Source organism: Ruegeria discodermiae (assembly GCF_030758345.1).
Lineage (GTDB): Bacteria > Pseudomonadota > Alphaproteobacteria > Rhodobacterales > Rhodobacteraceae > Ruegeria_C.
The window spans coordinates 55,931-168,227 of record NZ_JAVAMO010000004.1; the positions used below are offsets into that span (position 1 = coordinate 55,931).

Genomic DNA, 112,297 nt, shown 5'->3' on the forward strand with positions numbered 1-112,297 from the left:
AGCCCAGCAGCGGAATGCCCAGCGCGATCAGCAGATAGGCGCGGGACCAGTGATTGTCGCGGCTGGGGAGCATCGCCATCAGATTGGCAGAGATTGCCCAGATACAGACAAGTGTCAGGGACAGGGTCATCGCGCGGCCCCTCCGGTCTCACACCAACGCCATTTGCGCCAGAAATAGGCCAGCGGCTTGCGGAACATCGACACAAACGCCGCCAGCGCCACAAGCCCCAGCAGCGCCCCGTGCTGATAGCCGATGAATACAATCAATGCGGGAGCAGCCAGCATCAGCGCCCCACCCGGACCATATTGCAGCCGCATCGGCAGCAGCGCGACGACTGTCGCCGCGCAAACCCATGCCACCGCTAGAAGTATCGAAAGGCCCATCCAAGCCGCCCCGTTCCGGAAGTCTTTTTTGATTCTGACCGTCTGCTCGCCTTATAATTGAACAAACAAGTCAGGTTTTCCATAGTTTTCTTGTCAGCACGCGATCTTGTGAAGCCGCTCGGGCAGCCCGTTGGCCCAGGTCGAGATGGTGCCCGCCCCAAGGCAGACCACCATGTCACCGGGCCGGGCCTGTTCGCGCACCAGCCGTTCCAGATCGTCCTCGTTCAGAATCGCACGGGCATGGCGGTGACCGTGACGGATCAGACCCGCGACCAGATCGTCGCGGCTGGCCCCCTCGATCGGGTCTTCGCCAGCAGCGAAAACCTCGGCAATGGCGACCACGTCCGCCTCGTTAAAGCAGGTGCAGAAATCGTCAAACAGGTTCGACAGGCGCGAGTAGCGATGCGGCTGATGTACGGCGATCACCCGCCCCTCGCAGGCCTGCCGCGCGGCCTTCAGCACAGCAGCGATCTCAACGGGGTGGTGGCCGTAATCGTCGATGATGGTCACGCCATTCACCTCGCCCACACGAGTGAAGCGGCGGTTGACCCCGCCGAAATTGGCCAGCGCATCGCGAATCTCGGTGGTTTTCATGCCCAGATGGCGGGCCACGGTGATCGCGGCCAGCGCGTTCGAGACGTTGTGATCCCCCGGCATCGGCAGGGTGCAGCCTTCGATGGTGATGTCTTCTTCCTGAAGGACCACATCGAAATGCGCCACGCCTTTTTCATAGGTGAGGTTGATCGCCCGCACATCAGCCTGGGCGTTGAATCCGTAGGTGCGCACGCGGCGGTCATGGATGCGGCCCACCAGCGCCTGCACCTCGGCATGATCGGTGCAGCAAACGGCGAGGCCATAGAAAGGCAGATTCGAGACGAACTCGTAGAACCCGTCGCGCAGCTTATCGAAATCGCCCCAATGCTCCATATGCTCGGGGTCGATATTGGTGACGATGGCGATGGTGGCGGGCAGACGGTTGAACGAGCCGTCGGACTCATCGGCTTCGACCACCATCCATTCGCCCTGTCCCATCCGAGCGTTCGAACCATAGGCGTGGATGATGCCTCCATTAATCACTGTCGGGTCGAAATCCCCGGCCACCATCAATTCCGCCATCATCGTGGTGGTGGTGGTCTTGCCATGGGTGCCCGCGATGGCGACGTTGGATTTCAGCCGCATCAACTCGGCCAACATATCGGCCCGGCGCACCACCGGCAGGCCCATGGAGCGCGCGCCATCCAGTTCGGGGTTGCCCGGCTTGATCGCGGTCGAGACAACGACGACGCGGGCACCATCGAGGTTCTCGGCCCGTTGCCCGATGAAGATGGTCGCCCCAAGCTCCGCCAGACGGTCGGTGATCTTGGACGGTTTCAGGTCCGAACCCTGCACCTGATAGCCGAGGTTCAGCAGCACTTCGGCGATGCCCGACATGCCGATACCGCCGATCCCGACAAAATGGATCGAGCCCACATCCTGTGGGAGCTTTGTTGCGGGGGTCATGGCGTCTCCTTTCGTGCGAGGTCCTCGACCAATCCTGCCAGCCGCCCGGTCGCATCCGGTGCGCCGACCGTCAGGGCGGCGCTAGCCATTTGCTGGGCGGCGCGGGGATTCGTGAGAACCGAGGTGATTTGCTCTGACAGTGATGAAACGTCAAGGGCCGATTCGGGGATCATGATGGTGGCATTTGCCTGCACCAGACCGCGCGCATTGGCGGTCTGATGATCACCTGCCGCGGCGGCATAGGGGATCAGGATCGAGGGGCGACCAATCACCGAGATATCAGCCACGCTGGATGCACCCGAGCGGCTGATGACCAGCTGCGCCTCGGACATGCGGCGCGGGACGTCCTGAAAAAACGGTTTTACCTCGGCCTTGATACCATGTTCCGCGTAAAAGGCCGTGACGCGCGCGCCATCTTCGTTACGCGCCTGATGCGCCACCCGCACATAGCGGCGAAGCCCTTCTGGAAGCGCAGCAATTGCGCCCGGCACTATATCACTGAGGATACGCGCACCTTGACTGCCGCCCATCACCAGGATCGACATCGGGTACTCTCCGGGCATGATATAGGCCGCCCCCGTACGATCCAGCACGGCTCCACGCACCGGGTTGCCCACATGGATGCCGCGGGCGCCCTCGGGCAGGTCGGTGGGCCAGACACCGCAGGCCACATGGCCGACCCGTTTGGCAAAGACCTGATTGACCCGGCCAAGAACGCCATTCTGTTCGTGGATCATGCGCGGCAGCTTAAGTAACGTCGCGGCACCCAGCGCCGGGATCGACGGGTAGCCGCCAAAACCGACGACCACATCGGGCTTGTCGCGCAGCATGTTCAGCGCCATTCCCGCCACGCCTGCAACGATCTTCGGCGCAACCAGCGCCTTGGCCAGCAGCCCACCGCGCGCAAAGGTGGCCGAGGAGGCCTCGATAATCTCGGTCGAATGAGGGAACCCGCCAGTATAGCGCGCACCCCGCGCATCCGTGGACAGCCGCACGCGCCAGCCACGCGCCAGCATCGCCTCGGCCAGCGCTTGAGCCGGGAACATGTGCCCCCCGGTGCCGCCCGCCGCGATCAGCAGATAACCTTGCCCCATCACCCTCGCCCGCGCAGAATCTCACCCAGCCCACCCTGAGGACGGGTACGGGTGAAGGCCAGCAACATGCCCATGGCAATCCCGCCCGCGATCAGCGACGAGCCGCCATAGCTCACGAATGGCAGCGTCATGCCCTTGGCCGGCAAGAGCCGCACCGCCACACCCATATTGATCATCGCCTGCACCCCGAACATGCAGGCCAGACCGGTACCCGCCAACCGGATGAAGGGGTCACGTTCGCGCATCAGCCGCAGCAGAGAACGCACCACGATCATGGCATATAGCGCGATGATCATTATCACCAGGATCAGGCCGTATTCCTCGGCCGCCACGGCGATGATGAAATCGGTATGGGCATCAGGCAGAGACCATTTCACCTGCCCTTCACCAACACCAACGCCAAACAGGCCACCCTCCATAATTGCGTTGGTGGCATATCCAAGCTGCGTGGTCGGATCGACTTCAGGGCTTAGAAAACCATCGATGCGGCGGGCGAAATGCTCGGAATTGGAATAGGCGAACATGCCGCCCAGCACGACAATGGCGGCCATACACACCAGCAGAAGCATCGGCGCACCGGCCACGAAATACATCACGCCCCAACCAAAAAGCACCAGACAGGCCTGCCCGAAATCAGGCTGCATCACCAGCATGCCGACAATCGCCATGCACAGCGCAAAAGACCAGAGCCGCCCCGGTGGGCCGTTGATCTCCTGACTGGCGGCAAACATCCAGGCGGCGACAACCACAAAGCCGGGTTTCAGGAACTCCGAGGGTTGCAGCGAGGCAAAGCCCAGCGAGTACCAGCGCACCGCGCCCTTGCCAAAGTCAGTCCCCAGAAACGGCAGCAGCGCCAGCGCCACAAACGACACCACAAACCCCAGCACCGCCAGACGGCGCACAAGCGTGGGTGACATCATTGAGGTCAGCAGCATGGCCACAATCGCCATGCCGCCGAAAAACGCTTGCCGCTCGACATAGTGAAACGGATCGAAGCCGTTGCGCGAGGCCAGCGGCGGCGAGGCAGCCAGCCCCAGCAGCAGGCCGATCACAAACAGGATCAGCACGCAGGACATCGACCATTTGTCCAGCGTCCGCCACCACTTGGGTAGAATCGGTTCGCCACCCCGGTCGGGGGCCGCGCCATAGACCATCTCAGTCATGAGATACCGCCGTTTTCTGCCTCACATGCGCCCCGTTCTCGGGGTCTGTACGTGAGGCTACAGGAATTTCGCTTCCCAGGCCAGTCTCTTCCTCTTGCCAAAGGTCAGATTCCGCGCCAATGGCGGGGCATGGAGTATCAGACGATCATTCTTGGTGCGGGCGCGGCGGGCATGATGTGCGCCGCCTATAGCGGAGGCAGCACGCTGGTGCTGGATCACGCATGCGCGCCGGGCGAAAAGATCCGTATCTCAGGCGGCGGGCGGTGCAATTTCACCAACCTGCATGCCGCGCCCGAGAATTTTCTGTCCGGCAATCCGCATTTCTGCAAGTCGGCGCTGGCGCGCTACACGCAATGGGATTTCATCGATCTGGTAAACCGCCACGGTATCGCCTGGCATGAAAAAACGCTGGGGCAGCTGTTCTGCGACGGGTCCTCGAAACAGATCGTCGCCCTGCTGGTGCAAGAGCTGCAACAGGCCGGGGCAGAGCTGTGGCTGTCCACCTCGGTCCGTGAGGTCACCAAAACCGCCGACGGGTTCCGCGTGCAGGTCGAGCGCGAGGGCACATCCCGTCTGCTCACCTGCTGCAACCTGGTGCTGGCCAGCGGCGGCAAGTCGATCCCCAAGATGGGGGCCACCGGGCTGGCCTATGACATTGCCCGCCAATTCGGACTGGGCCTGAGCGAAACCCGCCCCGCGCTGGTGCCCTTCACCTTCCCCGAGGGTCGCTTCAAGCCGCTTGCGGGCGTTTCGCTGCCCACGCGGCTAAGCAACGCGCGGGCCAGCTTTGACGAGGCGCTGCTCTTTACCCATCGCGGGCTGAGCGGCCCGGCGGTGCTGCAGCTTTCCTCCTACTGGCACGAGGGCGAGGCGGTGTCGGTGAACCTGATCCCCGATCTTCCGCTTTATGAACTCCTGCGCGCCCAGCGTCAGCAAGGCGGGCGTAAGGCGCTGACCACCGAGCTTGCCCGCCATCTGCCGGGTCGGCTGGTCGAGGCGCTGAAGCTCGAGCTCTCGCTTGACGGCAATCTCGCGGACCAATCCGATGCGCGGCTCGAAACCCTATGCACCGCGTTGCAGAACTGGCAGCTGACCCCGTCGGGCACCGAAGGCTACCGCACGGCGGAAGTCACGCTGGGCGGGATCGACACGGACGGGCTGTCCTCTAAGACGCTGCAGGCCAAGACCGTGCCCGGCCTTTATGCCATTGGAGAGGCGGTCGATGTCACCGGATGGCTGGGCGGCTATAACTTCCAATGGGCCTGGTCCTCAGGCCATGCCGCCGGAACCGCGATTGCCGACAGCCGCGCCTGACAGCTTCGCCTCTTCATCTGGCTAAAAACATCCCGATGGAGGCGCTCGGAAACGAGCTGCGGGGCAGAGCCCCCGCTTATAGCCGGGCCAGAACCTGCGCCGTGAAATCTTCACCGCGCTGTTCGAAATTGTCATACTGATCGAAACTCGCGGCTGCGGGCGCGAGCAGCACGGTTTCGCCCTCTTGTGCCTCGGCCATGGCCCGCTCAACGGCAGTCGCCATGGAGGTGCAGACCTCGCTCTCCACATCAAGCTGCATGGCGAACCCGGCGGCCTCGCGACCGATCACATAGGCCTTGGCGACCGCCCCCATGACGCCATTCAACGCCTCAAGCCCACCCTCTTTCTCCAACCCGCCGCAGATCCAACGGATATTCCCAAAGGCCTGCAAGGCCTTAGCCGCACTGTCCACATTGGTGGCCTTGGAGTCGTTGACATAGGTGATCCCGTCCACCTCGGCGATGATCTGGCTGCGATGCGGCAGACCGGGAAAGGAGTGCATCGCCTTCTCGATCTCACGTGGAGCAAGCCCCAGCGCGCGGCAGGCGGCATAGGCGGCGCAGGCGTTCTGGTGGTTATGCACCCCCGGCAACCCGCGAATCTGGCGCAGATCGATTGATCCGGCCTGCCGCCCCTTGCGGTATTCCGACAGAAAACCCTTTTTTGCAAAGACCTGCCAACCCGGCCCCGTCAGTTTGCGCGCCACAGAAACCCGGATCACCCGGTCATCTGTTGGCCCTTCCGCAAGTTGACCGGCGAGATAAGCCCCTTCGGGCTCATCAATGCCGATCACCGCCCGATCGGGTCCGCCCTCGGCAAAGAGACGGCGCTTGGCCGCGAAATAGCCGCCCATGCCGCCATGGCGGTCCAGGTGATCGGGGCTGAGATTGGTGAAGACGGCCACATCCGGTGTCAGCGCACGGGCCAGATCGGTCTGGTAGCTGCTGAGTTCCAGCACCACCACCGAACCGTCGCTGCCCGGTTCTATATCCAGCACGCCGCGCCCGATATTGCCCGCCAATTGCGAATTCCGCCCGCCTTCGGTCAGGATATGATGGATCAGCGCAGCGGTGGTTGATTTGCCGTTCGAGCCCGTCACCGCAACCACGCGCGGCATGGAGTCGAAACGATCCCAGTCCCGCGTCGCGAAGGAGCGGAAGAAGAGGCCAATATCGTTATCAACCGGCACGCCCGCCTCTTGCGCGGCGGCGACCACCAGGTTGGGCTTGGGATAGAGATGCGGAATGCCGGGTGAGACAATCAGCGCGGCAACCTCTTCAAAAGCACCTTGCTTCAACAGATCGCGACAGGTGAACCCCTCCCCTTCGGCCGCTTCGCGCGCCGCCGGGTTGTCGTCCCAGCAGATGGGCACGGCCCCGCCTTCACGCAACGCACGCGCGGCCACCAGACCGGAGCGGCCCAGCCCCAGAACCGCCACCTGTTTGCCCGCAAAACCCTTGACCGGGATCATGTCGCCGCCCCTTTTCTCAATTGCGCCTCGAACCAATCCGCCCGCGCTGAAACGGGCAGTTTGGGGACCAGTATCGTCTCGAACCCATATTGCGGTAAGCGGTCGCATAACGCCTCGAATTCCGCAAGGGCGTCGGTCATCCCGTGTTTACGGTCATCATCTGCCTCGAATATCTCGGGCCAGGGCGGCGTCAGGTAGAGGTGGCGGTCATAGCCGAGGGTCAGCACGCGGTCCCGGGTGGTCTGCGCCAGCTCCGTTCCGGTCCGGTCAAACCAGATCAGCGCGTCCAGTGCTGAGCGGTCGAAGATCACCGGATCGCCTGTCGCGCGGTTTGCATCAGCAATCGCCATCTCGATGGCACGGTGGCAAAACGCTGCAGGATCGCGCCATGGCAGGGCCTGCCCGCCGGATTGTCGTTCCTCGGCAATGATGCGGCGCCCGGGCTCGGGCACCGTGGCGTAACCCCGGCGCGCCATTTCCTGCAGCAACGTGGACTTGCCGCCCCCTGAACAGCCCGACAGGACGATCCGGCGCGCTGTCACCGGACCTTGAGCGTAGCGAGACCAATCATCGCCAGGATAAGAGAGATGATCCAGAACCGGATCACGATGGTGGATTCCGCCCAGCCCTTTTTCTCGTAATGGTGATGGATCGGGGCCATCAGGAACACGCGCTTGCCGGTGCGTTTGTAATAGAGCACCTGGATGATCACGCTCATCGCCTCGACCACAAACAGCCCGCCGACCACGGCCAGCACCAGCTCGTGCTTGGTGGCCACAGCGATCGCGCCCAGCGCGCCGCCCAGCGCCAGCGAGCCGGTATCGCCCATGAACACCGCCGCCGGGGGGGCGTTGTACCACAGGAACCCCAGCCCGGCACCAAAGAGCGCGGCGGCGAAGACAAGGATTTCGCCAGTGCCAGGCACGTAATGGACATCGAGATATTCGGTGAAATCGACGCGTCCCACCGCATAGGCAATGATGCCCAGCGTGGTGCCCGCGATCATCACCGGCATGATCGCCAACCCGTCCAGGCCGTCGGTCAGGTTGACCGCATTGGCCGCGCCGACAATGACGATGATCGAGAATGGGATATAGAAGACGCCCAGATTGATCAGCGTATCCTTGAACACCGGTAGTGCCAGTTGGTTGCGCAGCATATCCGGGTGATAGGCCGCCGCCCAGGTTGCCGCGATGACCGCGATGATGATGCCCAGCGCCAGCCTCAACCGCCCCGGCACGCCCTTGGTATTCTGCTTGGAGACCTTGGCATAATCATCGGCAAACCCGATCAGCGCGTAAGCCAGCGTCACGAAGATCACCAGCCAGACAAACGGATTGTCGAGCCGCGCCCAGAGCAGCGTCGAGCTGAGCAGCGCGCCCACGATCAGCAGCCCGCCCATGGTTGGCGTTCCGGCCTTGGAGAAATGCCCCTCCGGCCCATCGTCGCGAATGGGTTGGCCCTTGCCCTGCTTGCGGCGCAGCACGTTGATCAGGGGGCGTCCGAACAGGAAACCAAAGATCAAAGCCGTCAGAAAGGCCCCGCCCGCACGGAAGGTGATGTAGCGGAAGAGGTTCCAGATATCCCCTCCATCCGACAAGGCGGTCAACCAGTACAGCATTTCAGAACGGCCCCTCGTTCGTATTTTTGTTCAGTCGGCGTCTTCATCCATATGGCGGATTCCGTCAACGATCTGCGCCAATCCCATGCTGAGCGAGCCCTTGGCAAGCACAATATCGCCCGGATTGATCAGATCGGGCAGCGATGGCACCATATCGCCACTGGTCTCGGTCCAGATGCCACGCTTTTCCTCGGGCAGGGCCGCTTGCAGCGCTTTCATCAGAGGACCGATGCAATGGACCTTGTCCACATTGGCCATCGCCTTCAGTTCAGCGAGTTCAGCGTGGAAGTCTTCGGCCCTCGGGCCCAGCTCCTTCATGTCGCCCAGAAAGGCCACCCGGCGGCGGCCTTCGCTTGCCCCCAGCACCTCAAGCGCCGAAGCCATCGAGGCGGGGTTGGCGTTATAGCTGTCATCATGCAGCTGGATGGTGCCGCCGGTCGGTAGCTCCAGTTTCCGGCGCGCGCCACGGCCATGGTAGGGCGTCCAGTCCTTGAGCGCGGTGATCGCCTGGATCAGATCGGCCCCAAGCGCGGCGCTGGCCAGGATCGCGCCCAGCCCGTTCATCGCGAAATGCGCGCCCGGCGAGCGGATCTTGAAGCCCAGAACCGAGCCATAGATATTGGCTTTGGCCAGCGTCGAGGTGCCGTCGCTTTCCAGTTCTACCAGTTTGAAATCCGTGGCATTTCTGCCGAAGGTCAGCGCCCGCGCGCCGACCTGTTCGGCCTTGTCGCGCAGAATATCGACCTGTTTGATATCGGCGTTGATGATGGCGATGCCGTTATGGGGCAGACCGTCGAAGATCGCCGCCTTTTCGCGGGCGATATCATCGACCGAGTCAAACGCCTCCAGATGCGCCGGGGCGACGGTGGTGATCAGCGCCACATGCGGGCGCGCCTGACGGGCCAGCGGCGCGATCTCGCCGGGGTGGTTCATGCCGATCTCGATCACCGCAAACTCGGTGTCGCGCGGCATCCGGGCCAGCGTCAGCGGCACGCCCCAATGGTTGTTATAGCTGGCAACGCTGGCATGGGTTTCACCCTGATCGCCCAGCATCTGGGCCAGCATTTCTTTGGTTGAGGTTTTGCCGACGCTGCCGGTCACCGCGACAACTTTCGCACCGGTGTGGGCGCGGGCGGCGCGGCCCAGATCCTCCAACCCATGCAGGACGTCGTCGACGATCAGCAGCGGCGCATCCTCGGCCACCCCGTCCGGTACATGGCTGACCAGAGCCGCCGCCGCGCCCTTTTCCAGCGCCTGCGCCACGAAATCATGCCCGTCGCGCACATCCTTGAGGGCCACGAACAGATCGCCGGGCTCAATCGTGCGGGTATCGATGGAGACACCGCTCGCCTCCCAATCCTGCGTCGCCCGCCCGCCGGTGGCCTGTACGGCCTCAAGACTTGTCCAAAGTGTCATACACCTCTCCCGTCCAAGGCGGCCACGGCCACGCTTGCCTGTTCAACATCATCAAAGGGCAGCACGTCATCGCCGACGATCTGCCCGGTTTCATGGCCCTTGCCCGCGATCAGCAGCGCGTCACCCGACTGCAGGCTGTCAACGCCGCGCAGGATAGCCTCGGCCCGGTCTCCCACTTCGCTGGCGTCGGGCGCACCGCCCATCACTGCGGCACGGATCAGGGCCGGGTCCTCGCTGCGTGGATTGTCATCTGTGACAAAGACAACATCGGCGTTGTCCGCCGCCGCCTGCCCCATCAGTGGCCGCTTGCCGGAGTCGCGATCACCGCCCGCGCCGACCACGACAACAAGGCGGCCCATGACATGCGGACGCAAGGCTTTGAGCGCTGTGGCCACCGCGTCGGGCGTGTGGGAATAGTCGACAAACACCGTCGCGCCATTGTCGCGGGTTGCGGCAAGCTGCATCCGCCCACGCACGGTGGTCAAATGCGGCAGGGTCTCGAACACGCGCTCGGGATCATCCCCCGCCGCGATCACCAGCCCGCAGGCCATAAGGACATTCTGCGCCTGAAACCCGCCGATCAGGTTGAGGCGGGTCTGATACACCTTACCGTCATAGGAAAAGCGCAAGTCCTGGCCATTTGCGTCAAAGCGCTGGTTGAGCAGGTTCAGATCGCCCACGCCCTGCCCGACCGTGCTGATCTGTTGACCCCGCGCAGCGGCGATGGCCCGCATCTCGGCCCCCTTGGAGTCATCGATATTGATCACCGCCGTGCCTTCGGGGGGCAGCACCCGGCGGAAAAGACCCGCCTTGGCGGCGAAATAGGCCTCGAACGTGTCGTGGTAGTCCAGATGATCCTGGGTGAAATTGGTGAATCCCGCCGCCTCCAGCCGCACACCGTCGAGGCGGCGCTGTTCCAGACCATGTGACGAGGCCTCCATCGCCGCATGAGTCACACCCGCCGCTGCCGCCTGAACCAGACAGCGATGCAAGGTGATCGGCTCGGGCGTGGTATGGGCCAGCGGCGCGGTCCAGGCGCCTTCGACCCCGGTGGTACCGAGATTGACCGCCTTATGGCCCAGTTCCGACCAGATCTGCCGCACAAATGTGGAAACGGAGGTTTTGCCATTGGTGCCGGTTACCGCAACCATCACCTTAGGCTGGGCACCGAACCACAGAGCGGCGACATAGGCCAGCGCCTGCCTTGGGTCTTCAGTGACGATCAGGGCTGCATCCGAGGCGGCCAGTTCGGTGGCCGCGATTTCTGCCCCTTTTGTATCCGTCAGGATCGCCGCCGCGCCCATGCGCAAGGCAAACTGGATGAACTCACCGCCGTGCACGCGGGTGCCGGGAAGTGCAGCAAAAAGAAAACCGTCCTTCACCTCGCGGCTATCGACGGCCAGCCCGGTGATCTGCGGATTGGCGCCACCGCGCGCGGTCAGGGCCAGTTGGCTGAGTTTTTTTGCCGGTCCGCCCATATCCGCGCCTGCCTTTTTGCCGATCAGTTTGCGGTCAGCGTTATAGCAGCGGGATCGACGGGCTCAACCTTTGGCCGCAGCCCTAACAGTGGGGCCACGCGCCCGATAAGTTCAGCCGCCACCGGCACGGCGGTCCAGCCCGCCGTGCGCCGCTTTTCGCCGTAGGCGAGAATCGATGGCTCATCCAGGGTCACCACCAGAACGTATTTCGGATCGCTCATCGGAAAGATCGAAGCGAAGGTGGCGATCACCTTCTTGTCGTAATAGCCACCGCGCGGCTTGGGCTTGTCGGCGGTGCCGGTCTTGCCGCCCACCTCATATCCCGGCACTTCGCCAAAGCTGGCCGTGCCGCTGGTCACCACTTTGCGCAGCATGTCGCGAGCCTGTTTCGCAGCGTTGTTCGACATCACGCGCGGGCCGTATTGCGCTCCGGTCTTTTTCAGAATCGTCGGACTTACATAGTTGCCGCCATTGGCGATGGCTGCATACCCGGCGGCCAGATGCATCGGGCTGGTCGACAGCCCGTGGCCGTAAGAGATCGTCACAGTGCTGAGCTCACCCCATTTCTTGGGCAGAAGCGGCTTGCCGCCCGCGGCCTCGACAATCTCGAACGGGGTCGGGTCGAACATGCCCAAACCGTCGAGGAACTGCTGCTGCCGCTTACCGCCGATCTGAATGGCCAGCCGCCCGGTGCCCCGGTTCGAGCTTTTGACGATGACGTCAGCCACGCTCAGCTTGCCGTAATTCTTGCCCTGAAACTCACCAATCGGGAACCGCCCAATCCGCATGGGGCCAGAGGTGTCGATGATGGTGTTCGAATTCACCAGCCCCAGATCGACCGCCTGTGCCGCCGTGAAGATCTTGTAGACCGAACCCAGTTCGTAGACCCCTTGCACATAACGATTGAACAGCGGGCTATCGGAGGGATCAAACCCGGATGTGGGCGGGCGCGGACGATCATTTGGATCGAAAGATGGCAGCGAAGCAGCCGAAATCACCTCGCCCGTATGCACATCCATCAGCACCGCCGAGGCACCCTTGGCATTCATGATCTTCATGCCACCATAAAGCACCCGCTCAACCGCCGCCTGCACGGTCAGGTCCAGCGACAATTGCAGCGGCTTCGCGCCATTCGCCGGGTCGCGCAGGTAGGTGTCGAACTTCTTCTCGACCCCGGCCACACCGATCACTTCGGCGGCGCTGACTCCTTCCTTGCCGAAACCGGCTCCGCCCAGAATATGCGCGGCCAGTTGACCATTGGGATAGAGGCGCATTTCGCGGGGACCGAACAGCAGACCGGGATCGCCCAGATCATGCACCGCCTGTTTCTGTTCCGGTGAGATGCGCTTCTTGATCCAGAGGAACTTGCGCTTGCCGGTGAAATCCTTGACCAGCCGGTCGCGGTCGAGATCGGGGAAGATCTGTACCAGCCCGTCGGCCGCAGCCATCGGATCGACCATCAGCGGCGGCTGGGCATAAAGCGAATGGGTCTCGAAATTGGTCGCCAGAATGCGCCCCTGCCGGTCGACGATGTCGCCGCGCTGGGTGGCAATCGATGCGCCCGGAACACTGGCAATCGGCTCTTGCGGTTCAGCGGTGGCCATGACGCTCATGCGCGCACCAACCACGCCAAAGGCGCAGAAGAAGAAGGCAGCTAGCACCAGCAGGCGACCTTCGGCGCGGGCGCGGGTGCGATCGCGCATCTCTTCGTGGCGCTTGCGGATGTTCTCGCGTTCGATGGCTGCCGGGTTCTGACCCTTGGCACGGGCCTCAAGCACACGGGCCAGTGGTCGCAGGGGCGTGCGGGTCATGGGAACTGCTCCTCAAGGATGGCGCGCACATCAATGGCGTTGTTGATGGTGATCTCCGGCTCTGGCGGGCGCGGATAGGCGACCTCATCCACCTTGCCGAACTGATCGGGGCGCAGGGGCAAGAGACCCAACCGGTCAAAGTTCAGATCCGCCAGCTCGCGCAACCGGTCGGGGCGGTTGAGATAGGCCCATTCGGCGCGCAGCACGCTCAGCCGCACCTGCGCGGCGCCGATCTGGCGCTGCAATGTCTGCGTCTCTTTCAGCACTTGCTGGGTCTTGTAGTTTTCCTGATAGGCCCAGAGCGCAAGGCCGAAAACGGCCAAGGCGGTGAGCACGTAAATCACGCTTCTCATCTTGCCCCCTTCAATTGCGGCATACCGATGCTTTTGGCATCGATACCCCCGTCGGGCGCATCCGTGCGCACCGCCACCCGCAGTTTTGCCGACCGCGACCGCGGGTTTTCCTCAAGCTCTTGCGGGTCAGGCCCAATCGCCTTGCGCGTCTTGAGGTCGAATTGTGGCTGTTCCTGCGCCTGCTCGGGCGCATAGCGATTGGCGCGCCCGGTACGTCCGGCACGGGCCTGCAGGAAGCGTTTGACCATCCGATCCTCGATGGAATGGAAGGTCACTACAGCCAGCGCACCGCCCGGCCTCAAGGCCCGCTCAGCCGCCATCAGCCCCTGAAACAGCTCGTCATATTCGGCATTCACCGCAATGCGCAGCGCCTGAAAGCTGCGGGTTGCGGGATGGGACTGGCCGGGCTTGGGGCGTGGCAGACAGCGCTCGATTACGCCGGACAATTGCAACGTGGTCTCAAACGGGGCCTCGGCGCGCGCCTTGACGATCGCCTTGGCGATACGGCGGCTGGCGCGTTCCTCGCCATAGTGAAAAAAGATATCGGCAAGCGCGCCCTCGGAGGCGGTATTGACCAGATCGGCGGCGCTTTCGCCCTCCTGGCTCATGCGCATGTCGAGCGGGCCGTCTTTCATAAAGGAAAACCCGCGCTCGGCCAGATCGAGCTGCATCGAGGACACGCCGAGGTCCAGCACCACACCATGCAGGTCCTGTGCATAGTCATCCATTCGGGAGAATACCCCCCGCTGCATCACCAGCCGGTCACCATATTCCCCTGCCCAGTCTGCCGCCATCTCAAAGGCCAGCGGATCGCGGTCGACGGCGATCACGCGCTCGGCGCCGGCCTCTAACAAGCCGCGAGTATACCCCCCGGCGCCAAACGTGCCGTCCAGCCAGACGCCCGAGACCGGCGCGACCGCTTGCAACAGCGGGCGGAGCAGGACGGGAATGTGAGGATCATCTGAAGGTGGGCGCGCGGCAGCCATGCCGTTACGCCCCCCCGGCGCCATCCAGGAACTGCATCGGATCGAAATCGTCGGGCAGATCGTCCATGAAGTCCTCGAACTTGCCCAATTCCTCGACCTCATAGGTCTCGGGCTTCCAGATCTGGAAGGTATCCCCGGTGGAGAAGAAGAAGGCCTCATCCTTGAGATCGATTTTCTTGCGTAGCTTGGCAGGCAGCACCAGGCGTCCGGTCTCGTCCACTGTGGTGGGAAAGGACTGTCCGTGGAACAGGCGCTGCAGCAGCTTGCGCTCCATCGAGCCGCGCGACAGCTGGGCGATCTTGGCATCGACCTCTTCGATGGCTTCCATGGTGTAGCATTCAAGAAAGTTGCGGCGGTGATCGCCATAGACGATGACAAGTTCGGGGTTGCTGCCGGATTGCCAGTTGGGATCGCCCGCCTCCAGAACACGGCGAAACGAGGCCGGGATCGACACCCTGCCCTTGCCGTCCACCTTATGGTGGCTTTCGCCTCTAAACATGCGCGCCAAGCTGACTGTCCCTTTTGCTCGCGCCCCACCAAAACTTTTCCGCCCCCGGAAACGAGATACGGCGGGTTGATCTGCTGCCACTGATCAACCCGCCGCATTGGCCCGCTTTGCGGGAAGTCCGACTGCACGCGCACCTGGGGGGGGGATGTCTGCTCGCCCGCGCGCCGGATCTCTTTGGTCTGATGAAAGCGAGATGCCTGTATGAAACCGTTTTTTGTTCTTACCGGGGTCGTTTGGTGCCCCTTGTCGCCTCGTCCTCATCGGATGAATAAGGGATGACATGGGAATTCATGGAAATCAATAGGAAATTATGAGCAAATTTTAATTTAGGAGCGGAGAGGCACTGTCACAACACATAAGAAATCACACATTTGCCCCACTGAAATACCCTATATGTGACGTTGGATTAAAACTCACACCACATATAGTGCCAAAACGAGCACACCAAAATATCCCATATAATCCCAGAGAAATTTAGCCCCCGTCGGCAAAGGTCCTGATGTTCACTTTATGTTCAAAATATCAAAGGCGAATCAAAGCAATAGTGAGAGGTTTGGAGGCCGCATCGCGCCCCCGGAGGGAGCAAAACCCAAACCCGCCCATGAATTCCCATGCCGTACGTAAAGCAGGCAGAGTCATGTGATCGGCAGAAGCGCGCGAGGTAAGATTGCCCGATTTGCCCAAGACGCAGTGAAGGAACACCGCCCTTATTTCGCACAAGAGACAACCAAAGCGCTGGCGCAGCGCGTAAATGGTAGGCGCACACTTTTTTGTGAGTTTCATGACCCCGATCTTCGGCCATGCGCTAACGCTAACAAAAAAAGGGAGAAAATCGAACTACATGATTTCAATACACAATCCATGCATATTCTGCATAGCAGCATTGATCACGCAAGCCATTGTGCATCCGCAGCATTCGCCTATCTTCAGTCTCAACAGCGCGGGACGATCCCAGCGCAACGACACACGGATGGATGAGCAAAATGGCAGCTACAAACGACTTCAGTGCCGCAAACGGCCTCGAACTTTCCGGCTTCTATGCCGGTATCGAAAACCTCAAAAACCGGTTCGAACAGTACCGCCTATATCGCCGGACACTGAGCGAGCTTTCGGCTCTGTCGGACCGCGACCTCGCCGATCTGGGTATTCATCGCAGCATGATCCGCCAGATCGCGATGGAAGCCTCTTACGACAACCGCGCCGCCTGAGGCGCAAGAGAATAGAATTTCAGCGCCCCTCTCCTCCTCCCTTGGGGGGCTGAAAGCAGCGGCGGCATCCTCCTCCTCCCTGATGCCGTCGCCAAAATACCGGCCCGTGACGCCGGAACCGACACCACCGGGGCCGCTCCTCCTCCCAAGGCTTTCGGTGTTGCAAGAGCGGCGATGCTCCACCTCCTCCCGGGGCATCGCCGTTGCTCAAATACCGGGGTTGACCCGGATGCGGAACACATCAGGTCTTCTCCTCCTCCCTAGGCCTGGTGTTGCAAGAGAGCGGCGGCACCCACCTCCTCCCGGGTGCCGCCGTTTTCGATTCATGCAGTCGGGTTCGAGATTGGCTCAGAAAGGCACGTCGTCGCTGGCATTCAGGAACCGGGCAACAACTTTCTTCAGCCCGGCCTTTTCGAACTCCACCTCGACCTTTTCACCTTCGATGCCGATCACCGCGCCATAGCCGAATTTCTGGTGAAACACGCGCTCGCCCAGGGTGAAACTGGCCACAGCATCCATGTCGATCACCGTATTGCGGTTCTCTTTTGGCTGCGACATGCCGTATTGACCCTGCCGCGCCTGCAGGCGTTTCCATCCCGGTGAGTTATAGACATTGGCCTCGGCCGCGCGGGTCTCGATTCCCTGCGCGCTGAATCCGCCGCCAGCGCCGCCATAAAGACCGGGTGGCGTCAGCACGTCGACATGGGCCTCGGGCAGTTCATCGATGAATCTGGACGGCATGGAGTTCTGCCACTGGCCAAAGACCCGACGATTCGCGGCAAAAGAGATCGTACAGACCTCTTCGGCGCGGGTGATGCCCACATAGGCCAGCCGCCGTTCCTCTTCGAGGCCCTTGATCCCCGATTCGTCCATGCTGCGCTGAGAGGGGAACAGCCCGTCCTCCCATCCCGGAAGGAACACGGCGGGAAATTCCAGCCCCTTGGCAGCGTGCAGCGTCATGATCGAGACCTTGGCCCCTCCATCGTTTTGCTCGTTATCCATGATCAGGCTAACATGTTCGAGGAAGCCCTGCAGGTTCTCGAACCCTTCCAGCGCCTTGATCAACTCCTTGAGGTTTTCCAAGCGCCCCGGTGCCTCGGGAGTCTTGTCGTTCTGCCAGAAGCCCGTATAGCCGGATTCGTCCAGAACGATCTCAGCCAGTTCCATATGGGTCAGGTCCTTGTCACCCGCCATCCGGCCCCAGCGGGCCAAACCCTCGACCAACTCGCGCAGAGCGCCGCCGCCCTTGCCCTTGATCGCACCCTGCTCGACTGCAAGGCGCGCGCCCTCAACCAGTGACACACCGTTTGCGCGCGCGGTCATCTGGATGGTCTGCTGCGCCTTGTCACCAAGGCCGCGTTTGGGCGTGTTCACGATCCGCTCGAAGGCCAGATCATCCTCGGGGCTGACCACCAGCCGGAAATAGGCCATGGCATCGCGAATCTCCATCCGCTCATAGAACCGTGGCCCACCGATCACGCGATACGGCAGCCCGATGGTCAGGAACCGATCCTCGAATGCGCGCATCTGGTGGCTGGCGCGCACAAGAATCGCCATTTCATCCAGGTTCATGGGCCGCACACCACGGGTGCCGCCCTGCATCGCGTCAATTTCCTCGCCGATCCAACGCGCCTCTTCTTCGCCATCCCAATGGCCAATCAGGCGGACCTTTTCGCCCTCTTCCGCCTCGGTCCAAAGCTCCTTGCCCAGCCGCCCCTGATTGCCGCGGATCACGTTCGACGCGGCCGCCAGAATATGCGGGGTGGAGCGATAATTCTGCTCCAGCCGCACCACATGAGCGCCCGGAAAATCCTTTTCGAACCGAAGGATGTTGCCCACTTCGGCTCCGCGCCAGCCATAGATCGACTGGTCATCATCGCCCACGCAGCAGATGTTCTTATGCGCGCCCGCCAGCAGCCGCAGCCACATATATTGTGCGACATTAGTGTCCTGATACTCATCCACGAGGATGTAGCGGAACCAGCGTTGATATTGCTGCAACACATCCTCATGGCTCTGGAAGATAGTGACCATGTGTAAAAGCAAATCGCCGAAATCGACGGCGTTCAACTCGCGCAGGCGGGTCTGGTATTGCGCATAGAGCTCAACGCTCTTGTGGTTATAGGCTCCGGCATCGGCCGAGGGCACCTTGTCGGGCGTAATCGCGCGGTTCTTCCAGTCATCGATGATACCCGCCAGCATGCGCGCGGGCCAGCGTTTGTCATCGATATTGGCGGCCTGCACCACTTGTTTGAGCAGGCGTAATTGATCGTCGCTGTCGAGGATGGTGAAGTTCGATTTCAGGTTCACCAACTCGGCATGGCGACGCAGCAGTTTCACGCAGATCGCGTGGAAGGTCCCCAGCCAGGGCATCCCTTCGGCAGGCTGGCCCAGCATGCGCCCGACCCGCTCTTTCATCTCGCGAGCGGCCTTGTTGGTGAAGGTCACTGCCAGAATCTCGTTCGGACGGGCAGATCCGGTGTTCAGCAGATGCACGATCCGGGTGGTCAGCGCCTTGGTCTTACCGGTGCCCGCGCCCGCCAGCATCAGCACCGGGCCATCCAGCAATTCAACGGCATCCCGCTGTGCCGGGTTCAGATCGTCAAGATAGGGTGTCGGGCGCGCACCCATGGCGCGGGCGGAGAGAGATGCGTGTTCGAACGCCTCTAGTTCGTCATGGCTGCTCATGGCGCGTAAACTACGCCGGTACGCATCAATTGGAAAGAGTTTGTTCACCTCTTGTTCGTGCGAAATTCGAGTTTCTGACAAACTCTGAACAATTAGAACAAAATCCGCGTCAATCCGCGTGACCGCGTTTACAAATTGTCAAACCCGGCCCCGGCACAGTCTTGCTCAGGCTCTAGGGGACTCGAGATGGCAAATACTTCGATGACGCGGCGTGTCAAACGACTGCTGTCGCGGCTGAGCATCGGTCTGGCTGTTCTTGCGGTGCTCGCCGCAGCCGCCTGGGGTGCCTTACGCGGTGCCAATCCAATCGTCGACAGGATGATCGAGGCTGATATCCGGCACCAGTCCGGTGTCTGGCAGCGGCAGGTGACGTCTTTCATCACCAACCTGCAAGAGACATTTGGTGAGGGCGAAGTTGCGCAACAAGACCTTGAGTTGCTGCATCTTGTTCCGCAAACCTCCGATATCTTCCGGCTGCAGATTTATGATGCGACCGGCAAGCCTAACTGGTCTTCCGCCGGGCCGCACAGTCACGCCCCGGCCCTGCACCCCGAAAGACGCGGCACGACGGTCAGCGGCGAGACATTCTTCGATCTCTCCAGCCGCTCGGCGCTAGAGGTGCTTTAAACCGAAACCAGCGCCATCGCCCGCTCGGATCAAATGAGAGACGTTGCTGAAACCGTCACCCCGGTCACCAGCGGCGGCGCCTATCTGGGCGCGCTGGAGTTCTTCACCGACGTCACTGAATTGCGTAAGACATTCCTGGAGCGTGTGCAGCCGCTGATGTTTCTGATAAGCGGTTTGGTCGTTACCTCCATCTTCATGGTCTTATTGGTGGTCTATCGCGCCAACCGCATGCAACTGCGCACCCTCAGCAATCGCAATGACAAGGAACGCAAGCTGATGGAAGATCAGCTGCGCCTGGCACGAGAGGTGCGGCTGCTGGGTGAGTTGAACGAATGGCTGCAATCCAGCCGCTCGTTGGATGAGCTGTTTGATATGGTATCCCGGTTCATGACCCATATTCTGCCCGGAGCCGAGGGCAGCGTGTATGTCTATTCCAATTCCCGTGACGTGCTGGACGGATGTGCCAGTTGGAATGGCGGGTCGCATAAAGCACATATTCACCCCGAAGGATGCTGGGGCCTGCGCCGCGGGCGCACCTATGAGTTTGGCGCCTCAGAGATCGATTTTGTTTGCGAACATGCCGAACCACATGACGGGCGGCCGTATTTCTGCTTTCCGATTCTGGCGCATGGCGAAACGGTGGGATTGCTGCATCTGCGCTCTCATGAAGGCCGCGGAGAGGAGTTTCACAGCAGCAGAAAGCTGGCGCAGCTTTGTGCGGAACAGATCAGCATGGCGATCGCAAATGTGCGGATGCGGGATCAGTTGCACGATCAGTCGGTGCGCGACCCTCTGACCGGGCTGTTCAATCGTCGCCACATGACCGAATCCCTGCGCAAGGGCATCAGTCGCAGCCAGCAGACGGGTGCGCCGCTAAGCCTGATTGCCGTCGACGTCGATCACTTCAAGAAGTTCAACGACACGCACGGGCACGATGCAGGTGACATGGTCTTGCGGGCTGTGGGTGCGGCGCTGGAGCAGGGCTGTGACCGGGACGAGGTCGCCTGTCGCATTGGCGGAGAGGAGTTCGTACTGATCCTGCCGGACAACACCCCCGATGATGCCATGATGCGCGCCGAACAACTCCGGCAAGCCGTCGAGGCGGTCTCGGTCCGATATGGAGAGAAAGCCCTGCCGCGCATCACCATTTCAGTTGGCGTTGCGCATTATCCGGCGCATGGCACCATACCGCAGGATCTGCTGCGCGCGGCAGATGACGCGCTTTGTAACGCCAAGGACAAGGGCCGAAATCAGGTGCAGGTCGCTGGATCGACGCAAGCTGATGCCTCGGGCAATGACGGGTCGGATAAGCACAAGATAAAGCACCAGACACCACCACCGGCGACGGCCGCCTGAACGCATTGCCGATTTCCACGAGTTCGGATCAACCCTCGTTCAGATTCTTGCGAAACGGGAACGAGCGCTCGGCATCGCGAGACCTAACGGCGCGACGCCCTCAAGGCCCCTGTTTGGCCACACCGTCCGAGACTCTGAACGCATAACGCAACGTGAATGAATCAAAAGAAAGTACATATCGGGTTTCGGAAAGCGGACCTGACCGAATAGCAGCCATTCGCTGACAGGATAAGTCTGGACTTGTCGCCGCGACGCAGCGTAAAAGCCGCCCATGGATTTGCACAGCACCTATCCCGGCATTGCTGATCTGAAAGAAAAGGCGCAACGTCGCCTGCCGAAATTCGTCTGGGACTATCTCGACAGCGGGACCGGGGCCGAGAATGGCAAGGCGCGAAACCGACAGGCACTCGATCAGATCGGGTTTCTGCCGCGCATCCTGAAAGGTCCGATGCATTTCGATCTGACCACTCGGTTTCTGGATCGCAATTATCCCCTTCCCTTTGGTGTTGCTCCGGTCGGCATGTCCGGCCTTGTCTGGCAGGGCGCGGAACAGGCGCTTGCCCAAAGCGCCGCGCAAGCGGGCATCCCCTATGTCCTGTCCACCGTGGCCAGCCAGAGCCCTGAAGATATGGCCCCCCATATCGGACCCGAGGCGTGGTTTCAGCTCTATCCGCCAAAGGACCCCGAGATTCGGCAAGACCTGCTGAACCGGGTCAGGCAGGCAGGGTTTTCGACCCTGGTCTTGACCGTGGATGTGCCGACCGCCTCACGCCGCGAGCGGCAGACCCGGTCCGGGCTGACCCACCCGCCCCGACTGACGCCACGCCTGCTGGCGCAGATCGCACAGCGGCCTGCCTGGGCGACAGCAATGGCGCGTGGCAGCAGGCCGCGCATGCGCACATTGGACAAATATATCTCGGGGCAGGACAACCTGCCGCCGACCGCCCATATCGGATATCTACTGCGGGCGTCCCCGGACATGGAATATGTGACATGGCTGCGCGACCATTGGGAGGGGCCGCTTATCATCAAAGGGGTCCTGCGCGCAGAAGACGCAGACCCGCTGCAACGGGCAGGCGTGGACGCGCTCTGGGTCTCGACCCATGGCGGGCGCCAGTTTGACGGCGCGCCCGGCGCGCTCGACAGGGTGCCGGAGATCCGCGCCGCCACCGATCTGCCGGTGATATTTGACAGCGGTGTCGAAGGGGGGCTGGATATCCTGCGCGCGCTGGCCCTGGGCGCGGATTTTGTCATGCTCGGCCGGGCGTTTCACTATGGTCTGGCCGCGCTGGGGGCCAGCGGCCCGGATCACGTGATCGACATTCTCAAGAGCGATATGGAAGCGAATATGGGCCAGTTGGGGGCGCAATCCCTGCGCGATCTGCCCGCGCCCATGGCCTTGCGACCCCTCGCACCCCCATGAAAAGACGCGGCTGGTGAGATTCTAGCCGCTTGCCGACACATAAATGCCGTTTCTACCCAGAACTCCCAATATACTTGACGCTACGACAGGCTTACAAATCGGCCAACTCGACAATGACGCGGGACATCCAATGACTGACTTCAAGAAAATCCTGATTGCCAACCGAGGCGAAATTGCCATCCGCGTGATGCGCGCCGCCAATGAGATGGGCAAGAAAACCGTCGCCGTTTATGCCGAGGAGGACAAGCTGGGCCTGCATCGCTTCAAGGCGGATGAAGCCTATCGGATCGGCGAAGGCATGGGCCCGGTTGCGGCCTATCTCTCGATTGACGAGATCATTCGCGTAGCCAAGGAATGTGGCGCGGATGCGATCCATCCCGGCTATGGCCTCTTGTCCGAGAACCCCGATTTCGTGGATGCCTGCACCAAGAACGGCATCACCTTCATCGGCCCCAAGGCCGAAACCATGCGCGCGCTTGGCGACAAGGCCAGCGCCCGACGGGTCGCGGTCGAGGCCGGCGTGCCGGTGATCCCGGCAACCGAGGTGCTGGGCGATGACATGGATGCGATCCGCGCCGAGGCGGCTGAGGTCGGCTATCCGCTGATGCTGAAAGCGTCATGGGGCGGTGGCGGCCGCGGGATGCGTCCGATTTTTGGCGAGGACGAACTGGAAGAAAAGGTTCTGGAAGGCCGGCGCGAGGCTGAGGCCGCCTTTGGCAATGGCGAAGGCTATCTGGAAAAGATGATCACCCGCGCCCGCCATGTCGAGGTGCAGATCCTCGGTGACAAGCATGGCGGCATGTATCACTTGTTCGAGCGTGACTGCTCGGTCCAGCGCCGTAACCAGAAAGTGGTCGAGCGCGCCCCTGCCCCGTACCTGTCCGAGGAACAGCGCGCCGAGATTTGCGATCTGGGCTACAAGATCTGCAAACACGTGAATTACGAATGCGCAGGCACGGTCGAGTTCCTGATGGATATGGCGACTGGCAAGTTCTACTTCATCGAAGTGAACCCCCGCGTGCAGGTCGAACATACCGTCACCGAAGAGGTGACCGGCATCGACATCGTGCAATCACAGATACTGATCGCCGAGGGCAAGACCATTGCCGAAGCGACCGGCAAACCCAGCCAGGACGACGTGCAATTGAACGGTCACGCCTTGCAGACGCGGATCACCACCGAGGACCCGCTGAACAACTTCATCCCCGATTACGGTCGGATCACCGCCTATCGCTCGGCCACGGGCATGGGCATTCGCCTGGATGGCGGCACGGCCTATGCGGGCGGTGTGATCACACGCTACTACGATTCGCTGCTGACCAAGATCACAGCCTCGGCCCAGACCCCGGAAAAGGCGATTGCACGGATGGATCGGGCGCTGCGAGAGTTCCGTATTCGCGGTGTCAGCACCAATATCGCCTTTGTCGAGAACCTGCTGAAACACCCCACTTTCCTCAGCAATGAATACACCACCAAGTTCATCGACGAGACCGCCGAGCTGTTCAGCTTCAAACAGCGCCGCGACCGGGGCACCAAGGTTCTGACCTATATCGCCGACATCACGGTGAACGGGCATCCCGAAACCAAGGACCGGCCCGAACCCCGCGCCGATCTCAAACCCGCCGTGGCCCCCGCCAAAAAAGCCGAGCCGATGATGGGCACTCGCAACCTGCTGGAGCAGAAAGGCCCGCAAGCCGTCGCCGACTGGATGAAAGCGCAGCGGCAGCTTCTGATCACCGACACCACCATGCGTGACGGGCACCAGTCGCTACTGGCCACACGGATGCGCTCGATCGACATGATCAAGGTGGCGCCCAGCTATGCCGCCAACCTGCCGCAGCTTTTCTCGGTGGAATGCTGGGGCGGTGCGACTTTTGACGTGGCCTATCGCTTCCTGCAGGAATGCCCGTGGCAGCGGTTGCGCGACCTGCGCGAGGCGATGCCAAACCTGATGACCCAGATGCTGCTGCGCGGGGCCAATGGGGTGGGCTACACCACTTATCCAGACAACGTGGTGCAGGAATTTGTCCGGCAGGCTGCCAAAAATATCGACGTGTTCCGCGTGTTCGACAGCCTGAACTGGGTCGAGAATATGCGTGTCGCGATGGATGCGGTGATCGAGAGCAACAAGATCTGCGAAGGCACCATCTGCTATACCGGCGATGTGTTGGACCCGGATCGCGCCAAGTATGACCTGAAATACTATGTCGATATGGGCAAGGAACTACGTGATGCGGGCGCCCATGTGCTGGGTCTGAAAGACATGGCCGGGCTGCTCAAACCGGCTGCGGCCCGCGTCCTGATCAAGGCGCTCAAGGAAGAGGTGGGTCTGCCCATCCATTTCCATACCCATGACACGGCCGGCATTGCCAGCGCGACGATTCTGGCCGCTTCCGAGGCCGGGGTGGACGCGGTAGATTGCGCCATGGACGCCTTCAGCGGTAATACCAGCCAGGCCACGCTCGGCACCGTGGTCGAGGCGCTGCGCCATACCGACCGCGATACTGGGCTGGACGTGAAGGCAATCCGCGAGATCAGCGACTATTTCGAAGCGGTGCGCGGCCAGTATGCCGCGTTTGAAAGCGGCCTGCAGGCCCCGGCCTCAGAGGTGTATCTGCACGAGATGCCCGGTGGTCAGTTCACCAATCTCAAGGCGCAGGCACGCTCGCTGGGTCTGGAAGAGCGCTGGCACGAAGTGGCGCAGATGTATTCGGATGTGAACCGCATGTTCGGCGATATCGTCAAGGTCACGCCCTCGTCCAAAGTGGTGGGTGATATGGCGCTGATGATGGTCAGCCAGGGACTTAGCCGCACCGATGTCGAGAACCCCGAGACTGAGGTGTCCTTCCCCGATTCGGTGATAGACATGATGCGCGGCAATCTGGGTCAGCCTCCGGGCGGCTTCCCAGACGTGATCCTGTCCAAGATCCTTAAAGGCGAGCGGCCCAATACCGAGCGTCCCGGCAAGGACGTGCCGCCCGTCGATCTGGAAGAAACACGCGCCAAGATAAGCGCAGAGCTTGAGGGCAAGAAAGTCGATGACGAGGACCTGAACGGGTACCTGATGTATCCCAAGGTTTTCATGGATTATATGGGCCGCCACCGCACCTATGGCCCGGTCCGCACTTTGCCCACACGCACCTTCTTTTACGGCATGGAACCTGGCGAAGAGATCAGCGCCGAGATCGATCCCGGCAAGACGCTGGAAATCCGCTGTCAGGCCGTCAGCGAGACGGACGAAAAAGGCGAGGTCAAGGTTTTCTTCGAACTCAACGGCCAGCCGCGCGTGATCCGGGTGCCCAACCGCCTGGTCACATCCAAGACCGTGCAACGGCCCAAAGCCGAACCAGGCAACGCCAATCATGTTGGTGCGCCGATGCCCGGCGTGGTGGCCAGCGTTGCGGTACAGGCGGGCCAGAGAGTCAGCGAGGGCGACCTGCTGCTGACCATCGAGGCGATGAAGATGGAAACCGGCATCCACGCAGAGCGCGACGCGGTGGTCACCGCACTGCATGTCCAGCCCGGCGGCCAAATCGACGCAAAAGATCTGCTGGTTGAACTGGAATAACATGCTATCTGCCAAGCGACCCTGCGCCGATATCAGTTGGCGCAGGGTCGGGTACAACAGACCGGGGCAAAGCGCATGATATCCGTAACACCGATTTACGCAGCTCTCATCGCCATTCTTTATGTGGCGCTCAGCGCCAATGTGATTGTCCGGCGTGGGCGGCGGCGCATTTCAATGGGCCATGGCGGCGACGATGATCTGATGAAGGCGATGCGGGCGCATGGGAACTGCGCCGAATACGCGCCCTTTGCCCTGCTCTTGCTGCTGATGGCGGAATGGCAGGGCGCGGGGCATTGGTATCTGCACCTGCTGGGACTGTCGCTGCTGCTTGGGCGCGTGTTGCACGCGTATGGCTTCGGGCGGGCCGACCCGATCCTGCTGCTGCGCCAGATCGGCATGCTGCTGACCTTTGCAACGATCCTGCTCGCGGCGCTGACAAACCTGGCTCTCGCGCTCTAATGTTGACGCCGGGTGGCGCAACGGCAAAAAGTTTCCGCACCAACCATTTTCCCCTTGCAGGGACTGGCGGGACTTTATATCTCCCTCCTCACTCAACCGGGCGGGCGTAGCTCAGGGGTAGAGCATAACCTTGCCAAGGTTAGGGTCGGGCGTTCGAATCGCCTCGCCCGCTCCAGTTGAGACCCCAGGCCGATTGGCCAAATGGATGCGGGCGTAGCTCAGGGGTAGAGCATAACCTTGCCAAGGTTAGGGTCGGGCGTTCGAATCGCCTCGCCCGCTCCAAATTAAACTCTCTTCAGATTTTCGCATGGCCCTAGTAGCATCGCGCGATGGGTCACATCTATGGTGTCTGTACGATCCGAAGCGAGGTGCCCCCATGTCTGATTACGTCATTCGACCCATGACCCCCGAACAGGTGCAAACCGCCGTCGACTGGGCCGCGGGCGAAGGATGGAACCCCGGCCATCATGATGCCACCTGTTTTCGATCCAGCGACCCGGACGGCTTTTTGGGCGGCTTTCTGAATGGCGAGATGATCGCATCCGCGTCTTCGGTAAACTATGACGACGCCTTTTCGTTTCTGGGGTTTTACATTGTCCGCCCCGAATTTCGCGGTTCAGGCTATGGGTTGCAGGTCGCCGAGGCGGTCAAGGCCCGCTGCGAAGACCGCAATATGGGGATGGACGGTGTCGTCGAGCAGCAGGACAACTATCGCAAGTTCGGCTTTAAGCTGGCTTATGACAATTATCGCTTTTCCGGCACGGTTTCCGGCATCCTTTCCAAATTGGGACATCAAGACAGCGAAGGCATTCTTCCGCTTGCCAGCGTCAGTGAAGACCTTCGCGCCTATGACCGGATGATGTTTCCCTCTGCGCGGGATGTGTTTCTTAACGACTGGCTGAGCGCGCCAAGCCATATCTCGCGCGTCTGCCTGGAGAACGGCCAGATCAAAGGCTATGCAACGCTGCGGCCTTGTCACACCGGCTACAAGGTCGGGCCGCTCTTTGCGGATGATCCCGATATCGCTCGCGCATTGCTGGCATCCCTGCTTCGGGCGGTCCCGAAAGAACATCAGGACCAGGACGTGTTTATCGACATGCCTCGACCAAACACGTCTGCCTTTGCGTTGGTGGATCAACTCGGGCTGGACAAGGTTTTTGAAACAGGCCGCATGTATTCAAGCCATGCGCCCGATATCGACCTGAACCGAATCTATGGGATCACCAGCTACGAACTGGGCTAGAGGATGATGCCGAACCAGCCTGTTTCGGCGCAACACTTCGTCACCGGATGGTATCGCGGGCTGGTAATTCCGGCAGCGGCGGGACTATAAGCGCGCGGAACAAAGGGATTTCGCCATGCGCCGCGCCACGATCAGCCGCAAGACCGCAGAAACCGAGATTTCCGTCGAAATCGACCTCGACGGGACCGGTCGCTATGACATTCAGACCGGGGTCGGGTTCTTTGACCATATGCTGGATCAACTGTCGCGCCATTCGCTGATCGACATGACTATCTGGGCCAAGGGCGACACGCATATCGACGATCACCACACGGTCGAGGATACCGGCATCGCGCTGGGTCAGGCGCTGGCCGAGGCTCTGGGTGAAAAAACCGGCATCTGTCGCTATGGCGAATGCCACCTGCCGATGGATGACGCCCAGGTGCGCTGCGCATTGGACCTGTCGGCGCGCCCCTTTCTGATCTGGAATGTTGATCTGCCGACACCCAAGATCGGCAGCTTCGACACCGAGCTGGTACGCGAGTTCTTTCAGGCCTTCAGCACCCATGGCGGCATCACGCTGCATGTGGACCAGTTGCACGGGTTGAACAGTCACCACATCGCCGAGGCCGCCTTCAAGGCGGTGGCCCGCGCGCTGCGCGCGGCGGTCGAGACCGACCCGCGCAAAGCGGATGCCGTGCCGTCGACCAAAGGTACGCTCTAGATGCTGACTGCCATCATCGACTACGAGTCGGGCAATCTGCATTCCGCCGAAAAGGCGTTTCAGCGCATGGCGCTTGAGATGGATGCGGGCGAGGTTGTGGTGACCTCGGACGCGGATGTTGTCGCCCGCGCTGACAGGCTGGTACTGCCCGGTGACGGTGCCTTTCCAGCCTGCGCGGCCGAGTTGCGCGGGCACAAGGGTATCCATGACGCGATGGTCGAGGCGGTCGAAGATCGCGGTCGGCCCTTTCTGGGCATCTGCGTCGGCATGCAACTGATGGCGACCACCGGCCACGAATACCAAGAGACGGCGGGCCTTGGCTGGGTGTCAGGCGATGTGGTGAAGATCGAACCAGAAGACAGCGCGCTGAAAGTGCCGCATATGGGCTGGAACGATCTGGTGATCAACAGCGACCACCCGATCTTTGCAGGCATCAAGACCGGCGATCATACCTATTTCGTGCATTCCTACCAGTTCCGCGTCACCAACCCGGCAGAGCGGCTGGCCCATGTCGACTATGGCGGTGAGGTCACTGCCGTCATCGGGCGAGACACGATGATCGGTATGCAGTTCCATCCGGAAAAGAGTCAGGCGACCGGCCTGCGCATGATCGGAAACTTCCTGAACTGGCGCCCCTGACGGGGCGCCCTGCGCATCACTGGACGCGAGTCCAGTCCTGGCCTTTGCAGACCAAACCGCCTGCGACGCAACCTTTGACGGTCAGCGTGTTGCCGTTGAGGCTCATCTTCGATTTGTAGGTTTTGTCCGCTTCCGGGTCCCAGATCTTGCCGCCGCTATACTCACCGTTTCCGTCCGGCACCATGTCCCAGATCATCTGCTTGCCGTCATGCTCGTAATTCAGCTCTTCGTCGCCGGAGGCATTGAACGCATTGTCGATCGTGCCACAGATGGCGCTGCCGCAGGGCGCGATGGACACATGCAGATAGCCGCCTCCGTCACCTGTGCCCGTCTTCCAGATGCCGTCGACCGGATCGGCATGGGCGGCTGCCGCGAAACCCACCAGCGTCACAGCGGTAAGGATCGTTTTCTTCATCATGAGTGTCCTCCTGTTGACTGCAGCCACTGTGAGCAAATGCACGATTCAGGCAAGAGGTACGTTGGGTCGCGTTGCATCCCCTGCGCGTGCTGTGCCATATCCCCGGCTAAATCAGCAGAAGGCCGCTTATCCCATGATCCTATACCCCGCCATCGATCTCAAGGACGGTCAGGCCGTGCGGCTTTTGCGCGGCGAGATGGAGGCAGCGACGGTGTTCAACGACGACCCCGCCGCGCAGGCCCGCGCCTTTGTTGAAGCGGGTTGCGAATGGCTGCATCTGGTCGATCTGAACGGGGCCTTTGCGGGTGAGCCGGTCAATGCGGCCCCGGTCGAGGCGATCCTGCGTGACTGCGGCGTGCCCGCACAGTTGGGCGGCGGCATCCGCGACATGGCCACGATCGAGGGATGGCTCGACAAAGGGCTGGCCCGCGTCATTCTGGGCACGGTCGCCGTCGAAAACCCCGATCTGGTGCGCGAGGCCGCGCGCGCCTTTCCCGGCAAAGTGGCCGTGGGCATCGACGCCCGCAATGGCAAGGTCGCCACCAAGGGCTGGGCCGAGGAAACCGATGTCGAGGTCACCGATCTGGCCCGGCAATTCGAGGATGCCGGCGTTGCCGCGATCATCTATACCGATATCAACCGCGACGGCGCGATGCAGGGCCCCAATATCGAGGCCACCGCCGCGCTTGCCCGCGCCATCTCGATCCCGGTGATCGCCTCGGGCGGGGTGTCGTCGATCAACGACCTGATCGCCCTGCGCGATTGCGGCGCGGACCTGAACGGCGCAATCTCGGGCCGCGCGCTGTATGATGGGGCGATTGACCTGTCTGAGGCGCTGACCAGCTTGTCGCAACACGCCTAATATTTGCTGGAATTGTCCCCGGCAGGTCGTAGAATGGTCCAGACATTCGTCAGCTTCCGGTCCCCGTGATAGGGCTGGATCGTGGTTTCGTCGACGCGCTCCAGCCGCCAGCAACCAGTGCCGCTTCCCCAATCCTCGCACCATAGATCGCGATGGATCGACCAGTTGGAGGTATAGTCCCTCTGACCGAACACCCCCGTCGCGCCGCCCTAGTGATCATAGGTCTGAACCCACCGGGTGGAGCCATCCTCGTTCGATATTCCCGACAGAACCGCCCCGGGGAGTGTGGCCAGCATCTCCTCAGCATCCATGATCCCATCCGCAATCAAGGGCGTGGCGAAGCAAAGCGCCAGCGTGGCGGAGACTGCAAAACGGAGAAAGAACATGTGGTCCCCTCAAAACGTGATGCCACATCCTAAACAAAGAAGGGCGGATACCCAAATATCCGCCCTGCCCGTCAGTCTTTGAGGTACGGCGTTTACTGCGCCGCAGCGGCTGTCAGCTTCTTCAGCGCGCCCTGCATGACTTCGACCGCCGGAGAGTTCTCGACATCGTCCAGCTCGTCAAAGGTCTCTTTGGGGTCTTCATAGCTTAGCCAGACCTGCCCTTGCGCATCCTCATAGGCCTGCACTTTGAGCGGCAGAAACAACCCTGCCAGCGGGTCAATCTTCATCGCCGGTGTGCCAATCTTCGGATTGCCGAAAATCAGAACCTGATTGGCCGGAATGCTGTCGCCGATCTTCTCGGCTCCCGCCGCATGATCGATGCGCGCAAACACGGTCGCGCCCGCATTGCCGATCGCCGCTTCGAGCGCATCCAGCGCCTCTGCCACCGATTTGTCGGTCTTTACCTTGATAATATCGTCCGCCATTGCCGTAACCGTACTTCCAAATGTGAGTAATGCTGCCAAAAACAGACCACGCATGATGTCTTTCCCTCTATGACTTCCCGTTCAATTTCCACGGCTTAGACCCATAATACAATCACAAGTCTGGCATCGGCGAAGCTTTGCCGCTAGGAGGGGCGCAACAAAGGATGGCTCATGCTGAAAACACGCATCATTCCCTGTCTTGATGTCGCCGATGGCCGGGTGGTCAAGGGCGTCAATTTCGTTGGCCTGCGCGATGCGGGCGATCCGGTGGAATCGGCCAAGGCCTATGATGCGGCAGGTGCGGACGAGATCTGCTTTCTGGACATCCACGCCACGCATGAAAACCGCGGCACCATGTTCGATGTGGTGCAACGCACCGCCGAGCAGTGTTTCGTGCCGCTAACCGTGGGCGGCGGGGTTCGTACCCGCGAAGATGTGCGCGCGCTACTGCTGGCGGGGGCCGACAAGGTCAGCTTCAACTCCGCCGCCGTGGCCAACCCGGATGTGATTGCCGAGGCCGCCGACCAGTTCGGCAGCCAATGCATCGTCTGCGCCATCGACGCCAAGACCGTCTCGCCCGGCAAGTGGGAGATCTTCACCCATGGCGGACGCAAGCCCACCGGCATCGACGCGGTGGAGTTCGCCCGTACCGTAGTCAGCAAGGGCGCAGGTGAAATCCTGCTGACCTCGATGGATCGTGACGGCACCAAGGCCGGGTTCAACCTGCCCCTGACCCGCGCGATCAGCGATGCGGTGGACGTGCCCGTGATCGCCTCGGGCGGGGTCGGCAATCTGGATCATCTGGTCGAGGGCGTGACCAAGGGCGGCGCCAGTGCCGTGCTGGCGGCCTCGATCTTTCATTTTGGCGAATACACAATACATGAGGCCAAGGCGCATATGACCGCCGCAGGTATCCCGATGAGGCTGACATGAGCATTTTGCACGACCTAGCTGCCACAATCGCGGCGCGCAAAACCGCGGATCCCGACAGCAGCTGGACGGCCAGGCTTTTGGCCAAGGGACCCGAGAAATGCGCCGAAAAGTTCGGTGAAGAAGCGGTCGAGGCTATCATCGAAGCGGTCAAAGGGGACCGCGACGCGCTGACTACTGAGGCGGCAGATGTGCTCTATCACCTACTGGTCATGCTGGAAGCGCGGGATGTATCGCTTGAGGCGGTGCTGGACGAGCTGGCGCGGCGTCAAAACATGAGCGGTCTTGCCGAAAAAGCCACACGATCCGGCGATTGAATTGCAACCCACTGCCGAACACGGCAGGAAGCGGGTAAATTCACCGCGATTCACACGGGATGACGTCATGATACGAGTGTTCAAGTCCGCCTTGGCCCTGTTGGTAGTGGCTCTGATCAGCGCCTGTACCCATCAGCCCATCACCGTGGACCGCGCTGATGTCGACCTGCTGGCGCAGGAGATTCGCTCGCTCGGCCCTGAGGTCAATCCCGAAGAAGCAGAGCGCGCCGCGCGTATTGCCTATGGCTATTCCGCCCAATTGGCGCAGGAATATGACATCACCGATCCGCCGATTGTTCATAACGCCAAGGTCAATTCCGGCCTCAAGGAGCGCGGCTTGTGTTACCAATGGGCCGAGGATATCGAAGCGCGGCTCAAGCAGGAGAATTTTCAGACCCTGACCATGCACCGCGCCATTGCCGAACCGCGCAACGGGTTTCGGGTCGATCACAGCACCGCCATCATCAGCAGGAAGGGCGACGGGTTTAAGGACGGAATCGTTCTCGACCCCTGGCGCGGGGCCGGTGAGTTGCACTGGATGCCAACCCTTGAAGATGCCCGCTATGACTGGGAGGCGCGCCTGGAAGTGCTGGAAAGAAGGCGCCGCCGCTTAGAAGCCAGAAACTGAGTCTTCCGAATAGCGGCCATGTGCTGATAAGTTCGGACAAAAGCCGGGGCACCGTCCGCACAAAGTCTTCATTGGTCATATCTGAGTCGCATTGTCCGCAGGCCGGTATGAGCCCGGTGTAGCAAGGAGTGCCGACTTCCGATTTTCCACACCAACGAAAACCTTTCTGCATTCATCATCAAGTTCTCACGTCACCCGCAAAACGCGCAGCGTTTTCTTTCGCAAATGCAGTGGCGTCAGCGTCGACATCCCAAAACTGCGGATTGGCTTTAGGAATGGATAACGCCTTTTGCACGGCCGGGCGGGCGTTGATCCGTTCGAACCAAGCCTGCAAATGCGGCAAGCCGTCTACGCTTGCGCGAGCCCAGACATAGGCGCGTGCCCAGGGATAGGTCATCATATCCGCGATAGTGTACTCATCCGCCGCAAGCCAATCGCGACCGTCGAGACGCGTGTCCAAAACCTCAAGCAACCGGCGCGATTCATCCACGTATCGCTTTATCGAAAACGGCTCCTCATGCCCGTTGGGCGCAGCGATGTGTTGGAAGTACATGGCCTGTCCCATCATCGGGCCAACGTGACCCACTTGGAAAAACATCCATTGCATGACCTCAGAGCGCTTCAGCGGATCATCCGGAAGAAACTTGCCGTATTTCTCCGCCAAATGCCAAAGAATGGCACCGCTTTCGAAGATGGCGCGATCCTCGTCACGGTCGACGATCGTCGGGATTTTTCCGTTTGGGTTAAGCCGCAGATAGTCAGGTGCTTTCTGTTCCTGCTTCGAGAAATCCACGGCGGTAACGTCGTAAGGCACGCCGGCTTCTTCCAGGAAAATGACCGGTTTATAGCCGTTCATTGTTGCGGCGGTGTAGAGGTGAATTGCGGGTTGGGCCATCATCAATCTCCGATCAGGGGTCACAAGCGTCGAGACCAGACCAAAGCTGCGCACAAAGCGAAGAAATTCAACTAGTATACTTTTTGTAACCTGCTCCAGCGAGGAGACAAGACCAATGGATGCCCGCATAAGACAAGACCAAAATGGCCGCAAAACCGTCGACAACACATGCGTAACGCCCTGCGCGATAGAACGTGGCATGCGGATCATTGGTGGGAAATGGACCGGATCAATCCTGTGGCATCTCAAGGACGGCCCGGTGCGCTTCAACGACCTCTCGCGCATGATCGGCGGCGCCAGCAAGAAAATGATCACCGAACGGCTTCGCCAGTTAGAGGCGCAGGGACTGGTGCACCGGGAGGTCGCCAAAACGAAGCCGCTATCGGTGGTCTACGAAGTAACGGAATTCGGTCGAACGGCACTCGGTTTCCTCGACGAGCTTCGCAGGTGGAGCGAAAATCTACCCATTGAGAAAGGTAACTCGGAACTCTGAACGGTTTTTGATGCCAATCTGAAGCTGACATTTGTGTTCGGAACGTGAAGAATCGCTCGGTGTCCACAAAGCGGACGCGCAGCATCAACACAAGCCGTTTGCTTATAGCTTGGACGAGATAATCCCGGTGGCGAATCCACCCATGCGCAATTCGCCAAACAAGCGCTGGTATTCGATCTTGGGGCAACGGTTCTGGATCACATCGATGCCTCTCGCCTGGGCGCGCGCAGCAGCCTCTGCATGTTGGACGCCGATCTGCATCCAGATGGTGCGCAGTTTGGGAAAGACCTCGATTGCCTCATCAACGATCGGCGGCACTGCTTCGGAGCGGCGGAAGATATCGACCATATCGACCGGTTCGGAAATGTCGCCAAGCCCGGCGCGGACGGTCTCGCCAAACAGTTCTTTGCCCGCATGGCCGGGATTGACAGGGATCACCCGGAACCCTTTCAGCCCCAAATAGCGGGCCACGTAGTAGCTGGGCCGCACCGGGTTCATCGACACGCCCACCACCGCGACCACCTTCGTGCGCTGAAGGATATCCTTGAGATATGCGTCATCATAGGTGCTCATAAAGCTCCTTAACCCGTCCCGCCCAAAGAAAAAAGCGCCCAGGAAATCCTGGGCGCAAGGTATGGAACGAGGGACAGTGAAATGACGCGCGGAAGTTCCTGTCCGCGGTCACAATGTGAGGTATGTGTAGCCCCGCGAAATAAAAGAGGGAGATGCCATTTTCGTGACAGCGCGTGGGTCAACTGGCGGATTTCCGCCGATCAGCCGTAAAGGACCGAAGGCCAGTTTGCCTCGGCCCGTACGATATTGGCCTCGGGATCGCGCATCCACTCCCGATCCACGGCGTTTGAATGAATCAGATAGAGTTTGTCATTCACGATATGCCAGATCTTTGGATCGGTCGTGGTCAGAAAGCCCTGCGAGACAGCGTAAGCGCAATAGCCGCCAAATTGCGGAGCATAGGCGCGTGGATTGGCCTCGAAAGCCTCGCGATTGGCATGGCTGGCAAACCGCCAGATCGCATGCTTCCACATCAGCGCATTTTCGGGATGGCCCGCAATAGGCCCGCCACTGGTGAAATAGGACACCGTGTCAAAGCCCGATATTGCTGCGCCCTGATCCGAAAAGATCATAGGCGAGGCAGCGCGCGCTGCAGGGGCAAGAACGAAGGCTCCCAACCCGGCTAGGATAGTGCGTCTGGTTGGCATTCCGGCATGAATCATAGTTGCGATTGGGCTAAAATGCCCGCTTCGCCACAATTATTAAAGCCCGGTTACGGGGATGTGATTTGGATGTGTTCGACTCCAGCGTCAGTCGAAGACGTCTTCGACCACGTCCCAGGCCTCTTCCAGGACCCGCGAGAATAGCGATTTGCGCTTCTTGACCTTTCGCTGCACCTTCTTGCGCCGATCTGAGGGGATGCTGGCGGTCGACACGCTTTTTTTCTGACTCTTTTGCCGGTTACACGGCAGCATTTTCAGGTCATGCAGCGGCGCGCCGCAGGCTGAACAACTCAACTCGTGCCGATCCTGCCCTCTCAGGACCAGCGCAGCCCGGGTGCCGCAATAGCAGCAAGTGGCGATTTTCTGCGGACTTGAAATGGCTGCCTCCTATCGTGGTTGAGAGGCAAATAGGGCGATCGCCGCCGCATTTGAGACGTTGAGCGAGCCAAAACCGCCCGCCGCGTCGATTTTGACCAGCTTGTCGACCGTTTCTTTCGTCTTTTGCCGCAACCCCGGCCCCTCGGCCCCCAATACCAACGCCACCGGCTGTGCCTTTTGATCGCCAAGAGACTGTTCTATGGTCTCCTCAGCCTCTCCATCCAGCCCCAGCACCAGAAAGCCCATGCCCTGTAATTCGGTGATGGCATCGGCCAGATTTCGGACCCGCAGATAAGGCTGGCGTTCCAGCGCGCCACTGGCGGTTTTGGCCAGCGCGCCGGTTTCGGGCGCTGAATGATGCCTTGTCCCGACCACAGCACTGGCGCCCAGCACCTCGGCCGAGCGCAGGATCGCGCCCACGTTGTGAGGGTCCGTGACCCGGTCCAGCAGGATCACTCGCGGGTTTTCAGCCCCGATGCAGTTTTCCGCCAGCCCCCCCCAGTTCAGCGGCCGCACCTCTAGCGCCGCCCCCTGATGGACCGAGCCGGGATCAATGGGCGCGCTGAACTTGCGCGGGTCGACGATCTCGGGCTCAATCCCACCCTCGGCAATCGCCTCGAGCAGCTTGTCGCGCGCGTTGAGCGTCACCAGCAGGCGCAGTTTCTGCCGCGCCGGGTTGCGCAGCGCATCGCGCACCGCATGCAAACCGAAGAGCCACACGGTCTCACTGCCAGCCGCTTTGCGCGCCTGCTCTTTCTCAACGACCCATTTGGGTTTCTTGGCCATGTCACGCCCATCCGCATTGTGATCCGGCGCAGATAGCAGATGTGCGGGCGCTGGGAAACAGGCTCTTCCAGACTGGTTCGCCAACCGGCTTCAGGCATGAGTTTTCGCCGCAAAACCAGGTGCGCAGAACCAACGCGGCGGCGGCATTGAGAGCATCGCAAATTCGTCATTTTCCGGTTGACGGCTTCTGCCCGCTTGTCTATCTCCCCTGCTTGTTGGGCGACAGGCCGCAAGGTGTGGCAGGGGACTGTAACTCCCTCGCGGAGACGCACGCCTGGTTCGATTCCAGGGTCGCCCACCATTCCTCACAAGATCAAGCGCTTAGACCGCAATGCCTCCCGGTGCGACACATTGGTGAGACACAACAATGCGTTTGGCATCCTATCTCTTCACGTCCCGACACGGTGTTTTCTACTTCCGTTGGCCCATTCCGGCAGAGCTTCACCCACAGCGCCGGAGAAGCGACATAAAGGTGTCGCTGGGCACCAGATCACCCAGCACCGCCCAGCGCCTCTCACGCGTGCTCGCCGTGGCTGGACAATCTACGGCAATGGCGGCATCTACCCGCCGCATGCGATATGATGAAATCCGCGCCCATGTCCGCGAGCACTTCCAAGATCTGCTGACGAAGTTCAGAGAGCGCACTGCTGAGACTGGACCGGTCGATGGTGTCGGGCTGGATGCGCTGAGGGCCGCTGAAACCATCTCCGGCGATGATCCTGAGTGGTGGGCTGACATATTCACAGAAGGCGGCCAGAATGGCTTCCTGCGGTCTTTCTGTGCACGTCGCGGCATTCAAGAGGCCGACCTTACACGAGGCGACAAAGACCACCTGTTGGATGAACTCAGGAAGGGCCACAACGCCTATGCCAAAGCCGCCATTGCGCACAACGCAAGCCTTGATAGCCTAGACCTAGAAACGCCAATGAGCGCGCCCCTGCGAGCCGACCAGCCCAGAGTTGAAGTTGCGGTCTTTAAGGATGTCGTCGCCAAGTATTTCAATGAAATGACACGCGCAGAGGCGCACGCCGCCAAGACCGAAAGCGAGAAGCGCGATGCGCTCGGCCTACTCGGGCAGATCACGGACGACAAGCCGCCAGCCCTTATGACCAAGGCCGATGCGCAGAAGGTGAAAGACGTTCTGTTGCGGCTTCCCAAGAACCGGAACAAAGCTGCTCTGACCCGCGACCTGACCCTTGACGAGATGTTGGAACTTAAAGGTGTGGACATCATCTCGGCTCGTACCGTCAATGCCTACATGAGTGCCATGCAGACCTTTTCAAAGTGGGCTGTGGACAATGGCTACGCCACGGAGAACTACTTTACAGGCATGCGCGTCAAGGTCTCCAAGAAGATAAACGACCAAAAGCGTGAAGCGTTCTCGACTGAGCAATTGCGCACTCTGTTCCACCATCTTACCGAGGACCCGGACGGACTGGTGCGCAAGGACGAACACAAGTGGGGCACGCTGATCGGTATGTTCTCGGGCATGCGTCTCAACGAGGTGGCTCAGCTTGAGGTCAAGGACATCAAACAGGTCGATGGCGTGTGGTGCATCGACGTGACCGAGGACGGCGACAACAACAAGCGCATTAAGAACGCTTCGTCCCAAAGACGAGTGCCGGTGCACCAACGCCTAATCGACTGCGGCTTGCTGGAGTTTGTTGAAGCGCAACAGGACACTCGTCTATTCCCACGACTGACCTACTCTGCCCAAAACGGCTACGGTCGCAATATAGGAAGGTGGTTCAACGAGAAGCTGCTGCCCGCTCTGGACATGAAGCAACCGGGTCTTGTGTATCACAGCTTGCGACACTCAATGATTACCCGGCTGAACCAGTCCGATGTGCAGGATACCCGCGTGAAGGCGATTGTCGGGCATTCTCAATCAGGCGTGACCTTCGATGTCTACTTCAAAGATGGGTTTAAGCCAGCGCAGTTGAAAGAGGCTATCGACCGGTTTGAATTTGGTACTGGATAGCATCGTCGCGTGTCATGACTTCAGCGCCACACTGATCTAGCGTCCATATGTCATATTGACTTCTGAGAGATGGTGGAGCCTAAGGGAAACGCCGCCGAACGCCTAATGCACTGATGGTAAGCACTATTGTCGTGTGGTGGCTTGCTGTGTGTTTCACCCTAGTGTTAAACCCACTTTTAGACATGCCGCTCAGTTAGACAGTGTTCACTAGTAGTGGAGGGTTCGATCTCCGCTCTGCACTTCAGGCTTAGCAACCCCAGAACAGCTTGTTTGCGAGAGTTGGAGCACGTCCTTCACGTATGCACGTAAGTTTGGCCTCCAATTCGTTGTCTAAATTCAACGGTTCCAGGTGTCGAACGCCACCACCAGTACCGTCGTAGCTCCTCGCTACAAATATGCCGTCAAAAGCCAACACCGTACCATACTCTCCAGAACGGTATTGTTCTGCACGCAGGTGTCTTCGTCTTGGAAGATATATTGAGTAGGAGTAGGCCCAAAATTCTGGTAGTACCGCCATTATCTGGTAGCCCTCAGTCCAGATTTCTGGCGCATCCAGCCCCCACCACTCTTTACGTTCTTCCATTCTGTAAGCTTCAAAAATTGCCCAACCATAAACATCGTCTGGGTTTGGTGAATAATTTGGGTTGACTACTAATTCGATGCCTCCGTCGTCTTTTTCATTCATCAAGAACTCCGGCTCGCGTTCGCTCATTTTTTCCCACGGTGGCTGTATCCAGTTATCAACATCGCCGTCCAAACGCGTCACTTCCCTTTGGCATTCACATGCGTTACAGTATCTTTCGATTTTTGCTTGCACATATACCGGACGCCCGTCCAATTCCTCTATTAAGTCCACGAAATCAGATAGTTGAGTTGCTTCATCAAAATAGACCCAAGGTGCGGTCAAGTCGTCATTGACGCCACAAAACAAGGACAGTTCAACTCGTTCCAAAGCTTGGTCCTCGCCAACGGCATGACCAATTATGCGATCACCAATGCGGCTTGCGAGCAGAATTGCAAAAGATAAGACTGCTAAAAGGATCAAGAATAGCGACAGTCCTCTAAGGCCGATGTTTACGTCTCTGCCTCCAGCAATCCCGCCTCTATCCGCTGTCACGTTTAAGTTGCCATTCGGTGGCTTGGCGGGCTTAGGAGAATAAAGGAGCTTTAGTACGGCCCAAAGCCCGGCGGCAATCGCGGCTATTCCACCAGCGATCCAGCTGATCGTGTCCTGATTGTTTGGCGAGGACAAGAACTCCCAAATGCTCTCCATAATAATCAAACCACCAATCTAAACCTCTATTCACAAGCATAGTAGAACAGGATGCGACGAATTGTAGGGAAAGTTAATTCTTGACTGTCAAGCTGGATCGGTTTGGCAAACGTGCGTTGCAGTTAGCAACTTTCGGACCTTGAACAAAGAGAGCTTTCGGGTCGGAAAACGCTGTTCACGTTGACCCTGAGCAGCATTTGTCTCCGATCAAAGCAAAGCTGAAAGGAACCGCCCAATGTCCCTTCTCTCAATACTCTTCGGAGGCGGCAAAAAGTCCGAGCTCGAGCCGGTCGCGTACAAAGGACTTGAAATCTGCCCCGACCCAATCGCCGAAGGTGGCAAGTACTGACTTTCGGCCCGAAAAAAACCATCGACGGAGATCGCAAGATCCATGCAGTGATCTGGGCGGATGTCCTTGAAAGCCGAGATCAGGCTGAAAGCCTTAGCATCGCAAAGGCTAAAAATGAAGCACGGCGAAAGCATAACCAGTTGGCGCAATCTGACTGACTACGGTGGCTGTGAAAGTGGGGAACCTATTTTGATGGGCCACGCCACACAGGTAGGCAGGCATGACACTCGAGTGCAGTCACAAAACCGGGCTAGTGGCATTGCGCTCCTACCTAACTTGAAGGCTTCAAAATCTCCCAATTACAAGGTCTTCTGCGTACTCAAACTTGAGGTTTGTACCTACCGGATTTAGTCCGCATGCAATTGATGCATTCAGGATGTCTTGCAGGCGCCGCATTGTCAGCGGCCTTCGATGCTCTGTACCTTCAGCCCAAATCCGAAGTTCCTCCGATAGCCTTTGGCGGCCTTCTTACTCGATCAGGGGCAGTAGTGGTAAGATGCTGTTTCAATTGATCTCTGGGGAATACCGCTATCGCTATCAGTTCAGCCAACCCAGATCGAACTCCGAAGTATGCAACGCGTTGGACAGATACTGAATACCTCAGTTGCGTTTCCAGAAATGGAAGTCTATTCTGATGGCCGCGGAGCCGACGCCAGGGCTGCAAGCGACCCAAAAGGCGGCATGACACTAAATCGATCAACCCATGGCAACCTGTGACAAACGGCTGGTCAATGGAGGTCAGGAAACGCTTGTGATCTTCAGTCTAGTGACTAGCCAAGTCGAGGACTTCATGGATATCGAAAAACACCTCAAAACCTTTCTGTGCAACAATGTCGCCGAAGCCGGGGGTGGCAAGTTGCGCTCATCCTATGCCCACGAGATCGTGGCAGCCTTTCTGGGCTACGGTAGAAAGCAAGACCTAGTAGCGGACCTGAAAACCCAGACCGGATCCGATCTCGAGCTGCTGCGACAAGCAAGTCATTTGCTTGTAGATGCAGACCTTGTTGATCGTCGCTGCTTGGATATCGAGCAGGCCAGTCTCTCTGACAAGCATGGATCAATTGTTAAGCTGCCCTCTCCCGAACAAGTCATAGTGAGGTTGCGTGCAATCTTGGAATACTGGAGAGAACGCCCCATTTCACTAATCCTCATATACGACGACGGTCGACAATGGATCGAGCAAGTGCACGATAACCTGCTATTCGAACTGACTGAGAGCCTTAGCGGGGTTATGGCAGACACCAATGCTTTTTTTGGAGAGATGACGGTCGATACTGGCGGTGTTTGGTGGGGCGAAAGCACTGTCGAACTTACTTGCGAAGGAATGCTCCACGGAGAGCAAGATCGAGACCGCATGTACTTGGGCGACAAGATCGACTTCCAAGCTACTCTCAAATTCACGCGCTCTGGTGGCCGTACCGGTGTCAAGGACGCTAGTTTCACTGCGTTTGGGGCGGTCGACCACAGCGTCTACTATTGAGCCAGCACAGAGCGATCGTCAGTGGCCTGTTGCGCTGAACTACGGACAAAGCAAACAGATACACGCATCGGTGTGAGACGCCAAACGGCTGCTCACCTCGACCAATCGTGGCTTGTTCTTACCTATTAGAAGGAGGGATAAGGCCGCTCAGGGCAATCACTCTGATCTCTATGAGATGAAGGGATAAGGAATAAATAACAGATGCAAGTGACAGATCGGGCAAGCAGGCGAATAAACCTTTTCCGCAAACCCAGGGGCAAGCACGCGCCTGCAATTTACGACAGGCTCGACAGGATACAGCTTGAGGTGGAGCGAACAGAGGATAGGAGGGCGAGGGACCGAAAGACCGAGCACAAGTTCCGCCAATGCTTAAGGGCAATATGCCTTGATCTGTTCGTTGCACACACTGCCGACCCGGAGATGCTAATTGGTGTGTCGCGTGACAACAGCAGGCTCAGCAAGCCTCGTCCAGACCACCCTGATTTTGTGTCCGCTCGCCCATTCCTCGATGCATTGGAGGGTTTGATAAGGACTGGTTACGCGGAACAAGTGTCATTAGGCATTGAAGCGAGCGGCAAGTCTTCACGCATTCGTGGAACGAGCAAGCTCATCGACCATCTCGGCGTCGGGCAACTCAAGCAAACGCACATCATAGATAACTCCGACCCAATAAGGCTGAAGGTTGGACCCAAGGGCGACAAAAAGCTGACCGCCTTTTTGGATACCGCAGAAACCCAGCGTTGGCGAGCCAACGTCAAGCGTATCAACGAGCACCTACAGCGCTACCAAGTTACCTTGGACCTCGACCCGATGCAGTTCCAGGAAATGGAAAGGCAACGGCTGGAACAGGCAAGGTTTGACGCTCTCGCAGAAGTCAAACCCATTGCTTACCAGAGAACAAACACCGGTGCCGTTAGTTTGTTCCGCGTTTTCAATAGTGAAGATTGGGCACAAGGCGGACGCTTTTATGGTGGATGGTGGCAACAGATACCGAAACAGTACAGACGCCACATCCTCATCAATGGCAAGCTGACTTGTGAGTTCGACTACTCCGCGATGCATCTAAGGCTGATATACAAGCTTGCCGGTGCCGACATGCCTGACATAGACGATCCATATGCTGCACCGTACGGCCCAACGCATCGCACTGCAGTCAAACGCGCCTTTGCAGTAATGCTCAACGCCAAGAAGCGACCGAGGTCGTCAACAGTGCCAGAGTTCAATCAGCAAGAGTTGGGCATGACCTGGGAACAGTTCTTGGATGGCATTCTCGAGTTTCACGAACCCTTGCGTGACCACATGCTCAGCGGCAAAGGAACTGTACTGCAGAGGATGGATGCCGACATCGCAGAAGCTGTGTTGTTGAAGTTCACCTCAATGAACCTTCCCTGCTTGCCGATCCACGACAGCTTCATCACCTACAGCACTATGGCAGACGAGCTACCCGACATCATGGAAAGCATTGCCGCAACCAGTAAGGCAATTCGCATACCTTCACGGCACACTCATACTGGGGAATACACCGGCCCGACTGGATTGGTCGAAGACAACATCGAGGATCTTCTTAATGAGACTATCCAAGGGCAGCAAATCACCGTGGAGTAAAGGCTGGCCCCATTCAACAATTGGAAAAAACTGGGTAATAAACACTCTCCGAGTATCGCACCTCGCCTTCTCCATTACCCAGAACAGTTAAGTCCATCGCGATATCGAAGGAAACTTAGGCCCGTCGTCCGCCCTCGGCATCACCTAGGATGCGGTACACGGACGCACGGCCAATCCCTAGTTCTCGAGCAATTGCCGTTGCTCCCAACCCGCTGTCGTGAAGCTCCAGTACCCTAGCCGTTTTCGCCCTAGCTGTCGGCTGCCGACCCTTGTATTTTCCGGCGGCTTTGGCCTTTGCGATACCCTCACGCTGGCGCTCCAGCATTATTTCTCGCTCAAACTCTGCGATCCCCCCAAGGACCGTCAACATCAACTTTCCGGTCGGCGTACTGGTATCGAGGTGCAGGTCCAGAACATGCAACGCAGCGCCTTTTTGTTGGAGAGTGTCCAAGAGTTTCATGAGATGCGCCACAGAGCGCGCTAGGCGGTCCAAGCGTGTCACCATAAGGGCATCGCCCTCTCTGATGAACTCCAGTGCCGCAGCGAGCTTCTCACGGCCTGTAGCGTCCACGGACGATACCTGCTCCTCGAACACTCTTTCGCAGCCTGCGTTCTCCAGATCTCGTATTTGAGCTTCCAGCCCAGCTTGTTGGTCCAGAGTGGACGTCCGAGCATATCCGATAATCATTGCGCCTTCCTGTCTCGTATGACTTTTAAAGATTGTGAGGCATTGTGTCTCAAAGATCAACAACTATGTGTGTGAGACGGTCAGCTTGGCTGAGAAGCTGTCTCTCATGACCAAGATCTATTGGGACACTGAGGCACCGGAGCTGCTTACTATCCGATCAACCTTGACGTCACAGAAAAGCGAAGTCTTGCTGAGGGAGTAGAGTGAAGGGTTATCGATGCACGTTGCTGTTATTGACATAGGCAAGCCGAACAAGAATTTGGGTTGGGCCATCGAGGGTCCTGATCCGTCGGATGGAACAGACCTCGATGAGTGCATCAGTGGAGTTGCGAGAGCACTGCTAACCGGCCCAGTCGCGCTTGGGTTTGAAGCCCCGATGTATGTACCTGCCAGAACAGAGCCCGATGGCTTAACGAAGGCTAGAAAGGGTGAGTGTCTGCATGGTATAAACCGACCATTCTCGGCTGGCGCAGGAGCATCTGTCCTAGTTACGGCAGCGGTGGTTGTCCCTTATGTTCTGTCAGAATTGCGCGAAATAGCCCCTGCAACTAAGGCCACATTAGATTGGAGAAGCTTTGTCGCTAATCAGCAAGGGCTACTTCTCTTCGAAGCGTTTGTAAGTAACCAGAGAAAAACATCCGAAACTCGACACGTCGAGGACGCAAAGCTTGCAGCCCGAGACCTCTGTAGTAATCTAATTACTGGGAGCAATATCGTCAGCGCAATCAATGAACCAGATTGCTTCAATTTGCTCGGTGCAATGATGCTACGAACCGGCTGGAGTACAGACCTGAGCATCCTCTCTGACGAGTGTCTGGTGATCCGACCAATGCCAACAACGTAGCGAATTGCGAGGCGGCCACATGTATGCCGCAAGAACGTCAACGTTGGTTGTGAGCGTTACATCTCGTAATGCCATGAGTGCAAGCTACTGAGATACGGCACCGTCGCGGCTTCCTTCCAAACAGCCTTCGCTTGCAACTTCAAAAGCCGCGTAATACAGACCGACCCGAGACATCGAGCTTGGCCCGAAAGGGGCTGATTTTGATTGGAGCACTTGCGGCTGTCGCGTGCGCTGTGACCTTTCCGGGCTTCGCAGAGCTTGTATTCGCTCTTGGACTGGAGGTGACTATGTTCGTGATCGTAAAGTGCGTGCGCGAGCAAGTGGCACTGCGGGTCCCCGAGAGGGGTTGCTAGCGTACGTGAACAGTCGAAGTGCCTGATTTAATCGGTTTGGACCAAGAGATGCCACAAGGGGGCTAACGCCCCCGCCCGCACCAATCTAGCCCCTATGGGGGAAAACTCCGGCGCGGGATGGGGTAGATACCCCCTCGCAAAAATTTGCCTTTTTTTCTTAACCGGTATCGCCCTTCTATATGCCATGGTGATGAAAAAGAATATCGGAGCGTCAAGGCGGAATGACTTTAATTCTCTCAGTGCAGACCAGAGGTTCGATCTGGCTGGTTGCCGATAGAAGGCTCTCAGGTGCCATTCCCCGCCCTATAGACGATGCAATAAAATTGACTGTGGTCCAAACAACAGACGGGCTTGCGTTGTTGGGGTATGCGGGTCTGGGGGCTACTGCGCTTGGGAGCAATCCATCGCAGTGGGTTAGCAATGTGTTGCGAGGACGCAATTGTCCTCTCGAAGAAATGCTCGGCATAGTTGCCGATGCCATGAAACGAGAGTTTCCCCCACACTTGACCACTCTCGCGGATGTTCGCCAACGTCAGCACAACTTCTTAGTACCTGCGTTCGTTGGGAATGAGTATCGAGTATACACGATCGAACTCGTCGCGACGCCAAATGGATGGTGGCACAGATACACCCGCCACGTCAGAGGAGGTGCATTAGCACCATCACAAATTACTGTGCCGATAGTAGTTCTCGGATCAGGCGAGAGATCACTTGTAAATTATACGGGATGGGAGAGGCCGCTGGTAAGCTTGGTCAATGCCTACAATCGAAACAAAGTCTCGGCACTGTCCGTCAGTAACCGGCTGGCCGAACTTTGCTATCACGCTCACCAAAATACACTTGATGGTTCCGTAGGTCCAAGAAGTATTGTGGTCTGGAGGAACTCCATGACTGGGTCTCACACTGGGGGTGGTGGACAGAATTTCTACACCGGCTTGAAAAAAGACGAAGACGACGCAATCCTGCCATGCATTCTAAAAGGGATGGACTTGGCAATGTGCATCAAGGTCATCTTGAGTGAAATGTCACCGGAAAAACAAAGGCTCTTAGACGCTTTCGCGACTGGTCAGAGGCCTGCTCCACCGAAACTAGTCACCGAAGAAATCGAAAAGATTAATGATCGCCTTGCCAAGCTGCCAAACACTCCAAATGAAAAACTAAGGTAAACACTTTTTTGATCAGAAAATCCTTTTGCGGCAGCAGACGCCTGCCGACCATCCTAGTGCAAGGGTATTGGCGAGTGGATGCAAGTAAGGTTCAGTCTTAAGTCAGTACATTCGAGAACAAATTTAACCGCCCATCAAGCGCCGAAGTCCGCACATGTTGCGCAGAAACAATTTGGATTGACGAAACACTGGGAGTGAAGCAAGAAAGTGAGACACATCGCAATCCCTCGCTCTGGAAGGTTGCGCTTTTCTAGCGTCTTGCGGGGTCGGTGGCCGTTCCAGGGTCGCCCACCATTCCTCAGAAGATCAAGGGCTTAGACCGCAAAACCTCCCGGTGCGACACATTGGTGAGACACAGCAATGCGTTTGGCATCCTATCTCTTCACGTCCCGGGACGGGACTTTCTAATTCCGTTGGCCTGGAAAAGCACGCAGGTCATAGTTAGGGGCTTGTCAAAACCGTTCTTCAGGAAATCCGGCGGCACGAAACTTTGCCCATATCTGAGAGGTGAGATTACCACTGTTCAGGGAAAGGCAGTTTTTCAAGAAGTACCATGACAAATACTGTTCATAGCCTTCTTTCCGCTCAAGTTCGCGGGCGAAAGCTTCCTCAAATCGCAATTCGTTTGATACCGTACTGACGAAGTGATGGAAGTCAGACACCCCAAACAAAATCGCGGGTTTTCGATGCAAAAATCCCTCTAAAGCGACCGTTGAGTTTATGGATACGGTGGCGACGCTTGCTTTCAGGATATCGTGCACATTTGCAGTAGACAGGAGCAAGCGATCATCTATTGCGACAAGAGAACCGACCGCTTCAATATCTGATAGTTTGCTGGCCTTGGGGTGGAGCTTCACAATGATCGGCCGATCCCCGGTTTGCTCCATAACCGTTCTTAGCATTGCCAGATCGCAGGTATCGGTTGCTCCAGAAGCCCTCGGGTAGTCTCCTTGAAAAAAGACCGAAACCGCGCCTTTGACCTTGGAAAAGCTGACAACATCGCTTGGTTGTTCGTATTTGGATTTCCGTTTCTGCACATATCGTTGACGCATGTTGTCAAAAAATGCACGTGCGCGCCGGTATGATATCTGGTCGGCATCGTAGCTCCGCGTTCCAACGGAGCTGAAAGCCTTCACTCCCTGAGCATCCAGGTGCCAGTCCCGCCAGAAATAGGCGACCCCCGCGTTCAAAACGTATGGCGCACAAACGGAACGGTCATCAATGATATGAAGATTGCCGTCGTTGAGCCGATCATCTTTGATTTCTCTTGTTCCCACTCTTATATCCGGGTCGCGGGCTCGAACCTCTAGAGGAATTCCCCTGTCCTCTGTGATCTCGCGCAGCATCGCATAGAACTGAAGATGCCGTCCCCTCAAATCCCAACCTACATCGCGTTTCTTCAGATGGAGAACGATCTTGGTCACTGGTTCATGCCTCGGTTAGTTCGAGGTGGAGGTTTATTGCGGTCGTTGCGTGCCCGACTTGAGCATCTGAAAGAGCGTCTGGAAAGCATGTCTGCTCTTGATCGCTCGCAATCTTACAAGTCTTCTGGCGCGGCAATCGGGGCCTTTTTCGGCGCGATCTAAAGGGTGAAACCGCCAGCGGCTGATAGATTGAGAGCTCAGTCCGCCCTGGCCCGCCCGCTCAATGGCGAGAGCGCGTCAAACCAGTCTTGCAATGCGTCAATATCGCCGTCCAGCACATCGGCCATTCCACCCGCAAAGTCCTGGAACCGGTCGAGGTTCAGCCCGTTGACGCCTACCAGAACCGGAATCTCGCGCTCCAGCGCGTCGGCGATCACCGGGCGGAAACCGCGGCCATCGGCCTCGTGCTTGCCGAACTTGTTGATGATCAGCAGTTCGGGTCCGGCGTCCAGAGACTGGGTGACCAGCCCCACGGAGCGCTCAAGCTCGGACGGGTCAAGGCGGCAGCCCCGCGCGTTGGCCCCCAGTGACTGCGAAATCCGTATGGTTTCACCGGTGGGCAGCACCTTGAGGTCCATGTCGCATTTGTAGCCATCGGCGCATTCGGTGTTGGTTTGCACGACACCCGCCAGCGCGGTCCCGGCCTGCAACAGGCGCTCTGCTAGAGCGCTGAGCAGCAGGTCGGTTGCACCGCGCTCGGTTGTTGTGACACAGGCGAGTTTCATGAGCCGTTTCCTTTTTCTGGTCTCATCGCGTTCAGATAGCATGGTTTTTCCGCCCCTGCCACGTTCTCTATGGGACCGGCGATAGGCCAATCACCGTTCCGTGCAGGGCAAAAAACAACAGATAGAGCGCTGCACCGCCGATCAAGGCATGTGGTTGCACCAATGCTGGCAGGCCGCGCAGAGAGAAACGCGCGGTGTAGCGGGCCAGCCGCTCCCATTCCGGCCCCATCACACGCTGATTGCGCCGGTCGATCAGCACCATGCCCGCAAGCGAAAACGCCGCAAAGCCGCCAAACAGGATCACATGGGCCAGATCGCCATTGGCCAGCAGATGCGACAGCGACCAGAGCATCAGTGCCAACAACAAAGGGTGACGCGTCAGCGCAAGGATGCCGGGGCGGTCCGGGTCGAAATCGCCCTGCCCCAGCCCGCCAAACGAGAGCGGATTGCGGACAGACATGCCTGCCACGGTCAGCGGGCACGCCAGCGCCATCAGCAGCGCCGGTGCCCAACGCAGCGCGCCGTGAGGCGGCAGGACCTGTACGTAAGGCGCCTGTGCGGCCGCCGCGATCAGCCAGATCAGGATCAGCACGGACAACGAGGAATAGCCCAGAATATAGGGCCGTAGCCCGACCGCCTGGACCAGCGCCGCTCTGACCCGGGGGCGGGCCGGGATCATGTGGCTGGCCAGAAAGGCCAGCAACGCCAATGTGAAATCGGTCCAGCCGCTCATGCCATCGCCTCATGTCGCTCTGCGATCCCGTTCTGGGGCAGAGACGCCCTGCATGCCTTGTCATTGGTCAAGTCGCCGGAGCCTGATTACAGCCCCAGCGCCTGTCTGCGTTCCTCGGCAAAGCCCTGCACCATACGGTCGGCGATCAGGGCAAGAATGGCCATGGCTGCGCCTGCCGAGATGCCCAGACCCACATCCGCCTGCCCCAGCGCCAGATAGATCGACTGACCCAGACCGGTGGTGCCGATCAGTGCCGCAATCACCAACATGGCAAAGGCATAGAGGATGGTCTGGTTCAGCCCCAGCAGGATGGTCGGCGCAGCATAAGGCGCGCGGATATCGCGCAGGATTTGCCACTCAGTCGCGCCGCTTGCGATCGCGGCCTCCATCATCTCGTCCGGCGTGTTGACCAGCCCGTGCCGCGTATAACGGATCATCGGGACAACCGCATAGGCGCAGATCGCCAGAAATGCCGAGAACTCGCCGATCTGAAACACCATCAGTACCGGGATCAGGAAGACGAACAATGGGATCGTCTGCAACATGTCGCAGATCGGGCGCACGATCTTCCAAGCGGTGTCGCTGACCGCGCTGAGCAGGCCGACGGCACCTCCGACCACGGCGCAGGCAAAGACCGCCGCGCCGCTGAGATAGAGCGACAACAGCGCCCTCTCCCACAGGCCCGAAACAAGGATGGTACTGAGCAGGATCAGGGTCATCAGCGCCAGTTTGCGCCCTCCCGCAACCCAGCCCAACGCCGACGCGCCGACCAAAACAAAGGGCCAGGGCAGATTTGCGATGCCGGTTTCCAGCATACCGATGCCGATCATCACCATCAGCCCACCGGTCACATGCCCGCGCCACGCCATCAGCAGCGCTATCACCGCACCTGCCGCAAACAACCCGTAGCTCATGGTCGGAGTCCAAGCAAAGCCCCAGGTGAAGGGCAACACCGCCTGATCCAGCCCGATCCGCAGGGGCAAGAGCACATAGAACATCGCGTTGTTCTTGAGCGCATCCAGCCACGGACCGTTGTTTTGGGTGAAAGATGTCAGACCGCTATCCACCGCTGCCGCGACCGGGTCCATCAGCGTGAATTCCGAGGCGTTGGGCATACTGGACCAGAATAGCGCGGTAAAGACCACACCAAACGCCACCAGCGCCCAGACCACGCGGCGATCATGACGCTTGCGCTCGGTCGCCAGCGCGCCGCTCATCCGGTCGATAACAACGGCAAAGACCACGATCACCATCCCCGCCAGCAGCGACTCGCCGAACTGCGCCTTGCGCATGGTCAGCAGGACCTCCCAGCCGATATCGTTGAAGCCGCCGATCACCGCCGCGATGATCACCATCGACAGCGCCGCCATCAGGCACTGATTCACCCCGATCATGATCTGGGTGGTGGCCGACGGGATCTCGACCTGAAAAAGTTGCTGGAACCGCGTGCCGCCAGACATGATGGCGGCCTCCTTGATCTCGGGCTCCACCCGCTCTAGCCCCAGCATCACATTGCGCGCCATCGGAGGCGCCGCATAGATCGCCGAGGCGATCAGCCCGACCACTGGCCCAAAGCCGAACAGCAGCAGCAAAGGCGTGAGATAGGCAAAGGTCGGCACGGTCTGCATCACATCGAGCACCGCCTGCACCGCGGATTTCACCCGCGGCACCTCATTGGCCAGAATACCGATCGCACCGCCAAGGATCAGTGCCAGCGGTACCGAGACCGCCACCAGCGCCAGCGTGTTCATGCTTTGCGGCCAATAGCCCGAGGACAGCACAAAGCTCAGCCCCAGGAAGCCCAAAGCCGCCATCGGCAGGCCGCCGATATACCAGCCCAAAGCGGTCACCAGCCCGATCACGATGGGCCAGGGTGTGGCGCCCAGCGCCGCATTGGCCCAATCCATCGGATAGCGCATCAGTTCCGAGAACAGCCGGGCCACCGGCTTGATCCCTTCCAGAAACCATTTCAGCGCGGCCCCGACCCAATCCGTCGCGGGCAGCGCCCATTCCGCAGGCCAGGTGACCAGCCACGGCACCAACGGCTCCAGCGCCAGACACAGCGCGCCGACCAGTAGCGTGATCAGCGCGGCTTGCGTGCCCTTGCTCAGTTGGGTCGCCATAGGTGAGGCAAGCGGTTCGGCGATACTCATGCCTCGTCCACCTGCAGGGCGGCAGCCAGATCAGACGGGTAGACCGTGCCGACAACGTTGCCGCTGGTATCCCGCACTGGTACCGGTTCGTAAAGGTTCATGCATTTGGCAAGCGCTGCATCCAGCGTCATGCCAGTTTGCAGCCCCGGATCGTCGGGGCCGAACTCAGTCTCGCCTTCACGCATGACCGAAGACACGATGGCATGCTGACCCTTGGCCACATCCTTTGAAAACTCTCGCACATAATCATCGACCGGATGCAGAACGATCTCGGTCGGGGTGCCGATCTGCACGATTTTGCCATCGCGCATGATGGCGATACGGTCGGCTAGCTTCAGCGCTTCGGCAATGTCGTGGGTGATGAATACGATGGATTTCTTCAGCGTCGCCTGAATGTTGAGGAACTCGTCCTGCAATTGCCGCCGGATCAGCGGATCAAGCGCCGAAAACGGCTCATCCAGAAACCAGATGTCGGGGTTCACCGCCAGCGAGCGCGCGATACCGACGCGCTGCCGTTGCCCGCCCGAGAGCTGGCGGGGGAAACTGTCTTCGCGCCCCTCAAGCCCGACCAGAGAGATCACTTCGCGGGCGCGCTCCGTACGCTCCTTGCGTCCGATCCCCTGAACCCGCAGCGGATAGGCCACATTGTCTGTCACGGTCATATGCGGGAACAGGCCAAAATGCTGGAACACCATGCCCAGCTTCTGGCGGCGCAATGCGGTCAGGCGCCTCTTGCTGGCCCCGCGCACATCCTCGCCATCAATGCGGATTTCCCCGCCCGTGCCTGCCAATAGCTGCGAGATGCAGCGAATAAGCGTGGATTTGCCCGAGCCCGACAGGCCCATGATGACAAAGAGCTCGCCCTCGTGAACCTCGAAATTAGCATCCTGCACCGCCGGAATCATCCCGGCATCGCGCAGAATGTCGGCTGCCTTATCCGCATCACCGCCTGACCGAGCCAACGCGTCGGTCAGGGCCTTCTCTGCGCCATCGCCAAACACCTGCCAGAGATTCCGGCAGGCGATGGCTGGCGTGTTTGCGTCTGTCACCTGTTGCGGCTCACTTGGTCGCCGCGTCAACGACCGGGCGCCACTTGTCCTCATTCTCGGACATCCAGGTGGCGACCACCTCTTCGACGGCACCGCCATCCACGTCGATCGCCCCCATCATCGGCTGTTGATCATCGACTGAAAGCGCGTAGTTGGTCAAGATTTCGTAAGCGGCAGGCCATTTATCCGCAAACCCTGACCAACCGGCCTTGAAGATACGCGAAGGCGCGAAGTCACAATCATTGACCGCGTTCGGGTTGGGGCCCCAGGCCGGATCGTTGAAGCACGCCTCTTCGCCCACAGGCAGGTCGACAAATTGCACATCATAGGCCGACATCGCCCAATGCGGCTGCCAGAAGGTGATCAGCAGCGGAGATTTCCGTTCCGTCGAGGCACGCAGTTCTGCGATCAGCGCCCCTTCGGAGCCGGCGGGCACGGCCTTGAACGGCAGGTCCAGCCCAGTCATGCGATCGGCGCCGGGCGTGCCCCAGTCGGCCGGATAATCCACCAGACGTCCGCCGGGCAGCGTTTCGGCTGTTGCAAAGACCTGCGCGCAGTCCTGCAGCGCCTCCCAGGCGGGCAAGCCCGGACACAGCTCAGCCACATGTGCCGGGTAGGCAATGCCCTCCTTAGCATCGAGGCCCAGATCACCGATTTCGACCACGGTGCCCTCTTCCACTTTCTTGGCGTATTCGTCGGAAACGTTCGAGGACCAGATTTCCAGCGTCGCATGGATGTCGCCATCGGCCAGCGCCTGGAACTGGTTCATCATGCCAGCGGTGACATATTCCACATCATACCCGGCAGCCTTTAGCATTTCGCCTGCCACATGCGTGGTCACGTGCTGGCCGGTCCATTCATTGACGGCGAGTTTGATCGGTTCGTCCACCGCGCCCATATCCGCGGCCTGTACCATACCGGCCACCGCACTCAGAACGATCCCCAAGCTTGCTGTCTTCATTTGCATTTCTCCCTGTTATGTATCTGTTGCTTCGCCCGGCAGTATCGGCTGATTCCTGACCGGTGTCACGCGGTGCAACTTGTGTGCGCTTTTCTTGATTGATCAGTCAATCATCAATCAGGTCGCTTGATTCTTGTCGAGTAAAAAGTGCCCGGACAGCGGAATTGTAGCGCGGCTCCGACCCGCATGGTCCTGTCGTCGAGTTGTGAGGCTCGCCAGGCATCAAGGTCTGATGGTCTCTGCCACATGTTGCTCTTTACCGCAGGCGTATCCGGCGGCCCCTATGACGCTCGGGCACTCCTGCAGAACAACAAGATTGCAAATGTCTTAAAGCGCCTTGAGGAGAAGATCGCATGTACCGTCGGTGAGGTGACACAGCCGGGGCCCGCACGCCCCTTTTTTGTGCCGATGGCAATGCCAGCACCCACACTTGGCCACGGAAGAGCGTCAAACATCAGACAATGGTGCGAAACCAAGATATCCCTGCCAAAGCTTGCGGATTGGCGGACTACCGCTTGATCGAAACAACACCTAGCGCAGCGAAGTCCCTGCTTCCCTGTCGAGGTCCAGTTCGGCCTTTCGTGCCAGCGATATCTCGAAGTTGATCACCGCGCCAAGCGCGATTGTCAGAAAGAATGCCATGGTCCGGCTTTCCGATAGCGCTAGCAGCGCAAGGCACACCCCGGCAAGGACCAACAGCCTCAGAGGTGATACTGTCATGCACCCCAACCGGTAACTTGCGGACAACAGAATCATGGTCAAGAAAACAAGAAGCATCGCCCTACGGCTCACCGTCATATTCGCCATTTCGAAAGTCTGATCCGGAGATATCGCGATGCAAGCACAGGACAAAGCAAGCAACAGGCCAACGACCACCAGAACTGCATGGCCGGTCCGACCTTGCAGCCATCCGCCCGCGACAACCGCCGCCGCTGAAAGAAACGCCATTGCAGCCAGCCAATCTGCAGGCCGCCCGCGCCCGTGGTCCTGAAGCCCCGCAGTCACGTAAGATATCGCTGGCGCCAACACGATCAATAGAATCAACAGACCATGACGTCGCTCAACAGGCACTGCAAAGGGAGCACCGTGTCGATCAGCCAGAACGCCAGACGTGTTGCTGATGGCAACGCACAAGAGAACCAGCATCCCAGCCAGTTCGCTACCCTCTTCAATTGCAATCCGCAAAGCGCTTGCGTGAGCACTGTTCCACGTCATCGCGTGTTCGAGCACTTCCTGCACGGCGACCGAGCCCAGCAGCGCGAAACCCACCAAAAGGATCAGAGCCTGCTTGCGCTGAACATCACCCGCCCGCCAGAGCGTCGCCACCGCCCAAAGCAGCAACGCGGCAAGAACAGCGCCGAGCGGGAGCAGAAGTCCCCACGACCCAACTCCCATCGTTCTGCCAACGCCCGAGAGCCTTTCGTGCAGTGAACCGACTTCGTCTGCGCTCAGAAAGAAAAACACGCCTGCGGTTATGGCCCAGGCCCGCGCAGCGCGTGGCAAGCTGGACCGGCAGAGGGTGTTGCCGTCCATCATGTGAAGCCCGATGATCGCAAGGAGCGCGCCCGAGAACCACGCGGCCAGATTGTTCTCATGCGCCAAATCTAATTCCTGAACGATTCTCGGGATAGATTGCGCCCCGTTGGTGCTAGCCTGGAATTCAATCAGATAGGCCATCACGGTAAGAACCACGCAAACAAATGCTATCAAATAGAATTCGACCGAAATCCTACTCACTGCAAATCGCGATTGCGATAAAACAAATGTCACCGACAATACCACCCATCAAAAATGACACAAAAATGTCATAAAACTGTTACATTTCCGGATGGCATTTGCAAATCGCGCTCGACAGGACGATTGCTGGCCCGAAGAAGGCCATTATCGAAGCCTTATCCGATCTGGGTCCTGAGCGTCAGCACGCGTGCAGACGACGCGCCGGGCGGCGGGCGCTGCGTGAACACCTTGACGCTGAGCGAGAGTCGCTAAAGGCGCCTCAAAGTAACTTGCGGAAACCAGAGCCGGGGGCACGGGGCTCTGATCGTGGCTGGCCCCCAAGTATATGACCATCTTGCCTCGCAAATCTCTGCAACCCCAGCTTGACACATGCATGCTTCCAGGGCGCCGCGACATCACCGGACCATGTGCGGTGGTGGATTACGATGATCATGTTCGGGCCCGTTGGTCGCGTCCTGGGTGTTCAACACCGACATGCGGTGGCCTGCTGATCTTTAACCGCCTGAAAGATGCACCATAAGACCATTCTCCGCGGGAGCATCGAGATCACGCGCGCCCTCCGAGTGCTGCACATATGCGTCATCGCTCACAAAACGCTTGCGGCGCATGACCGGCGGGCTAGGGTTTTGATCATGTTCCTGCGTCTTCTTGTGATCCTGTTTCTGGTTGCGGCCTGTGGCCGCCCCCTCACCGAAACCGAAAAGGACTTTGCCGCTCGCATCCATGGTGACGCGCTTGATCTGGACCGGGTGCGGCTGGTTGAGGGTGCGCCGGTGGGCAGCGTAACCTTTCAGCGTAAACCGCGCCCGCGCGTGACCTGTCGCGAACGTATCCTGCCCCCCGTCAAGGAAGAGATCGTCACCTCAAAGCCAGCGGCCGTTGCCCTGTTCAACCATGTCCTGTTCACACGAGATTGGTATCTGGAGGATTATGCGCAGGAATACCCTGATCGCCTCCATCTGGTGCAGGCGATGCTGTTTGCACATGAACTGACCCATGTCTGGCAATGGCAAAACCGCCGCAAAACTGGCTATCACCCGCTGCGCGCAGCGGCGGAGCATGGCCGGACCAACGATCCCTATCTGTTCGATCTGGACGAAACCCCCAATTTTCTGGATTACGGCTTTGAGCAGCAAGGCACAATTGTCGAAGAATATGTCTGCTGCCGGGCCCTGGCCCCCGATGCAGCCCGGACCGCACGCCTGCACAAGATGCTCAGCGCGGCCTTTCCCGTCTCGGATCTACCCAAGGTGCGGGAAAGCGATGTCTACCTGCCCTGGGACGGGGTCGAGATCGAGGGGATCTGTGATTAACCGCTGACCTGGATGCTTTCCAGATAGGCCAGCAGCGCCGCCAGCGGGCGCGGCGTTGGCGTCAGGGTGCCGTCCACCTCGACCGGAACGGTTTCGCCCTCCAGCAAGGCTCCGAATTCGGGCATCACGCTCGCCGGTGCCTTGCCCTTGCCATAGCCGTCGATCTGGGACAGCACTTGAGCGCGGGGCAATACGCCGCCGTTTCGCTCAGCGATACGGGTCAGGTCGGGCGCGCGCTGTCCATCCGCCAGAACGCCGCCCTTGGCGTCAGAGCCATGACAGGCGGCACAGTTTTGCGCAAAGAGCACCGCTCCTTCATCGGCCTCGGGCATCGCGTTTTCCGTCGCGCATGCCGACAGGACGACCATCACGGGCATTGCAAGCTTGACCTTCCACGGCATGATCTCGGGCTCCTTTAGCTGGGTTGCAGGGTCTCAAGATATGCCAGAAGGTCGATGATCGGCGCGCTTGTCAAGATGGGTTGCCCGGAATGGGTCTTGGTGGCCTTGTCCTCACCTTCGAAGAAATTGCCATAGACCGGCATCGGGCTGCCATGGCTGACCAGCGGGTCGCGACCGTCGATGCGACGCACAACCCGCTCTGTTGGGAAAACCCCATCCACCTGCAACTGCGTCAGATCCACCGGTTTTATCATCAGCACACCGGCCATCGGCCCCTGCCCGGTCGCGTCGATCCCGTGGCAGGTTGCACAATGCGTCATATAGAGCGCCTCGCCATTGGCGGCATCCTGTGCGGCCACCGGCAACGCTAACCCCAAGAGTATCGAGATCAATACTGGTTTCATCAGTCTCACTCCGCATAGGAATTTGCTTTGAGGAAAGCTTGCCCGCGGCACCCAATGCCGCAATGATCCAGATCAACCCAAAGCAGACCCGGAGACCGGACCCGATGACACAATACGCACTGATCATGCTGGCCGCCGGGATCGGCATACCGGTTCTTGCCGCATTAAACGCAGCGCTTGGCAAGCTCATTGGGTCGCCAACCGCTGCGGGCGTGGTCCTGTTTGCGATCGCCTTGGCGGCTTCCGCGCTGATTATGATGCTGTTTCCCGGTCCTCAGGCATTGGCAAAGCTGGGCGGCGCGCCGAAACACCTGTTTCTGGCGGGCTTGTTAGTCGCGTTCTATGTGCTGTCGATCACCCATGTCGCCCCGCATTTCGGGGTCGGCAACGCGGTGTTCTTCGTGCTGATCGGTCAGTTGATCTCAGCCGCGGCCATCGACCACTACGGACTATTTGGTGCGCAGGTAAGTCCCCTGAATTTGACGCGCGCGGCGGGTATTGCGATCATGGCCGTGGGCGTCGCGATCACGCAACTGGCCTGATCGCGCCCTCCTCCAGCCGCAAAACTCGGTCCATCCGTGCGGCAAGCTCCAGATTGTGCGTCGCGATCAGGGCTGACAATCCAGTGCCCGCGACCAGGTCCATCAATGCGCCAAACACCTGATCCGATGTACCAGGATCAAGATTGCCCGTCGGTTCATCCGCCAGCAGCAGACGCGGCGCATTTGCCAGCGCCCGGCAGAACGCGACCCGCTGCTGTTCACCGCCCGAAAGCGCTGCTGGCCGGTGATCGGCCCGTTCTGCGACCCCAACCCGTGCCAACAGGTCCTTTGCCCGCGTCTGCGCCTCTGCCTCTGCGGCCCCGTTCGCCAGTTGCGGCAGGGTGACGTTTTCCAACGCGGTGAACTCGGGCAGCAGATGGTGGAACTGATAGACAAAGCCCACATCACGCCGCCGCGTCGCGGTGCGCTTGCGGTCGCTCTTGCCACTCATGTCCTGGCCACCAATCCGCACGATCCCCTGATCGGGCGTATCCAGCAGGCCCGCGATGTGCAGCAAGGTGGACTTGCCCGCCCCCGACGGGGCCACCAGCGCCACCACTTCGCCCGGTTCGATTTCAAGGTCAGCGCAGCGCAGCACCGCCACCTCAGCCGGCGTGCCGCGTTTGTAGGATTTGGTCAGCCCCGACAGGCTCAGCACCGGATCACTCATAACGCAACGCCTCAACCGGGTTCATCCGCGCCGCGCGGCGGGCGGGAAAGTAGGTAACGAAAAACGACAGACCCAAGGATAGACCGACCGCCTTGAGTACATCGGACAAGTGCAACTCGGCCGGTAGGGCGTAGATGCCCCGGATGGCCGGGTCCCAGACGCCGCCGCCCATCGCATAGTTCACGAAGGAGAAGATCGGATCGATATAGATCGCGAAGAGACAGCCCAGCACCACGCCCAGCGCGGTTCCGATCAACCCGGTGAAGGCGCCGCAGATGAAGAAGACCCGCAGCACGGACCCCTCGCTTAGCCCGATGGTGCGCAGGATGCCGATATCGCGCCCCTTGTTCTTGACCAGCATGATCAGGCCGGAAACGATGTTCATCGCCGCGATCAGGACAAGGATCGACAAGATGATGAACATCACGTTGTCCTCGACCTCCAGCGCGCGCAGGAACCCGCCGGAGGCATCCTGCCAGGTCCAGGCCCGCGCGGTATCTCCGGCGGCGACAAGGATCGGGATCACCACCTTGTCCAGCGCTTCCGGCTCTTCGACCATCACTTCAATTTCGTCCGCCACACCCTCGCGATTGAAGAAACTTTGCGCCTCGGCGAAAGGCATGTAAACGCGGGTATTGTCGATGTCATAGCGCCCGGCGCTGAACACATAGACCACCTCATACGCGTTGACCCGCGGCGAGGTGCCAAACGCGGTCTTGGCCCCGTCGGGCGAGATCAGCTTGACCCGGTCACCGACGCTGGCCCCGATCGTGCGCGCAACGCCGGACCCGATGGCGATCCCCTCGCCAAACCGCGCCAGATCGCCATAGGAGGTCTCGCCATCCGCGATACCCGGCAGGCTAGCGAGGTCGTCGGCGGAGATGCCCAGAACCTGCACCCCGGCATTGCGGCCCTGCTGCGCGATCATCACCTGCCCGCGCACCAGCGGCGCGGCGCGGTTCACACCGGGAACCTGCGCCACCTTCTCGGCCATAGCGTCATAATCGGAGATCGTCCGGTTCACCCGCCCCTGCGCATCCACCTCGCCCACGCTGTAGACCGTCACATGGGCGTTGGCACCCAGAATGGTGCCGACAAATTCGGACCGGAAGCCAGAGCGCACGGCAAGCGTGGCAATCAGGGCAAAGACCGCCAGGGTGATCCCGATCAGGCTGATCCAGGTCATCACGCTAACGCCCCCCTCGGCACGACGCGCCCTCAGGTAGCGCCACGCGATTTTCCATTCGAACGGGGCAAAAGGTGCCGGTTGAGAGGCCATTACGGAGTTCCTCGAAACAAAGTCGGCGCAACCTGCGTCGTCAACCGTCCGGGGTCAAGCGGCGATAGCGCGCAGGAGGCGGCAGTCAATTGCCGATGGCCTCAATCCGCCTGCACCGGGCCAGCAGCCGCTCAGGCATCACGATACCGGGGCAGGTCGTCGCAAAGCGCGGGCATATACGCCTCAAACCCGCGCAAATTGCGCTTGCGCAGGCTGCGCCGGATTTCTTTCACGACGCGATAAGGCGCGGGTCCCTTGGCGGCCTTGCTGCTGTCCTGCCGCTCGCGTTGGCTTGTCTCTTGCACCCCTTCACTACCCGGAGAGATACAGCACATCTGCTGCACCGCCACGGCGGGAAAAAGCTGGACCGGATCAACGCCAGTGCGGGCGCGAAAAACGAAATCATCCAGCGTTTCGCAGTAGGTTTCGCCATCCGCCAGTAACCGCCGGGCGGCTGCGGATGACACCGCGTAGCAGGCGGCACTTGGCACCGGCTCGACGATCGCGCGCAGCTGCCAGCCGTTCATTTCGGTGGCAGGCCCATAGCGGCGCATTGCGTTGAACCCGTCGAGCTTGACCACACCGAAATGCTGACCCTCCAGCGCCGCCAGCAGGCTCGGGAAAGCGGTGGACACAAAAATATCATCCTCGCAGACGATACCCACCGTGTCCTCAATATCTGCGATCCGGCGCCAGACCGCGCGGTGGCTTTCGAACACCGCCTGCTCAGAGCGTTTCAACTCCCACCGGTCCCGCCAGCTATGGGGGGTATAGCCCGGCGCTGCGAAGCCCGGATCAGTTGCGTCGATGGCACTGATCCGATTCAGGTGCTGTTCGAGCCTCACCTTGGCGAATTCCGTCTGCATCGCGGAAAATCTCTCTGGCGATCGGTCGAGGTTGATGACGAATATCTGCATGATCAGCCCTGCAAATAGTCCCATTTGCGCCAGGGCTGTATCCGCCTGCGCAACGTGATCTTCAGGCTGTGCAGGGCCGCCCGCCGCATCGTCTCGTTACCTCTCGCGGCCCGCAGCGCCGCCCGACACATCGAGATCGGCAATTGCCCGCTGCGATACCAGTTCAGCGTCTCTTCACCGTCGATCCTGCCACGCCCCGCCAACTTGCCAAAGTAACGGCTCCAGACCTCGGCATAATCCTTGGCAACTCCCATCACATTGGCCGACACGCCCCGTGCGCTGAACTTGGACACCGGCAGTTTGGTACCCACGCCGGAATGCCCTTCCATCAGCATCCGAAAGACAAAGTCGTAATCCGACGCCACGCGATAAGACAGGTCATGCCCACCAAGCGCCAGAAACACCTCGCGCCGCACCAGCATCGAGTTATGGCAAAACGGCATCCGCTGCAGGAAGGCAGACAGGTTCGTGCGGCTGTGGTTCTTGGTGCGGCCATCCTCAAGCGTCTGCAGCGTGCCGCCATAGACAAAATCGGGCTGCGTGGCCTGCACCAATGCGGCCAACTCACCTAAGATGTCGGTGCTCGCGAGCGAGTCGTCGGAGTTCAGGAAGATCACATAGTCACCGCTGGCAAGGGCAACCGCCTTGTTCATCGCATCGTAAAGCCCGGCATCCGCATCGCTTTGATAAATGATGGGAATCGCCGTCGCATCGGCACAAATCTCTGCCTGCCACTCTTCAAGCAGGGGCTGGGTGCCATCTGTTGACGCTCCGTCCCAGATCACATGTTCCACCGCACGAAAGCTCTGGGCCTGCACGCAATCCAGCGCCGCGCGCATCGTCTCACGGCGCCGGGCCTCAATGAGGTTCCGGGTCACTGTGATCACCGATATCAGCGGTTTGGACATGGCGGGCCGCCGGTCACAGCCAGGTGTGAAACGGCCTGCCTGCCATCGGCTCGGGGTGTTCCTCGGTGCCGCCGCGATGCGGGGCATAGATGCTTGCCACTTTCTTGACGGCTTCTTCCGGGCTCAATTCTTCGCTTGTCCCCGTGCGGCGGCTGGTCAGTTCGACCACGCCGTTCTTCAGCCCGCGCGGGCCGACGGTAATCCGCCAAGGCAGACCGATCAGGTCCATGGTGGCAAACTTGCCCCCTGCCCGCTCGTTGCGGTCATCATAAAGCGGCTCCAAGCCGATGGCGGTCAGGGCCTTGTAGAGTTGATCGCAGGCCGCATCTGCCTGCTCGTCCCCCTGTTTGAGGTTGACGATCCCACAATGGAACGGCGTTACACCTTCGGGCCAGATGATGCCATTATCGTCATGGCTAGCCTCGATGATGGCGCCGACCAGACGGCTGACACCGATCCCGTGGCTGCCCATATGCACCGGGACCGGCTTGCCATCCGGGCCCTGCACCGTCGCGCCCATCGGCTCGGAATACTTGGTGCCGAAATAGAAGATCTGCCCCACCTCGATCCCGCGCGCCACGCGGCGGCGCTCTTCGGGCACCTGATCGAATAGGGCCGCATCATGGGTCTCATCCGTGCGGGCGTATTTGGAGGTGAACTCTTCAAGAATCGCCTGGCATTGCGCCTTGTCATCATAGTCAATCTCACGATCGCCAAAGGTCAGATCGGTGACAGCACTGTCATAGAACACCTCGGATTCGCCCGTGTCGGCCAGCACCAGGAATTCATGCGTGTCGTCGCCGCCGATGGGGCCGGAATCGGCGCGCATCGGGATTGCCTGCAGGCCCATCCGCTCATAAGTGCGCAGGTAGCTGACCAGATGGCGGTTATAGGCGTGCAGCGCGTCTTCCTTGGTCAGGTCGAAATTATAGCCGTCCTTCATGTAGAACTCGCGCCCCCGCATCACGCCGAAACGCGGGCGGATTTCATCGCGAAACTTCCACTGGATCTGGTAGAGCGTCAGCGGCAGATCCTTGTAGCTGCTGACATGGCTGCGGAAGATATCGGTCACCAGTTCCTCGGCGGTCGGCGTGAACAGCATGTCCCGGTCATGCCGGTCCTTCATGCGCAGCATTTCCTGGCCATAGGCCTCATATCGCCCGCTCTCGCGCCAGAGGTCCGCCGATTGCATCACCGGCATCTGGATTGGGATATGGCCCGCACGAATCTGTTCTTCATGCACGATATTCTCGATCTTGCGCAGCACCTTGAAACCCAGCGGTAGCCAGGAATAGATCCCGGCGGTGGCCTGCTTGATCATGCCCGCGCGCAGCATCAGCCGGTGGCTCACGATCTGGGCCTCGGAGGGGTTTTCCTTGAGAACAGGCAGAAAGTAACGGCTGAGGCGCATGGTTTGACCCTGGAGGTAAAGTTTGAGTTGAACCGTGATTATGCCAAAGCCCCGGCGGGGGCAATCCGAACCTGTTCCAGCGGGCGACCTCCGATACGTCGCAATTGGGATTGACCAATGGCCCGGCAATCCCGAACTCTGGCGCGAAGCACAGTGGGCGGAGGATAGGATGGCCGACACGATTAGCGAACCGGCGCGCGAGATACCGGTTGTGCATCGCACCGAGGTTCTTGTTGTAGGCTCCGGCCCCGGTGGCCTTGCTGCGGCGCTTGCCGCCGCGCGCGCCGGTGCCGAAGTGACCTTGCTGGAGCGGTTTGGCTGTTTCGGTGGCAATATCACCGCCGTGGGTGTCGAGGGTTTTGCATGGTACCGGCATGAAAAAACCGTCGAGGCGGGTGGCATCGGCTGGGAATTCGAGCAACGCGCCAAGGAGATGGGCGCAGCGGTGCCGGAATCGCAATCGCTCAGCTACGAGTTGGACAGCGAAGGCTTCAAGCTGGTGGCTGACAAGCTGGTAGAGGAGGCAGGCATACACCCGATGATGCACCGCCAATTCGTGGCCCCGATCATGGAGGGCAACCGCGTCACCGGCGTCATCGTGGAATCAAAGGCGGGGCGCGAGGCCATTCTCGCCCGTGTCGTCATTGATGCCACCGGGGATGCAGATGTGGCGCATCGCGCTGGCGCGCCGACCTACAAGACGGACCCAGAACAAATGATGGCCGCCTCGGTCATGTTCCATCTGGCCGGGGTCGACAAGCGCGCCTTCATGGAGGGGATCAAAGCTGATCCGCAGACCTACAAGGACTGGGGCGGCGGTGGTGAGTGGGTGATCGAGACCAGCGGCAAAGAGGACGACATGTTCTCACCCTTCATCAAGAAACCTTTTGATCAGGCCATCAAAGAGGGGCTGATCCCCGCCAATCTGAATACCATCGCCGGAACCTGGGGCGCCCTGCACGACACTGGCGAGCTGACCTACATGAATCTGATCCATCTCGACGCAGTGGACGGCACCGACCCCGACAGCCTGACGTGGGGAGAGATCGAGGGGCGGCGGCAGTCGATGCTGGCGATCGAGGCACTGCGCCGGTTCATGCCGGGCTGCGAGAACGCGCGGCTGCGCAATTTCGGCATGACCATCGGCGTGCGCGATACCCGCAAGATCGATGCTGCCTATAATATGACCGAGGATAATGTGCGCCACGAGGGCCGGTTCGAGGATACAATCGGCATCTATCCCGAATTCATTGACGGCTATGGCATTCTGATCCTGCCCACAACCGGGCGCTATATGCAGATCCCCTACCGCTCGCTGCTGCCCAAGGGAATCAGCGGTCTGCTGGTTGCGGGCCGGTCGACCGGTGGTGACCGGATCGCCCATGCGGCCACCCGCAACATGTCCTGCTGCGCAGTTGCCGGGCAAGGCGCAGGCGTGGCGGCGGCATTGTCGCTAAAGAGCAACCGGGCATTGGACGAAATCGACCTAAGCGCCGTTCAAAGTGAATTACAGCAGCAAGGGGTGCGAACACACTAGCTGGCGCGGACGTTGCCCAAGGGGCGGGATACCGTTGCGAAACCCGGAACACCCTCTTGATCGCCAGCGCCCCATGGGCGATGAGTGTGGCCAGCGCAGAGAGGTCCTATGTCACTCCCAGTTGCAACTCAGCTTCGGTATTGGGGCATCGCTGCGGCGGTGTTCATTCTGGTCATGTGGGCCCTGGGTAACGTTCTGTTACCCTTTGTCATCGGTGCGGCCATTGCCTATTTCCTTGATCCGGTTGCGGACCGGCTGGAAAGCATGGGCCTGTCGCGCGTCGCGGCAACGGCCTTGATCACCGTCGCATCGGTGCTGCTCTTTGTCATAGCGCTTCTGCTGGTGATACCGGCGCTGATCACCCAGTTGGCCGATCTGATCAATATCCTGCCGCAGCTCTATCACGATGCGCGCAGCTTCGTGCACGAAAAGCTCCCATCCTTGCTGGATCGAGATTCCAACGTGCATCAGATTCTCACGTCGATCGGCGACGCGGTAAAGGCGAAATCCGGCGAGCTTTTGCAGACGATCCTTGGATCGGCGGCCTCGGCAATCAATATCGTGATCCTGTTGATCGTTGCTCCGGTTGTGGCGGTCTATCTGCTGCTTGACTGGGACCGTATGATTGCGCGGATTGATCAATTGCTGCCCCGGGAACATGTCGTGGTCATTCGTCGTCTGGCGGGTGAGATCGACACCGTCCTGGCCTCTTTCGTGCGGGGCATGGGGACTGTCTGCCTGATCCTTGGCAGCTATTACGCCATCGCCTTGATGCTTGTCGGGCTTCAATTCGGCCTTGTTGTTGGCGCCATCGCCGGGCTGGTGACCTTCATCCCCTATCTGGGTGCCTTGATCGGGGGCGCGTTGGCGATCGGGTTGGCCCTTTTCCAGTTCTGGGGCGATTGGGTCTCGGTCGGATTGGTCGCAGTGATCTTTGCCATCGGCCAGATGGTCGAGGGCAACTTTCTGACGCCCAAGCTTGTGGGCAGTTCGGTGGGGCTGCATCCGGTCTGGCTGCTGCTGGCCCTGTCGGTTTTTGGCGCGCTGTTCGGGTTTGTCGGCATGCTGGTCGCGGTTCCGATTGCCGCCGCATTGGGCGTGTTGGCGCGGTTTGCCACCGGGCAATATCTGGACAGCAGATTGTACGGCAAGCAAAGCGAACAGGACGTCCCTTAAATGGCCGAACAGCTCAGCTTCGAGTTGCCATCAAAAACCGCACGCGGGCGCGAGGATTTTTTCGTGTCTCCCTCCAACGCCATGGCGGTGGCGTTGCTCTCGGCCTCGACCTGGCCGGGCGGCAAGCTGGTGCTGAGTGGCCCGGAGGGGTCGGGCAAGACTCATCTGCTCCATGTCTGGGCTGCTGAGACCGGTGCGCAAATCGTATCGGCCACCGCGCTGGCATCCCAAGATTTGCTACAGCTCTCCGACGGCCCCGTCGCGGTCGAGGATCTGCCACGGATCGCCACGGACACCGGCGCGCAGGACGCAATGTTTCACCTGCACAACCTGACATTGGCCAATGGTCAGCCGCTGCTGATGACCGGGCGTGGCGCGCCGCCCTTCTGGGCGCTGTCGCTGCCGGATCTGCAAAGCCGCGTGCAGGGCGCACAGCATGTGGCGCTGGAGCCGCCCGATGACGAATTGCTGGGGGCGGTCATCGCCAAACTCTTCTTCGACCGCCAGCTCAACCCGCGCCCGGATCTGATCCGCTATCTGGTGCGCCATATGGACCGCCGATTTGACGCCGCCGCGCGCATGGTCGACCGGCTTGACCATATCGCGCTGACCGAAAAGCGCGAAATCACGCGAGCATTGGCCGCCCGTTTGATGGCGGAAGACGCCGATCTGGCCACGGCAGGGAATTGACCCATGCGACACGACCCTGCATCCTCTGAACAGCGATAGGCACGATATGGACCAGCACACATACAGAGCCCCGGATTGGGGGGAGTTCGGAACCCCGCTGTTCAATGATCCCGGCGCGCGCGCGCTGTCGCGTGTTGGCGTGGTTGATGTGGGCTCGAACTCTGTCCGGCTGGTGATCTTTGACGGGGCCGCACGCTCTCCGGCTTATTTCTACAACGAGAAGCTGATGTGTGGACTGGGGGCCGGGCTGTCCGAGACCGGGCTGCTCAACCCCACGGGCCGCGAGCGGGCATTGGCCGCGCTGCACCGTTTTCAGCATCTGGCCGAAGGGCTGGACCTGCCGCCCCTGCGCGCCGTTGCCACCGCCGCTGTACGCGAGGCCGAGGACGGGCCGGAATTCTGCGCCGAGGTCAAGAAAAAGACCGGGCTGACCATTCAGGTCATCGATGGCGATGAGGAAGCGCGGCTATCGGCGCAGGGCGTGCTGCTGGGCTGGCCGGGTGCCTATGGGCTGATCTGCGATATCGGCGGCTCGTCGATGGAATTGGCGGAAATATCAAATGGTCAGGTCGGCCGCCGCCTGACCTCGCCGCTGGGTCCGCTAAAGCTGCGGGATATCCGTGGCGGCAGGCGCGGCCGCAAAGCTCAGATCAAGAACGTCATGGAAGATCTGCGCGACCAGTTGGGCCCGCAACGCGACCGGCTGTTTCTGGTCGGCGGCAGCTGGCGGGCGATTGCGCGTCTGGACATGCTGCGCCGGGGCTATCCGATGGCAGTGCTGCATGAATACCGGATGACAGCCTCAGACATCCGAAAGACGGTGAAATTCATTGAAGCGGGTGACCCTGAAGAGCTGCGCAGCGCCGCAGGTGTCTCGGGCTCGCGCATGGCGCTGGTGCCTTATGCGATGGACGTACTGACCCGCCTGATCCGAACCTTCAAGCCCAAAGATATCGCCGTGTCCAGCTATGGCATCCGCGAAGGGCTGCTCTATGAACAGATGTCGCAGAAATTGCGCGACCGAGACCCGCTGATCGAAGCCTGCCGCTTTGCCGAAGACAAGGATGCCCGCCTGCCCGGGTTCGGCAAACAGCTTTTTGACTTCGTCATGCCGCTGTTCAAATCGCAACCCGCCGATATCAGGCGCCTGGTCAAAGCGGCCTGCCTGCTGCATGACGTCAGTTGGCGCGCGCATCCCGATTATCGCGCCGAGGTCTGTTTCGACTATGTCACCCGCGCCAATCTGGGTGGTTTGAAACATTCCGAACGGGTCTTTCTGGGCCTTGCCCTGCAGCACCGCTATCGCAACAAACGCGAAGGCAACCGGTTCGAACCGCTCTATGAGTTGCTGGACGAAAAGGGCCAGAAACAGGCCGAGATCCTCGGCAAGGCGATGCGCTTTGGCGCTATGATGTGGATGCGTGAGGATTCCAAGATCGGCAAACTGAACTGGTTCCCGAAAAAGCGCGTGCTGGAACTGCGCATGCCCGCCTCGGCCCGCCCGCTGTTCAGCGAGATTGCCGAAGCGCGACTGAATTCGCTCAGCTCAGCGCTTGAGGCCGAAACCAGGATGCTGATCCGCGACTGATCCCGTGTTCAGATTTCTGTGCCTTCGAGGTTGGGTTCTGCGTCCTGTCCGGGCGTCTCGGGCTTCGGATCAGGGCCCGGCTCGGGCTTGCGACGGATGATGATATCGCCATTGGGCAGGATTTCGGGCATCTCATAGACGCTCCAATCCTTCACCTCCTGCGCCATATCGGCAAAGGCGGGTCCCATTTCCTCAAAGAAGCTCAGCATTGAGGGGCCAAGTTCGTCGGCAAGCCCTAGAAGGCCTTGCAAGGTGGGCTCCATTTCTTGTCGCAGCCCGTCCAAAAACAGCTCCGCTCCGAGATCCATCAGCGATCGTCCCTGATCTTCCTGAGCGGAGACCGGCACCGCAAGACCGGCAGTCAGAGCAATGGCAAGCATCATACGCATGAGCTGAGTATAGGCGCGGTTGGGTCGGTGTTCAAAGGTCATATCTCGATATCCAACGTGACCGGGAAATGATCGGAAGCAGTCAGCAGCGCATCCCGCAGCTCTGGTACGGACCAGCAATCGACATCATCGAACGGGTGCCAGATGCGCCACTCAGGCCCCCGCGCCCGCAATCCGGGTGTCACCATGATGTAATCCAGCAAGGCCCGCAGATACCGCCCCTGATCGGCCAGATGAAACCGCGCCGTCGTCGGCACAGCGCCGGGGCGAAGTTGCCGCGCCTGATCCGCATGCGGATCATAAAGCCGCGCAGCCAGCAGAATCTCGACCGAAGAGCGCCCGAAGAGATGTTCGTACTCATCCAGCCCGGGACCATCGTTCAGATCGCCCAGCAGGATCACCTCCTGCCCCGCCGCCACATGCGCCTCGACCCGTGTGGCCAACCAGATCGCCTGCGCCAGTTGCTTGCGCCGGTTGGCGATCGAGGTGCGGATCACCTCATCGCGGGTTTCCGCACCATGCGGTGCCTTGGATTTCAGGTGTGCGCCGATCATGCGCAATTGGGTGCCCCCGGCGGTCTCGACCGCCAGCTCCAGCGGAGGTTTGGAGAAACGCACCAGATCCTCGGTTGCATCGATATCCAGGTCGATGCGAAAGACCCCGTCAAAGCGCGGTGCAGCGCCGCTGCCCTTCTTGCCGGTTTCCTCGCCCTGCGGATCATGCCGGGCGCGGAGTTGCGCAGGATCATAAAGCAGCGCGATTTCCTGCTGGGTTTCATTGGCAAAACCGATCAGCGCTTTGTTTGTGCGCAGGTCAAAAGCGGCGGCAAACCTCTCCAGCGCCGCAACCGTGCTTTGCCTGCGCCCGGTATCGGGAGCCTCGACCACCATCACCGCATCGGCATCCATGGCGGTCAGAACCTTGGCGATCGCCTCACCCTGCTGCGCTCGGGTCACGCCATAGCGGCCAGAGCGTTCATCATCCAGTTGCAGCTTGTCTTCATCGTCGAAAAGCGTGGCAAACCATTCGATGTTGTAGGTCGCCAGCCGCATGGCTCAGGCCGCAGCCCGGTTGATCTCATCCCAGGCGCGGTTGATATCGATCATCCGCTTTTCTGCCAGCTTCACCGCCTCTTCCGGCACACCGCGCGCCATCATGGCATCGGGATGGGTGTCGCGCACCAATTGCCGCCAGACCTTGCGAATATCTTCCCGAGGCATGTCCGGCGCCACACCCAGAACCGTATAGGGATCCTTAGGCGCATCCGGCACAAAGCGCGCCCGCAAGGCGCGGAACTGCTGTTCGGTCTGGCCAAAGATGCCGCTGACCTCTTTCAGAAACTCGTTTTCATTGGGGTGATAGAACCCGTCCGCCATCGCGATATGGAAAAGCCCCTCCATCAGATCGCAGAGCGTCGTCGAATCCTCTTCGAACATGCGTTTGATCTTGCGGGCGTAGTCCTGATAGCCAGCCACGTCGTTGCGCGCGAGGTCAAACACCCGTGCTGCGCCCTCTTCGTCTTCGGGCGCGATCTGGAACACGTCGCGAAAGGCGGTGACCTCGTCGCGGGTCACCCGGCCATCGGCTTTGGCCATCTTGGCCCCAAGCGCCACAACCGCAATGGCAAAAGCCACCGACCGCTCAGGCGGGGTGCGCAGACGTTCGAACACGTCCGAAAGACTTTCGCCCTTGGCCAGCGCGCTCAGCGCTTCGGATATTCTTGTCCAGAGTGACATAGCTATAGCCTACTGCGGATTTCTGACCCTGTCAGGTAAGGGTTTTGCCATCAGCCGCAAGAATTTTCTGCATCAGCACCAGGTCGAGCCACTGATCCCATTTGCGCCCCACCTGCGGCATGCGCCCGACCTCTTCGAACCCCAGCGCCTTGTGAAACCCCACCGCAGCCGGATTGGCGCTGCTGATACCGGCAATCAGCACATGTATCTCGTCGCGCACGGCGATATCCTCGAGCCGGTTCATCAGCACCCGCCCGGTGCTGCGCCCATGCGCCGCGGGTGCCAGCAGGATCGAGTGTTCCGCACTGTGCCGATAGCCGGGTCCTTCGCGAAACGGTTTGTAGCTGGCATATCCCAGCACCTCACCCGCCTCCTCGGCCACCAGAAAACGAGGCCCGCTGCGACGGATCTGCTCCGCCACCTGTTCCGGGTCGCGTTCTTCAACCGTGAATGTGATCAGCGATCCGCGCACCATGTCATTGATCAGCGCAGCAACTGCGGGCGCATCCTGTTCCACGGCCCGCCGGATGATCATTCCAGAACCCGACGTCCCGAAGGCGTGTCGAAATCCGCCACCATGCCAATCGGACCGGTCTCGACCGAGATTCGGTCATCCGACAGCACCCGGCCCAATGCCGTGCACAACTCATCCGCCTGCGGGTGTCTGACTGTCAGTCGCAGAAGTGAGCACCCGGTCGGGGCAAAACTGCCACCCGGCATGCGCCCCATCCATTGCAGAACCGAGGGGAACATACCGCCAAAGGGCAGGATGCCATCCTCGGGCACCGTCATCTTCCAGTGCAAATCGCCACGCTCCAGGTTCACGATCCATTGCGACGGCGCGGGCAGCAGCGCCAGTTCCCCCACCAGATCGTCAGACCGGATGATCCAGTTCGCTAGCCGCGCAGGCCCGGAGAATCGATCCAGATCCATCCAGCGTGGCCGCTCCTGCGGTTCCACCCCCGGCTCAATGGCAATCGCCTCAAGGTACAGTCCGCTCTCCAGACCCATCAGCCGGTTATGGGTGCCATAACGCGCATGCTGCCCGCCGGGTCCAAGCGCGACACCCAGCGAGGTCTCGACATGTTCCACAGCCTCTTCAAGACTCGTGCCCAAAACAGCCAGATGATCCAAACGCATGACAGGTCCTCCCGTCCGTCAGGCTACAGCGCCACGACCTGCGCGCAACGAAAAAGGGGCGCTGATACGCCCCCTACCCTGCCTTCGAATTTGCTCGGCGCAATGCGCCCGCTGTCTCAGTTCCGCGCTTCGGCGACCAGCTTCAGGATGTCCTGCGCCGCTTCGGGAATGTTTGTTCCGGGCCCAAAGATCGCCTTGACGCCATTATCATAAAGGAACTGGTAATCCTGCTGCGGGATTACGCCCCCGCAGATTACGATGATGTCCTCGGCCCCGGCGGCTTTCAGCGCCTCGACCAGTTGCGGCGCCAGCGTCTTGTGCCCCGCGGCCTGAGAAGAGATGCCGACCACATGCACGTCATTGTCGACCGCATCCTGCGCCGCTTCCTCGGGTGTCTGGAACAAGGGCCCGACATCCACGTCAAACCCGATGTCAGCAAAAGCGGTGGCGATCACCTTGGCGCCCCGGTCATGGCCGTCCTGACCCATCTTGACCACCAGCATTCGGGGGCGGCGGCCTTCGGCCTCGGCAAAATCCTCGATGGATTTCTGGATCGCGGCAAAGCCCTCGTCGCCCTCATAGGCCGCGCCATAGACACCGGCGAGCGTTTTTACCTCGGCGCGGTGACGGCCGAATTCCTTTTCCATCGCCATGCTGATCTCTCCCACAGATGCGCGCGCCCGCGCGGCTTCGACCGCCGCGGCAAGCAAATTTCCACCCTCCCGCGAGACGCGGGTCAACTCGTCCAGTGCAGCCACGCAGGCTGCGTCGTCGCGCGTGGCGCGGATGCGTTCCAGCCGCGCGATCTGCGCGTCACGCACCGCCATGTTGTCAACATCCAGAATGTCGATCGGGTCTTCCTGTTCCTTGCGGTACTTGTTGACGCCGACGATCACCTCTTCGCCCCGGTCGATCATCGCCTGACGGCGTGCCGCCGACTCCTCGATGCGCAGCTTGGGCATGCCAGAGGCAACGGCCTTGGTCATGCCACCCATTTCCTCGACCTCCTCCATCAGGGCCCAGGCCTTTTCGATCAACTCATTGGTGAGGCTTTCGATGTAGTAGGACCCCGCCAGCGGATCGACCACGTCCGTGACACCGGTTTCCTCCTGCAACACCAATTGCGTGTTTCGCGCGATCCGGGCCGAGAAATCGGTGGGCAGTGCGATGGCTTCGTCCAGCGCGTTGGTATGCAGAGACTGCGTGCCCCCCAGAACCGCGCTCATCGCCTCATAGGCGGTGCGGATCACGTTGTTATAAGGGTCCTGCTCCTGCAGGCTCACGCCCGAGGTCTGGCAATGGGTTCGCAGCATCTTGGAGCGTTCGGATTTTGCGCCGAACTCGGTCATCACCCGGTGCCAGAGCGTGCGCGCGGCGCGCAGCTTGGCGATCTCCATGAAGAAGTTCATGCCGATGGCAAAGAAGAAGCTCAACCGCCCGGCAAACTTGTCCACATCCATCCCGGCCTGCGTCGCGGCACGCACATATTCACGTCCGTCCGCCAGCGTATAGGCCAGTTCCTGCACCAGGTTCGCCCCGGCCTCTTGCATGTGATAGCCGGAGATCGAAATTGAGTTGAACTTGGGCATCTCGTTCGAGGTGTATTCGATGATGTCCGAGATGATCCGCATCGACGGCTCGGGCGGGTAGATATAGGTGTTGCGCACCATGAATTCTTTCAGAATGTCGTTCTGAATGGTGCCCGCCAGCAGCGACTTATCATGGCCTTGCTCTTCACCAGTAACGATGAAACTGGCCAGAACCGGGATCACCGCCCCGTTCATGGTCATCGAGACCGAGACCTTGTCCAGTGGAATGCCGTCGAACAGGATCTTCATATCCTCGACAGAATCGATAGCCACACCGGCCTTGCCCACATCGCCCACAACGCGGGCGTGGTCGCTGTCATAGCCCCTGTGGGTGGCCAGATCGAAGGCCACGGAGACACCCTGCTGACCGGCCGCAAGGTTGCGGCGATAGAAGGCATTTGATTCCTCAGCGGTCGAGAAACCGGCATATTGCCGGATGGTCCAGGGGCGGCCAGCATACATCGTCGCTTTCACACCGCGGGTGAACGGACCAAAGCCGGGCAGCGTGCCGATATGATCAAGCTCGGCGGTATCCTCGGCGGTATAGAGCGGTTTAACCTCAATCCCCTCAATCGTTTCGCGGTTCAGGTCATCCAACGGGCGGCCGCGCAGTTCTTTCTCGGCCAGCGCCCGCCATTCTGCGGTCGTCGTCATCTCGGGGTCCTCTCGTCTTGTCGGAGAATGGCAAAGCAGGCTTTGCCGGATGTCTCTTGAGTTGCTGCACACAACATTTTGGTGAACAGGTGCAATTCGGCGGTCGCATTCCGCGCCCGCGCGTCTATATTCATGTCAAAGGGAGAGAGTATGAAACGCACGCTTGCGCTTGTTTTTGCGACACTAATTCCCTTCGCGGCAGCCGCGACGGATGGGTCCGAGCCTGAAGAGGCCGGGATGATCCGTACAGCGGATGATGGCGATCTGAGCGAATTTCTGTGGACGAACCGACCCATCGTGGTCTTCGCCGACACCGAAGCCGATCCACGGTTCCAGCAGCAAATCGACATGCTGATGGCAGAAGAATCCATGCTGGCCGACCGCGATGTGGTGGTTCTGACCGATACCGATCCGTCAAACCCGTCAGATCTGCGCAAGAAGCTGCGCCCGCGCGGTTTCCAACTGGTCATCATCGGCAAGGATGGCGGCGTGCGTCTGCGCAAACCTTTTCCGTGGAGCGTGCGCGAAATCAGCCGGTCCATCGACAAGATGCCGCTGCGCCAGCGCGAGCTGCGCGAGCAGCGGGGGTTCAACTGACCCCGCTGCCGATCTGATTTCACATTCACCTTTGTCACGGTGCCGCCTTTCCCGGTGGGTTCCCAATCACTCGAACTCGATGATCACATCATCCACGGCCAGACTGTCGCCGGGGCCTGCGTTGATCTTGGCCACCACGCCTTTTTTCTCGGCACGCAGGATATTTTCCATCTTCATCGCCTCGATGGTGCAGAGCGCCTGCCCCTCCTGCACTTCCTGGCCCGGTTCGACGTCGACCTTCACGATCAGACCGGGCATCGGGCAGAGCAGCATTTTCGAGGTATCGGGGGGCAGTTTTTCCGGCATCAGGCGCGCCAGTTCGGCCTGGCGTGGGGTGCGTACATGCACTTTCATATCCGCGCCCCGGTTGCGGACACGGAAGCCGCCGGAAACCTTGCCCACTTTCAGCACCAGCGGGCTGCCGTCCACCTCAAGAACTGCCAGCTGATCGCCCGGCGTCCAGTCCGATGTGACGCGTAGCTTGCTGCCATCTTCGAACTTGACAGTCGAGCCTTCGCGGTCGGCCTTGACCTTGACCGCAAATTCCTGGCCCTGCAGCGCCACGTTCCAGCGTTTGCCGATCTTGCGCTCATGGTTGTCCATCCGCCCCGACACGCGGGTGCGGCGAATCTCGGCCACCCGGTGCATGGCCGCGCAAGAGGCCGCAATGCGCCGCAGATCCTGGTCGGGCAGCGTGACCCCTTCGAACCCGTCGGGATATTCCTCGGCAATGAAGGCCGTGGTCATGTCGCCCGAGACAAATTTCGGGTGATCCATCACCGCGCTCAGGAAGGGCAGGTTGTGGCCGATGCCTTCGACCTCGAAACTGTCCAGCGCCACGCGCATCGCCTCGATTGCGGCTTCGCGGGTTGGGGCCCAGGTGCAGAGCTTGGCGATCATCGGGTCGTAATACATGCTGATCTCGCCGCCTTCATAGACGCCGGTATCGTTGCGCACGGCCGCTTCACCCTCGGGCGCGTCCCCTTGCCATTTGTCATTGATCAGCAGCGGGCCCGAGGCGACCTCCTGCGGCGGGCGATAGCGGACGAGACGTCCGATCGATGGCAGAAAGTTGCGATAGGGGTCTTCGGCGTAAAGACGGTTTTCAATCGCCCAACCGGTCAGCGTGACATCGTCCTGGGTGATGCTCAGCGGTTCGCCATTGGCGACGCGGATCATCTGTTCCACCAGATCGACACCGGTGATCAACTCGGTCACCGGGTGTTCCACCTGCAGACGCGTGTTCATTTCCAGAAAGTAGAAATTCTTGTCGCCATCAACGATGAATTCCACCGTACCGGCGCTGGCATAGCCCACCGCCTTGGCCAGCGCCACGGCCTGTTCGCCCATCGCCTTGCGGGTTTCGGGGTCGAGGAAGGGGCTGGGCGCCTCTTCCACCACTTTCTGGTTACGGCGTTGGATCGAGCATTCGCGCTCGCCCAGATAGATGCCGTTGCCATGGGTGTCGCAGAGCACCTGAATCTCGATATGGCGCGGCTGGGTGACGAATTTCTCGATGAAAATACGGTCATCCCCGAATGAGCTTGCCGCCTCGTTCTTGGACGATTGGAAGCCCTCGCGTGCCTCATCATCGTTCCAGGCGATCCGCATACCTTTACCGCCACCCCCGGCAGAGGCCTTGATCATCACCGGATAGCCGATCTCGTTGGAGATCTTCACCGCTTCTTCGGCATCTTCGATTAGCCCCATATAACCGGGCACGGTCGAGACCTTGGCCTCCTGCGCGATCTTCTTCGAGGTGATCTTGTCACCCATGCTTTCGATCGCCCCCACGGGCGGGCCGACAAAAGCAACACCTTCAGCCTCAAGCGCCTCGGCAAACTTGGCGTTCTCCGACAGGAAGCCATAGCCCGGATGCACCGCCTGCGCGCCGCTGGAACGGATCGCCTCCATCACCTTGTCGATCACGATATAGGACTGGTTGGCGGGGGGCGGACCGATATGCACCGCCTCGTCGGCCATCTTCACATGCAGCGCCTGCTTGTCGGCATCGGAATAGATGGCAACCGTCGAGATGCCCATCTTGCGGGCGGTCTTGATGACCCGACATGCAATTTCGCCCCGGTTGGCGATCAGGATCTTGTTGAACATGGGCAGTCCTTTGTCTTGTAATTCCGTAGACGCAAAACGCCGCCCCCGTCCTGTCGGACCGGAGCGGCGCTTCGCATGAGTTCAGACGACCCGGAAAGGGGCCGCGTATGTAGAGTGGTCAGACCCGCAATGCGATCAGCACTTGCCGGGGTTTTCCTCGCAATAGATGACGTTTGCCGCCGCACCGACGGCTGCACCGGCAACCACGTTGGTGTCGAGGATGGCCGAGCCCGCAGCGCCTGCCGCGCCGCCATAGAGCACCTGTTCAGTGGTGTTGTCACCGCAGGCCGTGAGGCCCGCACAGGCCGCCAGGGCCAGCACAATCTTGTTCGTATACATCCTGCTCTTCCTTCTTTTTCGTAGGATTTCTGATCGCAGTGATGCCGCCGCCCTGCCGTCACGGGCAAGTCAATTCGGGTTGAGGCGTATGGCTGCGCAAATCCCCGCCGACCCGCAGGCATGGCGCAGGGCGAAAAAAAGGCGGGCAAATTGAAGGGGGGAACATCAATTTGCCCGCACAGAGAAGGGGTACGGAATAGATGGTTTGCAGGTGACGCAGGCAATGCGTAGCCACCCGCAGTTGAGAGACTGCCCGACAGTTCGTGGCGCGCCAAGCATGGCAAGCGCGAAGGCTCACTTTGAGCCACTTTCTGCCGATCCAGGAGTGAAATCTGCGGGTTCATGCCGATCAATCCCCAAAAACATCGGGAAAAGAGGCCCGCGCAACGCTGACGTCGACGATAAGCAATGCCTCGTAACTCTCGGGATCGAAAGGGTCTTCTGCTGGAATCACCTCGCGCCCGAAGAGCCAGCTCAACCGGCCTGCATCCAGATTGCCCCGCTCAAACGGCTGGTCGCCAAATTGCTGCCAAAGCGCAGCCATGAACCCGGAATCAGCGCGTTTGTCCGCCGGTCTGCGATCACGATAGCGATCGCGTGCAACCAGAGGCGTCACACCCTTGGGATTAGGGCGGCGAATCGTGAACTGGAAATCGGTGCCGGGAAGGCGGCCGGGAAACCCGCGATGTTTCAGCATGGCAGCGCCCCCCGGATGGGATGCCATGGATGGGTCGGGACCAGCGCAAAGGCCAGTCCCGGACCTGTATTACTTGTACTTGCCGGTGAAGACCGGTTCAGTCGAGACCGGCTCGACCACAACGATCTCTTCTTCCTGCTGACCGGCACATGCGGCGACGGTGCCGACGAAGGCAAGCATGGTGACAAATTTGATGCTCTTCGACATCTGCTTCTCCTGGTTAAAAACGCAGCCTCTGCAGAGGGTACGCCCCCTGCCCGCGTCATCTTTTGATTGCGACCCGCAATGTTGTGGATCGCCGCGACCATAGGACAGAAGGACGGAAATGCACATGCGGCAAGCGGTATAGCTGCACTGCGGCAAGACAGAGGCGTATTATGGCCACAGGAGCGCCCCTCAAACACAACATCTTGTGGCAGCATCAGTATTCCTCCCATATGCAGCGAGCGTTTTCCAGCCGATAGGTCTCGAAAAACTGGGTTGCCATGGGATCAGACTGACCGAATTCCACATTTCTATCCGCCAGCGAGATGACGATGCGCGCGGGGTCCAACTCATGCTTGCCGACATAGGGCACGACGACCTTGTTACACAGAAACTCCATGTCATGGGCCGCAACCTCATAGCCGATGCGTTCCTCGGTCTTGCCAATGGCCGGGGCCATGAAGCGGAACCGCAGCCACAGCGCGCCGGGGTTCTTGTCGAGCAGCACATCCTGCAACTCGACCGGCTGCCCCGAGGGCACCGGTATCCGCGCATCCGCCTGCACCGATCCCGCAACACCACACAATACCAGCCCGGCGACACGGCCAAGCCGCCGCGCGCGGCAGTAGTTCTCAGCCTGTGCGGCATGCGAGTGCGAGTATCTGAGAGCACGGATCATCTGGTGTAGCGTCCTTGCGGTTGAAGCGAGGTACGGGCCGTCGCATGAGACTGCGCGGCGGCCCGACCCCGAATGAGGCCTAGAGCGGAATGTTGTCGTGTTTCTTCCATGGCTTCTGGCTTTTCTTGCCCCGCAACGAGGCAAAGGCGCGTGCCACCCGCTTGCGGGTCGACTGCGGCATGATCACCTCGTCGATGAAGCCGCGCTCCGATGCAACAAAGGGATTGGCAAAGCGTTCTTCATAATCGGCCGTGTGCTGGGCGATCTTTTCGGGATCTTTCAGATCGGCACGGTGGATAATTTCGGTCGCGCCCTTGGCGCCCATCACCGCCACCTCGGAGGATGGCCAGGCGTAGTTGAAATCGCCCCGCAGATGCTTGGAAGACATCACAACATAGGCCCCGCCATAGGCTTTGCGGGTGATCACCGTCACTTTCGGAACGGTCGCCTCGCCATAGGCAAAGAGCAGCTTCGCGCCGTGTTTGATCACGCCGCCATATTCCTGCGTCGTACCCGGCAGGAAGCCTGGCACGTCAACAAAGGTCAGGATCGGAATTTCAAAACAGTCACAGAACCGCACGAAACGCGCGGCCTTACGGGAGCTATCAATGTCCAGACATCCGGCCAGAACCATCGGCTGGTTGGCTACAACACCCACGGTCTGCCCTTCTAGGCGGATAAAGCCGGTGATGATGTTCTTGGCGAAATCCCCTTGAAGCTCATAGAAATCGCCTTCGTCCGCGACCTTGGTGATGAGTTCCTTCATGTCGTAAGGCGTGTTTGGGTTTTCCGGCACCAACGTGTCCAGCGAGGTCTCGATCCGGCCCGGCTCATCAAAGAAGGGACGCACCGGGGGCTTCTCCCGATTGTTGAGTGGCAGGAAATCCACCAGACGGCGCACTTCGGCCAGGGCCTCGACATCGTTTTCGAACGCGGCATCCGCGACGGAGGATTTCTTGGTATGGGTCGACGCCCCGCCCAATTCCTCGGCCGAGACCACCTCGTTGGTGACGGTCTTGACCACGTCGGGGCCGGTCACGAACATGTAAGAGCTGTCTTTGACCATGAAGATGAAGTCGGTCATGGCAGGGCTATAAACCGCGCCACCGGCGCAGGGGCCCATGATGACGCTGATCTGCGGCACCACGCCCGAGGCCTCGATATTGCGCTGGAACACCTCGCCATATCCGGCCAGCGAGTCGACGCCTTCCTGAATCCGCGCACCGCCAGAATCGTTGATCCCGATTACCGGCGCGCCATTGGCCACGGCCATATCCATGATCTTACAGATCTTCATCGCATGCGTGGCCGACACCGACCCGCCCAACACGGTGAAATCCTGGCTGAACACATAGACCTGACGGCCATTGATCGTGCCCCACCCGACCACAACGCCGTCCCCTGCGGGCTTTTGCTTTTCCATGCCGAAATCGGTGCAGCGGTGGCTGACGAACATGTCGAATTCTTCGAAACTGCCCTCGTCGAGCAGCAGGTCGATCCGCTCGCGTGCGGTCAGCTTGCCACGCCCGTGCTGGGCATCGATCCGTTTTTGCCCGCCGCCCAGACGCGCCGCGTCCCGGCGGTTTTCAAGCTCGGAGAGGATATCTTTCATGGCCGGTGTCCCTTTCAAAATCGCGCGATACATATAAGGGATCGGCCTGCGGCCAAAGCGATTTTCAGCAAATTTGCAAATCTTTTGAAGCACGCTGGATGCGAAATGCAAATCTGTTAATTAACATCTTTATGAATCTTGGTTATGGACAGGCCACACCCCTGAGCATACATCCCACATAATGACCCAGCTTCAGCATGAGACTTCGGCGCGCCGCAGCCCGCCCCGGATCGGCACATTGGTTTTGCTGACTGGGTTGTCGGCGCTGGGTTTGAACCTCTATCTGCCCAGCCTGCCGAACATGACGCTGCATTTCGAGACCGAGTACCGGCTCATGCAGCTTTCAATCTCGCTATATCTGGCGGTCAACGCGATGATGCAGATCGTGATTGGCCCGATTGCCGACAAGGCCGGTCGGCGGCCGGTGATCCTGTGGGGGCTTGTACTGTTCCTGCTGGCGACGCTGGCTTGTATCTACGCGCCCAGCGCCGAGGCCTTTCTGGCCGCCCGCATGTGTCAGGCCGTGGTGGTGGTTGCCATGGTACTGAGCCGGGCGGCGGTGCGAGACATGCATGATCAGGATCAGGCCGCCTCGATGCTCGGCTATGTCACCATGGGCATGGCCGTGGTGCCCATGATCGGCCCAGCCATCGGCGGGATGCTTGACGAGAATTTTGGCTGGCACGCCAATTTCTGGATGCTCTTCATACTGGGCAGCTTCACCCTCTGGCTGACATATGTGGATTTTGGTGAGACCGCGCTGAAAAGCGGCAAGACCCTGATCGAGCAGTTCCGCGAATATCCCGAGCTTCTGACCTCACCGCGTTTCTGGGGCTATTCGCTGGCCTCAGGGCTGAGTTCGGGTGCCTTCTTTGCCTATCTCGGCGGAGCGCCTTTTGTCGCGACCGAAATTTATGGCATGTCGTCTTCGGTCATGGGAGTCTATTTCGGGGCACCAGCGGCGGGCTATTTTCTGGGCAATTTCCTGTCGGGCCGCTATTCCGCGCGGTTCGGGGTCAATCGGATGGTGCTCTGGGGCTGTATACTGAACGCCGCAGGTGTTGGACTTTCTTTGCTGTTGACGCTTTCTGGGCTCGCCTCGGCCCTGACATTCTTCGGCTTCATGACCTTTGTGGGCCTCGGCAACGGCATGTCGATCCCCAATGCAACCGCAGGCGCCCTATCGGTGCGTCCACATCTGGCAGGCACTGCGTCGGGCCTGTCCGGCGCCATCATGCTGGGGGGCGGTGCTGCGCTCAGCGGTATGGCCGGCGCGTTGCTGGGCCCCGGCAGTTCTGAGGCACCGCTGCTGGGCCTGATGCTGGGCACCGCGGTGCTGGCGATCGGGTCAATTGCCGTGGTTATCTGGCGCGAGCGCCAACTGGCCCTGAGGTGACTTGCGCTGGCGGGTTTGCAAACCTAACCTGACGGGCAGGTAAATCTGCAAAGGCCACTCATGCCTCCCCAAAAGCTCTATGCCGGTGCCAAGCTGCGCGAAATCCGCAACAGGCTGGCTTTGACCCAGAGAGAATTCGCAACAAAACTGGGCATTTCGCTTCCCTATCTCAACCAGATGGAAAACAACAACCGCCCCGTTTCGACCACGGTGGTTCTGGCGCTGGCGCAGGAATTCGGACTGGATGTCACTGAACTCAGCAGCGGCGATAGTGAGCGGCTGGTCTCGGATATGCGCGAGGCGCTGGCCGATCCGCTTTTTGCCGAGATGATGCCGCCGCCCGCCGATCTGCGGTTGACCGCCTCAAACGCACCCGCGCTGGCCCGCGCCTTTATCGAGCTGCACCGCCACTACCGCCAAACACACGAGCGGCTGGCTTCGCTGGATGAGGCGCTGGGGCGTGAAGACGCCCGCCTGCAGGCCAGCCCCTGGGAAGAGGTGCGAGATTTCTTTCATTATTGCGACAATTATATCGACGCGGTCGACCGCAGCGCCGAACGCTTTGCCGATCTGGCCCGCCGCGAAAACGGCATAGGTTCCGCCGCCGAAGCGATGCTGGGCGCTCAGGGCATCACCGTCAGAAATGTCGATACCGAAACCTTGCGCAGCTACGATGCCGAGGCGCGCCTTCTACGGTTATCCTCACGCGCCGCGCCCGAGACACGGATATTTCAATTGCTGCTGCAAGTGGCGCTGCTGACGCAGGACAAGCTGCTTGAGGCCACGCTCGACTTCGCGCGGTTCCAGACAGACGCCGCCCGCGCCATCGCCAAGATCGGGTTGGCCAATTACTTCGCCGGGGCCGCGCTGATGCCTTATGCCAGCTTTCTGGAGGCCGCGCGCGAAACGCGGCATGATCTGGAACTGCTGGGCCATCGCTTTGGCGCGTCGATCGAACAGGTTGCACACCGGCTGTCCACCCTGCAGCGGCCCGGCGCAAAGGGCATCCCGTTCTTTTTTGTGCGGGTCGATCAGGCGGGCACCATCACCAAGCGCCATTCTGCCACACGGCTGCAATTTGCGCGGTTCGGCGGGGCCTGTCCGCTCTGGAACGTGCATCGTGCGTTCGAGACGCCCGGACATTTCCTGCGCCAACTGGCCGAGACACCCGACGGGGTGCGCTATATCTCACTGGCCCGCGACGTGTCGAAACCGGGCGGGTCATTCGGCGCGCCCGTACGCCGTTACGCCATCGCGCTGGGGTGCGAGATACGTCACGCGGATGCGCTGGTCTATGCAGATAATCTCGATGTCAACAATGCCAGCGCTTTCGAGCCCATCGGCATTTCCTGCCGCATCTGCGAACGCGCCACCTGCCACCAGCGGTCGGTTCCGCCGCTGGAACGCAGGCTGACCATCGACCCCGACACGCGCGGCACCCTGCCTTACCTCGTCGACTGAAACGGCCCGGGAACTGTCGGCGGATCAGGGGTGATCCCCGACCCGCCAGGGCTCAGGCTTTGGCCAGAATACCCCAGATCTCGTCCTTGAGCGCCGCGCGCTTCTTGCGCAGCTCGACCTCTGCCAGATCCTCCATGGGCTCAACATTGGTCTCGGCGCGATGCACCGCGCGGTTGACCTCGTGATACTCGTCCGAGAGTCGCGCAAAATGCGCATCGCTCTGCTTGAGCTGGCTCATGACGTCCACTTTATCCGGAAATTCCTCGGCCAGTTCATGCGGGGTGTGGGACATATATGTGCTCCTGATCTTTATGTGCGGCTCAGATTAGATTCGCAAAGTAGTGAACTGCTTTGACACGGATCAAGCTGTGCATGGGAACGGCAAGTTTCAACACCTTCAGCGCTGCCACGTCTCCCAATCCGGGTGCACCCAAGGCTGCGCATTTGAACGCGGCAGCATTCCGCGCCCCAGCAGATGGTCGGACACTTTTTCTCCGACCATGATCGAAGGCGCATTCAGGTTGCCATTGGTGATCTGTGGAAAGATTGAGCTGTCAGCAACCCGCAGCCCGTCCACCCCGATCACCCGTGCCTCGGGGTCCACCACCGCGTTTGGATCATCGGCGCGGCCCATGCGGCAGGTGCCGCAGGGGTGATAGGCGCTTTCGGCATGTTCGCGGATGAAGCCGTCCAACTCGTCATCGCTTTGCAGATCGGCGCCGGGCTGAATTTCCTTGCCGACAAAAGGCTTGAAGGCCTCTTGCCCGAAGATCTCGCGGGTCAGGCGCAGGCAGGTGCGAAACTCGTCCCAATCCTGTTCGGTCGACATGTAGTTGAACCGGATCACCGGCGCCTCAGCCGGGTCCGCTGAGCGCAGTGTCACCGCCCCGCGCGACGGAGAGCGCATCGGGCCGGTATGCGCCTGAAAGCCATGCCCCTCGGCGGCGGCCTGGCCGTCATAGCGCACGGCCATGGGCAGGAAGTGATACTGGATATCCGGATAAGGTATCCCTGCACGCGAGCGGATGAAGGCCGCGCTTTCGAATTGATTCGACGCCCCGAGCCCGGTCTTGGTGAACAGCCACTGCGCCCCGATCACCGCCTTGCTGATCAGGTTCCAATATCGGTAGAGCGTGATCGGCTTCAGCGAGGCGATCTGGAAATAAATCTCCAGATGGTCCTGCAGGTTTGCGCCAACGCCGGGCCGGTCCGCAACCACCTCAAGCCCATGTTCCGCCAGATGCGCCGCCGGGCCGATGCCCGACAGCATCAACAGCTTGGGCGAGTTGATCGACGAGGCTGCCAGAACCACTTCGCGCCGCGCCCGGAACACCTGCGTGCTGTTGCCGCGCTTGATCTCGACACCTACGGCGCGGCCTTCTTCGATCACGACCCGCTGCGCCAGCCCGTTGACCAGATCACAATTAGGACGCTTCAGCGCGGGCCGCAGATAGGCATTGGCCGCCGACCAGCGCCGCCCGCGCCAGACGGTCTGCTCCATCGGACCGAAACCTTCCTGCTTCTCGCCATTGTAATCGCCCGTTGTCTCATACCCGGCCTGTTTCCCGGCCTCGACAAACGCGTGGTAAAGCGGATTGCGGCGTGGGCCACGGCTGACATGCAACGGGCCGTCGATGCCACGCCATTCGCTGTCACCCCCATGGCCGCCATCATGCCAATGCTCCATCCGCTTGTAATAGGGCAGGACATTCGTATAGGCCCAGCCATCGGCACCCATCTCGGCCCAGGTGTCGAAATCCATCGCATGGCCGCGCACATAGACCATACCGTTGATCGAGGAGGATCCGCCGATCACCTTGCCGCGCGGCACCACCAGCCGCCGGTTGTTCAGGTGTGGCTCCGGCTCGGAATTGAACCCCCAATCATAGCGCGACATGTTCATCGGATAGCTCAGAGCGGCGGGCATCTGGATAAACGGCCCGATATCGCTGCCGCCATGTTCGATCACCAATACCGAGGACCCCGCCTCGCTCAACCGATAGGCCATCGCGCAGCCGGCGCTGCCCGCGCCAACGATCACAAAATCTGCTTCCATTTCCACCTCCACCCGGCTCGTTCCGGCGTGTCACGTCTGTCATTGTCAAAAAAGAGCGCGCGGAAGCGCTCAATCCGGAAACAGCCCCGCTCAGAACGGGGCCTCCATATCGCCCATGCGCACATAGACGGATTTCAACTGGCTATAATGCTCGATTGCGGCTTTGGCGTTCTCGCGTCCCACACCTGACAGCTTCGAGCCGCCAAACGGCATCTCGACCGGCGCATCGTTGTAGGAGTTGATGAAACAGGTTCCCGCCTCGAACCCGGCCACCACACGATGCGCGCGCACCAGATCGCGGGTGAAGACACCGGCAGACAGGCCGAACTCGCTCGCGTTTGCCCGCGCCAAGGCCTCCTCTTCCGTGTCGAAATCGAGCACTGCCATCACCGGTCCGAAAATCTCTTCCCGCGCGATGGTCATGTCGTCACTCACATCAGCAAAAACGGTAGGCTGCAGGAAAAACCCGTCGCGCTCCACGCGCGCTCCACCGGTGACCAGCCTTGCGCCTTCCTCGATGCCTTTGGCGATATAAGATCGCACGATCTCTAGCTGGCGCTGGCTGACGAGGGGTCCAAAACTGGTGGCAGGGTCCAACGGATCGCCGATCACCGCGCCTTTCAGCCGTTCGGTCAACCGCGCCAGAAATGCCTCTTTGATGCCCTTCTGAACGAAGACCCGCGTACCGTTGGAACAGACCTGCCCCGAGGAATAGAAATTGCCAAGGATCGCGCCGCTGACCGCGTTCTCCAGATCGGCATCGTCAAAGATCAGCAAGGGCGATTTGCCGCCAAGTTCCATCGTCACATGTTTGATCCCCGCCGCCGCGGCCGCATAGACCTTGCGGCCCGTGGGCACCGACCCGGTGAGCGAGACCTTGTCCACGCGTGGGTCACCAACCAGCGCGCCACCGACTTCGCCCATGCCCTGAATGACGTTATAAAGCCCGGCGGGCAGCCCCGCCTCGTGCAGAATCTCGGCCACTTTCAATGCGCAAAGCGGTGTCGTCTCGGAGGGTTTGAAGATCATCGCATTGCCACAGGCCAGCGCGGGCGCGCCCTTCCAGCAGGCGATCTGGGTTGGATAGTTCCAGGCCCCGATCCCCACGCACAGCCCCAGCGCCTCGCGCCGCGTATAGGCCCAATCCGTTCCTAGCTGAATGTGCTCGCCGGTCAGCGTCGCCGCAAGGCCGCCGAAATATTCCAGCGCATCGGCCCCGCTGGTGGCATCCGCCACGGACGTCTCCTGATAAGGTTTGCCGGTGTCACAGGTTTCCAGCACGCTCAGATCGTGGTTACGTTCGCGCATCATATCTGCTGCCCGGCCCAGAATGCGGCCGCGTTCGGTGCCCGGAAGCGCCGCCCAAGCGCCTTGCGCGACACGCGCAGAGACGATTGCCTGTTCAACAACTTCCGGGGTTGCGGCATGTACCGTTGCGATCACCGCGCCGGTGGCCGGATAGATCACGTCGATAGGCGTGCCGTTGGTATCCTCGACATAGGCGCCATTGACGAAATGGCTGGCCGTGGGTTGGGTCAGATAACTCATAGAGGTGTGCCGTTCAAAGAGGGGTCGCAGAGGATCATTCGCCGCGCGGAAAGCGCTGGCTTTCCTCGACGGTGTTCAGATCCATGTGGTTGCGCATGTAGCGTTCCGAGGCGCGTTGCAGCGGCTGGTAGTCCCAGGGATAGTAGCCACCCTGCCGAAGTGCTTCATAGACCACCCAGCGGCGGGCCTGGCTGGCCCGCACATCAGCGTCATAGGCGTCCAGATCCCAGCGCGCCTCGGATTTGGCGCGCAGCGACTGCAAGGTGCCCTGATGCGCCGGGCTGTCGGCCAGGTTGGTCAACTCATGCGGATCTGCCTCTAGGTCAAACAGCTGATTGGGGTCCAGCGCGCAGCGGTTATACTTCCACTTGCCATAGCGCAGGGAAACCAGCGGCGCATGCGAGGCCTCCGCGGCGTATTCCATCGCCACCGGCGCGCTCCGCTCGACGCCATTTGCCAGCGGCACAAGGTCTTCGCCGTCAGTCCAGGGCGCGATTTCAGCCATATCCACGCCTGCAAGAGCGCCCAGCGTCGGTGTCACGTCGATAGTGGAAACCGGAGTGTCGATCCGCCCGACAGGCATGTCAGGCGCCGAGATCATCAGAGGCACCCGCGCCGAGCCCTCGTAGAAGCACATCTTGAACCAGAGGCCCCGCTCACCCAGCATGTCGCCGTGATCCGACACAAAGAGGATGATCGCCTCTTGCCGTGTGCTCTCCAGCACATGCAGGATTTCACCGATCTTGTCGTCCAGATAGGAGATATTGGCAAAATAGGCCCGGCGGGATTTGCGGATATCTTCTTCGGTGATGTCGAAACTGCGCCAGTCATTGGCATCAAAGATACGCTGCGAATGCGGGTCCTGATTGTCATAGCCGAGGTCGGAAACCTGCGGCAGCAGATGTTCGCAATCCTCGTAGAGGTCCCAGTATTTCCGCCGCGCGACGTAAGGGTCATGCGGATGGGTAAAGCTGACGGTCAGGCACCAAGGGCGCTCGTCCCTGCCACGCGCAAGATCATAGAGCTTGGCGGTGGCGTGATAGGCAACCTCGTCATCATATTCCATCTGGTTCGAGATTTCGGCAACGCCCGCGCCAGTGACCGAGCCCATATTGTGATACCACCAGTCGATGCGTTCGCCGGGCTTGCGGTAATCCGGCGTCCAACCGAAATCGGCGGGATAGATATCGGTGGTCAGACGGTCCTCGAACCCGTGCATCTGATCAGGACCGACGAAATGCATCTTGCCGCTGAGACAGGTGTAGTACCCCGCCCGGCGCAGATGATGCGCATAGGTCGGAATATCGCTGCGGAACTCGGCTGCATTGTCATAGACCCCGGTGCGCGATGGCAATTGCCCGGACATGAATCCCGCCCGCCCCGGCGCACAAAGCGGCGAGGCGGTGTAGGTGTTTGCAAACCGGGTCGAGCGCGCGGCAAGGCGCTTGAGGTTGGGCGCATGCAACCAGTCGGCGGGACCATCGGGAAATAGAGTTCCGTTAAGCTGATCCACCATCAGGATCAGAATGTTGGGTTGAGTCATGACAGTCTGCCTGTGAGCGTATCGAGGATGGTCGAAGCCTGCCGCACCGCCAGTTCAGGCCGTTCCGGCGCGCCCAATGCGGCCCGGATGTAAAGCCCATCGATCAGGGCAATCAACGTTTCGGCAACATCCTTGGGGTCTTTGGTCCGGCCCTTCAGCGCATGCACAAGATTGGACCTTATGCGGGATTGGTAAATCTGCCAGAGCCGCAGCGCCTCCTGATTGGACTGGGCCATCACGTAGAAGGTCATCCAGGCCGCGATGACATCCGGTGAAAAGCATGACGGCGCGAAACAGGCGCGGATCACCGCCCGCGCGCGATCCTCGGGCGCGGCGGCCTTCAGCTCGGCACGCGCCTCGGCCGCAAAATCGGCCAGAATACGGCGCATCGCGGCGAGGAATATCTGATCCTTACCGCCGAAATAGTGATGCGCCAGGGCGCTGGACATACCGGCGCGTTTGGCGATCTGGCTGACGGTGACATCCAGCGAACGGGTCTGGCCAAGCTCGGCAATGGTCGCCCGCACGATGGCTTCGCGCCGGATCGGCTCCATTCCCAATTTTGGCATCGTCACGTCCCTTTCCGCGAGGTTAGGGAAAACAGCTAGGGTGTTTTTATTGACTCGTCAATCAATAACCCGCAGGCGCCCTGCGTCACAGCTTCGGCTCAAGATTGACCGGGGTAATCTGGCGCCGCTGCAACGCCGCCTCGCGCCATGAAATAAAGCTGACCGAGGCGAGGATCAGCGTGCCACCGGCTACCACCCAGGGGTCGATCCCTTCATCAAAGGCCAGCGCCCCCAGCGCGACCGACCAGACCAGTTGCAGGAAGGTGGCAGGCTGGGTCACGGCCACTGGCGCGGCTTGCAGCGCGCGAGTCATGCAATAGTGCCCGGCGGTCGCCATCGTTGCGACGAGAAAGACAAAACCGAGATCGGAGGGGCTGAATGGCTGCCAGACCACAACGGCAAACGGGGCAAGGAAAACAGCAACCCAGATCGACATCTGCGCCAGCACCAGCGCCGGGCGCACCTCGTCCACGGTGACCTTGGCCAGCAGATAGGCACCACCCAGCAACAACGTGGTTCCCAGCATCGCCAGATGACCCGCAGAAACTTCGCGGAATCCCGGGCGCAGAATGATCAACGCACCGATAAATGCAAAGCCGATGGCGGTGATCCGGCGCAAGGCCAACCGCTCCCCCAGCAGGAACACGGCCCCAAGCGTGACATAGATCGGGGTCAGATAGTTCATCGCCGTGACCTCGGCCAAGGGGATCTGCGTCATTGCAAAGAACCACAGCATCACCGCCACCGATTGCAGCGCGCCCCTGATGCCGAACAGCGCCCATTGGCGGCGTGTGAACCGCGTGGTGATCAGCGGGCGGATCACCGGCAGCACAAAGACCAGACCCAATATATAGCGCAGAAATGCCAGTTGAACCGGATGCATCGCGTTTCCGATCACCTTGACCAACGCTGTCATCAGTACAAAGCACACGCCCGCAGCGAGCATCCAGAGGATACCGACAAGCGGGCGCTGCGGTGGGGAATCGGGCATGGGCATGAAATGGTTCAACACCCTATGGCCGACCGGGACAACCCCTTCACATGCTAATGAGTTTGATGGCAATGGCCCACATGATCACGCCGATCAGTACGTCCAGCACCTGCCAGGCCCGCGGGCGGGCAAAAAACGGTGCCAGCAGCCGGGCACCATAACCCAGCGAGAAGAAGAAGACGAAACTTGAGGTCACCGCCCCCAAACCAAAGCTCAGCCGGTCCGGGTATTGCGCCGAAACCGACCCGATCAGCACCACGGTATCCAGATAGACATGCGGATTGAGCCAGGTGAGTGCCAGCAGCGTCGCCAATGTCGCCCATAATCCGACACCTGCACCATTGCGGGTCTCCAACGCTTCGCCACCGCGCCAGGCGGCGTGAAAGCTACGCGCGCCATAGACGGTCAGAAACGCGGCCCCTCCAAAGCGCATGAGCGGCTCGAACCAGGGCACTGCCGTGGCCAGCGCACCAAAGCCTGCCACACCCGCCGCGATCAGCAGCGCATCCGAGATGGCGCAGCTCAGGCAGACCGCAAAGACATGCGCGTGCCGCAGCCCCTGGCGCAGCACAAACGCATTCTGTGCCCCGATCGCCAGGATCAGGCTGAACCCCAGAAGGAAGCCGGGAATGAATGATGCCAGCATGTGCCTCTCCGCTATGAACGGGGTTTGACTAACCGGGCGCATCGCCGCTATCAAATTAAAGATGGTAACGTCAGATAAGTAACTCTAATGCAGTTCGACCCCAACCAGCTGCGCGCCCTTGCCGCGATTCTGCGACTGGGCAGTTTCGAGGCCGCCGCCGCCGAGTTGGCGGTGACGCAATCGGCCATCTCGCAGCGTATCCGGGCACTGGAGGAACGGGTGGGTGCCGCGCTGATCGAACGCGTCACGCCTTGCACGGGCACGCGGGCCGGGCTGCGGATCGCCAAACACGCCGAGGATGTCGGCCTGCTTGAGGCGCAGCTGAGCCGGGACCTGTCGCTGGAGCAAAAGGCAGGGCCCGCCCGTCTGCGCATCGCCGTCAATGCCGACAGCCTCGCCACCTGGTTCGTCGATGCGATGGCACAGGTCGAGGATGTGCTGTTTGACCTTGTGATAGATGATCAGGACCACTCCGCCGACTGGCTGCGGCGCGGGGCGGTCAGCGCGGCGATCTGTTCCGGCACCAAAGCCGCGCCGGGCTGTGACGCGGTTCCACTTGGGCATCTGCGGTATCTCGCGACCGCAAGCCCGGCCTTTGCCAATCGCTGGTTTGACAAGGGCGTGAGCGCGGCAACGCTGTCTGTCGCGCCCTGCATGACCTTCAACCGCAAGGACAATCTGCAACAAAAATGGATCGAGCAGGTGATCGGCAAGCGCGTCACGCCGCCCAGCCATTTCCTGCCCTCGACCCAGGCCTTCGTCGATGCCGCCTGCGCCGGGCTGGGTTGGGGCATGAATCCCGAGTCACTTGCAGGGCAACCGATCCGCGACGGCAAGCTCGTCGCCCTGCTGGCGGATCAACCGCTGGACGTTGCGCTGAGCTGGCAAGTCAGCCGGGTGATGGCCCCGGCGCTCGCCCCCCTCACCCGCGCCGTGAAACAGGCCGCGCAGGATGGGCTGATCAGGGCGGGCTGAGCGCGCTGGCCCGCCAGTCCAGACCGATGATCCACTCCTTGACCGCCTCAATCGAAGCGCGCTGAGGCTCGCCGGCATGAGACAGCAGCCATAGCGGGCGCTCTGGTGGCGCGATATCGCCTGTTTCGCACCGCATCAGCCGTGTATCCCCCTCGGCACAGACCACCGGCAGCGCGGTACGACCCAAACCTGCGCCCACCGCCTCTTGCGCCGTGTCCAGATCACAAACCCGCAGCGCGCTGATGTTGTTCCCCGCCACGCTGCCAAGCCAGCGCGCCTGTGGCAGCGACGCATGGGCGTCGTCATAGACGATCCAGGGCAGATCGGCGCGCTCGCACTCTGCCCTGGGCCCATAAACCGCAAATTTCAGCGCCGCGAGCTTTCGCGCCTTCACGCGCAACCCGCCCGACGCAGGACGGGCGAAGCGCAGCGCAAGATCAGCCTCGCGTTTCGTCAGGTCGGCATTGCGCGCCTCGGGCACAAGCTCGACTGTCAGTTCCGGATGCTGGCGGGCGAACGGGGCGAAGCCAGGCACCAACACTCGATTGACCAAAGCCGGTACAGCGCTGACCCGGACCGTTCCGGTGAGGGCGGATTGCGCCAGACCAGCACTCTCGGAAATCTGCAGGTGCTGCATTTCGATCGTTTCGGCCTGCGTCACGATCCGTTGGCCGAATTCGGTGACCTCATACCTCCCATCCGTCGCACGCGTAAAAAGTGGCGCGCCCAATACGCGTTCCAACGTTCTGATCCGACGCGCGATGGTGGTCTCGTTCACGGCGACAAGGCGGCCTGCGCCAGACATCCGCCCAGCGCGATGAAGCGCAAGAAGATATTTCAGGTCGTTCCAGTCATGATCCTGCATTTTTGCAGAATGAACTTACCCACTTGCCAGATCAACCTGCATGAAAGCCGGGTTAGTCTGTGTTCCCGAACACATGCAGGAGATGACATGACAACCTTTATCATTCTGTTTGAGGACAACCCGGATGCCGACCTCGACATCCGCAAAAAGCATATGAGTGCACATCTGGCCTTTCTGGAAGCGCATGCAGACGCCATTAGTGCTGCGGGTCCGCTTTCCAGCCCCACGGGCGCAGGTCAGGGAGGATTGTGGATCGTCGCTGCCGAGACAGAAGACAAGGTCGAGCAACTGGTGCATCGCGATCCGTTCTGGGACACCGGGTTGCGCCAAAGCTATCGCATTCTGCGATGGCGGCAGGTCTTTGCAAACGGCATCCGGCAGATCACCTAGGGCCGCGCCTATCCCCCGGCCCTGGCCAACGCGCGCAGCAATTCGCCGCTTTCGGGGTCGGCGGGAAAATACAGCTCAACCTTCAGATCATCCAGCAACAGGTCCTCGGGCGTGCCGAACTGGGCGATGGTGGCAAACAGCGCCAGCCGCATATCGCCCATCCGCAGGATCGTGGGCACCACCGGCGCACGCGCGTGATCCGCAGGCGGCGGCATCTGCGTCAGATGATCCGCCACCGCGTCCAGCCGGGCCACCCCACCCTGCGAGGCACTTTCGATCCGCAACCGAAGGGCGGCGTGACGGGCCACCTCGGGCCAATTCTCGACCAGACCCGGCAAATGATCCGACATCAGCAGATCAAGCAGGCTGCCGCCCTCGGAAAGCCCCAACTGGCCGTAAAGCAACTGTGCAGCTGCGTTCATGCGCAGCACCGTCCAGAGCCGGTCGAGGGCGAGCGCGGGATAAGGCGAATGACTGTCCAGCATATGCGCGACCGCCGCGCGGATTGGGGCCATATCGTCAGCTTCCCACGGGCGTTGCGGATAGCGTGGGGCAAAACCCGCAGTGACCAGCATCTGATTGCGCGCATCCAGCGGCATTTGCAGAGCGTCGCCCAGACGCCCGATCATCTCGCGGCTGGGGCGGGCGCGACCGGTCTCCAGAAAGGATATGTGCCGGGACGAGACCTCGGCCTCGACCGCGAGTTGCAGTTGCGACATCCGGCGCGCGGCGCGCCAGGTTTTCAGTGTGCTGGGAAACTCTGTCATACCCAAAGCATAGCGTGGACCCGGACGAAGGTCAGTTACCTTGCAGGTAATTGCACCGATGACCCCCGACAGCTCATCCTGGGATCATATCCATTAAGGAGGACAGAGATGTCACAGAGTTTCCATAAGTTCTGGCTCAAGATCACCGCCCTGGTCGTGGCCAGTTTTGCTCCGGTCTTCTTCCTTGGCTCCATCGAGGCCACGACCGGCCCCGCCCGCATCACACTTGACCTTCTGGGCTGGCCATTGGACGGCAGCGCAACCTTCGCAGCGCCCGATACGCGCTTTTTGTCGGCATTGGCGGGTGGGTTCCTGCTGGGCTGGGGCGTGATGATCTGGAACCTGTCAGAACACGTCTATGATCACGCGCCGGAAGCCGTGCGCAAGAGCGTGCTCTATGGCATTCTCGCCTGGTTCGTTCTGGATAGTGCAGGCTCGGCGGCCTCGGGCAACGTGTCAAACGTGTTCTTTAACCTGATCGTTCTGCTGATCGGCGTCGGCCCACTCTGGCGACCGGCACAGGAGAGTGCTGCGGTTACCGGATAAATCGTCACAGCAGCGTGCACAAAAAAAGCCCGGAGCGATGCTCCGGGCCATGTCATTCCTCAAAGCGCGATCAAAGCTGCGCCATGACCTCGTCATCGGCCTCGAAATTGGTGGTCACGCGCTGGATGTCGTCATCATCCTCCAGTGCATCCACCAGCCGCATCAGCTTTTGCATGCCATCCAGATCAAGCTCGGTGGTTGTGGTTGGTTTCCACACCAGCTTGGTGGATTCGGATTCACCAAGCGCCGCCTCCAGCGCGTTTGACACGTCGTTCAGATCGGTATCCGCGCAATAGATAATATGGCCGTCTTCGGAGCTTTCCACATCCTCTGCGCCAGCCTCGATCGCGGCCTCAAAGATCGTATCGGCGTCGCCCGCCTCAGCCGTGTACATCACCTCGCCCTTGCGTTCGAACATGAACCCGACCGAGCCGGTCTCGCCCAGGTTTCCGCCGTTCTTGGAGAAGGTTGACCGCACGGTCGAAGCAGTGCGGTTGCGGTTGTCGGTCATCGCCTCGACGATTACCGCCACGCCGTTGGGGCCATAGCCCTCATAGCGGATCTCTTCGTAATCGTCGCCCTCGCCCGCTTGCGATTTCTTGATCGCGCGGTCGATCACGTCCTTGGGGACCGAGTTCGATTTGGCCTCTTTTACCGCCAGACGCAGGCGCGGGTTCTTGTCGGGGTCGGGATCGCCCATCTTGGCCGCGACGGTGATTTCCTTGCTGAGCTTGGAAAACAGCTTGGAGCGCGCCGCATCCTGACGCCCCTTGCGGTGCTGAATATTTGCCCATTTGGAATGGCCGGCCATATCGTCCTCGTTGCTCGGTGTTCTGACTGGCGATCATATAGACCCTTGCGGGCAAAAGGATCAAGGGACCGGCTTGCCCGCGCGCCACCCATCCCTATGGTGGCAGCATGACTTTGGATCAGATGATTTTGTTCGCGTTGTTCATCGGGGTCTTCGGTATGCTGCTCTGGGGCCGCTACCGCTATGATCTGGTTGCGTTTTCCGCCCTGCTCATTGGCGTTGTGCTGGGCGTGGTCCCGGTCAAGGACGCGTTTTCGGGCTTTGGCCACCCCGCCACGGTGGTGGTGGCGCTGGTGCTGGTTGTGTCCGCCGGGCTGGTGCGGTCGGGAGCGGTGTTCCTGATCACCCGCACGCTGGTGGATTCGGGGCGAAAACTGGGCACGCATATCGCGCTGATGGGCGGGATCGGCGCGGTGCTGTCAGCCTTCATGAACAATGTGGCGGCCCTTGCGCTGCTGATGCCGGTTGATATCCAGACCGCACGCAAGGCGGGCCGCGCAGCGGGTCTGACGCTGATGCCGCTCAGTTTCGCCACCATTCTGGGTGGCATGGCCACGCTGATCGGCACCCCGCCCAACATCATCATCGCCTCGATCCGCGAACAAGCGGTCGGCACGCCCTATCACATGTTCGATTTCGCGCCTGTGGGCGGTCTGGCCGCGCTGGCCGGGCTAGCATTCGTCGCCCTAATCGGCTGGCGGCTGATCCCGGACCGGGGCGCCGAGGCAGATACCGCGACCGCTCTGGCCGACTACATCGCAGAACTCACGATCCCCGCGGAGTCGCCCCATATCGGTAAGCGCGTTGCAGAGTTCTATGACACCGCCGACCAGTCGGATGTAGCCATCATTGGCCTGATCCGCGACGGCAAACGTCGCTATGGCCGGGCCGCAAACGCTTTACTCAAAGCCGGAGATGCGCTTGTGCTGGAGGCCAAGCCCGAGGCGCTGGATGAGTTTCGCGCGGCTCTTTCGCTGGATTTCTCGGACGCGCAACGGCAGGAATTGCTGACCGCTGAGGGCGAAGGTCTGGAGATTATCGAGGTGGTGGCCCCCGAAGGCGCACGGATCACCGGACGCACCGCTCAAGGCGTCGGGTTGGCCTGGCGGCAAAGCACGTTGCTGATGGGCATCTCGCGCCAGGGTACGCGCATCCGAAATCAGGTGCGCAAGACCGAGGTCGAGCCGGGTGACATCCTGCTGTTGCTTTGCCCGCGTGACAAAACCGCCGACGTCACCGACTGGCTGGGCTGCCTACCACTGGCCGAGCGCGGCTTGTCCGTGACAGCAAATGACAAGGTCTGGCTCGCTATCGGGCTGTTTGCGGCGGCGGTGCTGGCGGCGAGCGTTGGGCTGATCTACCTGCCGGTGGCGCTGGGGCTGGTGGTGGTGGCCTATGTGCTGACCCGCATCCTGCCCATCGCCGAGCTTTATGATCACATCGAATGGCCGGTGGTGATCCTGCTGGGCTCGATGATCCCGCTTGGCGCAGCACTGGAAAGCTCGGGCGGGACAGAGTTGATTGCCGGTGCCCTCATCCAATTTACCAACGGCCTGCCCGCCTGGGCGATCCTGACGGTGCTGATGGTGGTGACGATGACGCTGTCCGATGTGCTCAACAACACCGCGACCACCATTGTCGCCGCCCCGGTCGGCATACAGATGGCAACCACGCTGGATGTCTCACCCGACCCGTTCCTGATGGCAGTCGCGGTTGCCGCCTCGGCCGCGTTCCTGACGCCGATCGGGCACAAGAACAATACGCTGATCCTCGGCCCGGGCGGATACCGCTTTGGCGATTACTGGCGCATGGGCCTGCCGCTCGAAATACTGGTTGTCGCAGTCTCGATCCCCGCGATCCTGCTGTTCTGGCCGATGTGAGGCAGACCGTCCAAGCTCACAAAAACTGCGCACGCAGATGGCCCAGAACATCGTCTCTGCTGTCATCCGAGAAAAAATGGGCCTGCCATCCTAAGGCGCACGCCGCGTCGACGCTGGCCTGATAGTCATCAATCAGAAGCATCCTGTCGGGTGCCACATCCAGCGTTTCGGTGATCCGCGCATAAAACGCCGGGTCCGGTTTGCGCACGCCCATCCGGCCCGAGGAAAACACATGCGCGACCCGGTCGGCAAAGCCCATTTCGACCTCGATAAAGCGCGCGCGGCGGGCTTCGTTATTGGTCGCGATAACCTGCCTGATCCCCTTGGCCGACAGTGCCGCCTGCACCTTCAGAACCTCGACATCCGGCAAGGCATCCTTTCTGAACCAATAGTCCAGCAATGCATCCGGCCCCGGAACAAATCCCACCATTTCAGCCCAAGAGGCCACGCGATCCCGCAAATCCTCCTGCCCGGTGATGATCCGGTCAAAATCATCGGCAAAGACATGTTTGGTGAACACATCCAGCGACTGCCCGAGGTCCTGCTCAAAGCTCTCGGCCCACAAAAACACGCCATCACGGATGTTCCGGTTCAGAACGCCATCAAAGTCCCAGGCGATGATGGGAGGTTCGCTCATACCACACTCCAATCACATGCAGAACGCTCAGACTATCGCGCCGGCACCGGATCGCAAGCCGCCCCGATGGGCGTTGCCAATACCGGCCATATCGCGCTAAAGCCCAGCCATGAAACGCTTTCTGATCCTACAACTGCGCCCCGAACATGACGCGGCAGATGCCGAGTTCGCCTCAATCCTGCACAAATGTGATCTGACCGAGGATCGCGCCCATCGCATCCGGCTGGATTGCGAAACGTTGCCAGAGGGGCTGCAGGTGAGCGACTATGCCGGGGTCATCGTTGGCGGCGGGCCGGGATGCATCAGCGATGATCCGGCCACCAAACCCCCGCTTGAGGCGCGGATCGAGGCGCAGGTGATGGGGCTCATGCCACAGATCATCGAACAGGATCACCCGTTCATGGGCTGTTGTTACGGTCTGGGCGTGCTGGCGGCCCATCTGGGCGGTGAGGTAAGCAAGGCGCGCTATAGCGAACCTGTCGGCCCTTCGCACTGCGCGCTGACGCAGGACGGCGCGACCGACCCGCTCACCACCGGCTTGAAACCGGAATTCGAGGCCTTTGTCGGTCACAAGGAAGCGGTGCAGGACCTGCCGCCGGGCTGCGTGCACCTGGTCCGGTCCGAGGCCTGCCCCTATCAGATGATCCGGCATGGTGAAAACGTCTATGCCACGCAATTCCACCCCGAAGCGGATGCAAGCGATTTCGAGCAACGCATCGAGATTTACAAGGACTACGGCTACTTCCCGCCCTCGGATGCGGAACGGTTGATCGCTGTATGCAAGGCTGCGGACGTCACCGAACCCGGTGAAATCCTGCGCCGCTTTGCCAGAAAATACGAATGACCTCGCGGCATTCCCCGTTGCCCGACCGCCCTGCCTTCCTCTAGCGTCCCCGAAACGCCTTTGGGAGGAAGAGTTTGGATTTTCTGATCAATGTGGGCCTGCCCCTGTCGCTGGCCATCATCATGCTGTCCTTGGGCATCGGGCTTGAGATTGCGGATTTTCGCCGTGTTCTGACGCGAAAATACGCCTTTGCCATAGGGGCTTTTTGTCAGGTTGTGCTACTGCCTGTGGTGGCGTTTGCAATTGCGTATCTTTTTGGCCTGCCGCCTGAGATTGCCGCCGGATTCATGTTGCTGTCGTTTTGCCCCGGTGGCGTGACCAGCAATATCCTGTCGAAACTGGCGAAAGGCGATGTGGCCTTGTCGGTGACGCTCACGGCGATCATCAGCCTGCTCTCCATCCTGACCGTCCCGATCCTCGCCGCCTGGTCGGTCGGGCATTTCCTGGGCGAACAGGCGCCCGACGTGTCGATCGCCGGGCTTGCACTTGCGATGTTCCTGATCACGACCCTGCCTGTTGCCATCGGCGTCACCATCCGTTCCTTCGCGCGCAGCTTTGCGCTGCGGATCGACAAGGGGCTTTCGACGCTTGCCACCACACTCTTTGTGCTCATTGTAATTGCCGCGCTGGCGGGGAACTGGACAGTGTTTGCCGAGAACCTCGGCACCATGGGGGCCAGTCTGGTTGCGCTGAACGTCATGCTGTTACTGCTTGGTCTGGGATTGGGGCGCGGTGCCGGGCTGAGCTGGCAGGAAACCAAGACCATCTCAATCGAGACCGGCATCCAGAACTCAACGCTTGGCATAACGATGGCGGGGCTCATCACCGGTACCGCCACCGGGTTTAGCGTATTGGCTCTGCCCTCAGCGGTTTACGGCATAACCATGTATGCCGTGTCGATCCCGTTCATCCTTTGGTACCGCAGCCGCTAGGGCAGCCGTGTCAGGCGCATCACCGTGTCGCCGGACGCATCGGTCAGGGCCAGCAGATCGCCATTGACCACGTAGCCTGTGGTGCGGGTGAGCCCGTTCAGGAATTGCTGTTCGACCGCATCCTGCTCGGGCGGGCAGGCCATAAGCGTGCCTGCCATATTGTCTGGGAAATCGATCGTGCGTGAGCCGATCTGCGCTGTGCCGACAAAACGATTGCAGCCTCCGGTCGCACCAAACTGGCCACCCTCAGCGAAGCTAATCTCGGGCTTCTTCTCTGATGTCACTAGTGCGCCCGCCAATTCGCTGACCTGCCATTTGCTGTTGTCGAGCACCTGCGCCTCCTCCGGGCCGGAAACCTTGACCAGCACCATATCAACCGTGTTGGAGCCCCCGCGCGTCAAGACCGGATACACAGTGTCGTTGGTGAACAGCAGCTTCTCATCCAGCAGGATCGACGCTTCGACCGCATAGCTGTGATTGTCCTCGATCAGCGCATCGTCATAGTCGAGGCTGAACTTCGCCGGCACGCCCGACAGAGCATAGCGCTTGCCCGAAAGCTCGATCGCCGCCGCATCCACGCGCGAGATATCGACCAGCTTGACCTCCAACACCGCCCCCGGCGGAACGGCGATCCGTTCCCTGTAAGTGGCGGTTCCGTCAATGGTTCCTGCCATCGCAGCCGTCCCCAGCGCGGCACCTGTCAGCAGTGCGGCCATCAGACCTCGAAAAATCATCTCGCTCATCCTTTCCCGATGCGATGTGCTGCCAAGATCGGGGCGGCACATGCGGTTTCAAGGCATATTAGGCGCGATTGGCCGAAGAACGCTCAACTCTGGCCGATCAGAAGGGCCAGATGAACGGGATCAGCGCCGAGGCCAGCATTCCGACGGTCAGGTTCAGCGGAATGCCCACGCGCATGAAGTCGGTGAAGCGATAGCCTCCGGGGCCATAAACCATCATGTTGGTCTGATACCCGATCGGGGTCGCAAACGAGGCCGAGGCCGCGACCATCACAGCCACGATCAGCGGGCGCGGATCGATACCCATCGCACCGGCCAGTCCGATGGCGATCGGCGTGACCACCACCGCCACCGCATTGTTGGACACAAGCTCGGTCAGAACCGAAGTCAGCAGATAGACCGCCCAGACCACTAGGAAGGGCGGCATCATGCCAAGGAAGGGCGCAATCGCTTCGACGATCAGCCGCACCGCGCCAGAGGCCTCCAGCGCGGCCCCGATGGCAAGCATTGCGAAAATCAGCGCCAGCAAGCGCCCGTCAACAAAGGAAAACGCCTCATCCGCGTCGATACAGCGTGTCACCAGTACAAGCGCCACGGCCATGATCGACAAGGGCAGGATCGGGGCCAGCCCCAGGGCGGCAAACACCACGATCCCGACCATGGCTGCGATGGCAACAGGTGCGTGACCACGCCGATAGGCCCGCGCCGACGGGTGCGAAACATCGACCATATCCATGTCCGTGGCCAGCCGCTGAATATCCTCCGGCGCCCCTTCCAGCAGCAGTGTATCGCCCACCCGCACCACCAGATCGTCCAATTGCCGACCGATATTCTGGTTCCGGCGATGCACCGCCAGCACATAGACCCCATAGCGCCGCCGCAAGCGCAGCATGCCCAGCGTGCGCCCGACCATGCGGCAGCCCGGCGTGATCAGCACCTCGACCGTCGAGGTCTGAACCGCCGAGACCTGATCGACGCGCTTGAGTTCCTTGTTGCTCTGCAGACTCAGCAACTCGGTCATCTGGGTGCGCAGGACAACCCGGTCGCCCACCTGTAATTCGACCCCCTTGAGGTTGCGCCGCAACGAGGCATCGCCCCGGATCACGTCGATCAGGCGAACGCCCTGCCGCTTGAACAGCTGCACGCCGGTCACTTCGCGGCCGATCAGGTTGCTGTCGGGGGGGATCACCGCCTCGGTGAAGAACTTCATCTTCGACTTGTCGCTCAAGAGCGTCGCCATGCTATCGCGATCCGGCAGCAGCTTGGGCGCGATGAAGCGCAGATAGATCATGCCATAGATGACAAGGATGATGCCCAGCGGCGTGACCTCGAAAATTGAGAACGGGGCCTGCCCCTGCGCGCGCGCCACGCCATCGACCAGCAGATTGGTCGAGGTGCCGATCAGCGTCAGCGTGCCGCCCAGAATGGCCGCATAGCTGAGCGGGATCAGCAGTTTGGAGGCGGCAACACCCAGCGTGCGCGCGATCTGCACGAAGACCGGGATCATCACCACCACGACCGGTGTGTTGGACACAAATGCCGAGGCAACCACGACAAAGCCCATCAGCAACCCGATGGCGATACGCGGGTTCACCTTGGCCTGTCGCTGCGCGGTCGAGGTGAAGGCATCCAGCGCCCCGGTGCGCACCAAAGCGCCCATGATGATGAACATCGCCGCGATGGTCCAGGGCGCAGGGTTGGCCAGCACCGGCAACGCCGCCTGATAAGGCAGGATACCGCTCACCAGCATCAGCGCGACACCGCTGATCGCCACCACCTCGGTGGGGAACGTCTCGCGCAGGAACATCACAAACATCCCCGCGACGATCATAAGCGCCAGGATTGCGCTGGCGGTATCGGAAAGCTGGAGAAATTGCATGGAGTCAGATTGTTGCCCGTAACCCGGCCCGAAGATGTGCCGGGAGGCAGTTTCCCGCATTGTGCAGGCCGGGGCAAGCCCGACCTGCACCTACCGCCGTGAGTGGTGGGTGACCGGGGGCCGGACAGCGCGGTTTCCCTGCAGCCATCCGGCCTGGTGAGACTGACCCCTTCAGCATCCTCACCTTCCCGGTCCTGTTAGTGATATGGGATATCGGCACCTATCCGCACCGGCCGTTTCGGTCAGAGTTTTCGGGTTTTCGGCCAGCATTCTGCCTGCCACGCTGGCTTGGGCATTGCCATTGCGCGCGCCACCCCGATTATGTTCCAAGGGTTCGGAGGGCGCATGGATCACCAAAGTTTCGAGCGTTTCGCGGCTGAAACGTTGGACCATCTTGGCGAAACGCCGCGCCATACCGGGTTTCTGGCCCAAGGCGCGACCAGTCGGGTTTGGGAAATATGGTCTGATCAACGCGCCTATGTGCTGCGGATCATCGACAGCCCGGCCCGCACGCTGAATGGCCCTCTCGACCGGTTTCTGCGCAAGTGGATCAGCGACCGTGGCGGACGGGTTTCCTGCCCGGTGCTGTCCTCGGACGAGGTGGGCACGCTATGGCAGGGCCGCCCTTGGACGCTTGAGCCCTTGTTGGTCGGCCGCCATCCCCCGCGTGGCAAACTGCCCGCACCGGTCTGCCGGGCTTTGGGCGAGACTTTGGCGGCGCTGCATCAGGTCCCGGTGCGTGGCTTCGGGCGGCCTGCGCATGTCGACGGGGCGTGCATCCATGGGGCCACGTCTGATCCTGTTGCAGGCCTCCTGCAGCGCTTTGACCACCCTTTGCCGGAACATTGGCCGCAGGACTTCACATCACCCGCCTTTGCCGCAGCACCAGAGATCGAGACCGGAACGCATGCCCTGCTGCAAAAGGTATCCGCACGGGTCGCAGAGCGCAGGCCGGTGATATGCCATAGCGACCTTCATGAGCAGCAGTTGATCTGCGATGGCGACCAACTCGTCGGCTTGATCGATTTTGGAGACGCTACACTACTGGACCCGCATTGGGATCTGGGCTCGGTGATTTATTTTCATGGGGAGCGGAATTTCCGGCAGGTTTTTGCGGCCTATCAGCAAGCCGCGCGCGACACCGGGTGCCAACCCGACCTCGCGGCGGCGTTCTCGGTCGCCATTGCGCTGCACCACGCCGCGCGCTCACGTCTGCCGGGCAAGTCCCACCGGCTGGAGCGCGCGGTGGCGCATATCCGGCAGATCATCGACACCTGACCGGGAGGTCAGGGCTCCGCCTGCTGTAGACGCCCCCCGAGCCGCACCATACGGACCTTTTGCGCCGCGCCACTGCGATCGTCGGTTTCCAGATAGATGCCCGAAAGCGTGGCCTCCCCGGTCGCAGGCGTAAAACGCGCCTTTGGCATGCCGGTGAGAAAGCGGCGCATTGGCTCGGTCTTCTCCATACCGATCACGGAATCATAATCGCCGCACATGCCCGCATCGCTCAGATAGCCGGTGCCGCCGGGCAGAACCTGCGAATCGGCTGTAGGGATATGGGTATGGGTGCCAACCACAAGGCTGGCGCGCCCGTCGCAGAAATGACCCATCGCCATCTTCTCCGAGGTCGCCTCGCAATGCATGTCCACGATCACCGCCTGTGCCAGCCCGCCGCGCGGGTGGGATTTGAGTACAGGCTCAATCGCTGAGAATGGATCGTCAAAGGGGCGTTTCATGAATACCTGCCCCAGCACCTGCGTGACCAGAACCTTGCGCCCGCCCGGCGCGTCAAACAGGCGATAGCCGCGCCCCGGCGCACTTTTGGCGAAGTTCAGGGGCCGGATCACGCGAGGCTCACGCTCGATGAATTGCTGCATGTCGCGCTGATCAAAAGCATGATCGCCCAGCGTCACGCAATCGGCACCGGCCTCCAGCAGCAGCTTGGCGTGATCGCCGGTCAGCCCCATCCCGTTCGAGGCGTTCTCGCCATTGACCACGACGAAATCCAGCTTCCAGTCTTCGCGCAGGCGCGGTAGATGCGTCTGCACCGCCGCCCGGCCCGCACGGCCCATCACGTCGCCGAGAAAAAGTATCTTCATGAGTTTGGTCCTAAGTGTGGCGCATCCCGAGCGCAAGCGCTTAAGGTATAGGGGCACCCTGCGACCAACCGGAGTTCCCCCATGACCCGTTTCCTGCTGATCCCTCTTGGACTGACCACGCTGGCCGCCTGTGACACGGCGCTTCAGACCAAGCCGCAACTGGCCAACCCGGCGGCCACCTATTGCATCGACAGCGGTGCAAAATATGAAATCCGCGATGGTGAGGCAGGCCAGTCCGGCATCTGCACCCTGCCCGATGGCACCGAAGTGGATGCCTGGGAGTATTTCCGAGAGAACAATCCCACCTGAGTGGCTCAGCGAAAGCTCAACACCCGGCTTTCGGTGACTAGCATGTCGAGCGGCTGATCGGTGGGTTCCAGCGGCAGGCTACCAGCTTCTTGCGCGTCAAAGGCAAAGCCGATGGCCAGCGTTGCGCGTTTGGCGCGCAGCCCCTCAAGCGTGCGGTCATAGAACCCTCCGCCGTAGCCCAGCCGCCCGCCTTTTGCGTCAAAGGCCACCAGCGGCACGATCAGGATCTCGGGGTCGAAATAGTCATCCTCCAGCGGCACTTTGGCCCCGAACGGCCCATCGCGCAGCGGGCCATCGGGCACCCAGCGTGAAAAGCGCAGCGCCTGCCCCGCCCCCTGAATGACCGGAACCCCGACCGACCCGTGCGCCGCCGCCTCGGCCATGGCGGGCAGCGGATCGATCTCGGTCCGGATCGGCATATAGCCCGACAGTGGCACACCGCGATAGCCTGCCAGCACCTCCGACAAGCGCCCGGCAGCGCCCGGCGGACGGCCCTCGAACGCGATCTTGCGGCGGGCGAAACCGGCCTTGCGCGCGGCGGCCTTTATCTCGGTCAGATCATTCATAGCAGGACCACCGAGGCCAGTCCGAGGAAGGTGAAGAACCCCATCACATCGGTGGTTGTCGTCACGAAGGTCCCCGAGGCCAGGGCCGGATCAACCCCCATCCGGTCCAGAATTACCGGCACCGCCGTGCCCGCCAGCCCGGCCACCACCATGTTGATGATCAGCGCCGTGCCGATCACCACGCCCAGCATGGGCGATGCGAACCAGGCCATCCCGACCACGCCCAGCACGATGGCAAAACACAACCCGTTCAACATGCCCACCGTCACCTCGCGCCGGATCACCCGCCAGACATTCGATGCGGTCAGGTCCTTGGTGGCCAGCGCGCGCACCGCAACAGTTAGCGACTGGGTTCCGGCATTGCCACCCATCGAAGCGACAATAGGCATCAGGATCGCAAGCGCCACCAGTTCGGCGATGGTTTCCTCGAATTGCGAGATCACCAGCGAGGCGCAGATCGCGGCACACATGTTCACCGCGAGCCAGGGCAGACGGCGGCGGCTGGTAGCCGCGACACTGTCGGACAGCGAGCTTTCGTCGCTGACCCCGGCAAGGCGCAGAATGTCCTCTTCATGTTCTTCGTCCAGAACGATCATCGCGTCATCGATGGTGATCACCCCCACCAACCGGCCATCAGCATCAACGACAGGCGCCGAGATCAGGTGATATTGGTTGAACGCATAGGCTACGTCCTCTTCATCCTGATCGACGGGGATGGTCTGAAACTCCTCCTCGGCGATATCGGTCAGCACCACCTCGCGTTTCGCACCCATCAGTTTGCCCAGCGCCACATTGCCAATGGGGCGCATGCGCGGATCGACCAGAACGACATGATAGAACTGCTCCGGCAGATCATCCGTGCCGCGCATGTAGTCGATGGCGTGGCCGACGGTCCAATGTTCCGGGGCCATGACAACCTCGCGCTGCATCAACCGCCCGGCGGAGTTCTCCGGATAGTTCAGCGCCTGTTCGACCGCGACCCGGTCGGCATCTTCCAGCGCGTCGAGGATCTGCTCCTGCTGCGGCTCTTCCAGATCCTCGACCAGATCGACCACATCGTCGCTTTCCAGATCGCGCACCGCTTCGGCCAGAACATGCGGATGCAGGACGTTGATGACCTCTTCACGCACCGAGTCGTCCAGCTCTGACAGGATGTCGCCATCGAATTCCTTGTCATAAAGCCGGATCAGGCGCGCCCGGTCGTGGGCATTGATCTGCTCCAGAAGGTCGGCAATGTCGGCAGCGTGCAGCGGCTCCATCAACTCGATGAGCTTGTCGCGATCCTGCACATCGACCGCATAGAGGATCGCGGTGACCAGCTTGCGATCCAGCTCATAGGACTCGTCATCGCGCTGCCAGTCGGAATCGGGTGAGATGTCGTCGGTGGTCATGCGCTGCCCTCTTCTTGATTGGGGGCAAAATAGAAGAAGCATCTATGGGAAAACAATGAGAATGGCGCGATTTACCAAAAATTCACGCGCGCCTATTCTCTGTCAGGGCACAGATGGCGCGAAGTGAGGAATGAAATGACGCAGGAAACGATCCTGAAGGGGCTGGTTTTGTCCTTCACCGGGTCTCCGTTCGACGGCACACCCGAAGAGGCGGTCGTCCTGCACGAGGCGGTGGCGCTGAGCGCTGGCAAGATCGCCGCGACCGGCGCGGCGGACAGTCTGACGGCCACCTATCCGCAGGCCAGCGTCACCGATCACGGCGAAAAGCTGATCTTGGCGGGGTTTGTCGACGCCCATGTGCATTACCCCCAGACCGCGATGATCGCCAGTTGGGGCAAGCGGCTGATCGACTGGCTGAACCTCTATACCTTCCCCGAAGAGATGAAATTCGGCTCACCCGATTACGCGATGGACATCGCAACCCGCTATCTCGATATCACCGCCGCCCATGGCACCACGACCATGTGCAGCTTCTGCACCATCCATCCCGAAAGCGTCGATGCCTTCTTTTTGGCCGCCAAGGCGCGCGGCCAACGGGTTGTGGCGGGCAAGACCTGCATGGATCGCAACGCGCCCGATGGGCTGCGCGACACCGCGCGCAGCGCCTATGACCAATCCAAGGCGCTACTGGAAAAATGGCACGGCACCGACCGGATATCTTACGCGATCACGCCGCGCTTTTCGCCAACCTCGACCCCCGAGCAGCTTGAGGCGATGGGCGCGCTCTGGGCCGAACACCCTGACTGCCTGATGCAGACCCATCTGAGCGAACAGACCGACGAGATCGACTGGGTCCGGTCGCTGTTTCCCGATGCGCGCGATTACCTCGACACTTATGAGGCGCATGGCCTGCTGGGTGCGTATGGGCTTTACGGCCACGCCATCCATCTGGAACCGCGTGAACGCGACCGGCTGCGCGAACATGGCGCGGCGCTGATCCATTGCCCGACCTCGAACACGTTCATCGGGTCTGGCCTGTTCGACATGGCCGGTCTGATGGCGGAAGGCCAGCGCATCGGGTTGGCCACCGATACGGGTGGAGGGTCCAGTTTCTCGATGCTGCGCACGATGGCGGCGGCCTACGAGGTCGGGCAATTGCGCGGCGCGGCCCTGCATCCGGCGCAGTTGTTGTGGCTGGCAACCGTTGGTTCGGCGCGCAGCCTGCGGATGGAGGACCGGATCGGCAATCTCACACCGGGGATGGAGGCCGATCTGATCGTGCTCGACCTCGCCTCGACCCCCGCCATCGCCCAGCGCCATGAGGAGGCCAGCCAGTTCTGGGAGGCCGTGTTCCCCACCATCATGAAAGGCGATGACCGCGCGATTGCCGAGGTCTGGATCGGCGGCCGCAAGGTGGCGCATCAGATGATGGGCTGACCCGGGCGCTCAGCCCGGCAGGCGCGCACGCAGGTTCTGCGCCAACTGGTTCTGACGCTCAATCACACGGGGCAAATCCAAGGTCACCACCTGCCCGTCACGCACGATCTGGCGCCCCTCGACAAGCAGGTGTTTAACCCGTGTAGGCCCTGCCAGAAGCAGCGCCGCCTTGTCCCAACTGCCCGCGCTTTCCACGCCGGACACATCCCAGATCACGACATCCGCCCGTTTCCCGATCGCCAACTGCCCGCAATCGGGCCGGTTCAGCACCTCGGCCCCGCCGCGCGTTGCGATCTCCAGCGCCTCATAGGGTGACATCGCATCCGCCCCCTGACTGACCCGCTGCAACAACATGGCCTGCCGCGCCTCAGCCATCAGATTACCGGTGTCGTTGCTGGCTGAGCCGTCCACGCCCAGCGCCACCGGCACACCCGCATCCCGCATCGCGCGCACCGGCGCGATGCCGCTGCCCAGCCGACAATTGGAACAGGGGCAATGGGCCACGCCGGTTCTCGACCCGGCAAACAGCGCAATCTCCTGACCGTCAAGCTTCACGCAATGGGCGTGCCAGACATCCTCACCGGTCCAGCCCAGATCCTCGGCATATTGGCCGGGGCGGCAGCCGAAATTTTCCAGGGAATAGGCCACATCTTCATCGTTTTCGGCCAGATGAGTGTGCAGCATCACGCCCTTGTCGCGCGCCAGCAGCGCTGCCTCGCGCATCAGGTCGCGGCTGACCGAGAAGGGCGAACAAGGCGCTAGCCCGACCCGGCACATCGAGCCCTCAGCCGGATCGTGGAAGGCATCGATCACGCGGATCGAATCCTCCAGAATGCGCGCTTCCTGCTCGACAAGGCTGTCGGGTGGCAGGCCACCATCGCTTTCACCGATGCTCATCGCCCCACGCGTGGGATGAAACCGGAGGCCGATCTCGGCGGCGGCGGCGATCGTGTCCTCCAACCGCGCACCATTGGGAAAAACATAGAGATGATCAGAGGACAGCGTGCAGCCCGACAGCGCCAGTTCCGCCAGACCAACCTGCGCTGAGACATGAACCTCTTCCGGGCCGAACTCTGCCCAGATCGGATACAGCCGACGCAGCCAGCCAAACAGCAGCGCGTCTTCCGCACCGGGAACCGCGCGGGTCAGGGTCTGGTAGAGATGGTGATGGGTGTTGATAAGGCCGGGGGTGACGACACAGCCCCGCGCCTCGATGATTTCGCCCTCGCTCTGCAGGCCCTCGCCGATCTCGGCAATCGCGCCATCCCGGATTCTCAGATCGGCGCCGCTAAACACGCGCCTGGTGTCGTCCATCGTCAGAAGGGTTTCAGCCCCGCGTATCAGGATTTCTTTCATGTCCACACTCCGTCTGCGCCCGCTTCATCAGAGTGTGAGAAGCCGACGGAAAACGGGTCAAGAACCGGCCTGATCCCAACCTAGCGAGAGCCGGTTGCGCGGGTCAAGTGCGGCGCAGGATTTCCAACGCCTTCGCATGGATCTGCGCATTGGCCGCCGCCAGCACGCGCCCGCCATCATGGGCCGGGCCGCCCTGCCAATCGGTGACCACGCCGCCCGCCGCCTGGATCACCGCGATCGGTGCCTGAATGTCATAGGGGTTCAGGCTGGCTTCGATCACCAGATCCACCTGCCCCGCCGCCAGCAGCGCATAGGCATAACAGTCCATCCCGTAGCGGGTCAGCTTGACCTGCGCCGATACGGCGTGAAAGGCGCGGCCTTCTTCTTCGGTGCCCACTTCGGGAAAGGTGGTGAAGAGCACCGCGTCAGACAGTTCTCTCGTTGACCTCGTGCGCAGGTTGCTGATGCCATGTGGTCCGACAAGTTGGGCATGATCCCGGTCGCCCGAAAACCGCTCACCGATATAAGGCTGGTCAATGACGCCCAGAAACGGGCCCTGCGCATCTGACAGAGCGATCAGAACGCCCCATGTAGGCGTTCCGCTGATGAAGCCGCGCGTGCCATCAATCGGGTCCAGAACCCAGACCCGACCGCTGGAGCCGGGCGTCTCGCCAAACTCTTCTCCCAGGATACCATCATCGGGCCGATGTTCCGCCAGAACCGCGCGCATGGCCTGTTCGGCGGCGCGATCCGCGATCGTGACCGGATCGAACCCGTCAACGAGTTTGTTGTCGGTATCCAGCTGTGCGCTGCGGAAATGAGGCAAGATTACAGACCGCGCTGCGTTCGCCGCGCGATTTGCTACATCAAGATCAGTCTGGTCAACGGATGTCATGTGAGTGGAGTGCCACCCGCTGTCCCGAATTTCAACTGTCTTGCGCGCGACTAGGCGACGTCGCTCAGCACCCGGGCCAGATCAAACAGCCGACGGCGTTGGTTTTCAGGGATCGCGTAGTAGGACCGCACCAGATCCAGCGCTTCCTTGTCACCCATCAGATCAGCCGGAACATTCGGACGCTCAGGCGTTGTCTTATGCGCCTCATCAAGCCCCTCAAAGAAAAAGCTGACCGGTACATCCAGGGATTCTGCGATGTCCCACAGGCGTGACGCGCTAATCCGGTTTGCACCGGTTTCATATTTCTGAATCTGCTGGAACTTGATTCCAACCTGCTCCGCAAGCTGCTGCTGGGTCATTCCAATCAGCCAGCGGCGGTGCCTAACACGTTTGCCCACATGGACATCAACGGGATGAGTCATAAGGTATCCTCCATTAGTCTTCTTCGACGACCACCCGGGTTCTGCTTTGGCGCCTTAACACTTAATAACTGTTAGTTGGCGCCAATTAAAAACGTCCTAACGTCCGTCATGCGCCCCAAAAACCGCACCCCAACACTGATGAAACCAGCATCTAGGTTGAACACAACCCGGTTGATTCCCCTCGACTATACACATGTTTAGGGTTGAAACGTGAATTTTTTTTGGTTTCAACCTGGCGTCGAAGGATCAATTTCGTGCGACCAGCGTTGTTGCATGGCCGCGACGCGATGTTTGACAGCATGACCACTGTGGCGGTTTATGTGCCTCAAAGCAAAGGGATTCCTCATGCGCGCCTATCAAGTCAGCCGTTTCAACGCCCCTCCGGAGCTGTGCGACATCACGCGGTCCGCCCCCGGCCCCGAGCAGATCGCGGTCGAGATTCGCGCTTGCGCTCTGAATTTCGCCGATCTGCTGCTGATCAAGGGCACCTACCAGGAAACGCCCGAGCCCCCGTTCACGCTTGGGATGGAACTGGCAGGCGTGGTGAGCGAGGTCGGCGATAAGGTCGACGGGTTCGCGCCTGGTGACAGGGTGGCAGTCTATTCGGGTCAGGGCGGACTGGCCGAGCATGGCGTTTTTGAAGCGGCCCGCGCCGTCAGAATGCCCGACACGATGCGTTTCGAGGATGCGGCAGCAATGCTGGTCGCTTATGGCACGGGTCACCTGTCGCTGGCGCACCGGGCGTGCCTGCAACCGGGCGAGACCCTGCTGGTGACCGGGGCGGCGGGCGGTGTCGGACTGACCGCTGTCGAGATTGGCGCGAAGCTGGGCGCGCGCGTGATTGCGCAGGCGCGCGGCGCTGAAAAGCTGGAGATCGCGCGCAAGGCCGGGGCCGCGCATCTGATCGACGCCTCCGAAGACCTGCGCGAACGGGTGCTGGAACTTGGCGGGGCCGATGTCGTCTATGAGGCCATTGGCGGCGACGTGTTCCGCGCCGCCTTTCGCGCCACCCGGCCCGAGGGCCGCATCCTGCCCATCGGTTTTGCCGGGGGCGATGTGCCGCAAATCCCGGCCAACCACTTGCTGGTCAAGAATCTGACCGTGATCGGTGTCAATCTCGGGGCCTACCTGTCCTTCAACCCGACCGCCCTGCGCTACAGCTTTGCCGAGGTACTGCGCTGGTGCGAGGTCGGAGAGTTGACGCCGCATATCTCGCACATGCTGCCGCTGGAGCGCGCCGCCGAGGGGCTGCAATTGTTGAAAGAGCGCAAGTCCACCGGCAAGGTCGTGATCACGATGACCTAGCCGCGACCCGCCTCAACCAACCGCCTTCAACGGCTGCGAAGCCGGGTTGCGGAAGACCTGGCGGATCATGTTGGCCAGTTCCTCGACATACCCTTCGCGGACCTTTTCGCCACCATAGAGGTTGATGTACTGCCCCGGCAGCTCCGGCAGCGTGCCGCCGTGGTCAATCACCTCCTGATGGCTGGGTTGTGTCCCTTCCAGCAACACTCCCACCGCCAGATCGGCGCTGACGGTCGCCTCGACAGTACGATCCGAATCGCTGTCGACGCCCATTTCCCACTTGATCCCGGCCTCATCCAGCGCGGCAGTGGCAACCGGGCGGAAGATACAGTTCCGACAGAAACCGATTCGCAAGGGCTTTTGCCGCCAGACAGAGCCGTTCAGCGCCCCGACCCACCGCAGCGGCGTTTGCTGCAGCGTTTCCGCCCCCTCGCCCGCAGCACTTTCGGTGGTCAGGATCAGATCATATTCACCCTTGGCAAAAGACGCCTTCAATTCGCGGGTATTTGACGTCACCAAATTGACGTTCACGCGGGGGAAGCTGGCATTGAAGCGCTGCAGCACGCGCGGCACGAACGGGTGCACCACATCATGGGGCACGCCCAACATCACCTCGCCCTCAAACGCCTGATCGGTCAGGCGACCAATCACCTCGTCATTCAGCGCCACCATCTGCCGCGCATAGCTGAGCAATTGCTCACCCGAGGCGGTCAAGGCGATGCCCCGGCCCGAGCGGTCCAGCAGGCTGAGCCCCAAAAGCTCCTCCAACCGCTTGAGCTGCATCGAGACCGCCGATTGCGTCAGGTTCAAAAACCCCGCAGCGCGGGTCACGCCGCCATTATCGGCCACGGCAACAAAAGAGCGCAGGGTGGTGATGTCCAGATTTCTCATCTTCACGTTCCTTGATGTGTTTCATCAAAAACATTCGTTTTTATAATGAAACACATTGCCCCATATTGTTCAAGGAAATTGATGAACGGCCCCGAAAGCATCACCAAAGAAAGGGTAATCAGATGACCTTGATCACCGAACGCCATATCCGCCCCAGCAAGCGCAGATCGTTCTGGTGCGCCCTGACCCATGCCTGGGGCGTCCGGCGCAATCGGCGTA

General features: G+C 60.5%; 111 protein-coding genes and 3 tRNA genes (2 of these 114 cut by a window edge). 42 read left to right on the forward strand and 72 right to left on the reverse strand.

All coding sequences use genetic code 11. From position 1 onward, the window contains the following. The 5 genes from Q5Y75_RS11375 to ftsW form a co-directional block, all read right to left on the reverse strand. On the reverse strand, window positions 1–130 hold the 5' portion of the coding sequence (locus tag Q5Y75_RS11375) for a DUF2484 family protein (protein ID WP_306197365.1). 110 nt of this gene lie to the left of the window's left edge; the window shows 130 of its 240 coding nt (coding positions 1–130); it begins with the start codon at window positions 128–130; its stop codon lies off the left edge, out of view. Next, entirely contained in the window at window positions 127–384 is a 258-nt protein-coding gene (locus Q5Y75_RS11380; RefSeq protein ID WP_306197367.1) for a DUF2484 family protein, read from the reverse strand. The genes Q5Y75_RS11375 and Q5Y75_RS11380 overlap by 4 nt, the downstream gene beginning before the upstream one ends. Window positions 385–477: 93 nt before the next feature. Then, complete coding sequence (gene murC, locus Q5Y75_RS11385; RefSeq protein ID WP_306197369.1) at window positions 478–1,884, reverse strand: UDP-N-acetylmuramate--L-alanine ligase; 1,407 nt, start codon at window positions 1,882–1,884, stop codon at window positions 478–480. Next, window positions 1,881–2,978 (reverse strand): UDP-N-acetylglucosamine--N-acetylmuramyl-(pentapeptide) pyrophosphoryl-undecaprenol N-acetylglucosamine transferase, encoded by a 1,098-nt coding sequence (locus Q5Y75_RS11390; protein WP_306197372.1) that lies wholly within the window; start codon window positions 2,976–2,978, stop codon window positions 1,881–1,883. The genes murC and Q5Y75_RS11390 overlap by 4 nt, the downstream gene beginning before the upstream one ends. Next, window positions 2,978–4,141, reverse strand: a complete 1,164-nt coding sequence (gene ftsW, locus Q5Y75_RS11395) for a putative lipid II flippase FtsW (protein ID WP_306197374.1) — start codon at window positions 4,139–4,141, stop codon at window positions 2,978–2,980. The genes Q5Y75_RS11390 and ftsW overlap by 1 nt, the downstream gene beginning before the upstream one ends. A gap of 129 nt (window positions 4,142–4,270) precedes the next feature. On the opposite strand from ftsW, the gene Q5Y75_RS11400 reads away from it, so the two are divergent. After that, window positions 4,271–5,455, forward strand: coding sequence for a BaiN/RdsA family NAD(P)/FAD-dependent oxidoreductase (locus Q5Y75_RS11400; protein ID WP_306197376.1), 1,185 nt, complete (start codon window positions 4,271–4,273; stop codon window positions 5,453–5,455). A 76-nt stretch (window positions 5,456–5,531) separates the two neighbouring features. Here the strand turns inward: Q5Y75_RS11400 and murD are convergent, their stop codons facing one another. From murD to mraZ, 9 genes are read right to left on the reverse strand one after another with little or no spacing between them, the layout of a single operon-like run. Next, window positions 5,532–6,926, reverse strand: a complete 1,395-nt coding sequence (murD, locus tag Q5Y75_RS11405) for a UDP-N-acetylmuramoyl-L-alanine--D-glutamate ligase (protein WP_306197378.1) — start codon at window positions 6,924–6,926, stop codon at window positions 5,532–5,534. Next, a complete protein-coding gene (locus tag Q5Y75_RS11410; protein WP_306197381.1) occupies window positions 6,923–7,468 on the reverse strand; it encodes an AAA family ATPase in 546 nt (181 codons plus the stop codon). The genes murD and Q5Y75_RS11410 overlap by 4 nt, the downstream gene beginning before the upstream one ends. Next, window positions 7,465–8,547: a phospho-N-acetylmuramoyl-pentapeptide-transferase gene (mraY, locus tag Q5Y75_RS11415; RefSeq protein ID WP_306197382.1), complete on the reverse strand. Its 1,083-nt coding sequence runs from the start codon at window positions 8,545–8,547 to the stop codon at window positions 7,465–7,467. Before mraY ends, Q5Y75_RS11410 begins: the two co-directional genes overlap by 4 nt. 30 nt (window positions 8,548–8,577) lie before the next feature. After that, a complete protein-coding gene (locus Q5Y75_RS11420) occupies window positions 8,578–9,963 on the reverse strand; it encodes a UDP-N-acetylmuramoyl-tripeptide--D-alanyl-D-alanine ligase (protein ID WP_306197384.1) in 1,386 nt (461 codons plus the stop codon). Further along, on the reverse strand, window positions 9,960–11,441 hold the full coding sequence (locus tag Q5Y75_RS11425) for a UDP-N-acetylmuramoyl-L-alanyl-D-glutamate--2,6-diaminopimelate ligase (protein ID WP_306197385.1): 1,482 nt from the start codon (window positions 11,439–11,441) through the stop codon (window positions 9,960–9,962). Before Q5Y75_RS11425 ends, Q5Y75_RS11420 begins: the two co-directional genes overlap by 4 nt. 23 nt (window positions 11,442–11,464) lie before the next feature. Beyond that, a complete protein-coding gene (locus Q5Y75_RS11430; RefSeq protein WP_306197386.1) occupies window positions 11,465–13,252 on the reverse strand; it encodes a peptidoglycan D,D-transpeptidase FtsI family protein in 1,788 nt (595 codons plus the stop codon). Further along, window positions 13,249–13,605, reverse strand: coding sequence for a cell division protein FtsL (gene ftsL, locus Q5Y75_RS11435; RefSeq protein ID WP_306197388.1), 357 nt, complete (start codon window positions 13,603–13,605; stop codon window positions 13,249–13,251). Before ftsL ends, Q5Y75_RS11430 begins: the two co-directional genes overlap by 4 nt. Further along, window positions 13,602–14,591 (reverse strand): 16S rRNA (cytosine(1402)-N(4))-methyltransferase RsmH, encoded by a 990-nt coding sequence (gene rsmH, locus Q5Y75_RS11440; RefSeq protein ID WP_306197390.1) that lies wholly within the window; start codon window positions 14,589–14,591, stop codon window positions 13,602–13,604. Before rsmH ends, ftsL begins: the two co-directional genes overlap by 4 nt. 4 nt (window positions 14,592–14,595) lie before the next feature. After that, complete coding sequence (mraZ, locus tag Q5Y75_RS11445) at window positions 14,596–15,099, reverse strand: division/cell wall cluster transcriptional repressor MraZ (protein ID WP_306197391.1); 504 nt, start codon at window positions 15,097–15,099, stop codon at window positions 14,596–14,598. A gap of 983 nt (window positions 15,100–16,082) precedes the next feature. On the opposite strand from mraZ, the gene Q5Y75_RS11450 reads away from it, so the two are divergent. Further along, entirely contained in the window at window positions 16,083–16,307 is a 225-nt protein-coding gene (locus Q5Y75_RS11450; protein ID WP_306197392.1) for a DUF1127 domain-containing protein, read from the forward strand. A gap of 348 nt (window positions 16,308–16,655) precedes the next feature. Here Q5Y75_RS11450 and Q5Y75_RS11455 read toward each other — a convergent pair whose 3' ends face one another. Next, window positions 16,656–18,995: an ATP-dependent helicase gene (locus Q5Y75_RS11455; protein ID WP_306197394.1), complete on the reverse strand. Its 2,340-nt coding sequence runs from the start codon at window positions 18,993–18,995 to the stop codon at window positions 16,656–16,658. Between the two features lie 186 nt (window positions 18,996–19,181). On the opposite strand from Q5Y75_RS11455, the gene Q5Y75_RS11460 reads away from it, so the two are divergent. The 10 genes from Q5Y75_RS11460 to hisH all read left to right on the forward strand — a co-directional run bounded on the left by Q5Y75_RS11460 (window position 19,182) and on the right by hisH (window position 29,013). Then, window positions 19,182–19,622, forward strand: coding sequence for a hypothetical protein (locus Q5Y75_RS11460; protein ID WP_306197395.1), 441 nt, complete (start codon window positions 19,182–19,184; stop codon window positions 19,620–19,622). Window positions 19,623–19,655: 33 nt separating this feature from the next. Beyond that, complete coding sequence (locus Q5Y75_RS11465) at window positions 19,656–20,978, forward strand: sensor domain-containing diguanylate cyclase (protein ID WP_306197397.1); 1,323 nt, start codon at window positions 19,656–19,658, stop codon at window positions 20,976–20,978. A 271-nt stretch (window positions 20,979–21,249) separates the two neighbouring features. Beyond that, a complete protein-coding gene (locus Q5Y75_RS11470) occupies window positions 21,250–22,401 on the forward strand; it encodes an alpha-hydroxy acid oxidase (protein WP_306197399.1) in 1,152 nt (383 codons plus the stop codon). A 130-nt stretch (window positions 22,402–22,531) separates the two neighbouring features. Beyond that, window positions 22,532–25,969: a pyruvate carboxylase gene (locus Q5Y75_RS11475; protein WP_306197401.1), complete on the forward strand. Its 3,438-nt coding sequence runs from the start codon at window positions 22,532–22,534 to the stop codon at window positions 25,967–25,969. A 75-nt stretch (window positions 25,970–26,044) separates the two neighbouring features. Continuing rightward, window positions 26,045–26,428 carry an MAPEG family protein gene (locus tag Q5Y75_RS11480; RefSeq protein WP_306197403.1) on the forward strand — a complete coding sequence of 128 codons (384 nt, stop codon included), beginning with the start codon at window positions 26,045–26,047 and terminating at the stop codon, window positions 26,426–26,428. A gap of 100 nt (window positions 26,429–26,528) precedes the next feature. Then, window positions 26,529–26,603 (forward strand) — tRNA-Gly (locus tag Q5Y75_RS11485). 32 nt (window positions 26,604–26,635) lie between these two features. Beyond that, window positions 26,636–26,710, forward strand: a tRNA-Gly gene (locus Q5Y75_RS11490). A 94-nt stretch (window positions 26,711–26,804) separates the two neighbouring features. Then, window positions 26,805–27,671: a GNAT family N-acetyltransferase gene (locus Q5Y75_RS11495; protein WP_306197405.1), complete on the forward strand. Its 867-nt coding sequence runs from the start codon at window positions 26,805–26,807 to the stop codon at window positions 27,669–27,671. A gap of 115 nt (window positions 27,672–27,786) precedes the next feature. After that, window positions 27,787–28,374, forward strand: a complete 588-nt coding sequence (gene hisB, locus Q5Y75_RS11500; protein ID WP_306197407.1) for an imidazoleglycerol-phosphate dehydratase HisB — start codon at window positions 27,787–27,789, stop codon at window positions 28,372–28,374. After that, window positions 28,375–29,013 carry an imidazole glycerol phosphate synthase subunit HisH gene (gene hisH / locus Q5Y75_RS11505; protein ID WP_306197409.1) on the forward strand — a complete coding sequence of 213 codons (639 nt, stop codon included), beginning with the start codon at window positions 28,375–28,377 and terminating at the stop codon, window positions 29,011–29,013. Window positions 29,014–29,029: 16 nt separating this feature from the next. Here the strand turns inward: hisH and Q5Y75_RS11510 are convergent, their stop codons facing one another. Further along, entirely contained in the window at window positions 29,030–29,431 is a 402-nt protein-coding gene (locus tag Q5Y75_RS11510; RefSeq protein WP_371933256.1) for a DUF2147 domain-containing protein, read from the reverse strand. A gap of 133 nt (window positions 29,432–29,564) precedes the next feature. Between Q5Y75_RS11510 and hisA the strand changes: the two genes are divergently transcribed. Beyond that, window positions 29,565–30,293 (forward strand): 1-(5-phosphoribosyl)-5-[(5-phosphoribosylamino)methylideneamino]imidazole-4-carboxamide isomerase, encoded by a 729-nt coding sequence (gene hisA, locus Q5Y75_RS11515; protein ID WP_306197411.1) that lies wholly within the window; start codon window positions 29,565–29,567, stop codon window positions 30,291–30,293. Here the strand turns inward: hisA and Q5Y75_RS11520 are convergent. The 3 genes from Q5Y75_RS11520 to Q5Y75_RS11530 form a co-directional block, all read right to left on the reverse strand. Next, entirely contained in the window at window positions 30,290–30,487 is a 198-nt protein-coding gene (locus tag Q5Y75_RS11520) for a hypothetical protein (RefSeq protein ID WP_306197413.1), read from the reverse strand. The two genes, hisA and Q5Y75_RS11520, sit on opposite strands and share 4 nt — an antisense overlap. 15 nt (window positions 30,488–30,502) lie before the next feature. Then, complete coding sequence (locus tag Q5Y75_RS11525) at window positions 30,503–30,679, reverse strand: hypothetical protein (protein WP_306197415.1); 177 nt, start codon at window positions 30,677–30,679, stop codon at window positions 30,503–30,505. A gap of 92 nt (window positions 30,680–30,771) precedes the next feature. Further along, window positions 30,772–31,164: a DUF302 domain-containing protein gene (locus Q5Y75_RS11530; RefSeq protein WP_306197417.1), complete on the reverse strand. Its 393-nt coding sequence runs from the start codon at window positions 31,162–31,164 to the stop codon at window positions 30,772–30,774. 171 nt (window positions 31,165–31,335) lie between these two features. Between Q5Y75_RS11530 and hisF the strand changes: the two genes are divergently transcribed. The 3 genes from hisF to Q5Y75_RS11545 all read left to right on the forward strand — a co-directional run bounded on the left by hisF (window position 31,336) and on the right by Q5Y75_RS11545 (window position 33,039). Beyond that, on the forward strand, window positions 31,336–32,097 hold the full coding sequence (gene hisF, locus Q5Y75_RS11535) for an imidazole glycerol phosphate synthase subunit HisF (RefSeq protein WP_306197420.1): 762 nt from the start codon (window positions 31,336–31,338) through the stop codon (window positions 32,095–32,097). Beyond that, entirely contained in the window at window positions 32,094–32,411 is a 318-nt protein-coding gene (locus tag Q5Y75_RS11540; protein ID WP_306197423.1) for a phosphoribosyl-ATP diphosphatase, read from the forward strand. Before hisF ends, Q5Y75_RS11540 begins: the two co-directional genes overlap by 4 nt. 67 nt (window positions 32,412–32,478) lie before the next feature. Next, window positions 32,479–33,039 (forward strand): hypothetical protein, encoded by a 561-nt coding sequence (locus Q5Y75_RS11545; RefSeq protein ID WP_306197424.1) that lies wholly within the window; start codon window positions 32,479–32,481, stop codon window positions 33,037–33,039. Between the two features lie 178 nt (window positions 33,040–33,217). On the opposite strand, the gene Q5Y75_RS11550 is transcribed toward Q5Y75_RS11545, so the two are convergent. Further along, the gene (locus Q5Y75_RS11550; RefSeq protein WP_306197427.1) at window positions 33,218–33,934 is read right to left on the reverse strand and encodes a glutathione S-transferase family protein; all 717 of its coding nucleotides are present in this window, start codon (window positions 33,932–33,934) and stop codon (window positions 33,218–33,220) included. A gap of 115 nt (window positions 33,935–34,049) precedes the next feature. On the opposite strand from Q5Y75_RS11550, the gene Q5Y75_RS11555 reads away from it, so the two are divergent. Then, window positions 34,050–34,427 carry a winged helix-turn-helix transcriptional regulator gene (locus Q5Y75_RS11555; protein ID WP_306197429.1) on the forward strand — a complete coding sequence of 126 codons (378 nt, stop codon included), beginning with the start codon at window positions 34,050–34,052 and terminating at the stop codon, window positions 34,425–34,427. Window positions 34,428–34,529: 102 nt separating this feature from the next. Here the strand turns inward: Q5Y75_RS11555 and Q5Y75_RS11560 are convergent, their stop codons facing one another. The 4 genes from Q5Y75_RS11560 to rlmB all read right to left on the reverse strand — a co-directional run bounded on the left by Q5Y75_RS11560 (window position 34,530) and on the right by rlmB (window position 36,826). Continuing rightward, window positions 34,530–35,000, reverse strand: coding sequence for a CoA-binding protein (locus Q5Y75_RS11560; RefSeq protein ID WP_306197431.1), 471 nt, complete (start codon window positions 34,998–35,000; stop codon window positions 34,530–34,532). 200 nt (window positions 35,001–35,200) lie between these two features. After that, window positions 35,201–35,647: a YHS domain-containing (seleno)protein gene (locus Q5Y75_RS11565; RefSeq protein ID WP_306197434.1), complete on the reverse strand. Its 447-nt coding sequence runs from the start codon at window positions 35,645–35,647 to the stop codon at window positions 35,201–35,203. Between the two features lie 102 nt (window positions 35,648–35,749). Beyond that, window positions 35,750–35,875 carry a hypothetical protein gene (locus Q5Y75_RS11570; protein WP_306197436.1) on the reverse strand — a complete coding sequence of 42 codons (126 nt, stop codon included), beginning with the start codon at window positions 35,873–35,875 and terminating at the stop codon, window positions 35,750–35,752. Between the two features lie 174 nt (window positions 35,876–36,049). Beyond that, window positions 36,050–36,826, reverse strand: a complete 777-nt coding sequence (rlmB, locus tag Q5Y75_RS11575; protein ID WP_306197438.1) for a 23S rRNA (guanosine(2251)-2'-O)-methyltransferase RlmB — start codon at window positions 36,824–36,826, stop codon at window positions 36,050–36,052. 217 nt (window positions 36,827–37,043) lie between these two features. On the opposite strand from rlmB, the gene Q5Y75_RS11580 reads away from it, so the two are divergent. After that, window positions 37,044–37,127, forward strand: a tRNA-Tyr gene (locus Q5Y75_RS11580). A 66-nt stretch (window positions 37,128–37,193) separates the two neighbouring features. After that, window positions 37,194–38,807 (forward strand): site-specific integrase, encoded by a 1,614-nt coding sequence (locus Q5Y75_RS11585; protein WP_306197440.1) that lies wholly within the window; start codon window positions 37,194–37,196, stop codon window positions 38,805–38,807. A 247-nt stretch (window positions 38,808–39,054) separates the two neighbouring features. Here the strand turns inward: Q5Y75_RS11585 and Q5Y75_RS11590 are convergent, their stop codons facing one another. Further along, entirely contained in the window at window positions 39,055–40,089 is a 1,035-nt protein-coding gene (locus Q5Y75_RS11590) for a hypothetical protein (protein ID WP_306197442.1), read from the reverse strand. A 1,130-nt stretch (window positions 40,090–41,219) separates the two neighbouring features. Here Q5Y75_RS11590 and Q5Y75_RS11605 point away from each other — a divergent pair. After that, window positions 41,220–41,909 carry a hypothetical protein gene (locus Q5Y75_RS11605; protein WP_306197448.1) on the forward strand — a complete coding sequence of 230 codons (690 nt, stop codon included), beginning with the start codon at window positions 41,220–41,222 and terminating at the stop codon, window positions 41,907–41,909. Between the two features lie 201 nt (window positions 41,910–42,110). Then, the gene (locus Q5Y75_RS11610; protein WP_306197449.1) at window positions 42,111–43,514 is read left to right on the forward strand and encodes a hypothetical protein; all 1,404 of its coding nucleotides are present in this window, start codon (window positions 42,111–42,113) and stop codon (window positions 43,512–43,514) included. A gap of 115 nt (window positions 43,515–43,629) precedes the next feature. Here the strand turns inward: Q5Y75_RS11610 and Q5Y75_RS11615 are convergent, their stop codons facing one another. Further along, window positions 43,630–44,202 (reverse strand): recombinase family protein, encoded by a 573-nt coding sequence (locus Q5Y75_RS11615; protein ID WP_306197451.1) that lies wholly within the window; start codon window positions 44,200–44,202, stop codon window positions 43,630–43,632. A 1,418-nt stretch (window positions 44,203–45,620) separates the two neighbouring features. Between Q5Y75_RS11615 and Q5Y75_RS11620 the strand changes: the two genes are divergently transcribed. After that, window positions 45,621–46,565, forward strand: coding sequence for a hypothetical protein (locus Q5Y75_RS11620; RefSeq protein ID WP_306197453.1), 945 nt, complete (start codon window positions 45,621–45,623; stop codon window positions 46,563–46,565). Between the two features lie 452 nt (window positions 46,566–47,017). Here the strand turns inward: Q5Y75_RS11620 and Q5Y75_RS11625 are convergent, their stop codons facing one another. The 7 genes from Q5Y75_RS11625 to Q5Y75_RS11655 all read right to left on the reverse strand — a co-directional run bounded on the left by Q5Y75_RS11625 (window position 47,018) and on the right by Q5Y75_RS11655 (window position 55,392). Beyond that, window positions 47,018–47,989, reverse strand: coding sequence for a capsular polysaccharide export protein, LipB/KpsS family (locus Q5Y75_RS11625; protein WP_306197455.1), 972 nt, complete (start codon window positions 47,987–47,989; stop codon window positions 47,018–47,020). A 197-nt stretch (window positions 47,990–48,186) separates the two neighbouring features. Then, the gene (locus Q5Y75_RS11630) at window positions 48,187–48,714 is read right to left on the reverse strand and encodes a DUF2478 domain-containing protein (RefSeq protein WP_306197457.1); all 528 of its coding nucleotides are present in this window, start codon (window positions 48,712–48,714) and stop codon (window positions 48,187–48,189) included. Between the two features lie 67 nt (window positions 48,715–48,781). Further along, the gene (locus Q5Y75_RS11635; protein ID WP_306197458.1) at window positions 48,782–49,447 is read right to left on the reverse strand and encodes an NnrU family protein; all 666 of its coding nucleotides are present in this window, start codon (window positions 49,445–49,447) and stop codon (window positions 48,782–48,784) included. A gap of 86 nt (window positions 49,448–49,533) precedes the next feature. Further along, window positions 49,534–51,600, reverse strand: a complete 2,067-nt coding sequence (locus Q5Y75_RS11640; RefSeq protein ID WP_306197460.1) for an ABC transporter permease — start codon at window positions 51,598–51,600, stop codon at window positions 49,534–49,536. Next, a complete protein-coding gene (locus Q5Y75_RS11645; RefSeq protein WP_306197462.1) occupies window positions 51,597–52,649 on the reverse strand; it encodes a quaternary amine ABC transporter ATP-binding protein in 1,053 nt (350 codons plus the stop codon). Before Q5Y75_RS11645 ends, Q5Y75_RS11640 begins: the two co-directional genes overlap by 4 nt. Window positions 52,650–52,659: 10 nt before the next feature. Next, a complete protein-coding gene (locus tag Q5Y75_RS11650) occupies window positions 52,660–53,616 on the reverse strand; it encodes an ABC transporter substrate-binding protein (protein ID WP_371933257.1) in 957 nt (318 codons plus the stop codon). 525 nt (window positions 53,617–54,141) lie between these two features. After that, entirely contained in the window at window positions 54,142–55,392 is a 1,251-nt protein-coding gene (locus Q5Y75_RS11655; protein WP_510769689.1) for a DUF8692 domain-containing protein, read from the reverse strand. Window positions 55,393–55,979: 587 nt separating this feature from the next. On the opposite strand from Q5Y75_RS11655, the gene Q5Y75_RS11660 reads away from it, so the two are divergent. Then, window positions 55,980–56,660, forward strand: a complete 681-nt coding sequence (locus tag Q5Y75_RS11660) for a hypothetical protein (RefSeq protein WP_306197468.1) — start codon at window positions 55,980–55,982, stop codon at window positions 56,658–56,660. Here the strand turns inward: Q5Y75_RS11660 and Q5Y75_RS11665 are convergent. Further along, window positions 56,657–57,061 carry a c-type cytochrome gene (locus tag Q5Y75_RS11665; protein ID WP_306197470.1) on the reverse strand — a complete coding sequence of 135 codons (405 nt, stop codon included), beginning with the start codon at window positions 57,059–57,061 and terminating at the stop codon, window positions 56,657–56,659. The two genes, Q5Y75_RS11660 and Q5Y75_RS11665, sit on opposite strands and share 4 nt — an antisense overlap. A gap of 14 nt (window positions 57,062–57,075) precedes the next feature. Next, the gene (locus tag Q5Y75_RS11670; RefSeq protein WP_306197472.1) at window positions 57,076–57,465 is read right to left on the reverse strand and encodes a cytochrome c; all 390 of its coding nucleotides are present in this window, start codon (window positions 57,463–57,465) and stop codon (window positions 57,076–57,078) included. 104 nt (window positions 57,466–57,569) lie between these two features. Between Q5Y75_RS11670 and Q5Y75_RS11675 the strand changes: the two genes are divergently transcribed. Continuing rightward, on the forward strand, window positions 57,570–58,007 hold the full coding sequence (locus Q5Y75_RS11675) for a DMT family transporter (RefSeq protein ID WP_306197474.1): 438 nt from the start codon (window positions 57,570–57,572) through the stop codon (window positions 58,005–58,007). On the opposite strand, the gene Q5Y75_RS11680 is transcribed toward Q5Y75_RS11675, so the two are convergent. The 5 genes from Q5Y75_RS11680 to proS form a co-directional block, all read right to left on the reverse strand. Next, window positions 57,991–58,677, reverse strand: coding sequence for an ABC transporter ATP-binding protein (locus Q5Y75_RS11680; RefSeq protein ID WP_306197477.1), 687 nt, complete (start codon window positions 58,675–58,677; stop codon window positions 57,991–57,993). The genes Q5Y75_RS11675 and Q5Y75_RS11680 overlap by 17 nt on opposite strands. After that, on the reverse strand, window positions 58,670–59,956 hold the full coding sequence (locus tag Q5Y75_RS11685; RefSeq protein ID WP_306197479.1) for a lipoprotein-releasing ABC transporter permease subunit: 1,287 nt from the start codon (window positions 59,954–59,956) through the stop codon (window positions 58,670–58,672). Before Q5Y75_RS11685 ends, Q5Y75_RS11680 begins: the two co-directional genes overlap by 8 nt. 131 nt (window positions 59,957–60,087) lie before the next feature. Beyond that, entirely contained in the window at window positions 60,088–60,873 is a 786-nt protein-coding gene (locus Q5Y75_RS11690; protein ID WP_306197480.1) for a glycosyltransferase family 25 protein, read from the reverse strand. A 2-nt stretch (window positions 60,874–60,875) separates the two neighbouring features. Beyond that, window positions 60,876–61,781: a glycosyltransferase family 2 protein gene (locus Q5Y75_RS11695; protein WP_306197482.1), complete on the reverse strand. Its 906-nt coding sequence runs from the start codon at window positions 61,779–61,781 to the stop codon at window positions 60,876–60,878. Window positions 61,782–61,794: 13 nt separating this feature from the next. Then, complete coding sequence (proS, locus tag Q5Y75_RS11700) at window positions 61,795–63,192, reverse strand: proline--tRNA ligase (RefSeq protein WP_306197485.1); 1,398 nt, start codon at window positions 63,190–63,192, stop codon at window positions 61,795–61,797. Between the two features lie 169 nt (window positions 63,193–63,361). Here proS and Q5Y75_RS11705 point away from each other — a divergent pair, with 169 nt between their 5' ends. The 4 genes from Q5Y75_RS11705 (at window position 63,362) to Q5Y75_RS11720 (ending at window position 68,183) form a co-directional block, all read left to right on the forward strand. Beyond that, window positions 63,362–64,729: an FAD-dependent oxidoreductase gene (locus Q5Y75_RS11705; RefSeq protein ID WP_306197486.1), complete on the forward strand. Its 1,368-nt coding sequence runs from the start codon at window positions 63,362–63,364 to the stop codon at window positions 64,727–64,729. Between the two features lie 108 nt (window positions 64,730–64,837). Then, entirely contained in the window at window positions 64,838–65,905 is a 1,068-nt protein-coding gene (locus Q5Y75_RS11710; RefSeq protein ID WP_306197489.1) for an AI-2E family transporter, read from the forward strand. After that, entirely contained in the window at window positions 65,906–66,595 is a 690-nt protein-coding gene (locus Q5Y75_RS11715; RefSeq protein WP_306197491.1) for a P-loop NTPase family protein, read from the forward strand. 46 nt (window positions 66,596–66,641) lie between these two features. Next, entirely contained in the window at window positions 66,642–68,183 is a 1,542-nt protein-coding gene (locus Q5Y75_RS11720; RefSeq protein WP_306197493.1) for a Ppx/GppA phosphatase family protein, read from the forward strand. An 8-nt stretch (window positions 68,184–68,191) separates the two neighbouring features. Here the strand turns inward: Q5Y75_RS11720 and Q5Y75_RS11725 are convergent, their stop codons facing one another. From Q5Y75_RS11725 to scpA, 6 genes are all read right to left on the reverse strand, one after another. Beyond that, window positions 68,192–68,614, reverse strand: a complete 423-nt coding sequence (locus Q5Y75_RS11725) for a hypothetical protein (protein WP_371933258.1) — start codon at window positions 68,612–68,614, stop codon at window positions 68,192–68,194. Next, window positions 68,611–69,624, reverse strand: coding sequence for an endonuclease/exonuclease/phosphatase family protein (locus tag Q5Y75_RS11730; RefSeq protein WP_306197495.1), 1,014 nt, complete (start codon window positions 69,622–69,624; stop codon window positions 68,611–68,613). The genes Q5Y75_RS11725 and Q5Y75_RS11730 overlap by 4 nt, the downstream gene beginning before the upstream one ends. Before the next feature lie 3 nt (window positions 69,625–69,627). After that, the gene (locus Q5Y75_RS11735; protein WP_306197497.1) at window positions 69,628–70,308 is read right to left on the reverse strand and encodes a molecular chaperone DjiA; all 681 of its coding nucleotides are present in this window, start codon (window positions 70,306–70,308) and stop codon (window positions 69,628–69,630) included. Between the two features lie 31 nt (window positions 70,309–70,339). Continuing rightward, complete coding sequence (locus Q5Y75_RS11740) at window positions 70,340–70,843, reverse strand: GNAT family N-acetyltransferase (RefSeq protein ID WP_306197499.1); 504 nt, start codon at window positions 70,841–70,843, stop codon at window positions 70,340–70,342. Beyond that, window positions 70,840–71,448 carry a VOC family protein gene (locus Q5Y75_RS11745; RefSeq protein ID WP_306197500.1) on the reverse strand — a complete coding sequence of 203 codons (609 nt, stop codon included), beginning with the start codon at window positions 71,446–71,448 and terminating at the stop codon, window positions 70,840–70,842. Before Q5Y75_RS11745 ends, Q5Y75_RS11740 begins: the two co-directional genes overlap by 4 nt. A gap of 116 nt (window positions 71,449–71,564) precedes the next feature. Next, window positions 71,565–73,691: a methylmalonyl-CoA mutase gene (scpA, locus tag Q5Y75_RS11750; protein ID WP_306197502.1), complete on the reverse strand. Its 2,127-nt coding sequence runs from the start codon at window positions 73,689–73,691 to the stop codon at window positions 71,565–71,567. A 150-nt stretch (window positions 73,692–73,841) separates the two neighbouring features. Between scpA and Q5Y75_RS11755 the strand changes: the two genes are divergently transcribed. Continuing rightward, window positions 73,842–74,288: a DUF4174 domain-containing protein gene (locus Q5Y75_RS11755; protein ID WP_306197505.1), complete on the forward strand. Its 447-nt coding sequence runs from the start codon at window positions 73,842–73,844 to the stop codon at window positions 74,286–74,288. A 66-nt stretch (window positions 74,289–74,354) separates the two neighbouring features. On the opposite strand, the gene Q5Y75_RS11760 is transcribed toward Q5Y75_RS11755, so the two are convergent. From Q5Y75_RS11760 to Q5Y75_RS11785, 6 genes are all read right to left on the reverse strand, one after another. Next, window positions 74,355–76,400, reverse strand: coding sequence for an acetyl-CoA carboxylase biotin carboxylase subunit (locus Q5Y75_RS11760; protein WP_306197507.1), 2,046 nt, complete (start codon window positions 76,398–76,400; stop codon window positions 74,355–74,357). Window positions 76,401–76,535: 135 nt separating this feature from the next. After that, window positions 76,536–76,739, reverse strand: a complete 204-nt coding sequence (locus Q5Y75_RS11765) for a hypothetical protein (RefSeq protein WP_306197510.1) — start codon at window positions 76,737–76,739, stop codon at window positions 76,536–76,538. 349 nt (window positions 76,740–77,088) lie between these two features. Then, window positions 77,089–77,436 carry a hypothetical protein gene (locus tag Q5Y75_RS11770; RefSeq protein WP_306197512.1) on the reverse strand — a complete coding sequence of 116 codons (348 nt, stop codon included), beginning with the start codon at window positions 77,434–77,436 and terminating at the stop codon, window positions 77,089–77,091. Between the two features lie 69 nt (window positions 77,437–77,505). Then, the gene (locus Q5Y75_RS11775; RefSeq protein ID WP_306197514.1) at window positions 77,506–77,643 is read right to left on the reverse strand and encodes a hypothetical protein; all 138 of its coding nucleotides are present in this window, start codon (window positions 77,641–77,643) and stop codon (window positions 77,506–77,508) included. A 214-nt stretch (window positions 77,644–77,857) separates the two neighbouring features. Beyond that, the gene (locus Q5Y75_RS11780; protein WP_306197516.1) at window positions 77,858–78,319 is read right to left on the reverse strand and encodes a DUF6497 family protein; all 462 of its coding nucleotides are present in this window, start codon (window positions 78,317–78,319) and stop codon (window positions 77,858–77,860) included. A 79-nt stretch (window positions 78,320–78,398) separates the two neighbouring features. Continuing rightward, a complete protein-coding gene (locus Q5Y75_RS11785; protein WP_306197518.1) occupies window positions 78,399–79,931 on the reverse strand; it encodes an acyl-CoA carboxylase subunit beta in 1,533 nt (510 codons plus the stop codon). Between the two features lie 181 nt (window positions 79,932–80,112). Here Q5Y75_RS11785 and Q5Y75_RS11790 point away from each other — a divergent pair, with 181 nt between their 5' ends. Next, a complete protein-coding gene (locus tag Q5Y75_RS11790; protein ID WP_306197520.1) occupies window positions 80,113–81,327 on the forward strand; it encodes a multidrug effflux MFS transporter in 1,215 nt (404 codons plus the stop codon). A 60-nt stretch (window positions 81,328–81,387) separates the two neighbouring features. Then, window positions 81,388–82,788 carry a helix-turn-helix domain-containing protein gene (locus Q5Y75_RS11795; protein ID WP_306197522.1) on the forward strand — a complete coding sequence of 467 codons (1,401 nt, stop codon included), beginning with the start codon at window positions 81,388–81,390 and terminating at the stop codon, window positions 82,786–82,788. Window positions 82,789–82,840: 52 nt separating this feature from the next. On the opposite strand, the gene Q5Y75_RS11800 is transcribed toward Q5Y75_RS11795, so the two are convergent. From Q5Y75_RS11800 to Q5Y75_RS11830, 7 genes are all read right to left on the reverse strand, one after another. After that, window positions 82,841–83,080 (reverse strand): HP1242/YdcH family protein, encoded by a 240-nt coding sequence (locus Q5Y75_RS11800; RefSeq protein ID WP_306197523.1) that lies wholly within the window; start codon window positions 83,078–83,080, stop codon window positions 82,841–82,843. 105 nt (window positions 83,081–83,185) lie between these two features. Continuing rightward, window positions 83,186–84,844, reverse strand: coding sequence for a choline dehydrogenase (gene betA, locus Q5Y75_RS11805; protein WP_306197525.1), 1,659 nt, complete (start codon window positions 84,842–84,844; stop codon window positions 83,186–83,188). Between the two features lie 90 nt (window positions 84,845–84,934). Continuing rightward, complete coding sequence (gene betB / locus Q5Y75_RS11810) at window positions 84,935–86,392, reverse strand: betaine-aldehyde dehydrogenase (protein ID WP_306197527.1); 1,458 nt, start codon at window positions 86,390–86,392, stop codon at window positions 84,935–84,937. 34 nt (window positions 86,393–86,426) lie between these two features. After that, entirely contained in the window at window positions 86,427–87,935 is a 1,509-nt protein-coding gene (gene betC, locus Q5Y75_RS11815; protein ID WP_306197529.1) for a choline-sulfatase, read from the reverse strand. Next, window positions 87,932–88,504, reverse strand: coding sequence for a choline-binding transcriptional repressor BetI (gene betI / locus Q5Y75_RS11820; RefSeq protein ID WP_306197532.1), 573 nt, complete (start codon window positions 88,502–88,504; stop codon window positions 87,932–87,934). Before betI ends, betC begins: the two co-directional genes overlap by 4 nt. Window positions 88,505–88,589: 85 nt before the next feature. After that, window positions 88,590–89,501, reverse strand: coding sequence for a DMT family transporter (locus Q5Y75_RS11825; protein WP_306197534.1), 912 nt, complete (start codon window positions 89,499–89,501; stop codon window positions 88,590–88,592). 40 nt (window positions 89,502–89,541) lie between these two features. Further along, window positions 89,542–90,141 carry a LysE/ArgO family amino acid transporter gene (locus tag Q5Y75_RS11830; protein ID WP_306197535.1) on the reverse strand — a complete coding sequence of 200 codons (600 nt, stop codon included), beginning with the start codon at window positions 90,139–90,141 and terminating at the stop codon, window positions 89,542–89,544. Between the two features lie 87 nt (window positions 90,142–90,228). On the opposite strand from Q5Y75_RS11830, the gene Q5Y75_RS11835 reads away from it, so the two are divergent. Beyond that, window positions 90,229–91,116, forward strand: coding sequence for an ArgP/LysG family DNA-binding transcriptional regulator (locus Q5Y75_RS11835; RefSeq protein WP_306197538.1), 888 nt, complete (start codon window positions 90,229–90,231; stop codon window positions 91,114–91,116). Here the strand turns inward: Q5Y75_RS11835 and Q5Y75_RS11840 are convergent. After that, complete coding sequence (locus Q5Y75_RS11840) at window positions 91,103–91,981, reverse strand: LysR family transcriptional regulator (protein ID WP_306197540.1); 879 nt, start codon at window positions 91,979–91,981, stop codon at window positions 91,103–91,105. The two genes, Q5Y75_RS11835 and Q5Y75_RS11840, sit on opposite strands and share 14 nt — an antisense overlap. Window positions 91,982–92,068: 87 nt before the next feature. On the opposite strand from Q5Y75_RS11840, the gene Q5Y75_RS11845 reads away from it, so the two are divergent. Continuing rightward, on the forward strand, window positions 92,069–92,371 hold the full coding sequence (locus Q5Y75_RS11845; protein ID WP_306197542.1) for a YciI family protein: 303 nt from the start codon (window positions 92,069–92,071) through the stop codon (window positions 92,369–92,371). A gap of 8 nt (window positions 92,372–92,379) precedes the next feature. On the opposite strand, the gene Q5Y75_RS11850 is transcribed toward Q5Y75_RS11845, so the two are convergent. Then, window positions 92,380–93,138 carry a helix-turn-helix domain-containing protein gene (locus Q5Y75_RS11850; protein WP_306197544.1) on the reverse strand — a complete coding sequence of 253 codons (759 nt, stop codon included), beginning with the start codon at window positions 93,136–93,138 and terminating at the stop codon, window positions 92,380–92,382. Window positions 93,139–93,246: 108 nt separating this feature from the next. Between Q5Y75_RS11850 and Q5Y75_RS11855 the strand changes: the two genes are divergently transcribed. Next, the gene (locus tag Q5Y75_RS11855) at window positions 93,247–93,684 is read left to right on the forward strand and encodes a hypothetical protein (protein WP_306197545.1); all 438 of its coding nucleotides are present in this window, start codon (window positions 93,247–93,249) and stop codon (window positions 93,682–93,684) included. A gap of 70 nt (window positions 93,685–93,754) precedes the next feature. On the opposite strand, the gene Q5Y75_RS11860 is transcribed toward Q5Y75_RS11855, so the two are convergent. Then, entirely contained in the window at window positions 93,755–94,495 is a 741-nt protein-coding gene (locus Q5Y75_RS11860) for a YebC/PmpR family DNA-binding transcriptional regulator (protein ID WP_306197547.1), read from the reverse strand. A 107-nt stretch (window positions 94,496–94,602) separates the two neighbouring features. Between Q5Y75_RS11860 and Q5Y75_RS11865 the strand changes: the two genes are divergently transcribed. Next, complete coding sequence (locus tag Q5Y75_RS11865) at window positions 94,603–96,375, forward strand: SLC13 family permease (protein ID WP_306197549.1); 1,773 nt, start codon at window positions 94,603–94,605, stop codon at window positions 96,373–96,375. Between the two features lie 16 nt (window positions 96,376–96,391). On the opposite strand, the gene Q5Y75_RS11870 is transcribed toward Q5Y75_RS11865, so the two are convergent. Then, entirely contained in the window at window positions 96,392–97,012 is a 621-nt protein-coding gene (locus tag Q5Y75_RS11870; protein ID WP_306197550.1) for an HAD-IA family hydrolase, read from the reverse strand. Between the two features lie 109 nt (window positions 97,013–97,121). Between Q5Y75_RS11870 and Q5Y75_RS11875 the strand changes: the two genes are divergently transcribed. Next, window positions 97,122–97,856 carry a glutamine amidotransferase gene (locus Q5Y75_RS11875; protein ID WP_306197552.1) on the forward strand — a complete coding sequence of 245 codons (735 nt, stop codon included), beginning with the start codon at window positions 97,122–97,124 and terminating at the stop codon, window positions 97,854–97,856. 74 nt (window positions 97,857–97,930) lie between these two features. Next, window positions 97,931–98,788: a bile acid:sodium symporter family protein gene (locus Q5Y75_RS11880; RefSeq protein WP_306197554.1), complete on the forward strand. Its 858-nt coding sequence runs from the start codon at window positions 97,931–97,933 to the stop codon at window positions 98,786–98,788. On the opposite strand, the gene Q5Y75_RS11885 is transcribed toward Q5Y75_RS11880, so the two are convergent. Further along, the gene (locus Q5Y75_RS11885; protein ID WP_306197556.1) at window positions 98,785–99,522 is read right to left on the reverse strand and encodes a YbaY family lipoprotein; all 738 of its coding nucleotides are present in this window, start codon (window positions 99,520–99,522) and stop codon (window positions 98,785–98,787) included. The genes Q5Y75_RS11880 and Q5Y75_RS11885 overlap by 4 nt on opposite strands. A 106-nt stretch (window positions 99,523–99,628) precedes the next feature. Next, entirely contained in the window at window positions 99,629–101,407 is a 1,779-nt protein-coding gene (locus tag Q5Y75_RS11890; protein ID WP_306197558.1) for an SLC13 family permease, read from the reverse strand. A 345-nt stretch (window positions 101,408–101,752) separates the two neighbouring features. Between Q5Y75_RS11890 and Q5Y75_RS11895 the strand changes: the two genes are divergently transcribed. Continuing rightward, entirely contained in the window at window positions 101,753–102,685 is a 933-nt protein-coding gene (locus tag Q5Y75_RS11895; RefSeq protein ID WP_306197561.1) for an aminoglycoside phosphotransferase family protein, read from the forward strand. A gap of 8 nt (window positions 102,686–102,693) precedes the next feature. On the opposite strand, the gene Q5Y75_RS11900 is transcribed toward Q5Y75_RS11895, so the two are convergent. Next, complete coding sequence (locus Q5Y75_RS11900) at window positions 102,694–103,506, reverse strand: TIGR00282 family metallophosphoesterase (protein WP_306197564.1); 813 nt, start codon at window positions 103,504–103,506, stop codon at window positions 102,694–102,696. 81 nt (window positions 103,507–103,587) lie between these two features. Here Q5Y75_RS11900 and Q5Y75_RS11905 point away from each other — a divergent pair, with 81 nt between their 5' ends. Continuing rightward, window positions 103,588–103,815, forward strand: coding sequence for a putative hemolysin (locus Q5Y75_RS11905; RefSeq protein ID WP_306197565.1), 228 nt, complete (start codon window positions 103,588–103,590; stop codon window positions 103,813–103,815). A 5-nt stretch (window positions 103,816–103,820) separates the two neighbouring features. Here the strand turns inward: Q5Y75_RS11905 and Q5Y75_RS11910 are convergent, their stop codons facing one another. Continuing rightward, complete coding sequence (locus tag Q5Y75_RS11910; RefSeq protein ID WP_306197566.1) at window positions 103,821–104,381, reverse strand: 5-formyltetrahydrofolate cyclo-ligase; 561 nt, start codon at window positions 104,379–104,381, stop codon at window positions 103,821–103,823. Beyond that, window positions 104,378–105,772, reverse strand: coding sequence for a magnesium transporter (gene mgtE, locus Q5Y75_RS11915; protein WP_306197568.1), 1,395 nt, complete (start codon window positions 105,770–105,772; stop codon window positions 104,378–104,380). The genes Q5Y75_RS11910 and mgtE overlap by 4 nt, the downstream gene beginning before the upstream one ends. A 135-nt stretch (window positions 105,773–105,907) precedes the next feature. Here mgtE and guaD point away from each other — a divergent pair, with 135 nt between their 5' ends. Then, a complete protein-coding gene (gene guaD, locus Q5Y75_RS11920) occupies window positions 105,908–107,209 on the forward strand; it encodes a guanine deaminase (RefSeq protein WP_306197570.1) in 1,302 nt (433 codons plus the stop codon). A gap of 9 nt (window positions 107,210–107,218) precedes the next feature. On the opposite strand, the gene Q5Y75_RS11925 is transcribed toward guaD, so the two are convergent. The 3 genes from Q5Y75_RS11925 to Q5Y75_RS11935 form a co-directional block, all read right to left on the reverse strand. Next, on the reverse strand, window positions 107,219–108,565 hold the full coding sequence (locus Q5Y75_RS11925) for an 8-oxoguanine deaminase (RefSeq protein ID WP_306197574.1): 1,347 nt from the start codon (window positions 108,563–108,565) through the stop codon (window positions 107,219–107,221). A gap of 103 nt (window positions 108,566–108,668) precedes the next feature. Further along, window positions 108,669–109,460 carry a histidinol-phosphatase gene (hisN, locus tag Q5Y75_RS11930; RefSeq protein WP_306197576.1) on the reverse strand — a complete coding sequence of 264 codons (792 nt, stop codon included), beginning with the start codon at window positions 109,458–109,460 and terminating at the stop codon, window positions 108,669–108,671. Between the two features lie 50 nt (window positions 109,461–109,510). Continuing rightward, window positions 109,511–109,882: a helix-turn-helix domain-containing protein gene (locus Q5Y75_RS11935; RefSeq protein WP_249707884.1), complete on the reverse strand. Its 372-nt coding sequence runs from the start codon at window positions 109,880–109,882 to the stop codon at window positions 109,511–109,513. Window positions 109,883–110,227: 345 nt separating this feature from the next. Here Q5Y75_RS11935 and Q5Y75_RS11940 point away from each other — a divergent pair, with 345 nt between their 5' ends. Further along, window positions 110,228–111,187 (forward strand): NADPH:quinone oxidoreductase family protein, encoded by a 960-nt coding sequence (locus Q5Y75_RS11940; RefSeq protein ID WP_306197581.1) that lies wholly within the window; start codon window positions 110,228–110,230, stop codon window positions 111,185–111,187. A gap of 12 nt (window positions 111,188–111,199) precedes the next feature. On the opposite strand, the gene Q5Y75_RS11945 is transcribed toward Q5Y75_RS11940, so the two are convergent. Then, window positions 111,200–112,078, reverse strand: a complete 879-nt coding sequence (locus tag Q5Y75_RS11945) for a LysR family transcriptional regulator (RefSeq protein WP_306197583.1) — start codon at window positions 112,076–112,078, stop codon at window positions 111,200–111,202. Between the two features lie 122 nt (window positions 112,079–112,200). Here Q5Y75_RS11945 and Q5Y75_RS11950 point away from each other — a divergent pair, with 122 nt between their 5' ends. Beyond that, window positions 112,201–112,297: the 5' portion of a DUF1127 domain-containing protein gene (locus Q5Y75_RS11950; protein ID WP_306197586.1), read on the forward strand. The gene runs 113 nt beyond the window's last position; the window shows 97 of its 210 coding nt (coding positions 1–97); the start codon lies at window positions 112,201–112,203; its stop codon lies off the right edge, out of view.

Bases quoted from the DNA above. Each gene is read 5' to 3' on its own strand.
- Q5Y75_RS11695 (WP_306197482.1), bottom strand. From the start codon at position 61,781: ATGTCCAAACCGCTGATATCGGTGATCACAGTGACCCGGAACCTCATT.
- ftsW (WP_306197374.1), bottom strand. From the start codon at position 4,141: ATGACTGAGATGGTCTATGGCGCGGCCCCCGACCGGGGTGGCGAACCG.
- Q5Y75_RS11870 (WP_306197550.1), bottom strand. From the start codon at position 97,012: ATGAGCGAACCTCCCATCATCGCCTGGGACTTTGATGGCGTTCTGAAC.
- Q5Y75_RS11710 (WP_306197489.1), top strand. From the start codon at position 64,838: ATGTCACTCCCAGTTGCAACTCAGCTTCGGTATTGGGGCATCGCTGCG.
- Q5Y75_RS11900 (WP_306197564.1), bottom strand. From the start codon at position 103,506: ATGAAGATACTTTTTCTCGGCGACGTGATGGGCCGTGCGGGCCGGGCG.
- hisB (WP_306197407.1), top strand. From the start codon at position 27,787: ATGCGCCGCGCCACGATCAGCCGCAAGACCGCAGAAACCGAGATTTCC.
- guaD (WP_306197570.1), top strand. From the start codon at position 105,908: ATGACGCAGGAAACGATCCTGAAGGGGCTGGTTTTGTCCTTCACCGGG.
- murC (WP_306197369.1), bottom strand. From the start codon at position 1,884: ATGACCCCCGCAACAAAGCTCCCACAGGATGTGGGCTCGATCCATTTT.
- Q5Y75_RS11785 (WP_306197518.1), bottom strand. From the start codon at position 79,931: ATGAAAGATATCCTCTCCGAGCTTGAAAACCGCCGGGACGCGGCGCGT.
- Q5Y75_RS11635 (WP_306197458.1), bottom strand. From the start codon at position 49,447: ATGAGCGGCTGGACCGATTTCACATTGGCGTTGCTGGCCTTTCTGGCC.
- scpA (WP_306197502.1), bottom strand. From the start codon at position 73,691: ATGACGACGACCGCAGAATGGCGGGCGCTGGCCGAGAAAGAACTGCGC.
- Q5Y75_RS11630 (WP_306197457.1), bottom strand. From the start codon at position 48,714: ATGAAACTCGCCTGTGTCACAACAACCGAGCGCGGTGCAACCGACCTG.
- Q5Y75_RS11890 (WP_306197558.1), bottom strand. From the start codon at position 101,407: ATGCAATTTCTCCAGCTTTCCGATACCGCCAGCGCAATCCTGGCGCTT.
- Q5Y75_RS11860 (WP_306197547.1), bottom strand. From the start codon at position 94,495: ATGGCCGGCCATTCCAAATGGGCAAATATTCAGCACCGCAAGGGGCGT.
- Q5Y75_RS11845 (WP_306197542.1), top strand. From the start codon at position 92,069: ATGACAACCTTTATCATTCTGTTTGAGGACAACCCGGATGCCGACCTC.
- Q5Y75_RS11650 (WP_371933257.1), bottom strand. From the start codon at position 53,616: ATGCAAATGAAGACAGCAAGCTTGGGGATCGTTCTGAGTGCGGTGGCC.
- murD (WP_306197378.1), bottom strand. From the start codon at position 6,926: ATGATCCCGGTCAAGGGTTTTGCGGGCAAACAGGTGGCGGTTCTGGGG.
- Q5Y75_RS11905 (WP_306197565.1), top strand. From the start codon at position 103,588: ATGACCCGTTTCCTGCTGATCCCTCTTGGACTGACCACGCTGGCCGCC.
- proS (WP_306197485.1), bottom strand. From the start codon at position 63,192: ATGCGCCTCAGCCGTTACTTTCTGCCTGTTCTCAAGGAAAACCCCTCC.
- Q5Y75_RS11755 (WP_306197505.1), top strand. From the start codon at position 73,842: ATGAAACGCACGCTTGCGCTTGTTTTTGCGACACTAATTCCCTTCGCG.
- Q5Y75_RS11660 (WP_306197468.1), top strand. From the start codon at position 55,980: ATGTTCCTGCGTCTTCTTGTGATCCTGTTTCTGGTTGCGGCCTGTGGC.
- Q5Y75_RS11945 (WP_306197583.1), bottom strand. From the start codon at position 112,078: ATGAGAAATCTGGACATCACCACCCTGCGCTCTTTTGTTGCCGTGGCC.
- Q5Y75_RS11470 (WP_306197399.1), top strand. From the start codon at position 21,250: ATGGATTTGCACAGCACCTATCCCGGCATTGCTGATCTGAAAGAAAAG.
- hisN (WP_306197576.1), bottom strand. From the start codon at position 109,460: ATGACATCCGTTGACCAGACTGATCTTGATGTAGCAAATCGCGCGGCG.
- Q5Y75_RS11475 (WP_306197401.1), top strand. From the start codon at position 22,532: ATGACTGACTTCAAGAAAATCCTGATTGCCAACCGAGGCGAAATTGCC.
- Q5Y75_RS11725 (WP_371933258.1), bottom strand. From the start codon at position 68,614: ATGACCTTTGAACACCGACCCAACCGCGCCTATACTCAGCTCATGCGT.
- hisF (WP_306197420.1), top strand. From the start codon at position 31,336: ATGCTGAAAACACGCATCATTCCCTGTCTTGATGTCGCCGATGGCCGG.
- Q5Y75_RS11400 (WP_306197376.1), top strand. From the start codon at position 4,271: ATGGAGTATCAGACGATCATTCTTGGTGCGGGCGCGGCGGGCATGATG.
- Q5Y75_RS11540 (WP_306197423.1), top strand. From the start codon at position 32,094: ATGAGCATTTTGCACGACCTAGCTGCCACAATCGCGGCGCGCAAAACC.
- Q5Y75_RS11390 (WP_306197372.1), bottom strand. From the start codon at position 2,978: ATGGGGCAAGGTTATCTGCTGATCGCGGCGGGCGGCACCGGGGGGCAC.
- rsmH (WP_306197390.1), bottom strand. From the start codon at position 14,591: ATGGCTGCCGCGCGCCCACCTTCAGATGATCCTCACATTCCCGTCCTG.
- hisH (WP_306197409.1), top strand. From the start codon at position 28,375: ATGCTGACTGCCATCATCGACTACGAGTCGGGCAATCTGCATTCCGCC.
- betB (WP_306197527.1), bottom strand. From the start codon at position 86,392: ATGAGTTATCTGACCCAACCCACGGCCAGCCATTTCGTCAATGGCGCC.
- Q5Y75_RS11730 (WP_306197495.1), bottom strand. From the start codon at position 69,624: ATGCGGCTGGCGACCTACAACATCGAATGGTTTGCCACGCTTTTCGAC.
- Q5Y75_RS11545 (WP_306197424.1), top strand. From the start codon at position 32,479: ATGATACGAGTGTTCAAGTCCGCCTTGGCCCTGTTGGTAGTGGCTCTG.
- Q5Y75_RS11735 (WP_306197497.1), bottom strand. From the start codon at position 70,308: ATGTCACTCTGGACAAGAATATCCGAAGCGCTGAGCGCGCTGGCCAAG.
- rlmB (WP_306197438.1), bottom strand. From the start codon at position 36,826: ATGGCCAAGAAACCCAAATGGGTCGTTGAGAAAGAGCAGGCGCGCAAA.
- Q5Y75_RS11670 (WP_306197472.1), bottom strand. From the start codon at position 57,465: ATGAAACCAGTATTGATCTCGATACTCTTGGGGTTAGCGTTGCCGGTG.
- Q5Y75_RS11690 (WP_306197480.1), bottom strand. From the start codon at position 60,873: ATGCAGATATTCGTCATCAACCTCGACCGATCGCCAGAGAGATTTTCC.
- Q5Y75_RS11450 (WP_306197392.1), top strand. From the start codon at position 16,083: ATGGCAGCTACAAACGACTTCAGTGCCGCAAACGGCCTCGAACTTTCC.
- Q5Y75_RS11850 (WP_306197544.1), bottom strand. From the start codon at position 93,138: ATGACAGAGTTTCCCAGCACACTGAAAACCTGGCGCGCCGCGCGCCGG.
- Q5Y75_RS11430 (WP_306197386.1), bottom strand. From the start codon at position 13,252: ATGACCCGCACGCCCCTGCGACCACTGGCCCGTGTGCTTGAGGCCCGT.
- Q5Y75_RS11585 (WP_306197440.1), top strand. From the start codon at position 37,194: ATGCGTTTGGCATCCTATCTCTTCACGTCCCGACACGGTGTTTTCTAC.
- Q5Y75_RS11765 (WP_306197510.1), bottom strand. From the start codon at position 76,739: ATGTATACGAACAAGATTGTGCTGGCCCTGGCGGCCTGTGCGGGCCTC.
- Q5Y75_RS11465 (WP_306197397.1), top strand. From the start codon at position 19,656: ATGAGAGACGTTGCTGAAACCGTCACCCCGGTCACCAGCGGCGGCGCC.
- Q5Y75_RS11380 (WP_306197367.1), bottom strand. From the start codon at position 384: ATGGGCCTTTCGATACTTCTAGCGGTGGCATGGGTTTGCGCGGCGACA.
- Q5Y75_RS11425 (WP_306197385.1), bottom strand. From the start codon at position 11,441: ATGGGCGGACCGGCAAAAAAACTCAGCCAACTGGCCCTGACCGCGCGC.
- Q5Y75_RS11705 (WP_306197486.1), top strand. From the start codon at position 63,362: ATGGCCGACACGATTAGCGAACCGGCGCGCGAGATACCGGTTGTGCAT.
- betI (WP_306197532.1), bottom strand. From the start codon at position 88,504: ATGCCAAAATTGGGAATGGAGCCGATCCGGCGCGAAGCCATCGTGCGG.
- Q5Y75_RS11675 (WP_306197474.1), top strand. From the start codon at position 57,570: ATGACACAATACGCACTGATCATGCTGGCCGCCGGGATCGGCATACCG.
- Q5Y75_RS11530 (WP_306197417.1), bottom strand. From the start codon at position 31,164: ATGGCGGACGATATTATCAAGGTAAAGACCGACAAATCGGTGGCAGAG.
- ftsL (WP_306197388.1), bottom strand. From the start codon at position 13,605: ATGAGAAGCGTGATTTACGTGCTCACCGCCTTGGCCGTTTTCGGCCTT.
- Q5Y75_RS11455 (WP_306197394.1), bottom strand. From the start codon at position 18,995: ATGAGCAGCCATGACGAACTAGAGGCGTTCGAACACGCATCTCTCTCC.
- Q5Y75_RS11940 (WP_306197581.1), top strand. From the start codon at position 110,228: ATGCGCGCCTATCAAGTCAGCCGTTTCAACGCCCCTCCGGAGCTGTGC.
- Q5Y75_RS11610 (WP_306197449.1), top strand. From the start codon at position 42,111: ATGCAAGTGACAGATCGGGCAAGCAGGCGAATAAACCTTTTCCGCAAA.
- Q5Y75_RS11555 (WP_306197429.1), top strand. From the start codon at position 34,050: ATGGATGCCCGCATAAGACAAGACCAAAATGGCCGCAAAACCGTCGAC.
- Q5Y75_RS11560 (WP_306197431.1), bottom strand. From the start codon at position 35,000: ATGAGCACCTATGATGACGCATATCTCAAGGATATCCTTCAGCGCACG.
- Q5Y75_RS11665 (WP_306197470.1), bottom strand. From the start codon at position 57,061: ATGCCGTGGAAGGTCAAGCTTGCAATGCCCGTGATGGTCGTCCTGTCG.
- Q5Y75_RS11745 (WP_306197500.1), bottom strand. From the start codon at position 71,448: ATGCGTTTGGATCATCTGGCTGTTTTGGGCACGAGTCTTGAAGAGGCT.
- Q5Y75_RS11715 (WP_306197491.1), top strand. From the start codon at position 65,906: ATGGCCGAACAGCTCAGCTTCGAGTTGCCATCAAAAACCGCACGCGGG.
- Q5Y75_RS11480 (WP_306197403.1), top strand. From the start codon at position 26,045: ATGATATCCGTAACACCGATTTACGCAGCTCTCATCGCCATTCTTTAT.
- betA (WP_306197525.1), bottom strand. From the start codon at position 84,844: ATGGAAGCAGATTTTGTGATCGTTGGCGCGGGCAGCGCCGGCTGCGCG.
- Q5Y75_RS11605 (WP_306197448.1), top strand. From the start codon at position 41,220: ATGGATATCGAAAAACACCTCAAAACCTTTCTGTGCAACAATGTCGCC.
- Q5Y75_RS11800 (WP_306197523.1), bottom strand. From the start codon at position 83,080: ATGTCCCACACCCCGCATGAACTGGCCGAGGAATTTCCGGATAAAGTG.
- mgtE (WP_306197568.1), bottom strand. From the start codon at position 105,772: ATGACCACCGACGACATCTCACCCGATTCCGACTGGCAGCGCGATGAC.
- Q5Y75_RS11460 (WP_306197395.1), top strand. From the start codon at position 19,182: ATGGCAAATACTTCGATGACGCGGCGTGTCAAACGACTGCTGTCGCGG.
- Q5Y75_RS11910 (WP_306197566.1), bottom strand. From the start codon at position 104,381: ATGAATGATCTGACCGAGATAAAGGCCGCCGCGCGCAAGGCCGGTTTC.
- Q5Y75_RS11720 (WP_306197493.1), top strand. From the start codon at position 66,642: ATGGACCAGCACACATACAGAGCCCCGGATTGGGGGGAGTTCGGAACC.
- Q5Y75_RS11565 (WP_306197434.1), bottom strand. From the start codon at position 35,647: ATGCCAACCAGACGCACTATCCTAGCCGGGTTGGGAGCCTTCGTTCTT.
- Q5Y75_RS11775 (WP_306197514.1), bottom strand. From the start codon at position 77,643: ATGTCGAAGAGCATCAAATTTGTCACCATGCTTGCCTTCGTCGGCACC.
- Q5Y75_RS11550 (WP_306197427.1), bottom strand. From the start codon at position 33,934: ATGGCCCAACCCGCAATTCACCTCTACACCGCCGCAACAATGAACGGC.
- Q5Y75_RS11925 (WP_306197574.1), bottom strand. From the start codon at position 108,565: ATGAAAGAAATCCTGATACGCGGGGCTGAAACCCTTCTGACGATGGAC.
- Q5Y75_RS11640 (WP_306197460.1), bottom strand. From the start codon at position 51,600: ATGAGTATCGCCGAACCGCTTGCCTCACCTATGGCGACCCAACTGAGC.
- Q5Y75_RS11795 (WP_306197522.1), top strand. From the start codon at position 81,388: ATGCCTCCCCAAAAGCTCTATGCCGGTGCCAAGCTGCGCGAAATCCGC.
- Q5Y75_RS11825 (WP_306197534.1), bottom strand. From the start codon at position 89,501: ATGCCCATGCCCGATTCCCCACCGCAGCGCCCGCTTGTCGGTATCCTC.
- Q5Y75_RS11875 (WP_306197552.1), top strand. From the start codon at position 97,122: ATGAAACGCTTTCTGATCCTACAACTGCGCCCCGAACATGACGCGGCA.
- Q5Y75_RS11685 (WP_306197479.1), bottom strand. From the start codon at position 59,956: ATGGCCTCTCAACCGGCACCTTTTGCCCCGTTCGAATGGAAAATCGCG.
- Q5Y75_RS11420 (WP_306197384.1), bottom strand. From the start codon at position 9,963: ATGACACTTTGGACAAGTCTTGAGGCCGTACAGGCCACCGGCGGGCGG.
- Q5Y75_RS11780 (WP_306197516.1), bottom strand. From the start codon at position 78,319: ATGATCCGTGCTCTCAGATACTCGCACTCGCATGCCGCACAGGCTGAG.
- Q5Y75_RS11895 (WP_306197561.1), top strand. From the start codon at position 101,753: ATGGATCACCAAAGTTTCGAGCGTTTCGCGGCTGAAACGTTGGACCAT.
- Q5Y75_RS11790 (WP_306197520.1), top strand. From the start codon at position 80,113: ATGACCCAGCTTCAGCATGAGACTTCGGCGCGCCGCAGCCCGCCCCGG.
- Q5Y75_RS11615 (WP_306197451.1), bottom strand. From the start codon at position 44,202: ATGATTATCGGATATGCTCGGACGTCCACTCTGGACCAACAAGCTGGG.
- mraY (WP_306197382.1), bottom strand. From the start codon at position 8,547: ATGCTGTACTGGTTGACCGCCTTGTCGGATGGAGGGGATATCTGGAAC.
- Q5Y75_RS11935 (WP_249707884.1), bottom strand. From the start codon at position 109,882: ATGACTCATCCCGTTGATGTCCATGTGGGCAAACGTGTTAGGCACCGC.
- Q5Y75_RS11680 (WP_306197477.1), bottom strand. From the start codon at position 58,677: ATGAGTGATCCGGTGCTGAGCCTGTCGGGGCTGACCAAATCCTACAAA.
- Q5Y75_RS11885 (WP_306197556.1), bottom strand. From the start codon at position 99,522: ATGATTTTTCGAGGTCTGATGGCCGCACTGCTGACAGGTGCCGCGCTG.
- Q5Y75_RS11770 (WP_306197512.1), bottom strand. From the start codon at position 77,436: ATGCTGAAACATCGCGGGTTTCCCGGCCGCCTTCCCGGCACCGATTTC.
- Q5Y75_RS11840 (WP_306197540.1), bottom strand. From the start codon at position 91,981: ATGCAGGATCATGACTGGAACGACCTGAAATATCTTCTTGCGCTTCAT.
- Q5Y75_RS11740 (WP_306197499.1), bottom strand. From the start codon at position 70,843: ATGATCATCCGGCGGGCCGTGGAACAGGATGCGCCCGCAGTTGCTGCG.
- Q5Y75_RS11495 (WP_306197405.1), top strand. From the start codon at position 26,805: ATGTCTGATTACGTCATTCGACCCATGACCCCCGAACAGGTGCAAACC.
- Q5Y75_RS11760 (WP_306197507.1), bottom strand. From the start codon at position 76,400: ATGTTCAACAAGATCCTGATCGCCAACCGGGGCGAAATTGCATGTCGG.
- Q5Y75_RS11525 (WP_306197415.1), bottom strand. From the start codon at position 30,679: ATGTTCTTTCTCCGTTTTGCAGTCTCCGCCACGCTGGCGCTTTGCTTC.
- Q5Y75_RS11620 (WP_306197453.1), top strand. From the start codon at position 45,621: ATGACTTTAATTCTCTCAGTGCAGACCAGAGGTTCGATCTGGCTGGTT.
- betC (WP_306197529.1), bottom strand. From the start codon at position 87,935: ATGACTCAACCCAACATTCTGATCCTGATGGTGGATCAGCTTAACGGA.
- Q5Y75_RS11835 (WP_306197538.1), top strand. From the start codon at position 90,229: ATGCAGTTCGACCCCAACCAGCTGCGCGCCCTTGCCGCGATTCTGCGA.
- Q5Y75_RS11865 (WP_306197549.1), top strand. From the start codon at position 94,603: ATGACTTTGGATCAGATGATTTTGTTCGCGTTGTTCATCGGGGTCTTC.
- Q5Y75_RS11510 (WP_371933256.1), bottom strand. From the start codon at position 29,431: ATGATGAAGAAAACGATCCTTACCGCTGTGACGCTGGTGGGTTTCGCG.
- Q5Y75_RS11830 (WP_306197535.1), bottom strand. From the start codon at position 90,141: ATGCTGGCATCATTCATTCCCGGCTTCCTTCTGGGGTTCAGCCTGATC.
- Q5Y75_RS11855 (WP_306197545.1), top strand. From the start codon at position 93,247: ATGTCACAGAGTTTCCATAAGTTCTGGCTCAAGATCACCGCCCTGGTC.
- hisA (WP_306197411.1), top strand. From the start codon at position 29,565: ATGATCCTATACCCCGCCATCGATCTCAAGGACGGTCAGGCCGTGCGG.